Source organism: Pseudomonas sp. GW821-FHT11D10 (assembly GCF_058808435.1).
The window spans coordinates 287,000-395,828 of the sequence record NZ_JBXARR010000003.1; the positions used below are offsets into that span (position 1 = coordinate 287,000).

121 protein-coding genes and 2 tRNA genes (2 of these 123 cut by a window edge) are annotated in these 108,829 nt (G+C 60.9%); 49 read left to right on the plus strand and 74 right to left on the minus strand.

Going from position 1 to position 108,829, the window contains the following annotated elements; genetic code table 11:
* Positions 1-70, plus strand: partial view of a methyl-accepting chemotaxis protein gene (locus AC1RT4_RS11445; RefSeq protein ID WP_493085413.1) — the end only. It extends 1,556 nt beyond the left edge of the window; only the last 70 of its 1,626 coding nucleotides appear in the window; its start codon lies beyond the left edge, outside the window; its stop codon occupies positions 68-70.
* 84 nt (positions 71-154) lie between these two features.
* Positions 155-1,063, plus strand: a complete 909-nt coding sequence (locus tag AC1RT4_RS11450) for a DMT family transporter (protein WP_240870535.1) — start codon at positions 155-157, stop codon at positions 1,061-1,063.
* 58 nt (positions 1,064-1,121) lie between these two features.
* On the opposite strand, the gene AC1RT4_RS11455 is transcribed toward AC1RT4_RS11450, so the two are convergent.
* The 3 genes from AC1RT4_RS11455 to cysK form a co-directional block, all read right to left on the minus strand.
* Positions 1,122-1,985 (minus strand): DMT family transporter, encoded by an 864-nt coding sequence (locus AC1RT4_RS11455; protein WP_493085414.1) that lies wholly within the window; start codon positions 1,983-1,985, stop codon positions 1,122-1,124.
* A 696-nt stretch (positions 1,986-2,681) separates the two neighbouring features.
* Positions 2,682-3,620, minus strand: coding sequence for an aspartyl/asparaginyl beta-hydroxylase domain-containing protein (locus AC1RT4_RS11460; protein ID WP_493085415.1), 939 nt, complete (start codon positions 3,618-3,620; stop codon positions 2,682-2,684).
* A gap of 187 nt (positions 3,621-3,807) precedes the next feature.
* Entirely contained in the window at positions 3,808-4,782 is a 975-nt protein-coding gene (gene cysK / locus AC1RT4_RS11465) for a cysteine synthase A (RefSeq protein ID WP_493085416.1), read from the minus strand.
* 128 nt (positions 4,783-4,910) lie between these two features.
* Here cysK and AC1RT4_RS11470 point away from each other — a divergent pair, with 128 nt between their 5' ends.
* Complete coding sequence (locus tag AC1RT4_RS11470) at positions 4,911-5,987, plus strand: DUF748 domain-containing protein (RefSeq protein WP_493085417.1); 1,077 nt, start codon at positions 4,911-4,913, stop codon at positions 5,985-5,987.
* Here the strand turns inward: AC1RT4_RS11470 and AC1RT4_RS11475 are convergent.
* The gene (locus AC1RT4_RS11475) at positions 5,984-6,484 is read right to left on the minus strand and encodes a DUF2442 domain-containing protein (protein ID WP_236189594.1); all 501 of its coding nucleotides are present in this window, start codon (positions 6,482-6,484) and stop codon (positions 5,984-5,986) included. The two genes, AC1RT4_RS11470 and AC1RT4_RS11475, sit on opposite strands and share 4 nt — an antisense overlap.
* Positions 6,472-6,702: a DUF4160 domain-containing protein gene (locus tag AC1RT4_RS11480; RefSeq protein ID WP_064594177.1), complete on the minus strand. Its 231-nt coding sequence runs from the start codon at positions 6,700-6,702 to the stop codon at positions 6,472-6,474. The genes AC1RT4_RS11475 and AC1RT4_RS11480 overlap by 13 nt, the downstream gene beginning before the upstream one ends.
* Positions 6,703-6,902: 200 nt before the next feature.
* On the opposite strand from AC1RT4_RS11480, the gene AC1RT4_RS11485 reads away from it, so the two are divergent.
* Positions 6,903-7,748: an AAA family ATPase gene (locus AC1RT4_RS11485; RefSeq protein WP_007911294.1), complete on the plus strand. Its 846-nt coding sequence runs from the start codon at positions 6,903-6,905 to the stop codon at positions 7,746-7,748.
* 12 nt (positions 7,749-7,760) lie between these two features.
* Positions 7,761-8,939, plus strand: coding sequence for a vWA domain-containing protein (locus tag AC1RT4_RS11490; RefSeq protein ID WP_007956512.1), 1,179 nt, complete (start codon positions 7,761-7,763; stop codon positions 8,937-8,939).
* Positions 8,940-8,976: 37 nt separating this feature from the next.
* On the opposite strand, the gene AC1RT4_RS11495 is transcribed toward AC1RT4_RS11490, so the two are convergent.
* The 4 genes from AC1RT4_RS11495 to AC1RT4_RS11510 all read right to left on the minus strand — a co-directional run bounded on the left by AC1RT4_RS11495 (position 8,977) and on the right by AC1RT4_RS11510 (position 12,689).
* Positions 8,977-9,891, minus strand: coding sequence for a 5-oxoprolinase subunit C family protein (locus AC1RT4_RS11495; protein ID WP_493085418.1), 915 nt, complete (start codon positions 9,889-9,891; stop codon positions 8,977-8,979).
* Complete coding sequence (locus AC1RT4_RS11500; RefSeq protein ID WP_493085419.1) at positions 9,888-10,592, minus strand: 5-oxoprolinase subunit B family protein; 705 nt, start codon at positions 10,590-10,592, stop codon at positions 9,888-9,890. The genes AC1RT4_RS11495 and AC1RT4_RS11500 overlap by 4 nt, the downstream gene beginning before the upstream one ends.
* Positions 10,589-11,341: a 5-oxoprolinase subunit PxpA gene (locus tag AC1RT4_RS11505; protein WP_433899182.1), complete on the minus strand. Its 753-nt coding sequence runs from the start codon at positions 11,339-11,341 to the stop codon at positions 10,589-10,591. Before AC1RT4_RS11505 ends, AC1RT4_RS11500 begins: the two co-directional genes overlap by 4 nt.
* Positions 11,342-11,402: 61 nt before the next feature.
* Positions 11,403-12,689: an MFS transporter gene (locus AC1RT4_RS11510; RefSeq protein WP_179692340.1), complete on the minus strand. Its 1,287-nt coding sequence runs from the start codon at positions 12,687-12,689 to the stop codon at positions 11,403-11,405.
* A 146-nt stretch (positions 12,690-12,835) separates the two neighbouring features.
* On the opposite strand from AC1RT4_RS11510, the gene AC1RT4_RS11515 reads away from it, so the two are divergent.
* Positions 12,836-13,747 carry a LysR family transcriptional regulator gene (locus tag AC1RT4_RS11515; protein ID WP_007956488.1) on the plus strand — a complete coding sequence of 304 codons (912 nt, stop codon included), beginning with the start codon at positions 12,836-12,838 and terminating at the stop codon, positions 13,745-13,747.
* Positions 13,748-13,781: 34 nt separating this feature from the next.
* Here AC1RT4_RS11515 and AC1RT4_RS11520 read toward each other — a convergent pair whose 3' ends face one another.
* The 3 genes from AC1RT4_RS11520 to AC1RT4_RS11530 are packed head-to-tail and all read right to left on the minus strand — an operon-like array spanning position 13,782 to position 15,631.
* Complete coding sequence (locus AC1RT4_RS11520) at positions 13,782-14,324, minus strand: DUF2937 family protein (protein WP_007956487.1); 543 nt, start codon at positions 14,322-14,324, stop codon at positions 13,782-13,784.
* A 13-nt stretch (positions 14,325-14,337) separates the two neighbouring features.
* Complete coding sequence (locus AC1RT4_RS11525; RefSeq protein WP_007956486.1) at positions 14,338-15,114, minus strand: class II glutamine amidotransferase; 777 nt, start codon at positions 15,112-15,114, stop codon at positions 14,338-14,340.
* Positions 15,115-15,130: 16 nt separating this feature from the next.
* Positions 15,131-15,631: an MFS transporter gene (locus tag AC1RT4_RS11530; RefSeq protein WP_493085420.1), complete on the minus strand. Its 501-nt coding sequence runs from the start codon at positions 15,629-15,631 to the stop codon at positions 15,131-15,133.
* 99 nt (positions 15,632-15,730) lie between these two features.
* Here AC1RT4_RS11530 and AC1RT4_RS11535 point away from each other — a divergent pair, with 99 nt between their 5' ends.
* Positions 15,731-17,785, plus strand: a complete 2,055-nt coding sequence (locus tag AC1RT4_RS11535; RefSeq protein WP_493085421.1) for a S9 family peptidase — start codon at positions 15,731-15,733, stop codon at positions 17,783-17,785.
* A gap of 108 nt (positions 17,786-17,893) precedes the next feature.
* On the plus strand, positions 17,894-18,367 hold the full coding sequence (locus AC1RT4_RS11540) for a cyclic nucleotide-binding domain-containing protein (protein WP_007956482.1): 474 nt from the start codon (positions 17,894-17,896) through the stop codon (positions 18,365-18,367).
* Here the strand turns inward: AC1RT4_RS11540 and AC1RT4_RS11545 are convergent.
* Entirely contained in the window at positions 18,364-18,648 is a 285-nt protein-coding gene (locus tag AC1RT4_RS11545; RefSeq protein WP_493085422.1) for a hypothetical protein, read from the minus strand. The genes AC1RT4_RS11540 and AC1RT4_RS11545 overlap by 4 nt on opposite strands.
* 79 nt (positions 18,649-18,727) lie before the next feature.
* On the opposite strand from AC1RT4_RS11545, the gene AC1RT4_RS11550 reads away from it, so the two are divergent.
* The 4 genes from AC1RT4_RS11550 (at position 18,728) to AC1RT4_RS11565 (ending at position 20,893) form a co-directional block, all read left to right on the plus strand.
* Positions 18,728-19,414 (plus strand): spermine/spermidine synthase domain-containing protein, encoded by a 687-nt coding sequence (locus AC1RT4_RS11550; RefSeq protein ID WP_493085423.1) that lies wholly within the window; start codon positions 18,728-18,730, stop codon positions 19,412-19,414.
* Positions 19,415-19,463: 49 nt separating this feature from the next.
* Positions 19,464-19,835: a YajD family HNH nuclease gene (locus AC1RT4_RS11555; RefSeq protein WP_007944009.1), complete on the plus strand. Its 372-nt coding sequence runs from the start codon at positions 19,464-19,466 to the stop codon at positions 19,833-19,835.
* 128 nt (positions 19,836-19,963) lie between these two features.
* Positions 19,964-20,434 (plus strand): RNA methyltransferase, encoded by a 471-nt coding sequence (locus tag AC1RT4_RS11560; protein WP_007958066.1) that lies wholly within the window; start codon positions 19,964-19,966, stop codon positions 20,432-20,434.
* Positions 20,435-20,515: 81 nt separating this feature from the next.
* The gene (locus AC1RT4_RS11565; protein ID WP_007958064.1) at positions 20,516-20,893 is read left to right on the plus strand and encodes a YgaP family membrane protein; all 378 of its coding nucleotides are present in this window, start codon (positions 20,516-20,518) and stop codon (positions 20,891-20,893) included.
* A 3-nt stretch (positions 20,894-20,896) separates the two neighbouring features.
* Here AC1RT4_RS11565 and AC1RT4_RS11570 read toward each other — a convergent pair whose 3' ends face one another.
* Positions 20,897-22,126 carry a hypothetical protein gene (locus tag AC1RT4_RS11570; protein ID WP_493085424.1) on the minus strand — a complete coding sequence of 410 codons (1,230 nt, stop codon included), beginning with the start codon at positions 22,124-22,126 and terminating at the stop codon, positions 20,897-20,899.
* A 20-nt stretch (positions 22,127-22,146) separates the two neighbouring features.
* Positions 22,147-22,596, minus strand: coding sequence for a YcgN family cysteine cluster protein (locus AC1RT4_RS11575; RefSeq protein WP_007958058.1), 450 nt, complete (start codon positions 22,594-22,596; stop codon positions 22,147-22,149).
* Between the two features lie 279 nt (positions 22,597-22,875).
* Between AC1RT4_RS11575 and AC1RT4_RS11580 the strand changes: the two genes are divergently transcribed.
* Positions 22,876-23,469: a nitroreductase family protein gene (locus AC1RT4_RS11580; RefSeq protein WP_493085425.1), complete on the plus strand. Its 594-nt coding sequence runs from the start codon at positions 22,876-22,878 to the stop codon at positions 23,467-23,469.
* Between the two features lie 50 nt (positions 23,470-23,519).
* Here AC1RT4_RS11580 and AC1RT4_RS11585 read toward each other — a convergent pair whose 3' ends face one another.
* From AC1RT4_RS11585 to AC1RT4_RS11600, 4 genes are all read right to left on the minus strand, one after another.
* Positions 23,520-24,452 carry a D-2-hydroxyacid dehydrogenase gene (locus AC1RT4_RS11585; RefSeq protein WP_007958054.1) on the minus strand — a complete coding sequence of 311 codons (933 nt, stop codon included), beginning with the start codon at positions 24,450-24,452 and terminating at the stop codon, positions 23,520-23,522.
* A gap of 106 nt (positions 24,453-24,558) precedes the next feature.
* Positions 24,559-24,852 carry a YcgL domain-containing protein gene (locus AC1RT4_RS11590; RefSeq protein ID WP_039772642.1) on the minus strand — a complete coding sequence of 98 codons (294 nt, stop codon included), beginning with the start codon at positions 24,850-24,852 and terminating at the stop codon, positions 24,559-24,561.
* Complete coding sequence (gene rnd / locus AC1RT4_RS11595; protein ID WP_007958043.1) at positions 24,849-25,982, minus strand: ribonuclease D; 1,134 nt, start codon at positions 25,980-25,982, stop codon at positions 24,849-24,851. The genes AC1RT4_RS11590 and rnd overlap by 4 nt, the downstream gene beginning before the upstream one ends.
* Positions 25,983-26,112: 130 nt before the next feature.
* Positions 26,113-27,762, minus strand: a complete 1,650-nt coding sequence (locus AC1RT4_RS11600; protein ID WP_493085426.1) for a phosphoethanolamine transferase — start codon at positions 27,760-27,762, stop codon at positions 26,113-26,115.
* 451 nt (positions 27,763-28,213) lie between these two features.
* Between AC1RT4_RS11600 and AC1RT4_RS11605 the strand changes: the two genes are divergently transcribed.
* Positions 28,214-29,149 (plus strand): LysR family transcriptional regulator, encoded by a 936-nt coding sequence (locus AC1RT4_RS11605; RefSeq protein ID WP_007958041.1) that lies wholly within the window; start codon positions 28,214-28,216, stop codon positions 29,147-29,149.
* 3 nt (positions 29,150-29,152) lie between these two features.
* On the opposite strand, the gene AC1RT4_RS11610 is transcribed toward AC1RT4_RS11605, so the two are convergent.
* The 6 genes from AC1RT4_RS11610 to AC1RT4_RS11635 form a co-directional block, all read right to left on the minus strand.
* Positions 29,153-29,518, minus strand: coding sequence for a 5-carboxymethyl-2-hydroxymuconate Delta-isomerase (locus tag AC1RT4_RS11610; RefSeq protein ID WP_085605582.1), 366 nt, complete (start codon positions 29,516-29,518; stop codon positions 29,153-29,155).
* Between the two features lie 57 nt (positions 29,519-29,575).
* Positions 29,576-30,502, minus strand: a complete 927-nt coding sequence (locus AC1RT4_RS11615) for a LysR substrate-binding domain-containing protein (protein ID WP_045121852.1) — start codon at positions 30,500-30,502, stop codon at positions 29,576-29,578.
* 71 nt (positions 30,503-30,573) lie between these two features.
* Complete coding sequence (locus AC1RT4_RS11620) at positions 30,574-32,682, minus strand: DUF6311 domain-containing protein (protein WP_493085427.1); 2,109 nt, start codon at positions 32,680-32,682, stop codon at positions 30,574-30,576.
* Positions 32,679-33,062, minus strand: coding sequence for a GtrA family protein (locus AC1RT4_RS11625; RefSeq protein WP_493085428.1), 384 nt, complete (start codon positions 33,060-33,062; stop codon positions 32,679-32,681). Before AC1RT4_RS11625 ends, AC1RT4_RS11620 begins: the two co-directional genes overlap by 4 nt.
* Positions 33,062-33,772, minus strand: coding sequence for a class I SAM-dependent methyltransferase (locus tag AC1RT4_RS11630; protein WP_493085429.1), 711 nt, complete (start codon positions 33,770-33,772; stop codon positions 33,062-33,064). Before AC1RT4_RS11630 ends, AC1RT4_RS11625 begins: the two co-directional genes overlap by 1 nt.
* A 3-nt stretch (positions 33,773-33,775) precedes the next feature.
* Positions 33,776-34,744 (minus strand): glycosyltransferase family 2 protein, encoded by a 969-nt coding sequence (locus tag AC1RT4_RS11635; RefSeq protein ID WP_493085430.1) that lies wholly within the window; start codon positions 34,742-34,744, stop codon positions 33,776-33,778.
* Between the two features lie 276 nt (positions 34,745-35,020).
* On the opposite strand from AC1RT4_RS11635, the gene AC1RT4_RS11640 reads away from it, so the two are divergent.
* The gene (locus tag AC1RT4_RS11640) at positions 35,021-35,212 is read left to right on the plus strand and encodes a YegP family protein (protein ID WP_493085431.1); all 192 of its coding nucleotides are present in this window, start codon (positions 35,021-35,023) and stop codon (positions 35,210-35,212) included.
* A gap of 59 nt (positions 35,213-35,271) precedes the next feature.
* On the opposite strand, the gene ppk2 is transcribed toward AC1RT4_RS11640, so the two are convergent.
* Positions 35,272-36,096: a polyphosphate kinase 2 gene (ppk2, locus tag AC1RT4_RS11645; protein WP_039772662.1), complete on the minus strand. Its 825-nt coding sequence runs from the start codon at positions 36,094-36,096 to the stop codon at positions 35,272-35,274.
* Between the two features lie 257 nt (positions 36,097-36,353).
* On the opposite strand from ppk2, the gene AC1RT4_RS11650 reads away from it, so the two are divergent.
* Both AC1RT4_RS11650 and AC1RT4_RS11655 read left to right on the plus strand, forming a co-directional pair.
* The gene (locus AC1RT4_RS11650; protein WP_493085432.1) at positions 36,354-37,754 is read left to right on the plus strand and encodes a DUF3300 domain-containing protein; all 1,401 of its coding nucleotides are present in this window, start codon (positions 36,354-36,356) and stop codon (positions 37,752-37,754) included.
* Positions 37,751-38,647 (plus strand): DUF2950 domain-containing protein, encoded by an 897-nt coding sequence (locus AC1RT4_RS11655; RefSeq protein ID WP_493085433.1) that lies wholly within the window; start codon positions 37,751-37,753, stop codon positions 38,645-38,647. Before AC1RT4_RS11650 ends, AC1RT4_RS11655 begins: the two co-directional genes overlap by 4 nt.
* Before the next feature lie 94 nt (positions 38,648-38,741).
* On the opposite strand, the gene AC1RT4_RS11660 is transcribed toward AC1RT4_RS11655, so the two are convergent.
* The 7 genes from AC1RT4_RS11660 to dapA form a co-directional block, all read right to left on the minus strand.
* Positions 38,742-39,317, minus strand: coding sequence for a hypothetical protein (locus AC1RT4_RS11660; RefSeq protein WP_221535247.1), 576 nt, complete (start codon positions 39,315-39,317; stop codon positions 38,742-38,744).
* Between the two features lie 20 nt (positions 39,318-39,337).
* The gene (locus AC1RT4_RS11665) at positions 39,338-39,946 is read right to left on the minus strand and encodes a hypothetical protein (RefSeq protein ID WP_493085434.1); all 609 of its coding nucleotides are present in this window, start codon (positions 39,944-39,946) and stop codon (positions 39,338-39,340) included.
* 149 nt (positions 39,947-40,095) lie between these two features.
* Positions 40,096-40,185: transfer RNA gene (locus AC1RT4_RS11670), tRNA-Ser, on the minus strand.
* Positions 40,186-40,268: 83 nt separating this feature from the next.
* A complete protein-coding gene (gene purC, locus AC1RT4_RS11675; RefSeq protein ID WP_007958019.1) occupies positions 40,269-40,982 on the minus strand; it encodes a phosphoribosylaminoimidazolesuccinocarboxamide synthase in 714 nt (237 codons plus the stop codon).
* Between the two features lie 28 nt (positions 40,983-41,010).
* Complete coding sequence (locus tag AC1RT4_RS11680; protein ID WP_007958017.1) at positions 41,011-41,769, minus strand: MBL fold metallo-hydrolase; 759 nt, start codon at positions 41,767-41,769, stop codon at positions 41,011-41,013.
* A 4-nt stretch (positions 41,770-41,773) separates the two neighbouring features.
* The gene (gene bamC / locus AC1RT4_RS11685; protein WP_085683176.1) at positions 41,774-42,889 is read right to left on the minus strand and encodes an NlpB/DapX family lipoprotein; all 1,116 of its coding nucleotides are present in this window, start codon (positions 42,887-42,889) and stop codon (positions 41,774-41,776) included.
* Between the two features lie 17 nt (positions 42,890-42,906).
* Positions 42,907-43,785: a 4-hydroxy-tetrahydrodipicolinate synthase gene (gene dapA, locus AC1RT4_RS11690; RefSeq protein ID WP_007958015.1), complete on the minus strand. Its 879-nt coding sequence runs from the start codon at positions 43,783-43,785 to the stop codon at positions 42,907-42,909.
* A 313-nt stretch (positions 43,786-44,098) separates the two neighbouring features.
* On the opposite strand from dapA, the gene AC1RT4_RS11695 reads away from it, so the two are divergent.
* Together AC1RT4_RS11695 and AC1RT4_RS11700 are read left to right on the plus strand one after the other, a co-directional pair.
* Entirely contained in the window at positions 44,099-44,659 is a 561-nt protein-coding gene (locus AC1RT4_RS11695) for a glycine cleavage system transcriptional repressor (protein WP_007958014.1), read from the plus strand.
* 10 nt (positions 44,660-44,669) lie between these two features.
* A complete protein-coding gene (locus AC1RT4_RS11700) occupies positions 44,670-45,143 on the plus strand; it encodes a peroxiredoxin (protein WP_064594118.1) in 474 nt (157 codons plus the stop codon).
* Between the two features lie 34 nt (positions 45,144-45,177).
* Here AC1RT4_RS11700 and AC1RT4_RS11705 read toward each other — a convergent pair whose 3' ends face one another.
* Both AC1RT4_RS11705 and AC1RT4_RS11710 read right to left on the minus strand, forming a co-directional pair.
* Entirely contained in the window at positions 45,178-46,248 is a 1,071-nt protein-coding gene (locus tag AC1RT4_RS11705; protein ID WP_007958012.1) for an AI-2E family transporter, read from the minus strand.
* A 32-nt stretch (positions 46,249-46,280) separates the two neighbouring features.
* The gene (locus AC1RT4_RS11710) at positions 46,281-46,520 is read right to left on the minus strand and encodes a sulfurtransferase TusA family protein (protein ID WP_007958011.1); all 240 of its coding nucleotides are present in this window, start codon (positions 46,518-46,520) and stop codon (positions 46,281-46,283) included.
* Positions 46,521-46,617: 97 nt separating this feature from the next.
* On the opposite strand from AC1RT4_RS11710, the gene AC1RT4_RS11715 reads away from it, so the two are divergent.
* Entirely contained in the window at positions 46,618-48,051 is a 1,434-nt protein-coding gene (locus AC1RT4_RS11715; RefSeq protein ID WP_085611612.1) for a M48 family metalloprotease, read from the plus strand.
* A 78-nt stretch (positions 48,052-48,129) separates the two neighbouring features.
* Here AC1RT4_RS11715 and AC1RT4_RS11720 read toward each other — a convergent pair whose 3' ends face one another.
* The 4 genes from AC1RT4_RS11720 to rpoE form a co-directional block, all read right to left on the minus strand.
* Positions 48,130-49,578, minus strand: coding sequence for a DegQ family serine endoprotease (locus tag AC1RT4_RS11720; RefSeq protein WP_493085435.1), 1,449 nt, complete (start codon positions 49,576-49,578; stop codon positions 48,130-48,132).
* A gap of 206 nt (positions 49,579-49,784) precedes the next feature.
* Positions 49,785-50,747 carry a MucB/RseB C-terminal domain-containing protein gene (locus tag AC1RT4_RS11725; protein ID WP_007958001.1) on the minus strand — a complete coding sequence of 321 codons (963 nt, stop codon included), beginning with the start codon at positions 50,745-50,747 and terminating at the stop codon, positions 49,785-49,787.
* Positions 50,748-50,755: 8 nt separating this feature from the next.
* Entirely contained in the window at positions 50,756-51,343 is a 588-nt protein-coding gene (locus AC1RT4_RS11730; RefSeq protein ID WP_011332903.1) for a sigma-E factor negative regulatory protein, read from the minus strand.
* Positions 51,344-51,374: 31 nt separating this feature from the next.
* Positions 51,375-51,956, minus strand: coding sequence for an RNA polymerase sigma factor RpoE/AlgU (gene rpoE / locus AC1RT4_RS11735; protein ID WP_003172477.1), 582 nt, complete (start codon positions 51,954-51,956; stop codon positions 51,375-51,377).
* A gap of 558 nt (positions 51,957-52,514) precedes the next feature.
* Between rpoE and nadB the strand changes: the two genes are divergently transcribed.
* Positions 52,515-54,131 carry an L-aspartate oxidase gene (gene nadB / locus AC1RT4_RS11740; RefSeq protein ID WP_007957994.1) on the plus strand — a complete coding sequence of 539 codons (1,617 nt, stop codon included), beginning with the start codon at positions 52,515-52,517 and terminating at the stop codon, positions 54,129-54,131.
* Here the strand turns inward: nadB and AC1RT4_RS11745 are convergent.
* Both AC1RT4_RS11745 and AC1RT4_RS11750 read right to left on the minus strand, forming a co-directional pair.
* A complete protein-coding gene (locus AC1RT4_RS11745) occupies positions 54,100-54,552 on the minus strand; it encodes a protein YgfX (protein WP_493085436.1) in 453 nt (150 codons plus the stop codon). The genes nadB and AC1RT4_RS11745 overlap by 32 nt on opposite strands.
* Entirely contained in the window at positions 54,536-54,790 is a 255-nt protein-coding gene (locus AC1RT4_RS11750) for an FAD assembly factor SdhE (RefSeq protein WP_007957989.1), read from the minus strand. Before AC1RT4_RS11750 ends, AC1RT4_RS11745 begins: the two co-directional genes overlap by 17 nt.
* Before the next feature lie 149 nt (positions 54,791-54,939).
* Here AC1RT4_RS11750 and ygfZ point away from each other — a divergent pair, with 149 nt between their 5' ends.
* Positions 54,940-55,881, plus strand: a complete 942-nt coding sequence (ygfZ, locus tag AC1RT4_RS11755; RefSeq protein ID WP_493085437.1) for a CAF17-like 4Fe-4S cluster assembly/insertion protein YgfZ — start codon at positions 54,940-54,942, stop codon at positions 55,879-55,881.
* Positions 55,882-55,916: 35 nt separating this feature from the next.
* On the plus strand, positions 55,917-56,738 hold the full coding sequence (locus tag AC1RT4_RS11760; RefSeq protein ID WP_007957984.1) for an HDOD domain-containing protein: 822 nt from the start codon (positions 55,917-55,919) through the stop codon (positions 56,736-56,738).
* Here AC1RT4_RS11760 and AC1RT4_RS11765 read toward each other — a convergent pair whose 3' ends face one another.
* Both AC1RT4_RS11765 and AC1RT4_RS11770 read right to left on the minus strand, forming a co-directional pair.
* Positions 56,739-58,124: a sensor histidine kinase gene (locus tag AC1RT4_RS11765; RefSeq protein WP_493085438.1), complete on the minus strand. Its 1,386-nt coding sequence runs from the start codon at positions 58,122-58,124 to the stop codon at positions 56,739-56,741.
* Entirely contained in the window at positions 58,117-58,788 is a 672-nt protein-coding gene (locus AC1RT4_RS11770) for a response regulator (RefSeq protein WP_007957980.1), read from the minus strand. Before AC1RT4_RS11770 ends, AC1RT4_RS11765 begins: the two co-directional genes overlap by 8 nt.
* Before the next feature lie 450 nt (positions 58,789-59,238).
* Here AC1RT4_RS11770 and AC1RT4_RS11775 point away from each other — a divergent pair, with 450 nt between their 5' ends.
* From AC1RT4_RS11775 to AC1RT4_RS11790, 4 genes are read left to right on the plus strand one after another with little or no spacing between them, the layout of a single operon-like run.
* The gene (locus tag AC1RT4_RS11775) at positions 59,239-60,216 is read left to right on the plus strand and encodes a Bug family tripartite tricarboxylate transporter substrate binding protein (protein WP_493085439.1); all 978 of its coding nucleotides are present in this window, start codon (positions 59,239-59,241) and stop codon (positions 60,214-60,216) included.
* Positions 60,217-60,274: 58 nt separating this feature from the next.
* The gene (locus AC1RT4_RS11780; RefSeq protein WP_007957976.1) at positions 60,275-60,733 is read left to right on the plus strand and encodes a tripartite tricarboxylate transporter TctB family protein; all 459 of its coding nucleotides are present in this window, start codon (positions 60,275-60,277) and stop codon (positions 60,731-60,733) included.
* Between the two features lies 1 nt (position 60,734).
* On the plus strand, positions 60,735-62,249 hold the full coding sequence (locus AC1RT4_RS11785) for a tripartite tricarboxylate transporter permease (protein ID WP_007957974.1): 1,515 nt from the start codon (positions 60,735-60,737) through the stop codon (positions 62,247-62,249).
* Positions 62,242-63,273: an AbrB family transcriptional regulator gene (locus AC1RT4_RS11790; RefSeq protein WP_493085440.1), complete on the plus strand. Its 1,032-nt coding sequence runs from the start codon at positions 62,242-62,244 to the stop codon at positions 63,271-63,273. The genes AC1RT4_RS11785 and AC1RT4_RS11790 overlap by 8 nt, the downstream gene beginning before the upstream one ends.
* Before the next feature lie 3 nt (positions 63,274-63,276).
* On the opposite strand, the gene ung is transcribed toward AC1RT4_RS11790, so the two are convergent.
* Positions 63,277-63,972 (minus strand): uracil-DNA glycosylase, encoded by a 696-nt coding sequence (gene ung, locus AC1RT4_RS11795; RefSeq protein ID WP_085605867.1) that lies wholly within the window; start codon positions 63,970-63,972, stop codon positions 63,277-63,279.
* Positions 63,973-64,104: 132 nt separating this feature from the next.
* On the opposite strand from ung, the gene dspII reads away from it, so the two are divergent.
* A complete protein-coding gene (gene dspII / locus AC1RT4_RS11800; protein WP_129972865.1) occupies positions 64,105-65,217 on the plus strand; it encodes an enoyl-CoA hydratase/isomerase DspII in 1,113 nt (370 codons plus the stop codon).
* Positions 65,218-65,268: 51 nt separating this feature from the next.
* On the opposite strand, the gene AC1RT4_RS11805 is transcribed toward dspII, so the two are convergent.
* Both AC1RT4_RS11805 and AC1RT4_RS11810 read right to left on the minus strand, forming a co-directional pair.
* Positions 65,269-65,667, minus strand: coding sequence for a hypothetical protein (locus AC1RT4_RS11805; protein WP_493085441.1), 399 nt, complete (start codon positions 65,665-65,667; stop codon positions 65,269-65,271).
* 178 nt (positions 65,668-65,845) lie between these two features.
* The gene (locus AC1RT4_RS11810) at positions 65,846-66,109 is read right to left on the minus strand and encodes a hypothetical protein (RefSeq protein ID WP_493085442.1); all 264 of its coding nucleotides are present in this window, start codon (positions 66,107-66,109) and stop codon (positions 65,846-65,848) included.
* Between the two features lie 207 nt (positions 66,110-66,316).
* Between AC1RT4_RS11810 and AC1RT4_RS11815 the strand changes: the two genes are divergently transcribed.
* From AC1RT4_RS11815 to AC1RT4_RS11850, 8 genes are all read left to right on the plus strand, one after another.
* On the plus strand, positions 66,317-67,804 hold the full coding sequence (locus tag AC1RT4_RS11815) for a sensor domain-containing diguanylate cyclase (RefSeq protein WP_007957956.1): 1,488 nt from the start codon (positions 66,317-66,319) through the stop codon (positions 67,802-67,804).
* Between the two features lie 5 nt (positions 67,805-67,809).
* Positions 67,810-68,028 (plus strand): cysteine-rich CWC family protein, encoded by a 219-nt coding sequence (locus tag AC1RT4_RS11820; protein ID WP_085729984.1) that lies wholly within the window; start codon positions 67,810-67,812, stop codon positions 68,026-68,028.
* A 33-nt stretch (positions 68,029-68,061) separates the two neighbouring features.
* Positions 68,062-68,754 (plus strand): pseudouridine synthase, encoded by a 693-nt coding sequence (locus tag AC1RT4_RS11825; protein WP_493085443.1) that lies wholly within the window; start codon positions 68,062-68,064, stop codon positions 68,752-68,754.
* A 315-nt stretch (positions 68,755-69,069) separates the two neighbouring features.
* On the plus strand, positions 69,070-69,954 hold the full coding sequence (locus tag AC1RT4_RS11830) for an alpha/beta fold hydrolase (RefSeq protein WP_207985299.1): 885 nt from the start codon (positions 69,070-69,072) through the stop codon (positions 69,952-69,954).
* Positions 69,955-70,123: 169 nt separating this feature from the next.
* Positions 70,124-70,197: transfer RNA gene (locus tag AC1RT4_RS11835), tRNA-Gly, on the plus strand.
* A 289-nt stretch (positions 70,198-70,486) separates the two neighbouring features.
* Positions 70,487-70,897: a PaaI family thioesterase gene (locus tag AC1RT4_RS11840; protein ID WP_493085444.1), complete on the plus strand. Its 411-nt coding sequence runs from the start codon at positions 70,487-70,489 to the stop codon at positions 70,895-70,897.
* A gap of 224 nt (positions 70,898-71,121) precedes the next feature.
* Complete coding sequence (locus tag AC1RT4_RS11845; protein WP_007957952.1) at positions 71,122-71,301, plus strand: type II toxin-antitoxin system HicA family toxin; 180 nt, start codon at positions 71,122-71,124, stop codon at positions 71,299-71,301.
* Positions 71,302-71,335: 34 nt separating this feature from the next.
* The gene (locus tag AC1RT4_RS11850; RefSeq protein ID WP_007957951.1) at positions 71,336-71,743 is read left to right on the plus strand and encodes a type II toxin-antitoxin system HicB family antitoxin; all 408 of its coding nucleotides are present in this window, start codon (positions 71,336-71,338) and stop codon (positions 71,741-71,743) included.
* Between the two features lie 195 nt (positions 71,744-71,938).
* On the opposite strand, the gene AC1RT4_RS11855 is transcribed toward AC1RT4_RS11850, so the two are convergent.
* Positions 71,939-72,307 (minus strand): DUF6124 family protein, encoded by a 369-nt coding sequence (locus tag AC1RT4_RS11855; RefSeq protein WP_273902334.1) that lies wholly within the window; start codon positions 72,305-72,307, stop codon positions 71,939-71,941.
* A 519-nt stretch (positions 72,308-72,826) separates the two neighbouring features.
* Between AC1RT4_RS11855 and AC1RT4_RS11860 the strand changes: the two genes are divergently transcribed.
* On the plus strand, positions 72,827-73,555 hold the full coding sequence (locus AC1RT4_RS11860; protein WP_493085445.1) for a class I SAM-dependent methyltransferase: 729 nt from the start codon (positions 72,827-72,829) through the stop codon (positions 73,553-73,555).
* A gap of 40 nt (positions 73,556-73,595) precedes the next feature.
* Here AC1RT4_RS11860 and tam read toward each other — a convergent pair whose 3' ends face one another.
* Positions 73,596-74,366, minus strand: coding sequence for a trans-aconitate 2-methyltransferase (gene tam, locus AC1RT4_RS11865; RefSeq protein WP_493085446.1), 771 nt, complete (start codon positions 74,364-74,366; stop codon positions 73,596-73,598).
* A gap of 373 nt (positions 74,367-74,739) precedes the next feature.
* On the opposite strand from tam, the gene AC1RT4_RS11870 reads away from it, so the two are divergent.
* From AC1RT4_RS11870 to AC1RT4_RS11880, 3 genes are all read left to right on the plus strand, one after another.
* Positions 74,740-75,243: an inclusion body family protein gene (locus AC1RT4_RS11870; RefSeq protein WP_493085447.1), complete on the plus strand. Its 504-nt coding sequence runs from the start codon at positions 74,740-74,742 to the stop codon at positions 75,241-75,243.
* A gap of 123 nt (positions 75,244-75,366) precedes the next feature.
* The gene (locus AC1RT4_RS11875; protein ID WP_493085448.1) at positions 75,367-75,906 is read left to right on the plus strand and encodes an AidA/PixA family protein; all 540 of its coding nucleotides are present in this window, start codon (positions 75,367-75,369) and stop codon (positions 75,904-75,906) included.
* A gap of 139 nt (positions 75,907-76,045) precedes the next feature.
* Positions 76,046-76,456 (plus strand): low affinity iron permease family protein, encoded by a 411-nt coding sequence (locus AC1RT4_RS11880; protein ID WP_011332870.1) that lies wholly within the window; start codon positions 76,046-76,048, stop codon positions 76,454-76,456.
* Between the two features lie 49 nt (positions 76,457-76,505).
* On the opposite strand, the gene AC1RT4_RS11885 is transcribed toward AC1RT4_RS11880, so the two are convergent.
* From AC1RT4_RS11885 to AC1RT4_RS11915, 7 genes are all read right to left on the minus strand, one after another.
* A complete protein-coding gene (locus AC1RT4_RS11885; RefSeq protein WP_493085449.1) occupies positions 76,506-77,009 on the minus strand; it encodes a DUF4142 domain-containing protein in 504 nt (167 codons plus the stop codon).
* Positions 77,010-77,084: 75 nt separating this feature from the next.
* Complete coding sequence (locus AC1RT4_RS11890) at positions 77,085-77,240, minus strand: KGG domain-containing protein (RefSeq protein ID WP_077045875.1); 156 nt, start codon at positions 77,238-77,240, stop codon at positions 77,085-77,087.
* A 118-nt stretch (positions 77,241-77,358) separates the two neighbouring features.
* The gene (locus tag AC1RT4_RS11895; protein ID WP_493085450.1) at positions 77,359-78,708 is read right to left on the minus strand and encodes a sensor domain-containing protein; all 1,350 of its coding nucleotides are present in this window, start codon (positions 78,706-78,708) and stop codon (positions 77,359-77,361) included.
* A gap of 77 nt (positions 78,709-78,785) precedes the next feature.
* Positions 78,786-79,424 (minus strand): LysE family translocator, encoded by a 639-nt coding sequence (locus tag AC1RT4_RS11900; protein ID WP_039772730.1) that lies wholly within the window; start codon positions 79,422-79,424, stop codon positions 78,786-78,788.
* Between the two features lie 60 nt (positions 79,425-79,484).
* Positions 79,485-79,901: a fosfomycin resistance glutathione transferase gene (gene fos, locus AC1RT4_RS11905; protein WP_493085451.1), complete on the minus strand. Its 417-nt coding sequence runs from the start codon at positions 79,899-79,901 to the stop codon at positions 79,485-79,487.
* A 4-nt stretch (positions 79,902-79,905) separates the two neighbouring features.
* Entirely contained in the window at positions 79,906-80,625 is a 720-nt protein-coding gene (locus AC1RT4_RS11910; protein ID WP_493085452.1) for a PA3715 family protein, read from the minus strand.
* 153 nt (positions 80,626-80,778) lie between these two features.
* The gene (locus tag AC1RT4_RS11915; RefSeq protein ID WP_493085453.1) at positions 80,779-81,690 is read right to left on the minus strand and encodes a LysR family transcriptional regulator; all 912 of its coding nucleotides are present in this window, start codon (positions 81,688-81,690) and stop codon (positions 80,779-80,781) included.
* A 78-nt stretch (positions 81,691-81,768) separates the two neighbouring features.
* On the opposite strand from AC1RT4_RS11915, the gene AC1RT4_RS11920 reads away from it, so the two are divergent.
* The 3 genes from AC1RT4_RS11920 to AC1RT4_RS11930 all read left to right on the plus strand — a co-directional run bounded on the left by AC1RT4_RS11920 (position 81,769) and on the right by AC1RT4_RS11930 (position 84,886).
* Positions 81,769-82,257, plus strand: coding sequence for a DMT family transporter (locus AC1RT4_RS11920; RefSeq protein WP_493085454.1), 489 nt, complete (start codon positions 81,769-81,771; stop codon positions 82,255-82,257).
* Positions 82,258-82,466: 209 nt separating this feature from the next.
* Positions 82,467-83,702 (plus strand): aminotransferase class I/II-fold pyridoxal phosphate-dependent enzyme, encoded by a 1,236-nt coding sequence (locus AC1RT4_RS11925; RefSeq protein ID WP_493085455.1) that lies wholly within the window; start codon positions 82,467-82,469, stop codon positions 83,700-83,702.
* Positions 83,703-83,719: 17 nt separating this feature from the next.
* On the plus strand, positions 83,720-84,886 hold the full coding sequence (locus AC1RT4_RS11930) for a multidrug effflux MFS transporter (protein ID WP_493085456.1): 1,167 nt from the start codon (positions 83,720-83,722) through the stop codon (positions 84,884-84,886).
* Here the strand turns inward: AC1RT4_RS11930 and yiaY are convergent.
* The gene (yiaY, locus tag AC1RT4_RS11935; RefSeq protein ID WP_192563829.1) at positions 84,883-86,031 is read right to left on the minus strand and encodes an L-threonine dehydrogenase; all 1,149 of its coding nucleotides are present in this window, start codon (positions 86,029-86,031) and stop codon (positions 84,883-84,885) included. The genes AC1RT4_RS11930 and yiaY overlap by 4 nt on opposite strands.
* Positions 86,032-86,185: 154 nt before the next feature.
* Here yiaY and AC1RT4_RS11940 point away from each other — a divergent pair, with 154 nt between their 5' ends.
* Positions 86,186-87,205, plus strand: coding sequence for a DUF4917 family protein (locus tag AC1RT4_RS11940; protein ID WP_493085457.1), 1,020 nt, complete (start codon positions 86,186-86,188; stop codon positions 87,203-87,205).
* Here the strand turns inward: AC1RT4_RS11940 and AC1RT4_RS11945 are convergent, their stop codons facing one another.
* Positions 87,206-87,748, minus strand: a complete 543-nt coding sequence (locus AC1RT4_RS11945) for a helix-turn-helix domain-containing protein (RefSeq protein ID WP_007957913.1) — start codon at positions 87,746-87,748, stop codon at positions 87,206-87,208.
* A 108-nt stretch (positions 87,749-87,856) separates the two neighbouring features.
* Here AC1RT4_RS11945 and AC1RT4_RS11950 point away from each other — a divergent pair, with 108 nt between their 5' ends.
* Both AC1RT4_RS11950 and AC1RT4_RS11955 read left to right on the plus strand, forming a co-directional pair.
* A complete protein-coding gene (locus AC1RT4_RS11950) occupies positions 87,857-88,639 on the plus strand; it encodes an aldolase (protein ID WP_493085458.1) in 783 nt (260 codons plus the stop codon).
* Between the two features lie 26 nt (positions 88,640-88,665).
* Complete coding sequence (locus tag AC1RT4_RS11955; RefSeq protein WP_493085459.1) at positions 88,666-89,547, plus strand: dihydrodipicolinate synthase family protein; 882 nt, start codon at positions 88,666-88,668, stop codon at positions 89,545-89,547.
* A gap of 52 nt (positions 89,548-89,599) precedes the next feature.
* Here AC1RT4_RS11955 and AC1RT4_RS11960 read toward each other — a convergent pair whose 3' ends face one another.
* The 4 genes from AC1RT4_RS11960 to AC1RT4_RS11975 all read right to left on the minus strand — a co-directional run bounded on the left by AC1RT4_RS11960 (position 89,600) and on the right by AC1RT4_RS11975 (position 91,871).
* On the minus strand, positions 89,600-90,124 hold the full coding sequence (locus AC1RT4_RS11960) for a hypothetical protein (protein WP_493085460.1): 525 nt from the start codon (positions 90,122-90,124) through the stop codon (positions 89,600-89,602).
* Entirely contained in the window at positions 90,124-90,768 is a 645-nt protein-coding gene (locus AC1RT4_RS11965) for a hypothetical protein (RefSeq protein WP_493085461.1), read from the minus strand. Before AC1RT4_RS11965 ends, AC1RT4_RS11960 begins: the two co-directional genes overlap by 1 nt.
* A gap of 154 nt (positions 90,769-90,922) precedes the next feature.
* Entirely contained in the window at positions 90,923-91,267 is a 345-nt protein-coding gene (locus AC1RT4_RS11970; protein ID WP_201816721.1) for a YegP family protein, read from the minus strand.
* A 22-nt stretch (positions 91,268-91,289) separates the two neighbouring features.
* The gene (locus AC1RT4_RS11975) at positions 91,290-91,871 is read right to left on the minus strand and encodes a DJ-1/PfpI family protein (protein ID WP_007957909.1); all 582 of its coding nucleotides are present in this window, start codon (positions 91,869-91,871) and stop codon (positions 91,290-91,292) included.
* Between the two features lie 169 nt (positions 91,872-92,040).
* On the opposite strand from AC1RT4_RS11975, the gene AC1RT4_RS11980 reads away from it, so the two are divergent.
* A complete protein-coding gene (locus AC1RT4_RS11980; RefSeq protein WP_129972890.1) occupies positions 92,041-92,955 on the plus strand; it encodes a DMT family transporter in 915 nt (304 codons plus the stop codon).
* Here the strand turns inward: AC1RT4_RS11980 and AC1RT4_RS11985 are convergent.
* From AC1RT4_RS11985 to AC1RT4_RS12000, 4 genes are all read right to left on the minus strand, one after another.
* Positions 92,945-94,177: a class I SAM-dependent methyltransferase gene (locus AC1RT4_RS11985; protein ID WP_493085462.1), complete on the minus strand. Its 1,233-nt coding sequence runs from the start codon at positions 94,175-94,177 to the stop codon at positions 92,945-92,947. The two genes, AC1RT4_RS11980 and AC1RT4_RS11985, sit on opposite strands and share 11 nt — an antisense overlap.
* A gap of 90 nt (positions 94,178-94,267) precedes the next feature.
* Complete coding sequence (locus AC1RT4_RS11990; protein ID WP_492619710.1) at positions 94,268-94,885, minus strand: TPM domain-containing protein; 618 nt, start codon at positions 94,883-94,885, stop codon at positions 94,268-94,270.
* A 28-nt stretch (positions 94,886-94,913) separates the two neighbouring features.
* Complete coding sequence (locus tag AC1RT4_RS11995) at positions 94,914-95,666, minus strand: TPM domain-containing protein (protein WP_115076848.1); 753 nt, start codon at positions 95,664-95,666, stop codon at positions 94,914-94,916.
* Positions 95,667-95,679: 13 nt separating this feature from the next.
* Entirely contained in the window at positions 95,680-96,288 is a 609-nt protein-coding gene (locus AC1RT4_RS12000; RefSeq protein WP_007957897.1) for a LemA family protein, read from the minus strand.
* A 260-nt stretch (positions 96,289-96,548) separates the two neighbouring features.
* On the opposite strand from AC1RT4_RS12000, the gene bglX reads away from it, so the two are divergent.
* Entirely contained in the window at positions 96,549-98,840 is a 2,292-nt protein-coding gene (gene bglX / locus AC1RT4_RS12005) for a beta-glucosidase BglX (RefSeq protein WP_493085463.1), read from the plus strand.
* Between the two features lie 147 nt (positions 98,841-98,987).
* Here the strand turns inward: bglX and AC1RT4_RS12010 are convergent, their stop codons facing one another.
* The 9 genes from AC1RT4_RS12010 to AC1RT4_RS12050 all read right to left on the minus strand — a co-directional run bounded on the left by AC1RT4_RS12010 (position 98,988) and on the right by AC1RT4_RS12050 (position 108,127).
* Entirely contained in the window at positions 98,988-100,145 is a 1,158-nt protein-coding gene (locus AC1RT4_RS12010; RefSeq protein ID WP_007957893.1) for a phospholipase D-like domain-containing protein, read from the minus strand.
* Position 100,146: 1 nt separating this feature from the next.
* Positions 100,147-100,737, minus strand: a complete 591-nt coding sequence (locus tag AC1RT4_RS12015; RefSeq protein WP_085605441.1) for a YceI family protein — start codon at positions 100,735-100,737, stop codon at positions 100,147-100,149.
* An 81-nt stretch (positions 100,738-100,818) separates the two neighbouring features.
* Positions 100,819-101,589: an IclR family transcriptional regulator gene (locus AC1RT4_RS12020; protein ID WP_493085464.1), complete on the minus strand. Its 771-nt coding sequence runs from the start codon at positions 101,587-101,589 to the stop codon at positions 100,819-100,821.
* 59 nt (positions 101,590-101,648) lie between these two features.
* Positions 101,649-103,106: an amidase gene (locus AC1RT4_RS12025; RefSeq protein WP_493085465.1), complete on the minus strand. Its 1,458-nt coding sequence runs from the start codon at positions 103,104-103,106 to the stop codon at positions 101,649-101,651.
* On the minus strand, positions 103,103-104,413 hold the full coding sequence (locus AC1RT4_RS12030) for a citrate-proton symporter (protein WP_493085466.1): 1,311 nt from the start codon (positions 104,411-104,413) through the stop codon (positions 103,103-103,105). Before AC1RT4_RS12030 ends, AC1RT4_RS12025 begins: the two co-directional genes overlap by 4 nt.
* Before the next feature lie 79 nt (positions 104,414-104,492).
* The gene (locus AC1RT4_RS12035) at positions 104,493-105,668 is read right to left on the minus strand and encodes a M20 aminoacylase family protein (RefSeq protein ID WP_493085467.1); all 1,176 of its coding nucleotides are present in this window, start codon (positions 105,666-105,668) and stop codon (positions 104,493-104,495) included.
* Positions 105,669-105,811: 143 nt separating this feature from the next.
* Positions 105,812-106,114, minus strand: coding sequence for an amidase (locus AC1RT4_RS12040; RefSeq protein WP_493085468.1), 303 nt, complete (start codon positions 106,112-106,114; stop codon positions 105,812-105,814).
* On the minus strand, positions 106,111-107,190 hold the full coding sequence (locus tag AC1RT4_RS12045) for a serine hydrolase domain-containing protein (protein ID WP_493085469.1): 1,080 nt from the start codon (positions 107,188-107,190) through the stop codon (positions 106,111-106,113). The genes AC1RT4_RS12040 and AC1RT4_RS12045 overlap by 4 nt, the downstream gene beginning before the upstream one ends.
* Positions 107,191-107,221: 31 nt before the next feature.
* Positions 107,222-108,127: an acyl-CoA dehydrogenase family protein gene (locus AC1RT4_RS12050; protein ID WP_493085470.1), complete on the minus strand. Its 906-nt coding sequence runs from the start codon at positions 108,125-108,127 to the stop codon at positions 107,222-107,224.
* A 153-nt stretch (positions 108,128-108,280) separates the two neighbouring features.
* Here AC1RT4_RS12050 and olsB point away from each other — a divergent pair, with 153 nt between their 5' ends.
* Positions 108,281-108,829, plus strand: the 5' portion of a protein-coding gene (gene olsB, locus AC1RT4_RS12055) for an L-ornithine N(alpha)-acyltransferase (protein WP_007957877.1). It continues 207 nt past the right edge of the window; the window shows 549 of its 756 coding nt (coding positions 1-549); it begins with the start codon at positions 108,281-108,283; its stop codon lies off the right edge, out of view.

Sequence of the window (108,829 nt, forward strand, 5' to 3'; positions counted from 1 at the left end):
TGCCGCCAGCCAGGAACTGTCGCGGCTGGCGGTCGACCTGAACGGGCTGGTGACGCGCTTCGTGATCTGATCAGAAAATTAAATGCCCGATTAACGGTTGCCATCGCCGGGGCCCTCGGCAACACTCTCGTCCCGATCAAGGAAGGAGTGGCCCGTGAGCCCTGTCGATATTTTCCGCATGTTGTCGCTGGCTGCCATCTGGGGCGCGAGCTTCCTGTTCATGCGCATCATCGCCCCCGCGATCGGTACGGTTCCGACCGGGTTCTTCCGCGTTTCAATTGCCGCCGTCGGCCTGCTGGTAATCCTCGGGCTGATGCGCATCAGCTGGGATTTCAAGGGCAAGCTCAAGACCGTGATGATGCTCGGCGTGATCAACTCCGGCGTTCCGGCCACCTTGTATTCAGTCGCCGCCCAGGTGTTGCCGGCCGGTTACTCGGCAATCTTCAATGCCACCACGCCGTTGATGGGCGTGTTGATCGGCGGGTTGTTCTTCAGTGAAAAACTGACGCTGGCCAAACTCGCCGGGGTGTTCCTCGGCCTGCTCGGGGTGGGCGTGCTGACCCGCGCCGGCCCGGTTGCGTTCGATCTGCCACTGTTGATGGGTGCCGTCGCCTGCCTGCTCGCAACCACCTGCTATGGCTTCGCCGGGTTCCTCGCCCGACGCTGGCTGGATCAGGCCGGCGGGCTCGACAGCCGTCTGTCGGCGCTGGGCAGCATGCTCGGTGCGACCCTGTTCCTGCTGCCGTTGTTCGGTTACAGCGTCATCACTCAGCCGCCCGTGAGCTGGGGTGGCTGGAATGTCTGGCTGTCGCTGCTGGGCCTGGGTCTGGGCTGCACCGCGTTTGCCTACATCATTTACTTCCGCCTGCTGAGTTCCATCGGGCCGGTGAAGTCGATGACCGTGACCTTCATGATTCCGCCGTTCGGCGTGCTGTGGGGAGCGCTGTTTCTCGATGAGCCGCTATCAATGGCGCACGTGTATGGCGGGGTGCTGATCGCGATTGCGCTGTGGCTGGTGTTGAAACCCGCTGTGGTGAAGCCGGCAGAAATCACCGCCCGCTGATTCGCAGATGCACAAAGGCCCGGGAGCTTCCTCCCGGGCCTTTTTTCATGCGCGGCGGTTACGCCGATTTACGGAACACGAACACCAGACCGACGATGATCAACAGCATCCCCAGCACGCTCAACGCGGCCAGGCGATTGCCGAAGATCAGGTAGTCCATCACCGCCGTCACGGCCGGCACCAGATAAAACAGGCTGGTGACATTCACCAGATTGCCCCGGGCGATCAGTCGATACAGCAGCAACGTCGCCAGCACGGAAACCACCAGCCCCATCCACAACACCGGCACGATGAAACCGGCGCTGTGTTCAAAGTGGAACGGCTGGAACGGCACGAAGACTCCGCACAACAAAAGCCCCGCCAGATACTGCACCGGCAGCGTGCCGAGGGGATTGTCGGTGATGCGCTTCTGCATGATCGAGCCGAACGTCATGCTCGCCAGCGCCAGCAGCCCGAACAACATTCCCGCCAGGGACATCCCGGCCAGGCCGATGCCCTGGTAAACCACCATGATCAGACCGGCCAATCCCAGCGCGAGACCAAACATCCGGCTCGCCGAGCGCTGCCGCTCCATGATCACCACCGTGAGGATCGGCTGCACGCCCATGATGGTCGCCATCACCCCGGGCGTGACCTTCAGGTCAAGCGCCAGCAGATAGAAAATCTGATAAGCCCCCAGCAGCACCACGCCAGTGGCCATCGCGTACAGCATCGGCTTGCCGCCCTTGGGCAACCTCAACTTGAGCAACGGCACCAGCAGCACCAACCCGCACAGGGCAATCACAAAACGGATCAGCAGAAAGGCAAAGGGCGAAGCGTGGGCCAGCCCCCACTTGGAGAAGATCGCCCCGCTGCTCCACAGCAGAACGAACAGGCTCGTGGACGCCGCCGCGAGCGCGGACTTTTTCGAAAAGACAAACATGAATACCACCTGTAGTCAGGCAAATAGCCAACTCAGCCGAAGCTGAAATTCAGTAGTTTTTTTCAGGCGGGCACAGGGGTCAGCAGATAACGCTGATCAGCCCGAAACACCAACGCCCGGCGGTGATACGACTGCGCACACCGGCGTGCTACTGACAGGTGGAGGGTAATGACTGATCTGCACAGGCTGCTGATTCCCGCACGGCACGACGCCAGCGTTGACCGCTGAATCGACTACCGCGTTGATGAGGGATGCAGGCATCTGGGCTGATCTTTTTTGAAGGGTTGGAAGGTGAGTCATGCGACTCACGAGCGCCGACTATAACCAGCGCGGGACATGGATTGCAATGACTTGGACAAAGGGCCAGTAGCGACAGGCAGGAGGCAGGCGCATAGGCTCGTTTGCAATTGCAACGACCATTGATGGGGGACATGGAATGCGCGAGATCACATGCCAAGGGAACGGAGTCATTGGGAACATGCGCAGAGAAATAAAAAAATCCCCCAGAAAGAAAAAAGCGCATGCAATAAGGGGTGAATCTGATCCGACAGTTCTGACAGCCAGTCAACGACGGCTCTTACAGATCATTGCAACCGGCACCGCTATCGATGAACCAAGCTTACTTGCTGGCCGTCCCTGATTCCGAAAACAAAAAACCGCTCAAACGAGCGGTTTTTTATGCTTTTAATTCCAGCCTCAACCAAACAGCCAATACCCCAGCAACGTTAACACCACCACCGCCAGCACGGGCCGCATCACACGGTAGGCCTTTGGATTGCGGCGTTTCCACTGCTTGACCGCACCGCTGAACTTGTCGCTGAAGTTCTTGCTCCACGCGTAAGCCTGGTTGATCCCGCCGACGCGCTCGTCGTCGAGGTTCTGCGGTGCCGTGGCACGGCCCAGCCAGGCGCTGATGAAGCGGTTGATGCGGGTCATCAGGCGATTGCTCAGCGGACGCTCGATGTCGCAGAACAGGATGACGCGGGTCTTGTCGGTTTCGTTCTTGACCCAGTGCACGTAGGTTTCGTCGAACATCACGTCTTCACCGTCGCGCCAGGCGTAGACCTGACCGTCGACGAAGATCCGGCAATCGTCGGAGTTCGGCGTCGACAGACCGAGGTGATAACGCAGGGAACCGGCGAACGGATCGCGGTGCGGGTTCAAATGGCTGCCGCCCGGCAACAACGCGAACATCGCGCCTTTGACGTTGGGGATGGCACTGACCAGCGCCACGGTTTTCGGGCACAGGGTTTCGGCCGATGGCAGCGGTTTGTCGTACCACTTGAGGTAGAAACGCTTCCAGCCTTTCTTGAAGAACGAGCCGAAACCGGCGTCGTTGTTCTTCTCGGCGGCGCGAATATAACCCTCATCGAACAGGTGCATGGCCTCGTCGCGAATGGTTTCCCAGTTATCACGCAACACGTCCAGTTCCGGGAACTTGCTGCGATCCAGATACGGCTTGGACGGCACGCCCGAGAACAGGTACATCAAGGCGTTATACGGGGCGAACAGCGCCGAGTGGTTGACGAACTGACGCAGCACCGGCAAACGCGCCTTGCCGCGCAAATGCACATAGAGCGTGCTGCCCAGAAACAGCAACAACACCAACGCCTTGGCGGCAAACGGAAAGGTCATCAACAACTCCTTGAAAAAAGACAACACTGCGCAATGTCATTTACCCGACATGGCGGCCGGCCATGATAAACACTACCGGCTCCGGGAAAAACCCGCCCGATTCAGGATTCAGTGTTAAAAATTGCGCAATAAAGCACTTCTTAACATAGCGATCCTGAACCTTGGCTGACCTGAATCAACACGCCATTTACTGCTGGTTCTCCTGATCGGTGAACAAATCGCTGAACAGCATGCTCGACAGGTAACGCTCACCGGAATCCGGCAATACCACGACGATGGTCTTGCCCTGCATTTCCGGAGTTTCCGCCAGGCGCACCGCCACCGACATGGCCGCACCGCAGGAAATCCCGCACAGAATTCCCTCTTCCTGCATCAGGCGTAGAGCCATGGCCTTGGACTCGTCATCCGTCACCAGCTCGACCCGGTCAACCATCGACAGATCGAGGTTCTTCGGCACGAAACCGGCACCGATGCCCTGAATCTTGTGCGGGCTCGGCTTGATCTCTTCGCCCGCCAGCGCCTGGGTAATCACCGGCGAAGACACCGGCTCCACCGCCACCGACAGAATCGGTTTGCCCGCCGTATTCTTGATATACCGTGACACACCGGTAATGGTTCCACCGGTGCCGACGCCCGCCACCAGCACATCGATGGCGCCATCGGTGTCGTTCCAGATTTCCGGGCCGGTGGTTTTTTCGTGGATGGCCGGGTTGGCCGGGTTATCGAACTGGGCCGGCATGAAATATTTGCCCGTATCGCTGGCGACGATCTCCGCGGCCTTTTCGATCGCGCCCTTCATACCCTTGGCAGGCTCGGTCAGCACCAGCTCGGCGCCCAGTGCCTTGAGCACCTTGCGCCGCTCGATGCTCATCGAGGCCGGCATGGTCAGCAGCAATTTGTAACCGCGAGCGGCAGCGACAAATGCCAGGCCGATGCCGGTGTTGCCGGAGGTCGGCTCGACGATGGTCATGCCCGGCTTGAGTTTGCCGCTGCTCTCGGCGTCCCAGATCATGTTGGCGCCAATCCGGCACTTGACCGAGTAGCCCGGGTTGCGACCTTCGATCTTGGCCAGAATGGTCACGCCACGGGGCGCGATGCGGTTGATCTGCACCAGCGGCGTGTTGCCGATGGAGTGGGCGTTGTCAGCAAAAATACGGCTCATGGCTGGGTCCTTGTGCAGCGTTGAATTCAGCGCTCCAAGGTAAGCCTGTTGCCCTTCTCAGTCCAGTCGGGCCGAACGTCTGCGGCAGGCGGCAGTCAATCGCTTTACACCGTTCGGGATTTGCTGCCATGAAGCGTCGCTACCGCTGGCCGTTGTGGATTCTCGCCACCCTCGTTGTGTTGCTGGTCGCCCTGCACATCGCCCTGCCCTATCTGGTGCGTGACTATCTGAATGACAAACTGGCCAACATGGGCGACTACCGCGGCCAGATCACCGACGTTGATCTGGCGCTCTGGCGCGGGGCCTACAAGATCAACGGCCTGAAAATCGTCAAGGTCGACGGCAAGGTCCCGGTGCCGTTCGTCGATGCGCCGCTGATCGACCTGTCCGTCAGCTGGCACTCGCTGTGGTACGACCATGCGGTGGTGGCGCAGGTGAAATTCTTCAAACCACAAGTGAACTTCGTCGATGGTGGGGCCAACAAGCAGAACTCCCAGACTGGTCAAGGCACCGACTGGCGCGCGCAGCTGGGCAAGCTGCTGCCGATCACCCTCGACGAAGTACAGATCAATGATGGCCGCATCAGCTTTCGCAACTTCAACTCCAAACCACCGGTGAACATGAATGCGACCAATGTCGACGCCAGCATCTACAACCTGACCAACGTGGTCGACACCAAGGGCAAACGCGACGCCCGCTTCGAAGGCAAGGCCCTGCTGCTGGGCCATGCGCCGCTGGAAACCACAGCCACCTTCGACCCGCTGAGCAACTTCGAAGACTTCGAATTTCGTCTGCGGGCCCGGGACATCGAACTCAAGCGCATGAACGACTTCGCCTCGGCCTACGGCAAATTCGACTTCAAAGCCGGCCACGGCGACGTGGTCATCGAAGCCGCCGCCAACAAGGGCCAGCTCAAGGGCTACATCAAACCGCTGCTGCGCGACGTCGACGTATTCAACTGGCAGCAGGATGTCGAGAACAAGAACAAGGGCATCTTCCGCTCGATCTGGGAAGCACTGGTCGGCGGCACCGAAACCGTGCTGAAAAACCAGGGCAAAAACCAGTTCGCCACCCGCGTCGAACTCAGCGGCAGCGTGCACCAGCAAGATATCAGCGCGTTCGAAGCGTTTTTACAGATTTTGCGCAACGGATTCATCCAGGCCTTCAATGCCCGGTATGAACGGCCGAAGCCGGATGCGGGCTAAGTTTTACGGTTGACGATGTAGCGCCCGGTATCCTCTGCCGCGATCAGTGCAGGTTTCTCCTGCAACGAATCCCAACCCAGACAGGCCAGGGCCAGTGATCGCGGCACCGCTTCCCGACCATTACTGTAGCGACTGATGCTACGGGCGCTGACACCCAACGCTTCGGCTGCCTCATTCAACGGTAAACCGGTGCGAGCGCGCCAATCCATGAAAATCCGTGTGTTTTCGTCGGGCGCATTTTGCGCGAGCGCGTCCCGGTACAAGGTATCGGCACCAATCTGGATATCCGGTTCCAGCCATTCCACGCTCCAGCCGTCGTCACCCAATTCAGCGGTTGCGAACACTTCAGCGTCCAGTAGCGGAGCGAGCCCCGGATAGGTTTGCAGATCGCGGCTCAAGTCCAGGTTCAGCCGTTGGCCATCTATAAAGGTCAGCGACAGGCAAGCATCGCCAACAGCCTGCACTGCGGCCAACCGTGGCCGCTTCATGGGTAACATCGTTTCCAGTCCTCCAGCAATTGCGTCTGATGAGCCGAAACCCACGCCAACGCTTCCTTGACGATCAGTGGCGGTGCCTTGCCCATCATGACCTCGACGGTTTCCAGGCTCAGCATCACATCCACTCCGCCACCGGTCAGGTGAACATGGGGTGGCGGGTGATCCTTCTCGCGCAACTGAATGCGGTATTTTTCGCGAAATCGGTATTTGGTAGTCATGCCCGAAGGCTATCGCCAAATCGGCGATACCTGAATACTGGCCTCGTGCCGAAACCGAGTCAACATGTGACGCCCCATTCAGAGACTGAATAAGCCGTCTGCGTTCACAGTCGACCGGGCCGCGCGTTATAGTCGGGCATCCGATTATTTCGCCCCCGCCCTGCCCGTTCAGGTCGGCGTTACCGTTCGAGGATTAGCAGATGAAGTTCGAAGGCACCCAGGCCTACGTCGCCACCGATGACCTGAAGCTGGCGGTCAACGCCGCCATCACCCTGGAGCGGCCGCTGCTGGTCAAGGGCGAACCGGGCACCGGCAAGACCATGCTCGCCGAGCAACTGGCCGAATCGTTCGGCGCCAAGCTGATCACCTGGCACATCAAGTCCACCACCAAGGCTCATCAGGGCCTGTACGAGTACGATGCGGTCAGCCGTCTGCGCGACTCGCAACTGGGCAATGAAAAAGTCCACGACGTGCGCAACTACCTGAAGAAGGGCAAGCTCTGGGAGGCTTTCGAGTCCGAAGAGCGGGTCATTCTGCTGATCGACGAAATCGACAAGGCCGACATCGAGTTCCCCAACGACCTGCTGCAAGAACTCGACAAGATGGAGTTCTACGTTTACGAGATCGACGAGACCATCAAGGCCAAGAAGCGTCCGATCATCATCATTACCTCCAACAACGAGAAAGAGCTGCCGGACGCGTTCCTGCGCCGCTGCTTCTTCCACTACATCGCCTTCCCCGACCGCACCACCCTGCAGAAAATCGTCGATGTTCACTACCCGGACATCAAGAAGGATCTGGTCAGCGAAGCGCTGGACGTGTTCTTCGACGTGCGCAAGGTGCCGGGCCTGAAGAAGAAGCCTTCGACCTCCGAGCTGGTCGACTGGCTGAAACTGCTGATGGCCGACAACATCGGCGAAGCCGTGCTGCGCGAACGCGATCCGACCAAAGCCATCCCGCCGCTGGCCGGTGCGCTGGTGAAGAACGAACAGGACGTGCAACTGCTTGAGCGCCTGGCGTTCATGAGCCGTCGCGGCACCCGTTAAGAGGCTGATGCCATGTTGCTCAACCTGTTCAATGAAATGCGTGCAGCCAAGGTGCCGGTGTCGGTGCGCGAGCTGCTCGACCTGATCAACGCGCTGAAACAGCGCGTGACCTTCGCCGACATGGACGAGTTTTATTACTTGTCGCGGGCGATTCTGGTGAAGGACGAACGGCATTTCGACAAGTTCGACCGTGCGTTCGGCGCCTACTTCAATGGCCTGGAAAAGCTCGACGATCACTTGCAGGCGCTGATCCCCGAAGACTGGCTGCGCAAGGAATTCGAGCGCTCGCTGACCGACGAGGAACGCGCGCAGATCCAGTCCCTCGGCGGTCTGGACAAGCTGATCGAAGAGTTCAAGAAACGTCTGGAAGAACAGAAAGAGCGCCACGCCGGCGGCAACAAATGGATCGGCACCGGCGGCACCAGCCCGTTCGGTTCCGGCGGTTTCAACCCGGAAGGCATCCGGGTCGGCGATGCCGGCAAACGCCAGGGCAAAGCGGTGAAAGTCTGGGATCAGCGCGAGTACAAGAACCTCGACGACTCCGTTGAACTGGGCACCCGCAACATCAAGGTCGCCCTGCGCCGCCTGCGTAAGTTCGCTCGTCAGGGCGCGGCGGAAGAGCTGGACATCGACGGCACCATCGACCACACCGCCAAGGATGCCGGCCTGCTGAATATCCAGATGCGCCCGGAACGGCGCAACACGGTGAAGCTGTTGCTGCTGTTCGACATCGGCGGCTCGATGGACGCCCACGTGAAGATCTGCGAGGAACTGTTCTCGGCCTGCAAGACCGAGTTCAAGCATCTGGAGTACTTCTACTTCCACAACTTCATTTATGAATCGGTGTGGAAGAACAACATGCGCCGCACTTCCGAGCGCACGTCGACCCAGGACCTGCTGCACAAGTACGGCGCCGACTACAAAGTGATCTTCATCGGTGACGCCGCAATGGCACCTTATGAAATCACCCAGGCCGGCGGCAGCGTCGAGCACTGGAACGAAGAGCCGGGTTACGTGTGGATGCAGCGCTTCATGGAGAAGTACAAGAAGCTTATCTGGATCAATCCGTACCCTAAGGACACCTGGGGCTACACCTCGTCGACCAATATCGTGCGGGATTTGATCGAGGACCAGATGTATCCGCTGACGTTGCGCGGGCTGGAAGAAGGGATGCGGTTTCTGTCCAAGTAATTCGCAATGGCTCCCCCGCCAGCGGCGGGGGAAACAATCAAAAGCGCTTCAGATATTCGACATGCTCCCGGTGTGCCACTTCTTGAACTACCGGGCGCAATCTGACCTTCGCCCCCGGCAGACACTGTGCCAGTCGAGCCAGCGCCAACGGCGTCAACGCTCCCAATCGCGGGTAACCGCCAATCGTCTGCCGATCATTGAGCAACACGATCGGCTGTCCGTCCGGCGGCACCTGTACCGCGCCCAGAGGAATGCCCTCGGAAATCATCGGTTTGCCCTGATACTGCAACGCCGTCCCCAGCAATCGAATACCCATGCGATCGGCGCGACTGTCCAGCGTCCAGGCACTGTTGAATGCATCGAAAAGGCTCTGCCCGCTGAACTGACCGATCTGCGCGCCGAGCACCAGATCGAGCGGCGCGTCGAAGCCCAGGTCTGGTAGATGCTCCGCCGGGACTTCACGTATCAACAGAGTTTCGCCCTGATAACTCAGCGAAGCGTCCTTGGCCAACGGCAAGCCAAAACCATCGAGGCCACCGAGTTCCTCGCGCACCACCGTGGCACTGCTGCCCAGCACTTTCGGCGCATTGAAACCGCCGGGCGCCGCCAGATAGGCCCGAGCCCCCAACAACGGCTGGGTGAAGGTCAAAGTCTGCCCTTTGCGCAGTTTGAAACTGCGCCACGGCGCCAGCGCTTCACCGTCGATCTGCGCGCCAAGATCGGCGCCCGCCAATGCCAGCATGCAATCCTCTTCAGCCACCACCGTGAACCCGCCGAGGGTGATTTCGATCACCGGCAAGTCCAGGCCATTGCCCAGCAGCCAGTTAGCCCAGGCCATCGACCGCCAGTCCGCCGCGCCGCCCTGGGTCACGCCCAGATGTCGCACGCCAAACCGCCCGGCATCCTGCAACAGACACAGCGGTGTGCTCGCTTCAATCGTCAGTCGGCTCATGCCAGGGCCTCCAGAGGCGTGTCGTCACCGCCGAGACGGATGAATTCGGCATGGTTCACCGCTTCGAAACGCACGGTATCCCCGGGCTGCATGAGGCTGTAGCCATCGCGTTCACGGTCGAACAGTTTTGCCGGCGTGCGACCGATCAGGTTCCAGCCACCGGGAGACACCACCGGATACGCCGCGGTCTGCCGCTCGGCGATGCCGACGCTGCCGGCGGCGACTTTCTTGCGTGGCGTATTCAGACGCGGTGCTGCCAGGACTTCTTCCACCAGCCCCATGAAGGCAAACCCCGGTGCGAATCCGAGCGCGAACACCTGATATTCACGGGCGCTGTGGCGGCGGATCACCTCTTCCACCGCCAAACCGCTGCGTTGTGACAGCAGACTCAATTCCGGTCCGACGCTCAGGTCGTACCACACCGGCAACACGTGACACTGGCCGCCGGTGCGCGCATTTGGCGACAGGTCGATCAAGGCTTCGGCGATCAATTCCCGAGCCTGACCCGGATTCAATTCAGTCAGGTCGTAATGCACCATCAACGTGGTGTACGACGGCACCAGATCGATCAGATGTGCGCCGAACACCGCGCGCAACCGCTCGCTGGCGGCGAGCATCCACGGCATGTTGGCTTCGGCGATTTCATCGAACAGGCGCAGCATCAGGCAGTCCAGCGCCACCACTTCCACCCGCGGATTCATGGCGCGCTCTGCTCGTTCAAGGCCTGACGAATGCGCTGCACGGCCGCCACTGAACTGGCGTTGTCACCGTGCACGCACAGCGTGTTGGCTTGCAGGTGCAGCGCGCTGCCGTCGCTGGCGGTGAGGTTGTCGCCACGGGCGATGGTCAGCGCTTGCCCGATGATGGTTTCGGAATCGTGGTGCACCGCGCCCGGCAGTTGTCGCGAGACCAGTCGGCCGGCGCTGTCGTAGGCGCGGTCGGCGAAGGCTTCGAACCACAGGGTCACGCCGTATTCGTCGCCGAGTTGCTGGGCGGCCGTGTTGTCGCGGGTGGCCATCAACATCAGCGGCAAGGTCCGGTCGTAAGCGGCGACTGCCTGGATCACGGCCCGCAGTTGCGCCGGGTTGGCCATCATGTCGTTGTACATCGCGCCGTGGGGTTTGACGTAACTGACTTTGCCACCCTGGGCACGGCAAATACCGTCGAGGGCGCCGATCTGGTAATGCAGGATGTCTTGCAGTTCCTGGGCGGTGTAAGCCATGGAGCGGCGGCCAAACCCCACCAGATCCTGATAGGCCGGATGCGCGCCGATCTGCACGCCGTGGCTCAGGGCCAGGCTGACGGTCTTGCGCATGATGCCCGGGTCGCCGGCGTGAAAACCGCAGGCAATGTTGGCGCAATCGATGAAGGGCATGACTTCCGCGTCCAGACCCATGGTCCAGCTGCCGAAGCTCTCGCCGATGTCACAGTTCAATAGCAGGCGGCTCACGGTGAACACTCCTGTAGCTGTTATCTTTTTATGCTGTAGGACAGTTGTCGCAGGTTATCAGTTACTGCGCGTCCAGTTGCTTGCCACGGGTTTCCGGCAGGCTCAACGCCGCGAGGATCACCACCCCGTAGGACACCGCCGCAAAGGCACCGATGCCTACGCTCAGCGGCACTTTCTGGCTGAGCAGGCCGATCAGCAGCGGGAACAATGCCGCCAGCGCCCGGCCGATGTTGTAGCAGAAGCCCTGCCCCGAACCGCGAATCCGGGTTGGAAACAGTTCGGTGAGAAACGCGCCCATGCCACTGAAAATTCCCGAAGCGAAAAAGCCCAGCGGGAAGCCCAGCCACAGCATCACGCCGTTGCTGACCGGCAATTGGGTGTAGAGCAGAACGATGGTGAACGAGCCGACCGCGAACAGGATGAAGTTCTTCTTGCGGCCCAACAGGTCGGTCAAATAGGCGCTGATCACATAACCGACGTAGGAACCGATGATCACCATTGCCAGATAACCGCCGGTGCCGAGTACGCTCAAGCCGCGTTCGTTCTTCAGAAAAGTCGGCAGCCAGGAGGTGATCGCGTAGTAACCGCCGAGGGCGCCGGTGGTCAGCAGCGAGGCACGGATCGTGGTGAAGAGCATGCCGGGGGCGAAGATCTCGTAAAACTTCGACTGACTATCCGGCGTTTGCTTGGCCTTGGCTTCGCGGTAGATCTCCGGATCTTTCACCAGACGGCGGACGAAAATCACGAACACTGCCGGCACGATGCCAAGGATGAACAGTGCGCGCCAGGCGTCTTCCGGTGGCAACACCGAGAACAGCAGCGCATAAAGAATCGCCGTCAGGCCCCAACCCAAGGCCCAGCCGGATTGCACCATGCCGACCGCTTTGCCGCGATCCTTGGCGCGGATCACTTCGCCGATCAACACCGCGCCGGCAGTCCATTCGCCGCCGAAACCGAAGCCCATCAGAGTGCGGGCGATCAGTAGTTGCTCGTAGTTCTGGGCGAAACCGCAAAGGAAAGTGAAGAAGGCGAACCACAGCACCGTCAGTTGCAGGGTACGCACGCGGCCGATGCGGTCGGAGAGAATCCCCGCCACCCAACCGCCGATGGCCGAGGCGATCAGGGTGCTGGTGTGGATCAGGCCGGCTTCGCCGGTGGTGATGCCCCACATCGCGATCAGGGTCGGCACCACGAAGCTGAGCATCTGGGTGTCCATGCCGTCCAGACCGTAGCCGATCTTGCAGCTCCAGAAGGTCCGGCGCTCCTGCTGATTGATGTTGCGATACCAGTCGAACGGGCCCGGACGGGCCGCAGTCTTGGGGAGGTCGAGGGTGTCGGGCGCACTCATGGCATGTCTCCGCAGGCTTTTATTGGTCTTGTTCGAAGCTCCGACGACGCCTATCGTGGGAACCGGATGCGTCGATTCTTGGGTGCGTCACCCGGTCGCGTCCAACGAATAAAAACCCGCCCAAGACATAAGAAAAATTTGTTGCCATGAACCTGAAGTTTCTCGAAACCTTCGTCTGGGTCGCCCGGCTGAAAAGTTTTCGCCTGACCGCCGACAAGCTGTTCACCACCCAGGCCTCGATCTCCAGCCGGATCGCGGTGCTCGAAGGCGAGCTCGGGGTGAAGCTGTTCCTGCGTGATTCACGCGGCGTCAGCCTGACGCCCGAAGGTTTGAAAGTGCTGGACTATGCCGAGCAGATGCTCGACACGATGCAGGCGCTGAAGCAGTCGATCGAGACCCGATCGAGCAAGGTTGGCCGGGTACGGATCGGGGTGATGGACACGGTGATTCACACCTGGCTCAGCCCGTTGGTGGCGCAGATGACCGATCTGTACCCACGGGTGGAAATCGAGCTGGTGGCGGATACCTCGCTGAACCTCTGCGATCAGCTGCAAAAAGGCTTTCTCGATCTGATCCTGCAAACCGATCTGGTGCGCCAGGAAAGCGTGCGCAGCCTGGAGCTGGCCAGCCACCCCATCGGCTGGATCGTCGCCAGCAATTCGATCTACAACCGCGACTACCAAAGCCTCGCCGACCTGGCGCAGGAACGGATCATCACCTACTCGAAAAACTCCCGGCCGCATCAGGACATCCTGGCGTTAATGCAGGCCCAGGGCGTGCTGGCGCCACGCTTGAACTGTGTGAATTCGGTGTCGGCGATCACCCGACTGTTGCGCGACGGGTTCGGTATTGGCGCGTTGCCGCCGGTGCTGGTGGCCGAGGAACTGGCGCGGGGCGAACTGACCCTGCTCGACATCGAACAGCGCCCGCCGAACCTGCAGGTGGTGGTGTCGTGGCGGGTCGGTGTGGAATGGGTCGAAGAGATCGTGACGCTGTGTCAGCAGGTGCTGGAGGGGTATGCGCGCAAGGTAGGTACGGATTACATCGTTCTAAGTTGATCGTTCCCACTGCGTGGGAACGATGCATCGAAGCTTACAGCCCGCGCACATCCCGGTCTTCGATCGGCCGGCTCTGGCGCAGGCGCTTGCCGCCCAGTACCACCCAGTCGATCAGACGGAACAGGCATTCAAGACCGAACGACAGCAGCAGCGCGCCGCTCATGCCCCAGATCATTGCTTCCGGTGTCAGCAGGATCTGGTAGCTGTAGCCGTTCCAGGTTTCCTTGCGGATGTCCGGGTCGGCGGCCAGCACCACTTGCAGGAAGCGGATGTACCACGGGCCCTGCATCGCCTGGAATTGCTTGTCCAGCGCCAACTGACGGTTGAGCAAGGTGCTCAGGCTGTCGGCATCGCTGCGAAACACCGGGTCTTCGCTGGCGCGGTAGTGGGCGACCAGCGCCTGGATATCACCCTTGAAGAACTGCTCGGCGGTGCCCTGGAAACCGCGCAGACCGGTCTGCGCCTCGATCAGGTGCGCTTCGACCCGCTTGGCGTAATCGTTGATGAAGCCCGGCACCTGGACACCGATCAACAGGCCCGCCGCAAACAACACCAGCCGTAGATAACTGAGCAACATGGGGGTGCAATCCTTATTCGGTCGTGCCTTGGCTTACGCATTCGCCGCGTCGCCACAGGCTCCATTGGCCCGGTTCGTAGCGGGTCCAGGTTTCGTTTTCAGTCAAAGGTTCGGTGGCAATCACCGTGACCACGTCGTTGGGCGTGGTTTCGGCCTGGAAGTCCACGATCACATCGACGTCCTTGAGCCGCGCCGGGCCAAACGGTGCGCGTCGGGTGATCTGCGCCAGTTTGGTCGAGCAATAGCAGAACAGCCAGTCGCCGTCGCTGAGCAGGCAGTTGAACACGCCTTTGCTGCGATATTCGGCGCAGGCCGCGACCAGATCCGGCAGCAGCACTTCTATATCGACCGGTTCCGGAAACGCTGCACGTACGCGGTTGAGCAAATCGCAGAACGCCGCTTCGCTGTCGGTATCGCCGACCGGGCGGTAGAAACTCTTTATCGGCGAGAAGTCGGCGAGCTGGCCGTTGTGCGCGAAGCACCAGTTGCGGCCCCACAGTTCGCGGACGAACGGGTGGGTGTTGGACAGGCAGACCTTGCCGACGTTGGCCTGGCGGATATGACCGATGACCACTTCGCTCTTGATCGGATAGCGCTGCACCAGGTTGGCCACTTCCGACTCGCTGCTGGCCGCCGGGTCCTGGAACAGACGCAAGCCGCGCCCTTCGTAGAAACCGATGCCCCAGCCGTCGCGGTGCGGGCCGGTGCGACCACCGCGCTGCATCAGCCCGGTGAAGCTGAACACGATGTCGGTCGGCACGTTGGCACTCATGCCCAGTAATTCACACATGTGCGGACTCTCGTGATTACAGACGCGGCTCGACCCGCATGCGCTGCGGATTGCTTGGCAAAGGCGGGCGACCATAGCGGTCATCGCCGGCGCCGCCGAACGGTTGATCGGCGTCCCGCTCGTCATCGGCCCGGGCCGCTGCGCGGGCGGCTTCAGCCTGTTCCTTGCGGGCCTTGGAGGCGCGTTCGATCGGCAGGCGGATCAGCACGAAAATCAGGTACAGGCCGAACGCGATCATGGCGTACATGAGCAATTCGGAAATTGCGCGCCAGGCGTTGTTGCCGACCTTGAACGCCAGATCCAGCGCGGTAATCGCGATGGCCGGGGCGAATTTTTCTTTCACCGGGTCAATGATGGTCGGGCTGAACAGCAGCACCGCCATCAATACACGCAGCGACTCGCGCAGCCAGCGCCACATCCAGCGGGTCATGCGCATCCACACCAGCAGGCAGCCCACGGCGGCAAAGGCGTAAAGGCCCCAGGCGATCAGATAGTCGTTCTCGGTCATGGTGTCCATGGCAAGGCAGGCAAAGAGGCGCTTATAGTAACGACTTTTCGCACGTCAGGCTTCCCCGCCGTCCGTGCGGCCCTTATTTGTCATGTCCGAGAGCTTTCCATGCCCGTATCCGCCAACGTCAGCAGCGCCCCGATTGCCCACAAGGCCGCCGGCCACGACCCGTACGCCTGGCTGCAGGAACGCGACACCGACGCGGTGCTCGACTACCTCAAGGCTGAAAACGACTATCAGCAGGCGCAGACCGCCGATCAGGCCGAACTGCGCGAAACCCTGTTCGAGGAGATCAAGGGCCGGATCCTCGAAACCGACCTGTCGCTCCCATCACCATGGGGCCCGTACCTGTATTACACCCGCACCACAGCGGGTGACGAATACGCCCGTCACTATCGTTGCCCGCGTCCGGCTGACGACAGCCTGACCCTCGACGAAAGCCGCGAACAACTGCTGCTCGACCCGAACACCCTGGCCAACGGCGGTTTCTTCTCCCTCGGCGCCTTCAGCATCAGCCCGGATCACCAGCGTCTGGCCTACAGCGTCGATGCCTCGGGCGACGAGATTTACACGCTGTTCGTGAAGGAATTATCCAGCGAGCGTGTCAGCGAACTGGAATTCCAGGACTGCGACGGCAGCATGACCTGGGCCAATGACAGCCTGACGCTGTTCTTCGGTGTACTCGACGACACCCATCGCCCGCACAAACTGTTCCGCTATCGTCTGGACGGCACCGCCGCCGAAGAGGTGTTCCACGAACCGGACGGGCGTTTCTTCCTGCATTGCTACCGCGCCAGCTCCGAGCAGCAATTGCTGTTGTCCCTGGGCAGCAAGACCACCAGTGAAGTCTGGGCGCTGGATGCCAATAAGCCGCAGCAGCCGTTCACTTGCCTGGCGCCACGGGTCGAGGATCACGAATACGACGTCGATCACGGCAAGCTCGATGGCGAATGGACCTGGTTCATCCGCACCAACCGCGACGGCATCAACTTCGCCCTGTATCAGGCGCCGGACACCGGCATCGCGCCGAGTGAAGCCGACTGGCAAAACCTGATCCCGCACAGCGATTCGGTGATGCTCGATGGCGTTACCCTCAACGCCGAAGCCCTGACCCTGAGCCTGCGTGAGGGCGGTCTGCCGATCATCGAAGTTCGCCCACACGGTCTGGCGCCTTATCGCGTGCAATTGCCGGACGCGGCCTACAGCCTCTACGTACAAAACAGCCTTGAGTTCGAAAGCGACCGCATTCGCCTGCGCTATGAAGCGCTGAATCGTCCGGCTCAGGTTCGGCAACTGATCCTCGCCACCGGCGAACAGACCGTCCTCAAGGAAACCCCGGTGCTCGGCCCGTTCGACGCCGACGCCTACGTCAGCCAGCGCCTGTGGGCGACTGCGCCGGACGGCACCCAGGTGCCGATCAGTCTGGTGATGAAACGGGAAATGGTCGGCAAAGCGGTGCCGCTGTACCTGTACGGTTACGGCGCCTACGGTTCGAGCCTCGACCCGTGGTTCTCCCACGCTCGCCTGAGCCTGCTGGATCGCGGCATGGCATTCGCCATCGCCCACGTGCGTGGTGGCGGCGAACTGGGCGAAGCCTGGTACCGCGCCGGCAAGCAGGAGCACAAGCACAACACTTTCAGCGACTTCATTGCCTGCGCCGAATTCCTGATCCTCAACGGCATCACCACCGCGCCACAACTGGCGATCAGCGGTGGCAGCGCCGGTGGCTTGCTGATCGGTGCGGTGCTCAACCAGCGTCCGGATCTGTTCGGCGTGGCGATTGCCGAAGTGCCGTTCGTCGACGTGCTCAACACCATGCTCGACCCGGACCTGCCGCTGACCGTCACTGAATACGACGAGTGGGGTAATCCCGAAGAGCCGGAGGTCTACGAGCGGATCAAGGCCTACGCGCCGTACGAAAACGTCACCGCGCAGGCGTATCCCGCAACACTGGTGATCGCCGGCTACAACGACAGCCGCGTGCAGTATTGGGAAGCGGCCAAGTGGGTGGCGAAGTTGCGCGCGACCAAGACCGATGACAATCCATTGCTGCTCAAGACCGAACTGGGCGCCGGCCACGGCGGGATGAGCGGGCGTTATCAGGGATTACGTGACGTAGCGCTCGAATATGCATTTGTTTTCAAGATTCTGGGTATCGCCTGAGGAACTCCGCCGGTCAGTCAGGTCTTAATTCCGGGCACCGGGAGCCGATAAGCAGATCGGCCCCCGGTGGCGAGCCTGCCACCCGACACAACAAAAAGACCGCACGACATGTCAGAACCCACTCTACTGAACAACGAAATCCGCGACTGGCTGATGGACTGCGGCCTGTTCGATCAATTGCAACTGGCGGATTTTGCCGCCGCTTCGGGCTACTTCAGCATCAGCACCGTGGCTGAAGGCGAAGCGATCTTTCGCGAAGGCGATGCCGGCAGTTTCATGTGCATCATCCACACCGGCCAGGTGGCCGTGCAGAAAACCGGCGGCGACGGCCAGGTCGTGACCATGGCCACCCTGCGCAGTGGCCGCGCGTTCGGTGAAATGGCCGTGCTCGACGGCGAACGCCGTTCGGCGACTTGCGTGGCGGCGAGCAACTGTCAGTTGCTCAACCTCGGCAAGGATTCGCTGGAAAAAATGCTCAACGACGCACCGAAGATCGCCGCCAAGATCATCCGCGCCCTCGCCGTCTCCCTGTCCAAACGCCTGCGCATGGCTGACGGCCAGCTCGCCGCCCAGCAGATCTAGCCCCCCGGGGATTTGGGCTTGCTGTCGTTCTGTTCCAGGCCCGGCAATGGCTGATCCTTGGTCGGCGGGCTGGGCATTTCGATCGGCACCAGCGGCGGGCCGCCACTGCCGGGGCCGGCCTTGGGAATCGGTATCGGACTGATCTGCGGATACGGGGTCGGCGTCGCCGTGCCGGGCGAGCCCGGTTGCGGTGTCGGGCTGACGGGAATCGTCTGTTGCGCCTGTACGGCAGTTATCGAGAGCGCGGCCAGGGTAATGACCGTTAGAATGGTGCGCTTCATCAAGGGCTCCGTTGGCCTGAAGTCTGCCTTCAGGCTACTCCCAACGCGCCGGCTTGCCTTCCCCCCTGTAGAGATTTCCATGAAACGTTTCGTTCTGCTCGACACCACGCCGATCCCTGACAACGGTGGCGCCCTGTGCCTGTTCGAGTATGGCGAGGATTTCGTCATCAAGATCCAGGGCGGCGACGGCGGCCAATTGATGAACACCCGCATGCATGGTTCCGAAGACGCGCTGGCCGAGATCCCGTGCCGCAAGGTCTCCGGCCGGCCGGACTCGCGGGTGCTGATCGGCGGCCTGGGCATGGGCTTCACCCTCGCCTCCGCACTCAAGCATCTGGGCAAGAGCGCTGAAGTGGTGGTCGCCGAGCTGGTGCCCGGCGTGGTCGAGTGGAACCGTGGCCCGCTCGGTGAAAAGTCCGGGCGCCCGCTGCTCGATCCGCGCACGGTGATTCGTCAGGAAGACGTGGCCAAGGTGCTGCAAAGCGAGCCCAACGGTTTCGACGCAATCATGCTCGACGTCGACAACGGCCCCGAAGGCCTGACCCAGAAAGCCAACAGCTGGCTGTATTCCGCCGCAGGCCTGGCCGCATGCGCCAAGGCGATGCGGCCCAAAGGCGTGCTGGCGGTGTGGTCGGCCAGCGCCGACCGGCAGTTTTCCGACAAATTGAAGAAGGCCGGTTTCAAGGCCGAGGAAGTCCAGGTCTTCGCCCACGGCAACAAGGGCACCCGCCACACGATCTGGATTGCCGAGAAGCTCAAGGGCTGAGCTAAACTTGCCTCATAACCGTCATTAGTCTTTCTACAAAGGTGAACCCATGAGTTCGTCCACCCCGACCAACACTTCGAAGCTGGATCGCATCCTCGCCGACAACCAGCGCGACAAGGAGATGGGCTACCGCGACAAGGCCCTGAAGATGTACCCGCACGTGTGCGGCCGCTGCGCCCGTGAGTTTTCCGGCAAGCGCCTGAGCGAGCTGACCGTGCACCACCGCGACCACAACCACGACAACAACCCGCAGGACGGTTCCAACTGGGAACTGCTGTGTCTGTACTGCCACGACAACGAACACTCGCGCTACACCGACCAGCAGTATTTCGGCGAAGGCTCGCTGAGCACGCCGAAAATCGCCAAGGCGACGCACAATCCGTTTGCGGCGCTGGCCGGGCTGATGAAGAAAGAAGACTGAGTTCCCCACTCTGATCGTTCCCACGTCGAGGCGTCGAACCGTCCGCGTGGGAACGATCTGTCCTGAATCTGCCCGCCCTCCCCCAATCCCCGTATAATCGCCCTCTTTTTCCCGAAGGCACCCCGCTCGTGGCAGACAAACGGTACAGCTGCATTGGTTTGTATAACCCCAAATCACCGGAAAACGTCGGTTCAGTGATGCGCGCCGCAGGCTGCTACGGCGTGTCGACCGTGTTCTACACCGGCAAGCGCTACGAGCGCGCCGCCGACTTCGTCACCGACACCAAGCGCGTGCACTACGACATCCCGCTGATCGGCATCGACGACCTGAAAAAGATCCTGCCGCTCAACTGCGTCCCGGTCGCCGTGGAACTGGTCGACGGCGCCCGCCCGCTGCCGGAATACACCCACCCGGATCGCGCCCTGTACATCTTCGGCCCTGAAGACGGCTCTCTGGATCAAGAGATCCGCGACTGGTGCGAAGACGTCGTGTACATCCCGACCACCGGCTGCATGAACCTCGCCGCCACGGTCAACGTCGTGCTTTACGACCGTATGGCCAAAGGCCTGAACACCCGCTCCGGGCCGAAATTCCGCTGAAACGCCGCACATCCGATGGAACGAGCTGACCGCCTGCGCAGTCAGCTTGTTTATCGATTACTCATTGCCTGGAGAAAGATCATGACCGAGCTCAAACGCGTCGAGCGTATCGAATCCACCCCGTTCCAGAGCCGTTCCGAGCAGAACGTCGAAGGCTGGGAACGCATCGGCTCGCTGGCCGGCGGCGTGATCATGGTCGGCAAGGGCCTGCGCCGTGGCGGGGTGTTCGGGCTGATTCAGGTGGCGATTGGCGGCGTGGCCATGGCCCGCGGCATCACCGGCCACAGTTCGGTGAAAAGCCTGCTGGAGAAAAGCCGTCAGGACATGAACAACGTGCGGGCAAAGATCGAGCGGGCTGGTGAAGAACTGAGCAAGCTCAAAGCCAATGCCGAGGCGGCGACGAAGACCGCCACCGTGACTGGCAATGATTCGGTGAAATCGCCGAAAGCCGGGGTCTGACCGCTACCGAAGCAACCCGCTATCGAGGACTTTGGACGACTCGCCGAGAATGCTTTCGGCGAGTTGCACGAACTCTTTGGTATCCACCGTCCCCAGATGCATCGCCCCGCGCAGCACGTCATCCAGCGAGCGCTTGTTGCGGGTCTTCAGGCGAATCTCGCCGTCCAGTTCCTGTAACAACAGCACCGCTTTCGACAGCTGCGCCGGGCTGATCTGCTCGCCGCGCAGGGTCGTGACCTTCTGGCTGTCCTTGGCCAGTTTCGCCTGCAACGCCTGATAGCGCTCGTCGCTCATCCCCCCGGCACGGCGCACCAGTTCGATTGCGTAATACTCGGCAAAACCCTCGCTGATCCAGTCGCTGCGCTGCTCGTCGTTGATCCGTCCGAACACCTGCGCCAGCTCGCGCACCAGTGCGCTGCTGCCGCTTTCGCTGACCAGCGGCAACCGCGTGTTGAGGTAGATCGACTCCCGTGCCGCCAGGCTGCCGCGCCACATCGGGTCGTTGGCGCCGACAATCAGCAGTTTGCTCGGATGGCGGGGAAATACCGCCTGCACCTGCGGCCAGACGAACGTCAGCAGCGTCAGCACATCCATCCGGCGCATGCCCTGCCCTTGCGGCGAGGCCACGGTGACTTCGGTTTCCCCTAACCGCGTGCGGCGGCTGCCGAGGTGGCCGGCGAGCATCCAGCCGGTCGGGCGGTCGAACAGGCGTGACGGATTGTCGATGCGGAATTTGTTCTTGCCAATGCGCGGCCAGGCGGTTTCGACGCTTTTCCAGCCGTCGGGCAATTCGAAGTGCAGGCGCGCGACCAGCTCGATGCCATCCTGTTGGTCGAGCCTGGCCGGCGGCACCAGTTCATCGCCGCGCATCAACGCCCAGGTTGGGGTCATGCGCGTGTCGAAGCTGCCGTTCTTGCGGCCGTGGCTGATGCGCACGCGGTAGGTCAGGCTGGCCTTGTCCGCCGCTGGTCGCCATACGCCCCGCGCCGGTTTGCCCGGCGTCAGTTGCCATTGGCCGTCGGCCTTGAAATCGCTGTAATGGCTGCCATCGCCAAGGTCGAAATCCAGGCTGCGCACCGCTTCGCCCTTGGCGAGGGTCAGGCGCACTTCGGCCTGATCGCTCTGCGGCAGCAGGCGTACCTGATAATCCAGATCGACTTTCTTTGCCGCCCACACCGGCGCACTCAGCGCCAGCAACGTGACGATCAGCGCCCGGCGCAATCCCGTCGCCATACCTGCTCCTTGGTCAATCGTTAACCTGCGCGGAAAATCAGGTGATCTTCCCAGTCGTCTTCCGGCACGCTGCCTTCGGCGAGCATGCGCCCGGACTGGGAAATCCGTTCATGGTGCACCGCGTCGCGATCACCGCAGACCAGGTGATGCCACAGCGGCAGATCCTTGCCTTCGCTGACCAGCCGATAACCGCAGGTCGGCGGCAGCCATTTGAATTCTTCGGCCTGGCCCGGGGTGAGCTGGATGCAGTCCGGGACAAACTTCATGCGGTTCGGGTAATCGCTGCACTGGCAGGTTTTCAGGTCCAGCAGTTTGCAGGCGATGCGCGTGTAATAGACGCTGTTGTCTTCTTCATCCTCGAGCTTTTGCAGGCAGCACAGGCCGCAACCGTCGCACAGCGATTCCCATTCCTCGTGATCGAGTTGATCGAGGGTTTTGCGTATCCAGAACGGTTCGACTTTGGCGGCCATGGCTCAAGCATCAACATCAGGTGGTGAAAAGGCCGCCAGTCTAGTGCCCAAGGCCCCGTGATCCAAGCGCTGGCGACTGCCGGTTGTGCAGGGCTTGTCAGTTTTTGCGCGGCCAAGTAGCTTTGCCGGTCACACCGGGCCTTTACCGGATGCCATTAACGCTCGACCGCGTTGCATCCGGTGAGCTGCAGGCTTGCGACACAACCCCATCGTTCAGCCCAACTGATCCCGCCGGGTTTCGCTTCCAACCTGTCCTCAAACGTAGCAAGGAATCTCTCGATGAGTGCCAACCCTCGCGTTGCCGAATACGCCATTCACCCGCAGTTCACTGATCGCTGGTCGCCCCGCGCCTTCACCGGCGAAGCGATTTCCGAGGAAACCCTGCTGAGCTTCTTCGAAGCCGCGCGCTGGGCGCCATCGGCGTACAACTCGCAGCCGTGGCGTTTTCTCTACGCCCGTCGCGACACGCCGAACTGGGAGCGTTACCTGGGTCTGCTCAATGAGTTCAACCGCAGCTGGGCCCAGAACGCGTCGGCGCTGGTGATCGTGATTTCGAAAACCACCTTCACCGCACCGGGCGCGATCGAGGAAACGCCGGCGCTGTGGCACACCTTCGACACCGGTTCCGCGTGGGGCCATCTGGCGCTGCAAGCGAGCCTGAGCGGCTGGCACACCCACGGCATGGCCGGCTTCGATCAGGAGCTGACCCGCAAAGAGCTGAACATTCCGGAAGGTTATGCGCTGCACGCCGCCGTGGCGGTGGGCAAGCTGGGTGACAAGGCAACCCTGGCGGATTACCTGCAGGCACGGGAAACGCCGAGCCCGCGTCGCCCGCTGAGCGAACTGGCGGCTGAAGGGGATTTCACCCTCTAAACCCCGTCGCTTGATCATTCCCACGCTCCGCGTGGGAACGATCTCTATAGTCAGTAACCGCGTGCGAAATCCACTTCCCCGCGCAACGCCTCTCCCGCCTGATACGCCCGCAAGTTATCCAGAAACAACTGCACCATCATCGGCGGCGAGGTCGGCGCCGAACTGTGCCCGGTCAGCAGCAAGCCCCACGCGGTCCAGAACGGATGCCGTTGTGGCAGCGGTTCCTGACGGCAGACGTCGATCACCGCGCCGGCCAGATGGCCTTCCTTCAACGCTTCGACCAGATCCGCATCGACCACGGCCACACCGCGCCCGGCGTTGATGAACAGCCCGGTCGGCTTGAATTGCTTGAACAGCGCAGCGTCGTAGATATCGTGGGTGTGCTCGGTGTTGGGCAGCAGGTTGACCACGTAATCCGCCTCGCCCACCAGCCGCGGCAAGTCCGCCATCGAACCGACTTCGACAAACGGCGCCTGCTCGCGAGCGCTGCTGGCGATGCCGTACAACTCGACGCCGAACGGCAGCAGGAACTGCGCCACGCTCTGGCCGATGTCACCGGTGCCGACGATCAGCACCTTGCGCCCGACCAGACTCTGACCGGTGCGGTTGTCCCACTTGCGCTCGACCTGACTGACCAACCGCGCCAGTACTTCGCGCTCGTGGCCGAGCATGTAGGTCAGCACGTATTCAGCCATTACCTGACCGAAAATGCCGACCGCCCGGGTCAGGCGGTAATCCCGGCGCAGGCCGTCGGCCAGCAGCGGCGTGATGCCGGCCCAGGTCGATTGCAGCCATTGTGGCTGGTGGCCCTGACGCAACAGGGTTGCCAATAGATCCGGCTGGCCCAGCCACACCGGGCAATCGACGGCCTGGCGGGCCAGTTCGGCGGAGTCGCCGCTGGTCAGTACTTCAAGCTCCGGAGCCGCCTGACGCAGCAGTCGGGCGTATATCGCGTGGTCGTGTTCAGCAATCAGAACGCGCATCTTCAAACCTTTCGCAAACCGTGCAGGCGGCCGTCCACTTCGTGGCAGCCGTCGCCGTAAAAACCGTTCCAGGGGTTACAAGAGGCCCAGGACAGGGCCTCGCGGATCAGACCGGATCGTTGCGTCGCAGCAACTCTTCGGGCAAGTGCTCGATGTACTCTTCCTCGGCCGGTGGCATTTGCAGGTGATAGCCCTGCTTTTCGAGGTTTTCCAGGACCACGGCGATGTCTTCGCTGGCCAGCTTGCGCTCGGGGGTCAGCACCAGATCGAAGGAGTGCCTGGCCTTGCCGAACGCCGCCATCAGCCCTTCCGGCACGCGCTCCAGCGCATCGCTCTTGAGCACGTACAGGTACATGCCGCTTTTCTTCGAACTTTGATAAATGGAACAAATACGTTTCAAGGCTGTTCTCCGGCGGTGGCCAGGCTGTCGAGCAGCTTCTGACCCATCAATTCGCGGCGCCAGCCACGCAGCGAATCAGGCAATTGGTAAGGGCCCTCGGGGAAGCCGCTTTTGACCAGCGCTTCGAGGGTTTTCTTGCGCAGCATCAGTTCCGGCGCGATGCCCAGACGTTCAGCTTCGGCCTGACCGAGCGCCCGCAGCTGTTTGATCAGCGCAGCGGCTTCGATCGGCAACGGCTCCGGCACGGCTGGCGGCCATTGATCAGGCCCCACACTGCCAGAGCGCTTGATCAGATCAAGCAGAAACTCGCCGTCCTGACGCACGGTACGCGGGTGCATGTCTTCGATCTTGCCCAGCGCGCTGAGGTTGTCCGGTTGGGTCCGGGCCAGCGGCCACAGCGAGTGTTCACGCACGATGCGGTTGCGCGGCAGATCGCGGGCGCGGGCCTCGCGCTCACGCCAGGCACACAGCTCGCGCAATACGGCCAGTTGGGCGCGGGACAATTTCCACGCCAGTTTGGCCTCGCGATACACCTCGTACGGATCGGTCTCGCGGCGCAGGTTAGCGACCAGTTCGGCGCCGTCCTCCAGCACCCAGGCGAATTTGTCGTCGGACAGTTTCGGACGCAGTTGTACGAAAACCTCCGCCAGATGCACGGCATCTTCGGCGGCATAGCTGATTTGCGTGTCGGACAACGGACGCTGCAACCAGTCGGAACGGGTTTCGCCCTTCGGCAGTTCGATGCCGAGCACTTCCTGCACCAGACGCGAATAACCCATCGAGAACCCGAGGTTCAGGTAGGCAGCGGCCAGTTGGGTATCGAACAGCGGCGCCGGCAGGCTGCCGGTCAGGCGCAGCAAGACTTCGAGGTCTTCGCTGCAGGCGTGCAGGACTTTGAGCACCGCCGGGTTTTCCAGCAACGCGGCCAAGGGTTGCCAGGCGTTGATGGTCAGCGGATCGATCAGGTAGGCGCGTTTGCCGTCGCCGACCTGCAACAGGCCGGCAATCGGGTAGAAGGTGTCGACCCGCATGAATTCGGTGTCGAGGGCAACGAACGGCAGCTGCTGCCACTCGGCGCAAAACTGCGCGAGGCTATCGTTGTCGCGAATCCAGTGAATATCGATGGCCACACGGCTCTCCCTTCAAGAATGGCGCGCAGTATATATCGCCACCGGCGCTTTCCGCGCCTCTACAGGGCAAGAGCTTGATGAAATCTCCTGCCTGAGGGAAAGAATAGTCTTACAGAGTGAGTCTGCCGGCTCAGTCCTTGGCCAACACCCCGTCGATCACCGCGCCCCGGCAGCCGGCAAACATGTCCAGATCGGGCTGGTAGACCTTGCTCTGCACTTCCAGCAGACCGAGCATCGAGTGGAACAGGTTGTCTTGGCTCAGCGGTTTGTCGCGGCTCATTTGCAGGCAATGGGTGTCGACCGAGTAGGACTTCTGATAGCTGTCGGAGAACCACGCCAGCATCGCCACGTGCTTTTGCTGCTCCGGCGCCAGCATGTACGGCGTGCCGTGGAGGAACAGGTTGTACTCGCCCAAAGATTCGCCGTGGTCGGACAGGTACAGCATGGCGGTATCGACCTTGTCCTGATTGCTGCGCAGCACATCGATCAGGCTCGACAACACATGGTCGGTGTACACCAGCGTGTTGTCGTAGCCGTTGACGATGCTTTCGCGGCTGCAATTGTTCAGCGCGTTGCTTTCACACACCGGGGTGAAGCGCTCGTATTCCTTCGGATAGCGCTTGAAGTATTCCGGGCCGTGGCTGCCCATCTGGTGCAGGACCAGCACGGTGTCCTTGTCCAGGTGATCGATGAAGCTTTGCAGGCCTTGCAAGAGGATTTCGTCGCGGCATTCGCTGTTGGCGCACAGCGCCGGGTCTTTCAGATTGCTGACATCCTGCAAGGTGACGCGATCGCAGGTGCCCTTGCAGCCGGACTGATTGTCGCGCCAGATCACGTCGATCCCGGCACGTTTGAGCACGTCCAGCAGCCCTTCCTCATTCTTCGCCTTGCTGGCGTCGTAATCCTTGCGGCCCATGTTGGAGAACATGCACGGCACCGACACGGCCGTTTCGGTGCCGCAGGAGTGCACGTCGGTGAAGGCGATCAGGCCGGCTTCCTTGTCCAGTTTCGGCGTGGTGTCGCGGTCATAACCGAGGATGCCGAAGTTTTCCGCCCGGGCACTTTCCCCCACCACCAGCACCGTCAGGGATTTACGCGGATGATTCTGCACGGCGACGTTGCGCTGGGCGTCTTCGCCGATCGTGACGAACGGTTGCTGCGCCGAAGCCACCTGCTCACGCAGATAACCGGCCGAGGCGCCGATGTAGTTGCTCGGCACCAGCATCAGGCGAATTTCGTGGTGATTGCGAAACAGCGACGACAACCCTTGATAATTGGCCAGCGCGACACCGCCAATGACTGCGACCGACGCCACACTCACAACAACTTTGCTTAATAACTCGCGATGCCAGCGGCGATAGTTGACTGGAACTTTCCACAACAACCAGGACGGCAAGACACCCAGAAAAACGATATAAGCCAGCAACTTCAAAGACAGCAGATCGCGCACTTCCGTGGCATTGGTTTCGGCAAAGTTTCTAAACATGCCGGCATCGATCATTACACCGTACTGGCTCATGAAATAAGCCACGCCGGCGCTGACCATAAACAACAACGTCAACACGGGTTTCAACACGGGTCGAAACGCCAGCAACGTCAGCACGATGTTATACGCCGCGAAGATCATCACCCCGAACGCAATGCGCATGGCAATGCCCTTGCCGTCCGCAGCGGTGATATCGAACAGGTGTTGCCAGAGAACGAAATTGAATCCGGCCAAAAGAAAGGCGCTGGCAAACAACGTCACCCATTCCGGGCGCACGGCTTTTAACTTGAACATGGCGAGGGGCTATTTCCTTGAAAGAAGTGCCGTCGTCAATTGTGAAAATTTCATTGACTCAGACAACACAAACTTTAAGCAGGCAACCATCAATTTTTTGTGAAAAAGAAGCCAACGATTAGTTGGCCCATGAAATAACCGTGAAACTTTCGGAGTATTTGAGAATGGTTCAGCTGTGGTTCAGTCGCGCGTGACGAGGTCGCCGTATCGACCGCCCCGGTTCCAGGGTCTGAAGAGGGAAAGCGTTCGCGCCACTGCCCGACCCGTCTGGATAAAGGCTTCTGGCCACCTTTCCCGGGTTTGATTGTGTACGTCGTGTTACTAAAACTTTCTGTCCCACAACTGACCGTGAAAAGTCCTACAGGGCTTTCTCCTGGCACCATCGTTCCGTTACGATCATGCGCACACGTTTGCGCGGATTCGGCGCAAGGAGCACAGCGAGACAGAACGGATGCTGAACAGTAACTTGCTTAGAAAGCTCGACATGCAGGATCTCATGGTGTTTGTCGCCGTGTATGAGCAAAGCAGCGTCACCGACGTGTCGGAGGCGCTGTTCGTCAGCCAGTCCACCGTCAGTTACTGCCTGAAAAAACTGCGCACCAGCTTCGAAGACGATTTGTTCGTCAACACCCGCACGGGCATGCGCCCGACCTACAAGGCCAGCAGCATGTATGGCCATGTGCAGAAAATCCTCGAAAGCATCAACCTCTGCCACGCCGGCGCCCCGACCTTCGACCCGATGGCGCAGCCAGTGACTTTCAACATCTGCGCCCCGGAATACTTCGAGCAACTGATCCTGCCACGGATGTTGAAGCGCTTCGACTTCGATGACTTGCCGGTGATGGTCAACATGCACAAGTTCGAAACCGACGTGCCGGTCGAAGAGTTGCGCGACGGCAGCCTCGATCTGGTGATCTGTTTCGGCCCGCACTTCCATCGCAGCCACGCCGACCTGAAATCACGGATGTTGCTGGAAGATGACCTGGTCTGCGTGTTCGACAAACGCGCCACACCGCTGGAGCCGCGCCTGAGCCTGCAAGCCTTCACCGAACGCCGGCATGTGTTCCCGACGCCGTGGACGTCGACCACCAACATGGTCGATGGCTGGCTGGCGCGGCAGGCGCAGAAACGCCAGATCGTCGCCCGCTCCAACAGTTACAGCGCGGCGTTGAAGATGATCACCGGCACCGATTTCATCCTGACCCTGCCCCGGCGGATCCAGCGTTTGCTGACCAACGACGCCGTGTTCAATCACTGCGAGGCGCCGAACGGCCTGCCGGGTTTCACCCTCGACATGCAGTGGAGCCACAACGTCGATCAGGACAGCGCCAACCTCTGGCTGCGCGAGCAGGTCGTCAAGACCTGCGCGGAGCTGGAAGCAGCCTGAGTCTTACACGCCGATGGCGGTCTTGTTGTAGGACTCGCGGTCGATGTCGAGCAGTTCCACACTCAACTGCACCTCGACCCCGGCCGGCCATTCGCACAGATCCTGCAACACCGCCAACAGGCTCTGCGAAAGCTGCTTCTTGATCTCCGGAGAACGCCCGCTGAGCAGCGCCAGCCTCACCGCGACAAAGGCGCGCTCGTTCATGGCGGTGCCGACCTTGAAGGTTTCAACCTTGAGTGCACGGCTCTTGATATCGAACTCCGCCGCGAACTGACCGGAACCCACCAGCGTGTTGTTGAGCCGGATCAACGCCACGTCGGCGTTCAGTTGCGGCAGGTTGGCGGTGTATTCCAGGTGCAGGTGTGGCATCTCGGTGCTCCAGTGGTTCGGCGGAAAGGTCGTACATATAACACAGCAACGCCTGACTCACGCCAGCGACGACATCACCGGGCGCTCGCTCATGAATTGCTCCAGCCGCGAACGCAGCCAGCGCTCGGCCGGGTCGCTGTCAACGTGGCTGAGCCAGACCATCGACAGGTCGAGGGTCGGGGTCTTGAACGGAAACGGCTCCTTGAACAAGAACCCGGAAGCGGCCATGGCGTCGGCGGTGTAGTCCGGCAGGCTGGCGATCAGATCGGTGCCGGCCAGCAGCGCCGGCAACGAACTGTACTGCGGCACCGACAACACCACCTGACGGGTGCGACCGATGTCCGCCAGCCACTCATCGGCGTAGCCACTGACATTGGCGGTGTGGGAAACCAGCACGTGGGGACGTGCGCAATATTCATCGAGGGTCAGCGGCGTGTCGGACTTGTCGGCGCGCAGGATGCTCGGCTGGATGTGCCGCAGCAATTTGCGTTTGGCGTTGGCCGGCAGGCCGCGAGTCTGGCTGATGCCGACTGTGATATCGCCGGCGGCCAGCAGGTCGGGAATCCGCCAGTAATCGACGTGCTGCACCACAAACACCACGCTCGGCGCTTCCTGGCGCAAGGCGCGCAACAGCGGTGGCAGCAGACCGAATTCGACGTCATCCGACAGACCGATGCGAAAGGTCATGGTGCTGACGGCAGGATCGAAATCCCGGGTCAGGCTCAGCGCCACCGACAGCGAGTCGAGCGCGGGTTTCAGGTGGCGATAAATGTCTTCGGCGCGGGCGGTCGGCTCCATGCGATGGCCGACGCGGATGAACAATGGATCGTTGAGCATGGTGCGCAGTCGGTTGAGCGCCGAGCTGATGGTCGGCTGGCCGAGAAACAGCTTCTCGGCGGCCCGCGTCACGTTGCGTTCGAGCATCAAGGTCTCGAACACCACCATCAGGTTGATGTCGGCCTTGCGAAGTTCATTGCGGTTCATCCATTGCCCCCCGATCCCCAGATTGCGGGCAGTGTAGAAAGCCCCGGCCTTATCGTCTATGCGCCCATGGATCAGTTGACTGTCAGTGTCTTCAATCCCAGGGCCAGTTTGCGGGGGTCCTTGCTCATTCCCAACTCTTGAGGGCTGATGGCGTCGGCAAATTGCAGTTGCAACCGCAGCAGGCCCTCTTCCTTGATGCGCTGACGGATCACCGGGGTCAAGGTCAGTTCGAGTGTGTTGCCATCAGGCTTGTCCAGCGAGGTGTTCAATGTCTCGAGGCCATTGAGCTTGACCACAACGCCCTGCCGGGCATGGGAGGGTGTGAGGAAAGCGGTCGTTTCCAGACGCAGGGAGCGGGCCGACTCGGGAATCCGGAACACGAGTTCGGCGTCCGGGCCATTTGACCAGACACCCCATGGCTCTGGCACCGCCCAGCCACGCGCTAGAAATTCGTAGCCGGCAGCGCCGAAGCTGAACGGGGTCTTCTGACCGGACGGGATTTCAGGAATCAGTTGTTGCGGTGCCTGTTCAACAGACTTTTGCAGGCAGTTGCCACACTGTTTCCAGCCTGGCGCCAGCACCGTGAAGCCGTCGATACGGGTCAGCAGATCGGTTCGGGAATCAATGCTCGTCACCGCTCGCAGCAGTGCCTGATCACTGAGCAAGTACAGCGAATCGGCCTCGTATTTCCCTGAGTTCAACATGTCGGAGGTGCGTTCCTCTGCGCGACGCCACTGATCGCCGCTGATTCGCCCGAGGTAAATCGCATCCGTCGACAACCCATGACGTGCCGCAAAAGCGGAAACACTGAGCCATTCAGGAGAATAGTTTTGCGGGAGTATCCAGCGGACCTTCGGATAGTGCTCGGCCGCATTTTGCCAGAACGGATCAACAAAAGGCGTTGCCCATTGAGCTGCCGGCTCCGCCATCAGCTGCTTGCGTCCGACAGCCCATCCGCTACGCGTATCGGTCACCTGAACCACGAGCGCCAACGCCAGGAGGCAACCCGCCGTGCGTACCTTGTTGGCTCGAATCACCAGGAAGAGGATGAGCAGAACGGTCGCATAGTAAATCGGCCAGAACATCCGCCCTGACGCTCGAAAAACACTGGCGATCGCGGTGACTTTTTCCGGCAACGGGTAGGAAAAAGTCAACGACCCCAGTGCGATGTTGTTGGAAAGCGAGAACATCATCAGCCCGAACAATGCGACCAGCAAAAAACCATATCGACGCAACCGTATGCCCAGTGCGGTCTGCCCTTGCAGCCAGCCTGCCAGGCCGTAAATGGCCAGCAGCACAAGCCCCAGCCCCAAATAGCTGAAGCCATCCAGATCCCCTACACCGTTCGGCAGATCTTTCAGTACATACGACCAGCCATTTGCATTGAAAAGGGTAAGGAGATTGGCGCGGTACAAACCGAAACCGGCGGCTGCCGTATCCGATCCGCTCACGGAAAAGTAACCGGCTTGCCAGCAACAGAAACTGACCAGGGTAAACAACGCAACCAGCTCAATCGTCGCGCTGCGCAGTGTCAGTCTGCTTTTGAAGACGCGGGCAGCAAGATCCGCCAGCCAGATGAGCGCAACCATCGCCAGCAGATAGGCGTGAATCAGCGCCGTACATCCCAGCAAGGCGCCCCATGCCAGGCGTCGACGCTCATCCCCCGGGCGCAGCGCCAGGTACAGCGCCGCCAGAATCACGAAGTGCCCGGCCAGTGACAGATGCACCGGTATGCGCATGATCATCGGTGGCGCAAACAGAAACAGCGCCGCGCCCAATGCCCGCAAGGTCACGTGTGGCGTGATCAGCCCCAGCAGTTTCCAGGCGAACCACGACTGCAGCACGAAACAGCCGAGAAACCACAGACCGAAATACTGGAATGTCTCGGGCAGCAGTCCGGCGAAAGGCTTGAACAGCAAGGCCAGCAGCGGATTGGAGTCGGAAAAGATCAGGCCATTGCCCAGCTCGAGCCCATAAGTCGGGTTCAGGCCCAGCGGGAAGGTCCAGGGCGATTGCCTGAAGAACACCCACCCCAGGTAGTGCGTAGCAGGATCGCCCTGGCCCAGCCACGCAATGTTTTGCGGGTTGAGCGCTCGAGGGCCAACCACGATTAAAAAGGCCAGAACGCCGAGCATCAACGGCAACAGGGTGACAGCCAGGCGTTTTGCCGAATCCTTCATCGATACGTCCAGAAATTGTGCAATACAAAGGTGAATGCCGGGATTGTCAGCGCCACGGCAACGATTCCGGCGAGATAGTGCAACCCGGCCATCTGCGCCGCCCAGGCCACGAACATCGCCAACAGAAAGCCGCCCGCCGAAACCATCAGAAAACGCAGCAGGGTCTTGCCGTGCAACCGGGCGGAAAAACTCCAGGTGGTGTTGATCACATAGGACACCACCGTCGCCACGACAAAAGCCACACCGTTGGCCAACGGAGGTTGGGGGGTCACGTAGTTGATGAACAGCACCGCCACCAGCGCATGCAGGGCCGTGACAAAAAGTCCTGTCACGGCAAAACGCAAGCCGCGCTGGATCAGTGCGGACCGTTGCGTCGCCATCACGGCTTGCGCGCCAGCACGAACACACTCAGACCGCCCAAGCGGTTGATGCCCATCACCGGCAGCTCGAGACTGCACAGGGTTTTGAGCAGTGTATTGACCAGCGGATGATGTTTTTTCAGCTGCGAACGCGGTGCCGAACCCCGAGCGCCGCCGGGTATCAGGCGCGACGCCAGCGCAAGCGGGAAGACCACTCCGAAGTAATAGGCACCCCGCTCCACCGTCAATCCGGCGTTACCCGCCAGAGCCTCGAATTGTCCCAGGGTGTAGCGACGTTTGTGTTCGAGAAAATCATCGTGCCCGCTCCACATGAACTGGAACGCCGGCACGGTCATCAGAAAGCGGCTGCCGGACGGCACTTTGTCTACGTAGGATTTGAGCAGGCCGAGGTCGTCATCAACATGCTCCAGCACATCCATCAGCAACACCAGATCAGCGTCCACGCTGTCGATCGAGCGACGGTAATGCACCGGTTTGCCGGCGGTGGTGGCGCTCGAGTCGGCCGGGTAGCTGATGTCCACGCACCACGCTTCGCGCGCCGCCGTGTGGGTCAACAAATGATGGGAGAAAAATCCTGAACCGGCGCCGACGTCGAGAATTCGCTTGATCGGCGCTTCACCCAGCAAACGGCGGGTCGCGGCCGCTTTGGAGCAGTAGTACCAATGCTCGCCGATGCTGTCGCCGAGGATGTCGGTTTCCTTGAGGTCCATGCTTCAGTCCTTGGATTCGTAGATGCGGCGCACCAGGAAAACCGGCCGGCGCTTCGCTTCGATATAAGTGCGGCCCAGATACTCGCCGAGCACGCCGATGCCGATCAACTGCAAGCCGCCGAGAAACGTCACGGCAACCATCAGCGAGGCGTAGCCGGGCATGTCAACGCCATGGATCAGCGTGCGCACCACAATGAACATCGCAAAGGCGAACGACACCAGAGAGACCAACGCCCCCAGATACGTCCAGATCCGCAACGGTTCGGTGCTGAAACTGGTGATGCCTTCGAGGGCGAAATTCCACAGCCGCCAGCCATTGAACTTGCTCTGCCCCGCTGCCCGCTCCGGGCGTTCGTACTCGACCTGGGTGGTGCGAAAACCGACCCAGGCGAACAGGCCTTTCATGAAGCGCCGAGATTCGGGCAGCGTCAGCAGCGCGTCGACCACACAGCGATCCATCAGCCGGAAATCACCGACGTTTTCCGGCAATGACTGTTCGGCAATTTTGTTGTGCAGGCGATAGAACCAACTGGCGGAAGTCTGCTTGGCCCAGGAGTCGTTACGCCGGCTGATGCGGTGGCCGAGCACCACTTCAAAACCTTCGCGCCAGCGCTCGATCATTTGCAGAATGACCTCGGGCGGGTCCTGCAGATCGACATCGATCGGCACCACGATTTGCCCGGTGGCCGTCTGCAAACCGGCGGACAGTGCCGCTTCCTTGCCGAAATTTCGGCTCAGATCAACGATGCGGATACGCGAGTCGCTCTGCTGGCAATCCAGCAAGCGCTCCAGCGTCGTATCGGAACTGCCGTCATTGACGAACACCAGTTCCAGCTCGACCAGCGCCTCTTGCTCGAAAACCTGACGAATGCGCAGGAGAAAGCCGTCGAGGCTCTCCTCTTCATTGAATACGGGCACTACCAGCGACAACGTCACCGGGCCCGCGTGTTGCGTTCCATGCGGATGAGTCAATGGACTGCTCTTTCTTATAGTGTTTGTCGGTCGTCGAACGGTATTCGACGCCATGAGCCGCCCCGTATTAAGCAGCAGCCCGGAATGTCATGCAAGGGTGAAACGAGGGCGTTCCGGCCAATCCGGAGGACGATTCCTGCGCTCTGGCCCGTGCCTTTCAGAAACATTCACGAACGATTGGAAACAAATCCCCGATAGCCAAAAATCCGCGCTCCGCTAGGCTTGCGTCGAGGCGTCACACAGGTTGTCGCACATAAATCGCATGGAGCGAACTGAATGTATTTCGAGATTTACAGGCAATCCAAAGGCACCCCGAGCACCGGCAAGGGCCAATGGCGCTGGAGATTGAGGGCGGGGAATCATGAGACGGTCGCCAGTGGCGAATCGTATGTGAACAAGGCGGATTGTCTGCATGTGATCGAGTTGATCAAGGGTGTGCAGGGAGAGACCCCGATCAAGGAGATCTGAGGACTGCCCAAAACGCCGGGCTGCCAGTGCTGGCAGCTCCGGCGACTTCTGATGTTGCTTCAGAACCTTTCGGGAATGTGCCGGAACGGATAATCCGACTCCTTGTAACCCCCCGGTTTCTGCCGCTTGGGTAATGTCACCTTTTCTCGCGGCACCTCTTTGTAGGGGATGCGACTGAGCAGGTCGGAGATGATATTGAGCCGCGCCCGACGCTTGTCGTTCGAATTGGCCACAAGCCACGGTGCGTAATCGGTGTCGGTCGCTTCGATCATGTCGTCCCGTGCCCGGGAGTAGTCATACCAGCGACTGTAGGACTTGAGGTCCATCGGCGACAGCTTCCAGATCTTGCGCCCGTCGACAATGCGCGCTTCCAGGCGCCGGGTCTGTTCTTCCTGGCTGACATTCAGCCAGTACTTGAGCAGGATCACCCCCGAACCGACAACGGCGCGCTCCACCAGTGGCACGGTCTTGAGGAACTTGTCGACCTGTTTGTCCGTGCAAAAACCCATCACCCGCTCGACACCGGCGCGGTTGTACCAGCTGCGATCGAAGATCACCACTTCGCCGGCCGCCGGCAAATGGGGCAGATAGCGCTGCATGTACATCTGGCTTTTCTCGCGATCGGTCGGGGCCGGTAACGCGATGACGCGAAACACCCGCGGGCTGACCCGCTCGGTCAGCGCCTTGATGGTGCCACCCTTGCCCGCACCGTCACGGCCTTCGAAGATGATGCAGATCTTGATGCCTTCGGCCTTCACCCATTCCTGCATTTTCACCAGTTCGATATGCAAACGGCGCAGTTCGGCGAGGTAGTCCTTGTTTGACAGTTTTGTATGTTCGTCAGGTTTTTCTCGGGGCGAGTCTTTCTTCTTTCCCTTTGCCATGACCAGACCTCTCGGGTTGGAACGACAGCCAGGCTCGTTGGCACTGCATGACCTGGAACCGGAAAGTTTAGTCATTTATCGCAAAACGCAAGCAAACGGGCGGTAACGCTCCGGCAACGTGTTTATTGCGAAAAAACCTGTGCAGTTTTTGACGGAACGCCAATCGCCAACCATTCTCCATCACGGCGCAGCGTCCGATATCGGCCGTTGATGCCTCGCTTGTTGCAAACCTGCCATCTGGATGTGGGGAAGAGGTCATGCACAGTTCGCTCTTGCGTGCCGCGTCGCTCATGCTCGCCTTGAGCGCTGCACCGCTCTGGTTGCAGGCCGCCGAGGCGCCTGCGGCGCCGGCGGCTGCCACCGCTCCGGCCAAAGATGCCGTGTTTACCACGGAGCAGCTCGACCAGATGCTCGCGTCGATTGCCCTGTATCCCGACCCACTGCTCGCACAAGTGCTGATGGCCGCCACCTATCCGGGAGAAGTCGCCGAAGCCGCGACCTGGTCCAAGGCTCATCCGGACGCCAAGGGCGATGACGCGGTCAAGCAAGTGTCCAGCCAGACGTGGGATCCCAGCGTGCAGGCCTTGGTGGCGTTCCCGCAGGTTTTGGCGACACTGGGGCAGGATCCGGTCTGGGTACAACGGCTGGGGGATGCCTTTCTGGCCCAGCCCGACGAACTCATGGCCGGCGTTCAGCGTTTGCGGCGTCAGGCCCAGGCGGCGGGCAACCTGCAGAGCAATCAATATCAGAATGTGACAGTGCAAAACGTAACGCCGCCCATCTCTGCCGGGACAACCAAGCCGGCCGACAACACGACCATCATCATTCAGCCCGCCGATCCGCAGGTGGTCTACGTCCCGACCTATAATCCGACCACCACTTACGGCACCTGGCCTTATCCGGCCTCGCCGCCGGTGTATTACCCGCCGCCACCCGCTTATTACCCGGGTCAGGCACTGGTGGCCGGACTGGCTTTCGGCACGGGCGTGGCGGTCGTCGCGTCGTTATGGGGTAATTGCGACTGGGGCCATAACGACATCGACATCGATGTGAACCGTTACAACAACATCAACGCCAACAACCGGATCACCAACAACCAGAACAAGTGGCAGCACAACACCGTGCATCGCGATGGCGTGCCCTATCGTGACAACCGCAGCCGCGCGCAATATGGCCGGCAACTGGACGGCGCGGCTCAGCGTGACGCCTATCGCGGGGACAACGCGCAGCGCGCGCAAGCTCGGGAACGGGCGCGCAGTTCGATGGACAGGGCCGGTTTCGAACGCCCCGCCACCAGCAATCGGGAAGCCCGCAATCAAGTCCGCGAAGCGCAATCCGCCAATGCCGGCAATCGCATGCAAGGCGGTGCGGACAGGCCCAGAGCCGCCGACCGCGCTCAAGGCAACACCCGGGAGGCGCGGCAGCCAGGCGCCAATCAACGTGACAACCGTGCGTCCCAAGCCCGACCCGCCGCGGGCAGCGCGCGAAACAACGCTTTCGCCGGCGCGCGCTCCCCGTCTCAGACCCGCGTCCAGGCTGATCGCGGCCGGGCCAGCCAGATTTCCGCGCAACGTCCCAACACCTCACGCGCCGCCGGACATCAGATCAGCCGGCCATCCGGCGGGGGCATGCGTCAGAGAGGAGGTGGCCGCCGATGAACATTCATTCTCTGGTCAAAAGCTGCCTGACCCTCGCGGCCGGCCTCGCATTTTCGAGCCTCACCTTGGCCCAGCAAGTATTTCCAACCCCGGAAAAAGCCGCTGACGCCTTCGTCGAAGCCCTCGGTACGCAACACGCCGACCAAAAACGCCTGACCGAACTGCTGGGCGAGGAATGGCACAGCTTCATTCCCCGTGAAGGCGTGCAGCGCAGCGATGTCGATGCCTTCCTGCAGCAATACCGCGAACAGCACACCCTCGAAAAGACCGGCGACAGCAAGGCCGTACTCTCCGTCGGGCCCGATCACTGGACGCTGCCCATCCCCCTCATCAAAGACAAAACCGGTTGGCGCTTCGACATGAAAGCCGCCCAGGTCGAAATCCGTGCCCGTCGCATCGGCCGCAACGAACTGGCGGCCGTGCAATCGGCGCTGGCCTACCACGACGCCCAAATGGACTACGCCTCGGAAGACCGCGACGGCGACGGCGCCCTCGAATACGCACAGAAAATTTTCAGCTCCCCCGGCAAACACGACGGCCTCTATTGGCCAGAAGACGACACCAACCAAATCAGCCCCCTCGGCCCCGCCTTCGGCCAGGCGATCAACGATGAAGACTGGCACGGCTACCACTTCCGCATCCTCGACGCCCAAGGCCCGTCTGCACCTGGCGGCGCCTACAGCTATCTGATTGGAGACAAGATGAGTCGCGGGTTCGCCTTGATCGCCTGGCCTGCGAAGTATGACGACACCGGGGTGATGAGCTTCATGATCAGCCATGAAGGGCAGGTGTTTCAGAAGGATCTTGGGCCGGATGGGGAGAAAGTGGCGAAGGCGATGACGCGGTTTGATCCGGATGATAGTTGGGAGGTGGTGGATTTGGGGCAGAAGTAGTTGGGGTAACGAAATCCGCCGAATCAGAAACGAAAAAGCCCCGTGGCTTTTCAGCTACGGGGCTTTCTCTGTACTTGCACTATGCAATGTTGATTTAGGGCTTAGCTAAAAATTCCTCAAGAAATGCATGCGCTTTAGTTAGCACATGCGCTACGGGCGTAATCACACCGTGGCAGCGCACCATCAAAATTTTTCCATATTGAACAAGAGGATCGCCTGCCCTCGCCGTCCCTGCCGTAGCAGGTATCGACATCTCGAACAATGGAACATCCGTCATCACAGTCTTATCAGTGAAGTCATCATCAGTAAGGTGTTTGAACGAATTTGCTATTTCCCTGCAAACCCCAAACTCAGGGCACTTTTGTTTCAGGCCTACTTGAAACCGAGCTTTTCCTTTAGCTTTTGAGGTCGCTGGTGCCGCTTGCATCAATGTATCCCGTTGCTTCTGGGTGCCGAGATGCCATATCCATTCACACGCGTGAAAAGCAGTAACTGCTGCATTGATGGCCAAGTAGCTGGAGATATCGACAGCTCTCGCATCTCGCGAGAATTGGGAATTCTGAAGCTGCTCGATCTCCCATTCAAGCTTTCCTAAGACATGCCGGATGGTTTTAATCTGAAATGTTCTGACCGCTTCTGGAGGAGGGGTCTGCTGACTCGCGGTCGCCATAATCAGAATCCTTATCTACCTTACTGATCTCTGCCAAGCGGGGTTACAACGAACTCATCAAATCCCATAAGCCCGATTGACGTCGGAAGCCCTTTTATCGGTCCGATCACTATCGTATCTATTCCGTTCTCGCGCTTGAAGCTGTAGATATCCTGACCAATCCATTTGGTAGTCTCTGGTAGCATCTGTCCATTCTGCTTCGCCACCCATTTCGCCCTGTACTTACCATATAGCGACGGTGAGTAATTCACCGTGAGCGCACCCTCGACTTTATTTTTCAGCTCGTCGGAGGAACACTCCGTCGTCGGGTTGAAAAAACCTCGATTCTGGCAGGACATTCGAAACAGGATGGGGGCGAACTTCTTAGCATCAACTTCTACGCGAACGAAGTACGCAGCACTCAATTCGAAGTGGTATTCGCTTTTGGGAGTACCTGGACTGTAAAGGAGCGAGCAGCAGCTCTCCGGATACCTCATCGACTCGGCTCCTTGAGCTAGAAGCTGTCTATACGTTAGGGCTTCGGCTGAGCGAATCACACCTGCGCTTCCCTCTCCGGATGAAGACGCCTGACTGACAGTAGCAGCAAAAAATATCAACACCGGGGCGATAGCAAATACAGTAAGCCGCATCATCAGATCCTTTGAATGATTGTAAGGTAATCGCGTATTACGTCAGCAAATCTATTGAACACTAGCGCTGATTGTATTAGGACAAATCTAAGAAACGAAAAAGCCCCTGAAATGTTCAACCATTTCAGGGGCTTTGTCTTGTTCAATAATGGCGGAGAGATAGGGATTCGAACCCTAGGTACCGGTGAAGGTACAACGGATTTCGAATCCGTCCCATTCGGCCACTCTGGCATCTCTCCAACGGCGCGCATCATAACAACACTTTTACCGAAAGCAAACCCTCTTTCGAAAATTTCTCCGTGCTATCAGATGCTTGCGTCGATTAAAGCGGTACGCCCAGACGGTTGGCGACTTCTTCGTAGGCTTCAATAACGTCACCGAGGCCCTGACGGAAGCGGTCCTTGTCCATCTTCTTCTTGGTGTCCTTGTCCCACAGACGGCAGCCGTCCGGGCTGAACTCGTCGCCCAGGACGATGGAGCCGTCGCTGAACACGCCGAATTCAAGCTTGAAGTCCACCAGCAAGAGGCCGGCGTCGTCGAACAGTTTGCTCAGGACTTCGTTGACCTTGAGCGACAGTTCTTTCATGCGCGCCAGTTGCTCGGCGGTGCCCCAGCCGAACGCCACGACGTGGGATTCGTTGATGAACGGGTCGCCCTTGGCGTCGTCCTTCAGGAACAGTTCGAAGGTGTACGGGTTGAGCTTCATGCCCTCCTCGACGCCCAGACGCTTGACCAGGCTGCCGGCGGCGTAGTTACGCACGACGCACTCGACCGGAATCATGTCGAGTTTTTTCACCAGCACTTCGTTGTCGGCCAGCAGTTTGTCGAACTGAGTCGGAATGCCGGCCGCTTCGAGTTTCTGCATGATGAAGGCATTGAACTTGTTGTTCACCATGCCTTTGCGGTCGAGCTGCTCGATGCGCTTGCCGTCGAACGCCGAAGTGTCGTTGCGAAACAGCAGGATCAAGCGGTCAGCGTCGTCGGTCTTGTAAACCGATTTGGCTTTGCCGCGGTAGAGTTCTTCACGTTTTTCCATGATGGGCTCCGCTTGCTAAGTAGATGGGCTAGGCGATGTGGCGCCAGTCGAGCCCTGAATCTTGATCGGCCAGTTGCAGCCAGTCCGGGTCGCACCCGAGGGTGTCGACAAAACATTGCCGGGCCAGCTGCGGCAGGTTGTTCTTGCTGCTCAGATGGGCCAGGACCAGGTGTTGCAGGCCTTGCCAGCCCAACTCGGCCACCAGGAATGCCGCCTGATGGTTATTCAAATGTCCCAGCTCGCCGCCCACCCGCTGCTTGAGAAAGTACGGGTAATGACCACGGGCCAGCATGTCACGACAATGGTTGGACTCGATCATCAACGCATCGAGGTCCCGATAGCCGTCCAGCACCCGCTCGCAGTAAGAGCCCAGGTCAGTCAGCAGGCCGAAGCGCCGCTCACCGTCACTGAACACGTACTGGGTCGGTTCCTGCGCATCATGGGCCACGGCAATGACCCCGATGTTCAGAGCACCGATCTGCAGTTGCTCGCCACCGGTCACGAAACCGGCAGGTTCAATCGGTTTGCGCATCCCGCGCAGTGTGCCGCGACTGAGGTAGACAGGCAGATTGTAGCGCCGAGACAGCAAACCCACGCCATGCACGTGGTCGGCATGTTCGTGGGTTACGAGTATCGCGCTCAGTTGCGCCGGGTTCACACCCAGGCGCAACAGGCGTTTTTCGGTTTCCCGCAGGGAAAAACCACAATCCACCAGCACATACGTATCAGCACTGGCGATCAGCGTGCCGTTCCCTTGGCTACCGCTGCCGAGAACGGCAAAACGCATTGGATCAGCCCAGGTTGTCCTGAATCACGCTCAACACCTTGCGGGCCACATCGGCCGGTGCAACGGTGTTGATGTTTTTCTCGACGGTCACCTGAACATTCTCGCCGACCTTGCTCAGGCGAACCTGATAACGCTCGGCACGGGCTTCAACTTCTTCCTTGGTCGGCGCGCTGCCGAACAAGCTGCTGAAGAAACCAGGCTTCTCGTCTTTCTTCTCGGCCTTTTCGGACAAGTTGATGTAGTAGAGGCCCAGGCTGCGGTTGATGTCTTCAACGCGCCATTCGCCCTGCTCCAGCGCACGACCGACGCTCGACCAGGCACGATCCAGGTCCGTACCCACGTTCAGTACCGGGTTGCCGCTGCCGTCTTCGCTCAGGCTGACACGGCTTGGGGTATCGAAATCACGCGAAGCCAGCATCGACACCGAACCACCCTTCTCGGAGGTACGGCTCATGCTCGCGAGCATGTCGTCGACCAGCGCGGCGTCGAGGCCGGTGTTGACCGAACGGTTGGTGAAGGCCACGTCGGCGGTGCTGCCGGCAGGACGCTCGGCGCTGACCACATAGACTTCACTGGTGTTGCGCTGCACGCCCGGCTCGATGCGTACCCGCACGCGGGTTTCGCTGTCGGTGCTGACGCCGGCGGCGCTCAGGCGCTTGGCCATGGCGGCGGACAGTTCGTCGGAATGCTGCCAGGTGGTGGTGAATTCGCCGGTTTGCGGGCGCTGCTCATCCAGACGGAAACCGTTGTCCTGGAAGTACTGCACCGCCACTGGCCAGACTTCGGCCGGTGGGTGCTGGGCCATGACCCAACGCGAATCACCGCTCTTCTGCAGCGAGTAGTCGCTGGCGTCGGCAACGGCCGACAGCGGTTGAGGACGCGGAACGATGTATTCACCCTTGGCGGTGTCGTCGGCCACGTTGCGCGGGATCGGCAGCAGCGGATCCAGGCGCTTGGAGGTGCTGACGTCCGGTGGCAGTTGCATCGGTGCAGTCTGTTGCGCTTCCAGGTAATCGCTACCACGGTCACGGAAATAACCTTCCGGGCCCCAGATCCATCCGCAGCCACTGGTGCTGGAGATAATCAAGGCAAGTGCGGAAAGTCCGGCCATTCGCTTCATGCGTTGTACTTCCTCAATTAAACCAGGACGTTGCACTGGCGCAGGGCCGAGCGCAGCGTTTCATGACAAGGAGCGCTCAGCCAGGTCAGCGGCAGGCGGATGCCTTGGTGCATCAGGCCCATTTCGACCAAAGCCCACTTCACCGGAATCGGGTTGGCTTCGATGAACAGGTCCTTGTGCAGCGGCATCAGTTTTTCGTTGATGGCCCGTGCGGTCTCGGCGTCGCCCTTGAGCGCAGCCTCGCACAGGTCGGCCATTTCGCGCGGGGCGACGTTGGCGGTGACGGAGATGTTGCCCTTGCCGCCCAGCAGGATCAGCTCGACGGCGGTCGGATCATCGCCGGACAGCACGATGAAGTCCTTGCTCACGCCGTCGATGATCGCCTTGGCGCGTTTCAGGTCGCCGGTCGCTTCCTTGATGCCGATGATGTTCGGCACGGTGGACAGGCGGATCACAGTCTCGGCCTGCATGTCGCAGGAAGTGCGGCCAGGAACGTTGTAGAGAATCTGTGGGATGTCGACCGCTTCGGCGATGTGCTTGAAGTGCTGGTACAGGCCTTCCTGGGTCGGCTTGTTGTAGTACGGGACTACCAGCAGGCAAGCATCGGCGCCGGCTTCTTTGGCGTTGCGGGTCAGCTCGACCGCTTCGCGGGTCGAGTTGGCGCCGGTACCGGCGATCACCGGAATGCGACCGGCAACCTGTTTGACCACGGCTTTGATGACGGCGATGTGTTCTTCTACATCAAGGGTTGCCGACTCGCCGGTGGTGCCGACCGCGACAATGGCATGGGTGCCGTTCTTGAGATGGAAGTCCACGAGTTTGCTGAGGCTGTCCCAGTCAAGACGCCCTTGTGCATCCATGGGTGTGACCAGTGCCACCATACTGCCCGCAATCATGAAACCGCTCCTGCCGGAAAAAGAGAGCGGTAATGGTACTGGCGCCAAGATGCTTGCACAAGCGAAGTACTGTGCCGCCATTCCCCTTGGCGCCGCTTTTCGCTACCCTTCAGACTTTGATCGGTACTGATCAGCTTGTACGCCGGGTTCCAGTCTCCCGTTTCGGCCTCCCGGGCCCCGTTCCAGTGTCGTTGCCGTACGCTTCCTTGTTGATGGAGCCGTAGCGCCACACGAATCGGGCCTTCCGGACAGTCATTGCCCCGGCAATCAACGCCCTCTCCCTACCGACCGCTCATCGCTTTAGGAATGCTGCATGTCCACCCCCACAGTTCGCGAACAATTCCTTGTCATCAGTGCCCTCGGCGCCAATCCCATGGAGCTGACCAACGTCCTGTGCCGCGCCAGCCATGAAAACCGCTGTGCGGTAGTCACCTCGCGCCTGACCCGCCACGGCGAGTGCAGCGCGCTGGTGCTCGAAGTCTCCGGCAGCTGGGACGCCCTGGCTCGCCTGGAAGGCAGCCTGCCGGTGCTGGCCAAGCGTCATGCGTTCACCGTCAACGTGGTGCGCAGCGCCGCCCTGGAAAACCGTCCGCAAGCCCTGCCGTACGTGGCTTACGTGTCTTCGGCGTACCGCCCGGACATCATCAACGAGCTGTGCCAGTTCTTCATGGATCACAACGTCGAGCTGGAAAACCTGACCTGCGATACCTATCAGGCACCGCAGACCGGCGGCACCATGCTCAACGCCACGTTCACCGTGACCCTGCCCGCCGGCACCCAGATCAGCTGGCTGCGTGACCAGTTCCTGGATTTCGCCGACGCCATGAACCTGGATGCACTGATCGAACCGTGGCGCCCACAGAACCCAATGTAAGGAAGCTTTCATGGCCGTTGTCATCGACCAACCGGTTACGGATTTCGAAGCACCTGCCACCAGCGGGCAGACCGTCAGCCTGTCCGCCCTCAAGGGCAAGCAAGTGGTGATCTACTTCTATCCGAAGGACAGCACCCCGGGCTGCACGACCGAAGGCCAGGGCTTTCGCGATCAATACGCGGCATTCAAGGCTGCCAACACGGAAATCTTCGGCATCTCCCGCGACAGCCTGAAGTCCCACGAGAACTTCAAGTGCAAGCAGGAGTTTCCGTTCGAGCTGATCAGCGACAAGGACGAAGCCGTCTGCCAGTTGTTCGACGTGATCAAGCTGAAAAAACTCTACGGCAAGGAATATCTGGGCGTTGATCGCAGCACATTCCTGATCGACAAGAATGGTGTACTGCGTCAGGAATGGCGTGGTGTGAAAGTGCCAGGACATGTGGATGCAGTGCTGGCTGCGGCTCAGGCGCTGAACAAGGCCTGATGCTGTCGGCGCCCTTGCGGGCGCCGATTCATTCTCAAAGCAGCGGCGCTACCACCGGCTCCTTGCGTGGCCACGCATCAAGCACAGCCTTGAACAGCGTCGCCAGCGGAATCGCGAAGAACACTCCCCAGAATCCCCACAACCCGCCGAACAACAGCACCGCGCAGATGATCGCTACCGGGTGCAGGTTGACCGCTTCGGAAAACAGCAACGGTACCAGCACGTTCCCGTCCAGCGTCTGGATGATCCCGTAAACCGCCATCAGATAGATGAACTGATCGCTCCAGCCCCACTGGAACAGCGCAATCAGCAGCACCGGCACGGTCACCACCACCGCCCCGACATACGGCACCACCACCGACACGCCAACCAAAAGCGCCAGCAGCGCCGCGTAGTTGAGTCCCAGCGCGACGAATGCGATGTAAGTCACGCCACCACAGATCACAATCTCGATGACCTTGCCGCGAATGTAGTTGGCGATCTGCCGGTTCATTTCTTCGGCGACCCGGGTGATCAGCGCCCGCTCACGCGGCAAATAGCCGCGCACCCACTCGCCGATCATTGCCCGATCCTTGAGGAAGAAGAACACCAGGATCGGCACCAGCACCAGGTAGATCATGATGTTCACCAACAGCGGCAGGCTCGACAACGAGAACGTCAGCGCCCACTGGCCGAACTTGCCGATCTCGCCCCGCGCGGCTTCGATCGCTTGCAGCACCTGCTCGTCGGAGACCAGATGCGGATAGCGCTCCGGCAGCAACAACAGCAGCGATTGCCACTTGGCGAGCATGCCCGGCAGCTCGTTGAACAGGGTGATCAACTGATGCCAGAGCAACGGCAGCACCACGACGATGAACACCATCAGCACGCCCATGAACAGCGCAAACACCAGACCGACCGCCGCCCCACCGGGCACGCGCAGACGTTCGAGCGTGACCACCAGCCCCTGCATCAGGTACGCCAGCACCATCCCGGCCAGCACCGGCGCGAGCATTCCGCCCAACGTCAGCACCGCGGTGAAGGCGAGGAACAGCAAAACCGCCAGCACCACCGCTTCCTCATCGGAGAAGTAGCGCTGAATCCAGTCGCGCAACACTTTGAACATCAATTTTCCTTAGGTCATTTACGCGGTCGGTTTCAGGCTTTTTTCAGCCAGTAACGGTAGACACCCGCCTCGTCTTCTTCACGCAGCAGCGTATGACCGGCCAATTTGGCAAAGGTGCGAAAGTCGCGTTGCGAGCCGGCATCCGTGGCAATCACCTTGAGTACCGCGCCACTGGGCAGCTTGTTCAGCTCCATTTTGGCCTTGAGCAACGGCAACGGACAATTCAGGCCACTGGCATCCAGTTCACAGTCATGGGCTACAGCGTCGGTCATGCGTCACTCCGGATCAGGTGGTCAGGCTGCCTAGAATATCTGGTCGCAAGCCTGGTGTCCGGCTACAGTAAGGTCTTTGTCGACTAAGGCTTTGTGCATGACATTTCTGCGCCCTACCCTGCTGACGCTCGCTTGCCTGCTCGCCTCACCGGGCTTCGCCGACGACCTGCCGTCACTCGGTGACGCCAGCTCTGCCATCGTCTCGCCACAACAGGAATATCAATTGGGTCGCGCCTGGCTGGCGTTGCTGCGCAGCCAGGTTTCGCAGCTCAACGATCCACAGCTCAAGGACTATGTCGAGTCCAGCGTCTATAAGCTGGTGGAAACCAGCCAGGTCAATGACCGACGCCTGGAATTCATCCTGATCAACAGCCCGCAGCTCAACGCCTTCGCGGCACCGGGCGGGATTGTCGGGGTCAACGGCGGTCTGTTCCTCAACGCCCAGACCGAGGGCGAATATGCCTCGGTACTGGCTCACGAACTGGCTCACTTGTCCCAACGCCATTTCGCCCGTGGCGTCGAGGCCTCACAGCGGATGCAAGTGCCAATGATGGCGGCGCTGCTGGCCGGTATCGTGATCGCTGCTGCCGGCGCAGGCGATGCCGGGATTGCTGCGATTGCCGGCACCCAAGCGGCGGCGATCCAGGAGCAACGGCGCTTCTCGCGTCAGAACGAGCAGGAAGCCGACCGCATCGGCATCCTCAACCTGGAGAAGGCAGGCTACGATCCGCGCTCGATGCCGACCATGTTCGAGCGTTTGATGCGCCAGTATCGTTTCGACGCCAAGCCGCCGGAATTCCTGCTGACTCACCCGGTCACCGAATCGCGTATTGCCGATACCCGCAACCGCGCAGAGCAGGCAAAACCCGGTGGCATCGAAGACAGCAAGCGCTATCAACTGATCCGCGCGCGGGTGCAGTTGACCTACGAAGAAACACCGGGCCTTGGCGCCAAGCGCTTCCGCGCGCAACTGGACGATAATCCGAACAACGATGTGGCCCGTTACGGACTGGCGATCGCCCAGATCAAGGGCGGTCAGTTGAATGAAGCACGGGAGAATCTCAAGCAACTGCTGGCCAAATCGCCGAACGAGATCATCTACAACCTGGCGCAGGTCGATCTGGACATCACCAACAACAAGCTGGCCGATGCCCAGTCCCGGGTTGACCGGATGCTCGGTCAGTATCCTGGCAATTACCCGCTGAATCAGGTGCGCGTCGATCTGTTGCTGAAACAGAACCGCACCGCTGATGCGGAGAAAGCGCTGGAAGGTTTGCTGAAATCGCGTCCGGACGATCCGGACGTCTGGTATCAGGTTGCAGAAACACGCGGACTGTCCGGCAACATCATCGGCCTGCATCAGGCCCGTGCCGAATATTTCGCGCTGGTCGGCGATTACCGCCAGGCAATCCAGCAACTGGACTTCGCCAAGCGCAAGGCCGGCAGCAACTTCCCGCTTTCGTCGCGTATCGATGCCCGCCAGCGCGAGCTGATGGAGCAGGAGCGCATGGTCAAGGACATGATGGGTTAAGCCCGCGCCGAGATAAATTCCGGACACAAAAAAACCGCCTCTCTCGAGGCGGTTTCTTTTACTTCTTCGATAACTGGATCATTCAGCCAGTTTGAAGGTGATGAAGCTGGCACGGCCCTGACGCAGAACGCGCATCGACACCGAACGGTTCTTCGGCAGCGCCTTGGCGATCTCGGCAAACTCCTTGGAAGAACCAATGGCCTGATTGTTCAGGTGGGTGATGATGTCGCCCGGTTGCAGACCGATCAGGGCCGCAGGACCGTCCTGCACTTCCTTGATCACCACACCGCCCTTCAGGTCGTAGGTTTTCTTCTGCTCGGCGCTCAGCTCGGCAACCGAAACACCTAGACGATTGCTGTTGGTCTCGGCACCGGATTTCGGCAGGGCATCCAGTTCCTTGTCTTCGTCCGGAATCGCGCCGACAGTCAGCTCGACATTCTTGCGCTTGCCGTCACGAATCACTTCGAGGTTGGCCTTGGCGCCGGCCTTCAAAGCACCCACCAGATGTGGCAGGTCAGCGGACATGACGATCGGTTGACCGTTCATGCTCAGGATCACGTCACCCACTTGCAGGCCGCCCTTGGCTGCCGGGCCGTCATCCTGAATCTGTGCAACCAGCGCACCGGCCGGTTTGTCCAGACCGAACGACTCGGCCAGATCCTTGTTCACTTCCTGGATGACGACGCCCAGCCAGCCACGGCTGACCTTGCCGCCACTTTTCAGCTGGTTGGAAACGTCCATCGCCACGTCGATCGGAATGGCGAACGAAACGCCCATGAAGCCACCGGAACGGGTGTAGATCTGCGAGTTGATCCCGACCACTTCACCGTTCAGGTTGAACAGTGGGCCACCGGAGTTACCCGGGTTGATCGGCACGTCGGTCTGGATGAATGGCACGTAGTTTTCGTTCGGCAGGCTGCGGCCGACGGCACTGACGATGCCTTGGGTCACGGTGTGGTCAAAGCCGAATGGCGAACCGATTGCGACGACCCACTGACCGGCTTTCAGATCCTGGGATTTGCCGAGTTTGAGAACTGGCAGATCCTTGCCTTCGATTTTCAGCAACGCCACGTCGGAGCGTGGGTCGGTGCCGATCAGCTTGGCTTTCATTTCACTGCGATCAGCCAGACGAACGAGAATTTCATCGGCATCGGCGATCACGTGGTTGTTGGTCAGGATGTAGCCATCCGGCGAAATGATAAAGCCCGAACCCAGCGATTGCGCTTCACGCTGGCGATCACCGCGCGGAGAACGCTGTTGCGGCGGCATGCCGCGTTCGAAGAACTCGCGCAGCATCGGCGGCAAGCCTTCCAGGTCAGGCATCTGCTGGTTCACTTTGCGATCCGGCAGCTTTTGCGTGGTACTGATGTTCACCACCGCAGGCGAGGCCTGTTCGACCAGTTGGGTGAAATCAGGCAGGCTGGCCGGGCTGGCAGCTTCAGCCGCCTGGACTGCAGGAACAGCCTGACCGAGCACCAGCACAGTGGCGAAAATGGAGAGATAAGACTTCAAGCTTGGTATCGACATACAGCTCCCGTTACGACGAGCAGGGTTAAGCGATATGGAGCAAGGAACACCGGAAACCACAGGCCGGCATTTTTGTTCCGGGAACAACAAACAAGGCCAGAGCCGAGAGGCTCTGACCTATAAAAAATTTTCGGGTGTTTTGCAAATGAAAATGCTCAGCAAACATTTCACGTCTCAAAGACGAGGTGGAGATAGCTGGAATCAGCTCACTGCTTGCTGGTTGCAGCGCCATCATTGCGCATCGACAGGGCAATCCGTTCGGCGGTCCCGATTGGAATCTCGCCAACCACCGTCACCATCATTTCGCCTTGAGGCGTTGTCAGACGGCGGGATACGGCAACGGTCGGGCCCAGCTGAGTCCGGGTATCGGTGACGGTTGCGCCGTTCAGCGGCTCTAGAAACACGGAGAATCGGGCAAGACCATCGTCATACATCAGGCTGTTGACCTGGGTCTTGGTTTCCGGATCTTTATGCGAGGAGCTGCTGGTCAGTTCGAAGCCAGGAGGCAGCCAGTCGGAACGCCAGACCTGTGCGGTCTTGACCGCAGAAGCCTTGTCACTATCGAGGGTGACTGTCTTGCAATCGGAGTTGGCTTGCAGGTCCTTGTCGGATGGAACCTCGGAGGTATCCAGCCGTGTGAACTGGAATCTCTCAAGCAACTGCCCCTTGTCGTTCAACAGCAGCGACTTGAGCGGCAGACCCGTTTCCTTGTCCAGATGCAGTTCGAAACCGTAGCGGTGCTGGTCCCGCGGCGTCAGCGATACGATCACCGCTTCACGCCCGGCCACGCGCGACTTGCCAATGACGGCAAGCTCATACCAGTTCTTCAGCTTTTGAGGATCGAGAGGGCGAGCGGCGGAATTGGGAGAGTCTCCCAGCCCCGCAATCAGGGTGCCGCTGACGCATTGAGTATGTCCATCAATGCGCACGACTTCCTGAGCCGAACCGTCGAGCTGTAGCAAACGCTCGCGGACCTGGCCATTCTGGACGCGATGCCAGATGTTGTGGGTAGAAAAGCTACCGTTACGCTCGTAAACGAATGTGCCGTGAAAGCTTTGCTGCTGCTCGGCCTGGCCCAGGCGGGTCAACCAGTCCTGAGCCTCGTCGGCATGGGCTGGAACAATGAACCAGCCGCTGAGCAGAAGCGAAAGTAGAGGTATGGCGCGCATGATCCCCCTTAACGGTTTTCCAGGCTTGCTGCACGTGCATAAGGCAGCGCGCTCTCGGTGCCTTTCAAGGCAGCCTGTTGAGCGTGTTGGCGCAGGTAACCTGGCAGACGCTGATCGTGCCAGCCTGGCTGACCTTGCAGTACGCCATTGGCCATTGGGCCAGTAGCTTCCGAACTCTCATTATAGCCTGCCAATACCGCGGGGCCTTTGACCTGAGGAGTGGCCAACACTGGCTGGTTGGATTGCTGAGCGAGTTCGACGCCAGCGATTTCGTCCTGGTTGTACAGACGAACACCTGCGAGAACGGCAACGGTCACCGAAGCAGCTACGGCCAGACGACCGAGACTGCGCCATGGACCGCGGGACACTTTGGCAGGGGTCGCTTCGTCTTCCAGCGCAGCAGAAACGGCCGCAGCGAGATCCAGACGTGGAAGCAACAGATCCTTGTGCATGGCTGCCCGAGCGATCTGGTAACGAGCCCAGGTTTCACGGGTTTCAACATCGTCCAGTGCATTGAGCACTCGACGCAATTCCAGTTCGTCCGCTTCGTTATCCATCACTGCGGACAGCGATTCCTGCAGGGCTTCACGACTCATGGCGTTCCTCTCTTGGCTGTCGCCGCTGTCTTTAGTTTTCCTGCAACAACGGCTGCAGGGCTTTATCGATGGCCTCCCGGGCGCGGAAAATCCGGGAGCGCACGGTACCAACCGGACATTGCATGACGCTCGCGATGTCCTCGTAACTCAGACCATCGAATTCGCGCAAAGTTAACGCCGTGCGCAAATCCTCTGGCAGTTGCTGAATGGTTCGATGGACGGTGCCTTCGATCTCATCCCGCAGCAATGCACGTTCTGGAGACTCGAGATCTTTCAGGCCGTGATCGCCGTCATAGAACTCTGCATCCTCGGAACTTACATCGCTATCCGGCGGCCGACGGCCGCGTGAAACCAGATAGTTCTTCGCCGTGTTAATGGCGATGCGGTACAGCCACGTATAAAACGCACTGTCGCCGCGGAAATTTCCAAGCGCTCGATACGCCTTGATAAAGGCTTCTTGTGCGACGTCCTGGGCTTCATGGGTGTCGTGCACAAAACGCACGATCAACCCGAGAATTTTGTGCTGATACTTCAGCACCAGCAGATCGAAAGCTCGCTTGTCGCCACGCTGAACGCGTTCGACCAGCTGCTGATCCTCTTCCTGGGTTAGCATGAACACTCCTCGATAAACTCGGAGGAGGCTTGCATGACCAAACGACCGGACTTGCAAACATAGACTCGGGCTTTTCGCAAAAGTTCTCCCCCTCCAAGCAAGTTTCCTGCGGGCTCTGATTTGGCACGCACGAAAAACGCAGCGCGGGATGAACCGGCTGCGCGAATAATCTTGTCATCGGCTCGCCGGCAAGAACCCAACCGCAGGTTCCGCATTGAAGCCGACACTGTCCCTTGTTTCGGGCAACTGTCTATTGATCTTGAGCCTCTGGCAAAAGTTCCAAATATTTATAGACGTGCCGCGCCGACATTGTGCAACCGTGAGCGGAAAAAGCGTGTTTCATCTGCGATACAGTCGCTTTTTCCCAAAACCGCTGAAAAAAACTTCCGACAAAGCGTCGGTATTTTTCCGTCACGGTAGTTTCACAATGCCATATCGGCCCGGCTATTGTGCCGCCCCACCCCTCTATATACTAGTGGGCTGTGTGGCTGTCTCGACTCGCCCATCCGCCTGTCCTGCGCCAACCCCGACCCGGGTCGCTTTGAGCGGAATCCTGAAATGAGCCAACAGTTTCAACACGATGTTCTGGTGATTGGCAGCGGCGCTGCCGGTTTGAGTCTCGCGCTGACCCTGCCCGGTCACTTGCGCATCGCCGTACTGAGCAAAGGCGACCTCGCCAACGGCTCGACCTATTGGGCACAAGGTGGCGTCGCGGCCGTGCTGGACGACACCGACACTGTCGAATCCCATGTCGATGACACCCTCAATGCTGGCGGCGGTCTGTGCCATGAAGACGCGGTGCGTTTCACCGTCGAGCACAGCAAGGAAGCGATCCAGTGGCTGATCGACCAGGGCGTACCGTTCACTCGTGACGAACAGTCCGGCACGGAAGACGGCGGCTTCGAATTCCACCTGACCCGCGAAGGCGGCCACAGCCATCGACGGATCATCCACGCCGCCGATGCCACTGGCGCCGCGATCTTCACCACCCTGCTGGCCCAGGCCAAAGAGCGCCCGAACATCGAACTACTCGAACAGCGGGTAGCGGTCGATCTGATCACCGAGCGTCGGCTAGGGCTGGAAGGCGAACGCTGCCTGGGCGCCTACGTACTCAACCGCAAAACCGGGGAAGTCGATACCTTCGGCGCACGCTTCGTGATCCTGGCGTCCGGCGGCGCTGCCAAAGTCTATCTATATACAAGCAACCCCGACGGTGCCTGCGGTGATGGCATCGCCATGGCCTGGCGTTCGGGCTGCCGGGTGGCGAACCTGGAGTTCAACCAGTTCCACCCCACCTGTCTCTATCACCCGCAAGCCAAGAGCTTCCTGGTAACCGAGGCCCTGCGCGGCGAAGGCGCCCATTTGAAGCTGCCGAACGGCGAACGCTTCATGCAGCGTTTCGACTCACGTGCAGAACTGGCGCCTCGGGACATCGTCGCTCGCGCCATCGACCATGAAATGAAGCGTCTGGGCGTCGACTGCGTCTACCTCGACATCAGCCACAAACCCGAAGCCTTCATCAAATCGCACTTCCCGACTGTCTACGAGCGCTGCCTCGGATTCGGCATCGACATCACCAAACAACCGATCCCGGTCGTACCGGCCGCGCACTACACCTGCGGCGGCGTGATGGTCGATCAACAGGGCCGCACCGACGTGCCCGGCCTGTACGCCATCGGCGAAACCAGCTTCACCGGCCTGCACGGCGCCAACCGCATGGCTAGCAACTCGCTGCTCGAATGCTTCGTCTACGCCCGCTCGGCAGCGGCGGACATTCTCGAGCAACTGCCCGACGTCGCCATCCCGCGCGCCCTGCCCGCCTGGGACGCCAGTCAGGTGACCGACTCCGATGAAGACGTGATCATCGCCCACAACTGGGACGAATTGCGGCGCTTCATGTGGGACTACGTGGGCATCGTGCGCACCAACAAGCGCCTGCAACGGGCGCAGCATCGCGTGCGTCTGCTGCTGGATGAAATCGACGAGTTCTACAGCAACTATAAAGTCAGCCGCGACCTGATCGAGTTGCGCAATCTGGCGCAGGTAGCGGAACTGATGATCCGCTCGGCCATGGAGCGCAAGGAGAGCCGAGGCCTGCATTACACCCTCGACTATCCGGACCTGCTGCCCGAAGCACTCGACACTATTCTGGTGCCGCCCACCTACGTCGGCTGAACTTGAGGCGTACCCGCAGGCGTCGGTGCAGATCCGCCGCCTGCGAATCCCGCGTTACACAGATCGACCTGACCCGCCGTTCACCACGCAAGCGAAAGCGCAGCACCACGATCAGCGGCAGCGCCAGACTGTCCGGGCGCAATTGCACTGCTTGCCAGCCATCGGCCTTGTTCCACAGCTGCCAGCCATCCGTGTCCCGACGCAATCCGCAGAATGCCTTGGGATGACTCAGCAGAATCTGCCGTGGCAACACCCACGCAGCATGGCCGAGACACACGAAAGCCCCGGGCAATCCGGCCCAGAAAGAAATCGATAACAGAAACAGAGAACCCAGCGCGAATGCCTGGGCCAGAAGATAAGCCGCCAGCAACTGCCGTGAGGCATGCCAGCGGCATTCAAACGTGTTACTTGGGCTGGACACGATCCAGAATCATGCGGACCATGCGTTGCAGCTCGGGATCTTCCGATTCGCTGCGCTCCATGAACCAGCCGAACATGTCCTGATCCTCGCACTCGAGCAGGCGGACATACAGCGCGCGATCCACCTCGTTCAGATTGGCGTAGACCTCTTTCACGAACGGCACCAGCAACACGTCGAGTTCCAGCATGCCGCGACGGCTGTGCCAAAAGAGGCGATTCAGTTCAACTTGTTCGACCATGGAGCCCTCCTCAAATAGGCCGCAAGTATACAGGCCCGAAGCAGGTCGAACAGTCGGCTTTGGTCGGGCACCACCGATCCTTTATCAACTACCCATTTCAACACCACCCCCTTATGATGTGCCCCAGTCTATTTACCCTGCGATGACCCATGGCCGATTCTGCTTTTTTCTGCACCCTCTCTCATGAAGGCGTTCTCGCGGTTCGCGGCGCGGATGCCGGCAAATTCCTGCAAGGCCAGCTGACCTGCAACATCAATTACCTGAGTGAAACCCAGGCCAGCCTTGGTGCCCGTTGCACGCAGAAAGGCCGGATGCAGTCGAGTTTCCGCATCGTGCTGGAAGGCGACGGCGTGCTGCTGGCGATGGCCGGCGAGCTGCTGGAGCCGCAACTGGCGGATCTGAAAAAGTACGCGGTGTTCTCCAAATCGAAACTGACCGACGAAAGCGCCTCCTGGGTGCGCTTCGGTCTGGATCATGGCGATGCAGCCCTGAGCAGCTTGGGTCTGGAACTGCCGGCGGATACCGACAGCGTGGCTCGCCACGAAGGGCTGATCGCGATTCGCGTTTCCCCGAACCGGGCCGAACTCTGGGTACCTGCCGATCAGACCGACACCGTCAAAGGCAAGCTGTCCGCGCAATTGACCGAAGCCGAACTCAATCAGTGGCTGCTGGGCCAGATCCGCGCCGGTATCGGCCAGGTCATGCCGAGTACCCGCGAGCTGTTCATCCCGCAGATGCTTAATCTGCAGGCCGTCGGCGGCGTGAGTTTCAAGAAAGGCTGCTACACCGGCCAGGAAATCGTCGCGCGCATGCAGTATCTGGGCAAACTCAAGCGTCGCCTGTACCGCGTGCAACTGGACGCCAGTGAATTGCCGGAGCCGGGCACCCCGCTATTCGCCCCGAGCCACGGCAGCTCCATCGGCGAAGTGGTGCTCGCCGCCCGTACCGAAAAGAATATTGAACTGCTGGCGGTGTTGCAGGCCGAAGCTGCCGACGCAGGCGATTTGCATCTGGGCACGGCCGAAGGTCCGGCGCTGCACTTGCTCGACCTGCCTTACGAACTGGATCGCGACCGCGAAATCCAGCGTTGATCGCAGCATTTGTTGCAACACCCTAGAGAAACGACATGAGTGAGCTGGCGGATAAGGTCCAACAGGATTTGGTTGAGGCCATCGATAACGATGACCTGGTTCTGCCAACGTTACCGGAAGTGGCCCTGCAGATTCGCAAGGCCGCTGAAGACCCGGATATCAGCGTCAGCGACCTGAGCAAAGTGATCGGCCGCGACACGGCGCTGTCGGCGCGCCTGATCAAAGTGGTCAACAGCCCGCTGCTGCGCGCCACTCAGGAAGTCACCGACCTGCACACCGCCATCACCCGGCTCGGCGTCAATTACAGTAGCAACCTGGCGATCGGTCTGGTGATGGAGCAGATCTTCCACGCCCGCTCCGACGTGGTCGAACAGAAGATGCGCGAAGTCTGGCGCAAGAGCCTGGAGATCGCCGGCGTCAGCTACGCCCTGTGCCGCCGCTACACCCAACTCAAGCCCGATCAGGCCGCGCTCGGTGGACTGGTTCATCAGATCGGCGTGCTGCCGATCCTGACCTATGCCGAAGACCACTACGAATTGCTGTCGGATCCGGTCAGCCTGAACCATGTGATCGACCACATTCACCCGTTGCTCGGCGACAAGCTGTTGCGGGTATGGGAATTCCCCGAGCGCCTGGTGGAGTTGCCGGGGCTGTATCAGGACCTCAAGCGCGAATCGCAGCAGATCGATTATGTCGACATCGTGCAAGTGGCCAGCCTGTATTGCCACAAGGACACCGATCACCCGATGGCCCGCATCGATCCGTTCAGCGTGCCGGCATTCCGCAAGCTCGGCATCGATCCGGACAACAAGGCGCTGTGCGCCGATCTGGAAGAATCGCGGTCAATGTTCTACTGATCAACCGGCGACAAAACTCACCCGCACCTTCAAACCCGCCTGCTCGCCATCGTGCAGACTGATCTGCGCCAGATGCGCGCGGCAGATTTCCCCGACAATCGCCAACCCCAGCCCGGAACCGGCCACCTGCTGGTTGCGCCGGTAAAAGCGTTCGAACACCCGATCCCGCTCCTCCAGCGGAATGCCCGGCCCATCGTCTTCAACCTCCAGCACCGCCGGCGCCGTGACCCGCAGAATCACGTTGCCGCCCGGCGGCGTGTGCGCCAGCGCGTTGTCCACCAGATTGCTCAGCAATTCGTTGAGCAACGTCGGCTCGCCACGCAGCCAGACCGGCTCGTCCGCTTCCAGCGCCAACGCGACACCCCGCGCGTGAGCCAGTGGAGCCATGGCCATGCCCAGTTCCCGGGCCAACTGACTTAAATCGAGCAACTGCGCACCACCCTCAGCGATCGCCCGGGCGCCGTTTTCCACCCGGGCCAGCGACAGCAACTGATTGGCCAGATGGGTCAGGCGATCCGTGCTTTGCGCCGAGGATTCCAACGTGTCGCGCCAGGTCCGCGGCTCGTTCGAGCGCAAGCCCAGTTCAAGCCGCGCCTTGAGCGCCGCCAGTGGTGTGCGCAGTTCATGGGCCGCATCGGCGATGAATTGCGCCTGCCGCTCGAATTGCCCGCGCAGGCGTTCGGTAAAGTGATTGAGCGCCCGCACCAGCGGCCACAACTCGTGTTGCACCTCGACCAACGGCAACGGCCGCAAGTCATCTGGCTGGCGCTCTTCCACTGCGGTGCGCAAACGTTCGATCGGCCGCAGCGCCGCACTCACTGCAAACCACACCAGCAACAACGCGCCAATCGCCAGCATGCCCAATCGCAGCAAAGTGTCGGCCGCCAGACTGCGGGCCATGCTGACACGTGCTTCATCGGTTTCGGCGACGCGGATTTCCGCCATGCCGTTCATGTTCGGCTCGCTGACCGCTTTGAGCAGGCTCACCACGCGTACGTTCTGCCCCTGATATTTCGCGTCGTAAAAGCGCGCCAGGGCGGGATAACTGTCGGTTCTCGGCGTGCCCGGAGGCGGGCCCGGCAGGTTTTCGTAGCCGGAAATCAACTTCTGGTTGATGTCGTTGACCTGGTAATAGATGCGCCCGGCGCTGTCGTAAGCGAAGGTATCCAGCGCCACGTAAGGCACGTCGGCACTGAGACTGCCATCGCGCTGCGACAGACCGGCGGCGATGGTCCGCGCCGAGGCCAGCAGCGTGCGGTCGTAGGCGGTGTCGGCAGCTTCGCGACCGTTCCAGTACGCGCTCAATCCGCTGGCGAGCATCAACACCACCAGCAACAGCGCAAGGTTCCACAGCAACCGCCAGCGCAGGCTGCTGGGCTTATGCATCGCGGCTTTCCAGCAGATAACCCAGGCCCCGGAAAGTCACGATGGCCACCGAATGGCCGTCGAGTTTCTTGCGCAGGCGATGCACGTAGATTTCGATGGCGTCCGGGCTGGCCTCTTCGTCGAGACCGAACACCTGCGCAGCCAGTTGTTCCTTGCTCATCACCCGCCCCGGACGGGCAATCAGCGCTTCCAGCACTGCCTGTTCGCGGGAGGTCAGCGTCAGCAGCTCATCGCCGAGAGTGAAGCGCCGGGTGTCGAGGTCGTAGGCCAGCACACCGCAACGCTGCTGGCGTTCGCCGCCGAGCACGCTGCGGCGCAACAGGGCCTTGACCCGCGCTTCGAGTTCGGTGAGTTCGAACGGTTTAGCCAGATAATCGTCGGCCCCAAGATTGAGCCCATGGACCCGATCCTTGACGTCGCTGCGAGCGGTCAGCATCAGCACCGGCAGGTTCTTGCCCCGGGCCCGCAGGCGCGCCAGCACTTCAAAACCGTCCATGCGCGGCAGGCCGACATCAAGGATCGCCACCGCGTACTCCTCGCTGCCCAGGGCCAGATCGGCAGCCACGCCATCGTGCAAGACATCCACAGTCAGACCGGTGCTCTTGAGCGCCTGGGCAACGCTTTCGGCCAGCGGCAAATGGTCTTCGACGAGCAGGACACGCATGGATCTCTACCTCATTCAGGGATGGCCGACGCCATTCTTTGCGGCGGAGTTTACAGCCGCAACCGCCACTGTGAAGCCCGAAAACACGCGAAAGAATACTGAAAGGTTAGCGAAAGGTTGGGCCGTTAGAGTCGCTTCACCGAGGGTCCCGACTGCCGACCATCGCCGTTTTGTCTGTCCTTACACCGTAGCTTCAAAACGTAGCTCTCGAAAAACGCCTCGATGCGTTTTCGCCAATAAGAACAATAACGAGGTACTGCACCATGCTGTCCACACAGCTTCAGGTTGACCCGTTTCATTCTTCCTCTCGAATTTCCCCGTTTTCGCTTGTCAGCGCCATCGTCGGCTGCGCGGCGTTCAACCCGTCCGGGTCTGAGCCTGTTAGCCTGCGCGCGCGAAACTGCCGCACCTGAAACATCCCCAAAAACAACAACTCCCGTGGAGACACTCATGAACCGATCCCTGCGCCGTTTCGCCCTCGCCGCCGGTTGCGTGCTGTTCGCCGGCCAACTGATGGCCGAACCGAAACGTCCGGAATGCATCGCCCCCGCCTCCCCCGGCGGCGGTTTCGACCTGACCTGCAAACTGGCGCAAAGCGCGCTGGTCAACGAAAAACTGCTGACCAAACCGATGCGCGTGACCTACATGCCCGGCGGCGTCGGCGCGGTGGCGTACAACGCCGTTGTGGCGCAGCGTCCCGCCGATGCGGGCACTCTGGTGGCGTGGTCCAGCGGTTCGTTGCTGAACCTGGCCCAGGGCAAGTTCGGCCGGTTCGATGAAACCAACGTGCGCTGGCTGGCGGCGGTCGGCACCAGCTATGGCGCCATCGCCGTAAAAAGCGATTCGCCCTACAAGAGCCTCGACGATCTGGTCAAAGCGCTGAAGAAAGATCCGAGCGCTGTGGTGATCGGTTCCGGCGGCACCGTCGGCAGCCAGGACTGGATGCAGACCGCCCTGATCGCCAAAGCCGCCGGGATCAACCCGCGCGACCTGCGTTATGTCGCCCTCGAAGGTGGCGGCGAGATCGCCACCGCTCTGCTCGGCGGCCACATCCAGGTCGGCAGTACCGACATCTCCGACTCCATGCCGCACATCCTCAGCGGTGACATGCGCCTGCTGGCCGTGTTTGCCGAGAAACGCCTGGACGAGCCGGAAATGAAGGACATCCCGACCGCTCGCGAACAAGGCTACGACATCGTCTGGCCGGTGGTGCGCGGTTTCTACCTCGGGCCAAAAGTCAGCGATGAAGACTACGCCTGGTGGAAAGACTCCTTCGACAAACTGCTGGCCTCGGAAGACTTCGCCAAGCTGCGCGATCAGCGTGAGCTCTTCCCGTTCGCCATGACCGGTCCCGAACTGGACACCTACGTCAAGAAACAAGTGGCGGACTACAAGGTGCTGGCCAAAGAGTTCGGCCTGATTCAGTGATCGTCTCTGTCTAGCGGTCACGGCCCTGCCTCGCAGGGTCGTGGCCCAGGAGCTCCCCATGCTTATTCAACGCATTTTTGCCTCGGTGCTGTTGCTGGTCTGCGCCAGCCTGGCACTGATGGCCTGGCCGTATCAGGCGGCTTTTTCCTACGAACCGGTCGGCCCTCGGGCATTCCCACTGCTGATGCTGGGCCTGATGGGCCTGGCGCTGCTGTACATGGTGTTTCGCCCGGCGCCCATCAAACACAGTGAGGACGAACCGCCGCTGGATCGCGAAACCCTGACCAAGATCTCGATCTGCGTCGCCCTGCTGCTGGTGTTCGCCGGCTTGTTCGAACCGCTGGGCTTCATCCTCAGCAGCATTCTGATCGGCATCCCGATGGCGCGCCTGTATGGCGGGCGCTGGGTGCCCAGCGTCATTGTCACGACGCTGATGGCGATCGGTTTGTACGTGCTGTTCGACCGCGTGATGGACGTACCGCTGCCCCTCGGCCTGCTCGACGTTCTGGAGAACTGATATGGATACTCTCGGTTATTTGGGTCAGGGCTTCGGCGTCGCGCTGAGTCCGTACAACCTGGTCACGGCCCTGACGGGCACGCTGATCGGCACCGTGGTCGGTTTGTTGCCGGGCCTGGGCCCGATCAATGGCGTGGCGTTGCTGATCCCGATTGCATTCGCCCTCGGGCTGCCGCCGGAATCGGCACTGATCCTGCTGGCGGCGGTTTATCTGGGTTGCGAATACGGCGGCCGGATCAGCTCGATCCTGCTGAACATTCCGGGCGAAGCCTCCACCGTGATGACCACCCTCGACGGTTACCCGATGGCCCGCAAAGGCCTGGCCGGTGTGGCGCTGTCGTTGTCGGCGTGGAGCTCGTTCATCGGCGCCTTCATCGCCACCTGCGGCATGGTGCTGTTCGCGCCGCTGCTGGCGAAATGGGCGATAGCCTTCGGGCCGGCAGAATACTTCGTGTTGATGGTGTTCGCGATTGTCTGCCTGGGCGGCATGGCCGGTGACCGACCGTTGAAAACCTTCATCGCGGCGTTGATCGGTCTGTTCCTGTCCAGCGTCGGCATCGACGCCAACAGCGGTGTTTATCGCTTCACCGGCGACAACATTCACCTGACTGACGGCATTCAGTTCGTGGTGCTGGTGCTGGGCCTGTTCTCGATCAGCGAAATCCTTCTGCTGTTGGAGAAAACCCATCGCGGCCAGGAAGCGGTGAAAGCTACCGGGCGGATGATGTTCAACTTCAAGGAAGCGGCGTCGGTGTTCGTGGTGAACATCCGTTGCGGCCTGCTCGGTTTCATCATGGGCGTGTTGCCGGGTGCCGGTGCGACCCTCGCCAGCGCCGTGGCCTACATGACCGAGAAACGCATCGCCGGTGCCAGCGGCAAGTTTGGTCAGGGCGACGCCCGCGGCCTCGCTGCGCCGGAAACCGCCATCGGTGCCTCCGCTTGCGGCGCGCTGGTGCCGATGCTGACCCTCGGCGTTCCGGGTTCGGGCACCACGGCAGTGATGATCGGCGCTCTGTCGCTGTACAACATCACCCCGGGCCCGCTGCTGTTCCAGCAACAGCCGGACATCGTCTGGGGCCTGATCGCCTCGCTGTTCATCGCCAACATCATGCTGGTGATCCTGAACATCCCGATGATCCGCATCTTCACCCGCATCCTCGCCGTGCCGAACTGGGCACTGGTGCCGGTGATCGCGATCATTACCGGGATCGGCGTCTACGCCGTGCACGCGACCACGTTCGACCTGTTCCTGATGGTCGGCATCGGTATCTTCGGCTACATCCTGCGCAAACTGGATTTCCCGCTGTCGCCAGTCCTGCTGGGCTTCATCCTCGGCGGCCTGATGGAGCAGAACCTGCGCCGGGCGCTGTCGATTTCCAACGGTGCGCTGGACATCCTCTGGTCGAGCCCGATCACCTTCGGTGTCTGGGTGCTGACCGCGCTGATGCTGGCGTTCCCGCTGCTGCGCATCTGGCGCCGTCGCTCCGCTGCCCGGAACGCGATTGCCGATGTTTGATCGCTCTTCGTTGAAACAATGGTGGGGAACACCGCTGGTCGGTCTGCTTGGTGGCTATGTCGCCAGCCAGATCGGCTGGCCGCTGCCGTGGATGGTCGGCTCGTTGCTGGCGATCATCCTGGTGCGCTGCCTGACCCCATGGCAATTGGCTGAAATCCCTGGCGGCCGCAAGTGCGGCCAGTGGATCGTCGGGATCGGCATCGGCCTGCACTTCACCCCACTGGTGATGGAGCAGGTGCTCAGCCACTTCGGCCTGATCTTCTTCGGCGCGCTGGTCACCAGCCTGTCGGCGGTGGTCGGCGTGTGGCTGATGCGCCGCACCGGTGAGGATCGCGCCACAGCGTTTTTCTCCAGCATGCCCGGCGGCTCCGGCGAGATGGTCAACCTCGGCGCCCGCAACGGCGCGATGCTCAGCCACGTCGCGGCCGGGCAGAGTCTGCGGGTGTTGGTGGTGGTGTTGTGTGTTCCGGCGGCGTTCAAGTATCTGCTGGGTGACGGCACACCGATTTCACACGCTGGCAGCGTCGACTGGCGCTGGCTGGCGATTCTTTTTCCGGCGGGCGGCCTGCTCGCCTGGCTCTGGCAACGTCTGCGTCAACCCAACCCTTGGCTGTTCGGCCCTCTGCTGGTCAGCGCGGCAGTGAGCATCGGCTGGGATCTGCACATCGGCCTGCCCAATGGCGGCAGTCAGATCGGCCAGTGGCTGATCGGCAGTGGTCTGGGTTGTCACTTCAATCGCCAGTTCTTCCGCCGCGCGCCATCGTTCATGGGACGCACGTTGATCGGAACGGCGCTGACCATGTTGATCGCGACCCTGGCGGCGTTGGGACTGAGTGCAATGACCCATCTGGATCTGCGATCGCTGACCCTGGGCATGATGCCCGGCGGGATCGCCGAGATGAGCCTGACCGCGGAAACCCTGCAATTGTCGGTGCCGCTGGTGACGGCGATGCAGGTGATGCGGTTGTTGTTCGTGCTGTTTCTGGCGGAACCGTTGTTCAAATACTGGAACCGCCAGCCCTGAGCATCAGACCACCGACGGCAGGCGCCACTCGATCGGCGCTTCGCCGTTCTGCTCGAGGAATTTGTTGGTACGGCTGAAGTGCCCGCAACCGAGAAAGCCGCGATAGGCCGACAGCGGTGACGGATGCACCGAGGTCAGCACCAGATGCTTGGTGGCGTCGATCAGCTTTTGTTTGCTCTGCGCATGCGCGCCCCAGAGCATGAACACCAGATGCGGTTGCTGCTGGCTGACCACCTCAATGATCCGGTCCGTAAAAAACTGCCAGCCCTTGTCCTTGTGCGCATTGGCGTTGGCGCGTTCGACGGTCATGGTGGTGTTGAGCATCAACACGCCCTGATCCGCCCAGCTCTGCAGATAGCCGTGGTTGGGGATGTCGATGTTCAGGTCGCGCTTCAGCTCTTTATAGATGTTGACCAGCGACGGCGGCGCCGGCACGCCCGGTTGCACCGAGAAGCACAAGCCGTGGGCCTGGCCCGGGCCGTGGTAAGGGTCCTGGCCGAGGATGACCACTTTTACCTTGTCCAGCGGCGTCGAATTCAGCGCATTGAAGATCATCGGGCCCGGCGGATAGATTTCCTTGCCGGCCGCCCGCTCCTGCTGCAGAAAAGTGCGCAACTCTGCCATGTAGGGCTGGTCGAATTCGGCACGCAGTGCCTCCTTCCAGCTCGGTTCGAGTTTGATACGGTCGTCAGCAGTCATGGTCATACCCGGCAAAAACAATGGGGCGAACCCTAGGAAAGCCGACCACGCTTGTCAATTGATCTGACGCAGATCCGGCACTTTCCCACACAGCGATCATACTGATCGTTCAAATTCCCGATCGAGGTCACGATGAATCTGCACTTCGAAGAACTCACCGGCACCGACGGCGCGCGCATCGGCGTGGCCACGCTGGATGCCGAAAAGTCGCTCAATGCGCTGTCCCTGCCGATGATCCACGCCCTGAGTGACAAACTGAACGCCTGGGCCAAGGATCCGCAAATCGTCTGCGTGCTGCTGCGCGGCAACGGCGCCAAGGCCTTCTGCGCCGGCGGCGAAGTGCGCAGCCTGGTGGAAGCCTGTCGCGCCCATCCCGGCGAAGTGCCGCCGCTGGCCGCACAGTTTTTCAACGCTGAATACCGTCTGGACTACAGCCTGCATACTTACCCGAAACCGTTGATCTGCTGGGGCCATGGCTATGTGCTCGGCGGCGGCATGGGCCTGCTGCAAGGCGCGAGCATCAGGATCGTCACGCCGAGCAGTCGTCTGGCGATGCCGGAAATCAGCATCGGCCTGTACCCGGATGTCGGCGCCAGTTGGTTCCTGTCTCGATTGCCGGGCAAGCTCGGTTTGTTCCTCGGCCTGACCGGCGCACATATGAACGGCCGCGATGCGATCGATCTGGACCTGGCCGACCGCTTCCTGCTCGACGAACAGCAGCAGGAACTGATCGACGGCTTGTTGCAGTTGAACTGGCAGGAACAGACCGCCATGCAGCTCAACAGCCTGCTCAAGGCGCTTCAGCAGGAAGCCGTGGCGCAAATGCCTGAGGCGCAATGGCTGCCGCGTCGGCAGCAGATCGATGAATGGCTGGATGTCAGCGACGTGACCTGTGCCTGGAAAGCCATCAGCCTGCATCGAGACAGCAGCGACCTGTTGATTGCCCGTGCGGCGAAAACCATGAGTGAAGGCTCGCCACTGACGGCGCATCTGGTCTGGGAACAGATCATCCGCGCCCGCCACTTGTCGCTGGCCGAAGTCTTTCAGATGGAATACACCTTGAGCCTCAATTGCTGCCGACATCCGGAGTTCAGCGAAGGGGTTCGGGCGCGGCTGATCGACAAGGATCACAAACCGCACTGGCACTGGCCGGACATCGCCCGGGTGCCGGACGCGGTGGTCGAGGCGCACTTTCACAAGGTTTGGGAGGGGCGGCATCCGTTGGCGGATCTCTCCAGTTACTGAAATCCGGGCACAAAAAAAGCGGCGCTCAATGCGCCGCTTTTTTGCGGGGGGTTACCAGCGGTTGCCGTGCCGGTTGTAATCGCCGCGTCCACTGTGACGGTCGTAGTTGCCACGACCCCGGCGATCATCCCAACCACCGCGACGGTGGTCATCCCAGCGTCCGCGATCATGACCGTGCCAGCGACGGTTCTCGTAGTAGCGCGGGGCCGGTTGGTAGTAACGAGGCGCCGAGTAGTAGCGTGGAGCCGGTTGGTAATAACGTGGTGCTGGCTGGTAGTAGCGCGGCGCCGAATAATACGTGCCGCCGGTGTAATAAGTGCCACCGCTGTAATACGAAGGTGCCTGCGATGTGTAGACCTCTGAGCTGTAGTAGCCATCTCCGTAGGAATAAGGGACGCATCCGCCAAGGGAAAAAAGCATCACGGTAAACAGAAGAATTCGGCGATACATGGCGGCCTCCTGGACCGCGGGTAGCCACACCAGCGACGCTGGCAGGCGTCAGTCTTTCATTCGGCGACTGACGAAATATCTGACAGCGTTTTCGGCATCCGGTGCGTTTCTGCAACAACTTGAAACAAGTGATTGATGAAACCTTGTTCATCCAGAAACGCCGTCATTCAGCCGCTGATTAGTGGTGCCCACCGTGGTATCCGCCGCCGTGATAACCCCGTCCGTAACCGCCGCGATAGCCATGGCCGCCGTAGTAATAGCGGGCACCGCCGTAGTAGCGCGGACCGTAATAACCACCGTAGTAATAGGGCGAGTAGTAACCGGGATAGTAATAGGGCGAGGAGTAAACATCGTAGCCGCCGGCGTAGTAATAACAACCGGACAGCCCAAACCCGAGCACTGCTCCCAGCAGCACCCGACGCAGCAATTCTGAAATACGCATGACGGCCTCCTGAAAGACCTGCGACAGCAGTCGGCACAGACCGGCTGACAAGAGATTTGACTGGCTAACCCCTACCGAGTGCCAACTTCCATCACCCTTCGGATCAGCGGCGCAACAGGCTGCTCATTTCAGGCAAATATGCCGCAACCTTTTCCTCGTCACTGCCACTAGAATGCTGCCATCGGGCCACCGTCGACGGAACTGCCAATGCCGCTCAGATCTGCGTTTTACTCCCAACGTTCGCTGGTATTGACTCTGGTCGCCCTCCTCGGCGCAGGTTTTCTCGCCACCTCGCTGCTCAGCTACTACGCCTCGCGGGCATCGATCCGCGACAACATCGTCAACACCGAACTGCCGCTGACGTCCGACACGGTGTACTCGGAAATCCAGAAAGACCTCGTCAGACCGATCCTGATTTCCTCGATGATGTCCCGCGACACCTTCATGCGCGACTGGGTGGTGAACGGCGAAAAAGACAGCGACCAGATGACCCGCTACCTCGACGAGGTCATGACCCACTACGGCGCGTACACCGCGTTCTTCATTTCCAACAGCACCCACACCTACTACCACGCCAAGGGCGTGCTCAAGCAGGTGAAGATCGACGAGCCGCGCGACGCCTGGTACTTCCGCGTGCGCGACATGAAGGATCCGTACGAGATCAACGTCGACCCGGACCTGGCCAACAAAGACAACATGACCTTCTTCATCAACTACAAGGTCTACGACTACAACGATCGCTTCATCGGCGCCGCCGGCGTAGGGTTGACAGTGGACGCGGTGATCAAGCTGATCGACAAGTACCAGCAGCGTTATCAACGCAGCGTTTACTTCGTCGACACCTTCGGCCGACTGGTCTTGACCGGCGCCGAGGGCGGGCCGGAAGGGGCGCCAGTCGGGAAAAGCCTGAACGACCTCGACAGCATGAAAAGCCTGGTCAGCCAGTTGCCCAAACCCCACAGCGGCAGCTACGAATATTCCGCCCACGGTCAGGGACATTTCCTCAACGTGCGGTTCATTCCTGAGTTGAACTGGTACCTGTTCGTCGATAAACGCGAAGACGGCGCACTCAGCGAAATCCGCCAGTCGCTGTACCTCAATCTGCTGATCTGCCTGCTGGTAACGCTGATCGTGCTGGCCCTGGTCAACCGGTTGATCCGCCGATATCAGGAAAAGATCCACGCCCAGGCCACCCTCGACAGCCTCACCGAACTGCCCAACCGCCGTGGCTTCGACCTGCTCGCCGTGCAAGCGCTACACGAAGCCCATCGCGAGCCAAAACCGCTGACCGCGCTGCTGCTGGATCTGGATCACTTCAAGGTCTTGAATGACACCTACGGACACATGGCCGGCGATCAGGTGCTGATCGGGTTCGCCCGGGATCTGCAAAGCTGCCTGCGGCATTCCGACATCGTCTGCCGCTGGGGCGGTGAGGAATTTATCGTTCTGCTGAAGGACACCGACGGCGAGACCGGTCAGAAGATTGCCGAGAAGATCCGCCAGCACGTCGAACAGCATGAATATGCCTACAACGGTCACACCCTGAATCTGACGGTCAGCATCGGCGCCACCACCCTGCAACGGGATGACACCTTGCACAGCCTGCTGTCCCGGGCCGATCATGCGATGTACCGGGCCAAACAGACCGGCCGCAACCGCACCTGCGTGGAAATGCCTCACTCGACCTATGCCTGACACTCATGAACAAACCTGACCTCTGCCCGGCCTGCGGCGCCCGCAACGACTGCACCCTGGCCGACCCGCGCACCGCCGACCGTGCCTGCTGGTGCTACGGCGTTTCCATCGATCCGGCAGTGCTCGAAGCCCTGCCGCCGGAACTGCGCGACAAGTCCTGCCTGTGCCCGCGTTGCGCCCAGGTCGAGGCGCAACTGCAAGCGGCCAAGCCGTCGATCCCGTAAGATGCGCGCCCCGCTTCCTGCCGATTCCTGATCATGCGCGTCGACCGTTTCCTCAGTAACCTGCCCCGCTACAACCGCAAGCAGGTTCGCCTGTTGCTGGTAGAAAAGCGCGTGCGCATCGACGGAAAAGTCGTCAGCGACCCTCACAGCGAAGTTCTGGAATTCAGCCGCGTCGAAGTCGACGACGAAGTGCTGCAAAGCGGCAAACCGGCGCGCTACTTCATGCTGTACAAACCGCAGGGCTGCGTCAGCGCCACCCGCGACCCCGAGCATCCGACCGTGCTCGACCTGATCCACGAGCCGGACAAGGACGACCTGCACATTGCCGGGCGTCTGGACCTCAACACCACCGGGCTGATGCTGATCACCAACGATGGCACCTGGTCGCGGCGCCTGACCCAGCCGCAGACCAAACTGCCGAAGGTCTATTACGTCGAGACCGAACAGGAGATCGGCCCGGAATATGCGATCAAGTTCGCCGAGGGGATCTACTTCGCCTTCGAGGACCTGACCACCCAACCGGCGCAGCTGGAAGTGCTCGGCCCGCGAACAGCGCGGCTGAGCATCGTCGAGGGTCGCTACCATCAGGTAAAGCGCATGTTTGGTCACTTCAACAACAAAGTGCTGCGTCTGCACCGCGAATCCATGGGGCCGCTGGCGCTGGATCACGCGCTAAAACCGGGCGAGTACCGCGCCTTGCGCACCGAAGAGATTCATTTGTTCTAAGCAGCCGACCGCTCAGCAGAAGTTGTCGAACAATTTACCAACGGCACTTGCGCGATCCGGATCCCCCTGCTTGAATCAGGACGTCGGCCAAATTGTGACCGATGAGTCACACATAACTTCTAAGAAACTTTTTGTCGGTAGAGAGCCTCAAGGCTCCGCCTCAGCCGGCAGATTGCCCGCCAATAACAATACCCGTCGACCAGCTGTACCGGATCGACATGGGCTCCAAAATTCCAGGCGTATGCCTACCTGTCACAAAGCTCGTGCAATCTCTATTTGCGCGCATACCCGCTTGCTTGCCAGGAGTCTTATGACATGAGGCCAGAAATCGCTGTGCTGGATATACAGGGTCAGTATCGGGTTTACACGGAGTTCTATCGCGCAGACGCCGCAGAAAAGACCATCATCCTGGTCAACGGCTCGATGGCCACGACTGCGTCGTTTGCACAAACCGTGAAAAATCTGCACCCGCAATTCAACGTGGTCTGCTACGACCAGCCCTACGCGGGCAAGTCGAAAGTCCACAACCGCCACGAGAAACATCTGACGAAAGAAGTCGAAGGACTGATCCTGCTGGAGCTGATCGACCACTTCGCGGCCGAACATGTGCTGTCGTTTTCCTGGGGTGGCGCCGCGACCATGGTCGCCCTCGCCCATCAACCTCGGCGCATCGAAAAAGCCGTGATCAGTTCGTTCTCTCCGGTGATCAACGCGCACATGCTTGATTACCTCGAACGCGGCGTCGAATGCCTCGGCCAACGTGACGGCGACCGGGTCGGCCACCTCGTCAACAACACCATCGGCAAACACCTGCCGTCGCTGTTCAAGCGCTTCAACTATCGCCACGTCAGCAGCCTGGCCGAGCACGAATACGGGCAGATGCATTTCCACATCAGTGACGTGCTGCACAGCGACCGTCAGTGCTATCTGAACGCGGCGAAGAAAATCAACGTGCCGGTGCTGTTCATGAACGGCGAATGGGACGAATACACCGCCGCCGAAGATGCGCGCCTGTTCGGCAGCCACGTGGCGCAGAGCACCTTCACCACCCTGCAGGCCACCGGGCACTTCCTCGACATGGAACACAAATCCGCCTGCCGGGACAGCCAGAACGCCCTGCTCGGTTTCCTGAAACCGGCGCAACAGGCCAGCCGAACGCGTTACCAGCTCGTCCAGGATCACCATGCATTGGCCATTTGAAACAGTGTCGTCGCGAGCAAGCCTGCAGGGCTGAGATTCAGCCATCCTCCAGCCTGCAGCGCTTGCCCGCGATTGACCGATCTGGCTCTGATTCAGGCTTTTCCACTCGCCACACGCAAAGAAAACTTCAAATCCGTGGCCGAGTCTGGTACAAAGTCAGCCGCTCTGAGCGGGTGTCGTATAATGGCATTACTCCAGCTTCCCAAGCTGATAACGAGGGTTCGATTCCCTTCACCCGCTCCAATCGAATTTATGTCTTGCGTCGTGGTTTGACGGGGGATGCGGAAACAGAAAAAACCGGCCTTGATGGCCGGTTTTTTTGTGTCTGGGATTTGAGTTTTCCTTGGCAAGTCCAAAGATCGTTACCGTCGAAACAACCCTGCCCCTACTGTTCCTTGGTGATCAGCTTATCGCTGCAAATTCCCCATACGTATGATCCTTCTCCCACGGCGAAGTCAGGATTAAACCCTCATAAGCAACGCTCCGTATTCAGGCCAAAGAACCTGGTAACCAACCGGCACAGGGATCGACCATGAACAACACAGCTATTCCCGAGGGCTTCACTCCGCTGACCCGCAGCAGTCCGTTGCTCGACTTGCTTGGCCCGATCTATACCAGAGGAAGTGGCTTGCAACTTGAAATCGGTCTGCGGACAGACTCACGACATGCCAATGGACGGGGCACGTTGCATGGCGGTGTATTGGCGACTTTGGCGGATGTCGGCATGGGTTACGCCATGGCATTCTCCAGCGAACCTCCCCTGCCATTGATCACGGCGAGTATGACCCTGGACTATCTGAGCGCGGTGCAGATCAATGAGTGGCTCGAGGTACGCGTTGAGCACTCCAAAAAAGGACGGCAGCTGGCGTTTGCCACTGTCGGGTTGCATGTCGGTGATCGAATGGTTGCCCGTGCCAGTGCAGTGTTCGCGGTGCCGCAGTAGTCCCCCAGACGAATCCAAGCGGGTCTTGATGACCGGTTTTTTGTGCCCGTTTCATTTCGCAGCAACGGCCTGCAATACACTCCCCATCCCGCTGAAGTATCCCCACCTAGACTCCTTCGTGAACACCAGTCTCATCAAAGGACGATGACCGCTCGGTGGTTATAGTGTTGATCGTAAAAAAATCGTGGGTATAGTACCCACCAAGCACACCACAAGGAGGTGTTGTGAATAGCCGTTTTCTAATTGGCCAGCTCGTCGCAGACGGTTGGTATCTGGTGCGGGTCAGGGGCAGTCATCATCACTTCAAGCATCCGACCAAACCTGGTTTGGTCACAGTGCCTCACCCGAAGAAGGATCTGCTCAAGAAAACGGCCATCAGTATTTTGCAGCAGGCGCTGCTTTGACCCGTCAGGTCAATTGCGCCGTGGAGGACGACACATGCTTTACCCGATCGCGATTTCAGTGGGTGATGAAGGACATGCTTGGGGAGTGGAGGTGCCGGATATTCCAGGCTGCTTCTCCGCTGGAGATGATCTGGATGACGCAATGGCGATGGCCCGCGAAGCCATTGAAGGCCATTTCGAGATTCTGGCCGAAGACGGCTCGCCTATCCCGCCAGCCAACAAGGTCACACTGCATGCCGCCAATCCAAAATACGCTGGCTGCACATGGGCGGTGGTGGATATCGATGTGACCAAATACCTGGGCAAAGCTCAGAAACTCAACATCACATTGCCGGGCTACCTGCTCAATCGAATCGATGAGTACGTGTTGCACCATCCGGAAGAGAAAAGCCGCTCCGGATTCCTGGCCTCGGCGGCGCTCAAGGTTTTGCAGCAACGTTGAAGCGGATAAAAACCGGTCTTGAAGACCGGTTTTTTCTTGCCCGCTGAAACGTCGCATCGGCGTAGTTACTCTTCGATTCAGCGACGCCGGGATTTAAGACAGCCTCACAATTGCTTGTTTCTACATAAATCTACCGACGTATAACGGGTGTCCCTATATGCCGTTAGTTTTCACTATATTTTGCTCTTATCCGGCTCAGCCTTTCACCTCAACATGATCCAGCGCCTGATTCACCGCCAATTCCCCCAGCATCACCAGTTGCGCAATGCCTATCGCGGTTCTGCGGTGGGTGGGGTCGAGGGTGGCGGCGAAGTTGTTGAGCATTTCGCTGGCAGAGCCCAGTGACTCGCTGGCGTTTGCCAGCAGGGATTCGGTGTCGTAGGCCGGGTTGGCGAAGTACATCGGGTCGGGTTGGTTGTTTGTGCCCATGACATGGGCGCCGGGGCAGAGGTAGTGATCGAGGGCGCGGTTGGCGGCGTCGTTGAGTTTTCTGGAGTCGACTGAGGTGTAGGGGGATGTTGGGTCGGTTTCGACTTCGGGGGGATTCGGTGTTGGCTTGAACATGATTTCATCTCTCCAAAAACAGGTTGGAGCTGACCCATTCGGTTCCACGCGAAAGGAGGCAGCTGTACGCAGGTTGGAACCCGGGGAGAGACAACCCGGCAGACCCGAAGGTCTCCCGCGCACAGCCGCCATAACAGAGTGCACACATTCAAGGTGCGCAGCATACGTCATGAATAACGATTGTGCGTTCCAACTCTCCTCGGGGTTCCAATCCCGATCGCCGATTCATCAGCGACCCTCAAAGGCTAGAGCCCGCATTTCCGACGGACAACCTGAAAACCTTGTGGGAAGGTTCAGTAAACATGGCCAACGCTTTAAACATCCCGAATCGAAAAACCGCGTTTACAGATCCCCAACACTCCGCCGGTTCTCACACTCGCCACGACCCGCTAGCATTTCCCCATCGCCCACCACCCTCCCCCTGCGCGGCCATCGACGAATACGCGCCATCACGTTTCGAGGGATTCAAAACCGTGGCCTCCGAGCCACCCATATCAAATTCAAAAGAGCAGCAAACCCATGACCCAGAACATCTACGACGATCCCGAATTTTTCCAGGGCTACAGCCAGATGAACCGCTCCATCGGCGGCCTCGATGCCGCGCCGGAATGGCCTGCGCTGAAAGCCTTGTTGCCCTCCCTGCACGGTTTGCAGGTGGTGGATCTGGGCTGCGGCTACGGCTGGTTCTGCCGCTGGGCCAGCGAAAACGGCGCAGCCGAGGTGCTGGGGCTGGATGTCTCGGAGAAAATGCTCGAACGGGCGAAGGAAACCACCTCGGCCGCGAACATCCGCTACGAACGTGCCGACCTGGAACAGCTCGATTTGCCTGCGTGCACTTACGATCTGGCCTACAGCTTACTGGCGCTGCACTACATCAAGGATCTTTCGGGGCTGTTCGCCAAGCTGCACGCGGCGCTTAAACCCGGTGCGCATTTTGTGTTTTCCATCGAGCACCCGATCTTCATGGCGCCGCGCAATCCGGGCTGGCTGATCGACAGCGAGGGCAACAAACGCTGGCCGCTGGACAGTTATCAGATGGAAGGCGAGCGGGTGACCAACTGGCTGGCCGACGGGGTGATCAAGCAGCATCGTACGGTCGGCACGCTGCTAAACGCGTTGATCGGCGCCGGCTTCACGATTCAACACGTCAATGAATGGGGCCCGAGCGATGCAGACGTGGCCGCGCAACCGGCCCTCGCTGAAGAGCGTGAGCGGCCGATGATGATGCTGGTCGCCGTACAACGCTGACTCCAAAAGAAAGGGCCGATCAAATCGGCCCTTTTTCAATTCAACGTGTGGCGACAATGAACAACCGTGGAAACGGCAACAGCACCGAACCATCCGCCAGCGCCGGATACGCCTTCGCGACCTCCGCCAGATATTGCGCCAGATATTCCGCCCGCTCCGCTTCCGCCAACGGACTGAGGAACGGAATCAGACCGCTGCCCTTGAACCACTCGACAACACCCGAGGCGCCGCCCGCCAACTGATGGTGATACGTGGTGCGCCACACATCGACCCGCGCGCAATGCGGCCGCAGCATCGAGAAATAAGCACTGGCATCCGCCATCTCGGTCCGTTGCCCCGCCGCGCCCGCCAGTTTGCTGGCCCAAGGCCCGTTGGCCGCGACTTCGCGCATCAACCGATGGGACGGCTCGTTGAGGTTGTCCGGCATCTGAATCGCCAGACTGCCGCCCTGCGCCAACTTGCCTGCCAGCGCCGGCAGCAACGTCGCGTGATCCGGCACCCACTGCAAAACCGCGTTGGCGAAGATCACATCGAACGGCCCTTCATCGGCCCATTGATCGATGTCCGCCACCTCGAACTGCAACTGAGGCAGACGCTTACGCGCGGCATCGATCATGTCCGGCGAACTGTCGAGCCCCTGCACTTTCGCCCCCGGAAAACGCTCCACCAACAACTCGGTCGAGTTGCCGGGGCCACATCCGATATCGACCACGGAACGCGCTTCGGGCGTGGGAATCGCCGCCAGCAAGTCGCGGGCCGGGCGGGTGCGTTCATCTTCGAAAGTGACGTATTGCTTGGCGGACCAGGTCATTGCGTTCTCCTGTCGGGGGCATTCCAGCGGTTCGTTACGATACAGGCTGCGTGGCCCTCAGCTCCAGATCGACAAATGGCAAACGGTGTTCGACGTATCGATGGTTATCGCCAAATCGCAGGGGCTTATCACCCAATTGACCGTCCGTCGAACCGGTTAAGCGCAATTTTGACAGCCTGTAATACCTGCCTATAGTCAATTTGCGGCAGTCGGAAGGAACCCGGCCTATCAGTCGTCCTGCAGGGAGCAGGTCCGCTCATCTCTCGTGAACGGTGGGTTCCGTCAGTAGTGTGTTCGCAACGGCCAAACGGCAAGCAACGTTGTCGCGCCTGAAATCTGTATCAGGCATTCACTATGAACAAGGAGCTTTACCATGTCTCGAGTCACGGATGTGCTGGTCACGATCGACACCGAAACCATTCTGAAAAAGTATCCCAACGTCAGCAAAGACCCGAAGAGTCCGACGCTGATCGATTGGCAACACGTGTACATGGTCACCAACCAGGACAACGTGGTCAGCGGCCAGGCCGGTGGCGAACTGGACCTCAAGGCACAGGTCGGTGACCTGATCCGCTGGCGTGAAACCAGCCTGTCGCAAAGCTTCGAAACCGCCGTGATCTTCTACAAGTTCATCGGCAACCAGGGCGCCGACCTGATCTCCCCACCCTCGCCGCGCAAGGCTACGGCCTGCGTTGCAGTGCCAAACACCAGCAATCCTTCGGTGCCCAGCTGCCAGAAAGTCGATAACCACTATTGGTCATCGGAAACCCTTTCGTGCGGTCGCGTGACCTATCACTTCCACTTCCTGATCGTCGACCGCAACTGCCAGATCATCGGTTGCTGCTCGTGGGATCCGTTCATTTCCATTCACAACTGACGTGGCTTCGGGCTCTTTGGCGACAAAGGGCCCGACGGATTCGCTACCGCCTCGGCCATACCAGGATGCACGGCCGGCCGAAGCGGTTGGCGTCTTGCGCCAACATCATGAAAGGAATCCATGATGACCTCCGAACCGATCCCCTCACCGTCTTCCATCACCGAGAACGCGCACAATATTCTGTTGATCGTCGATGCCGAATCAATACGCTCGCGCTATCCGGACCCCAGCCTGAATTCCGAATCGCCGACAACCATCAGTGATGGATTCGTCTTTTTCACCGCAGGTAACGAAGCAAACAAAATAGCTATAAATGACAGCAAAGTTGCTTTACCTGTCGACATTGGTCGTATTGTTCATTTTCGCGGAAGAACGGTCAGTCTCATCGCCGAACATAGCGTTGTGGTCTACGGCATGAAGGTCGACACAAACACCGTACTTTCAGATCCGGCTCTGCAAGTGCACCCGGACCTCACGGTCCCCGCCCCCAACCCGGATAAACCGACTGAACCGGGCAGCCAGAAGGCCCACGATCACTTCTGGGCGTGCACACCCAAAGCCCCAGGCACGGCAAAGCTCGAACTGGAGTTCATGCTGGTCAACCAGCAATGCGAGGCTGTGGGGTACTTCAGCTGGACCACTGAAGTTGAGGTGACGAACTGAGCCACAAAAAACCGGCCGCATGGGCCGGTTTTTTTTCAGTCGTGGTAGTCGCCCCGTAAGGCCACGAACTTTGTGAGTAGAATTTTCCGCACCCCCCCGATGTCTGAATTTCAAGCTCCCCCCAACAAGGAACACGGCCATGAAATTCGCAAAGATTTCGCAAACGCTGGCGCTCTGGGCCGGCAGTCCCAAGACGTTCATGGGGGCTTTGATTCTGATCGGGCTCTGGGGGTTGAGCGGGCCGATTTTCGATTACAACGACACCTGGCAACTGATCATCAACACCTCGACCACGATCATCACGTTCCTGATGGTGTTCCTGATCCAGAACACCCAGAACCGCGACACCGACATCCTGCATCTGAAACTCGATGAGTTGCTGCGGGTGAACAAGGAGGCGCAGAACGCGATGCTTGGGCTGGAGTCACTGGATCTCAAGCAGCTGGAAGCGTTGCGTCGGCATTACCGGGCAATGGGTGAAAACGAGGTGTTTGACCTGGAAGGTCTGGGGGACAAAAGCAAGCCGAAGCAGGATCTGAATGAATGCTGACAGGCAAAAAAAACGGCGCTAAAAAAGCGCCGTTTTTTTTGCTGCGGATTCAGCGACTGGCCTGAAGAGCTCGAGCCATTTCCAGATGACTCTGCAGTTTCGGCAGGGTCTCGTCGGCAAATGCCTTGATCTCCGGCACGTCGGTGGTCTGGGCTTCCTGCTGGATCTGTTCGATGGCTTCCTCCGTAGCCTTGACCTGACTGGCGGCGTAGGCCTGATCGAAGCTGGCGCCTTCTTTGACTTCCGGCATCAACGTCTTGGCCTTGTCGGCGACTTCTTCACGGGGTGCCACCGGCAGATCCAGTTTCTTGGCAATTTTCGCCAGGTGCTGGTTGGCGGTGGTGCGGTCGTTGATGACGACGATGGTGTAATCCTTGACCTCTTTGGACTCGGCCTTGCTGTGCGCCAGACGACTGGCCTCGATATCGGCCATGCCTTTGGCCGAGGCTTCGTTGATGAAGTCGGCGGGCGACTGGGCAAACGCGCTGCTGGCAAACAACCCCAGCAGGCTGACAAAACTGATGTGGCGTACTCGGGTGGCCATCCGGCTCATGGTCGCGCCCTCCTTCTTTGCAGATTCAAGCGGGAGCTTGCGCCCCCGCCTCTCAATCAAAACAACCTTCGCCGACTACTTCGATTTCTGAGCAGGCTTGCGGCCCATGTCGGTTTTTGGCTCTTTGTCGACAGTCGTGGTGGTGGTTTTCCCACCTTTGCGACCGGCTTCAGACGCCTTCGTTCGATCGTTGGCGAAGTTTCCCGAGTTCGAGTTTCTTGAGTTAGGCATGATTCTCTACCTCTTGGCATTGATCGTAAGCGAGCAGGTGCCCGCCTAGATTGAGAATTTCCTGACCGCCAAAGGTTTAGAAAAGTTGCCGTCGCCGCGACGAACGGTGCCTCGCTGATCAGCTGTCGAGTGCCCGATGATTCAGGCGTTTGGCGGCGTACATGGCCTGGTCGGCGTGACGGAACAGTTGCTGTTCCTCGTCGCCATGCTCGGGATATCGGGCCACGCCAATGCTCGGTTCGATGTGCAGGTTGTGCCCATCCAGGCGCATGGGTTGCACCAGGACCAGTCGGATTTTTTCCGCCACGCTGTCGGCATCGTCGGCGGCGTGGACGCTGTGCAGCAGCACCACGAATTCGTCGCCACCGATCCGCGCCACGGTGTCGGTCTCGCGCACGCAGCCCTTGAGCCGGTTGGCGACCGTCTGCAGCAGCATGTCGCCGACCCCATGGCCAAAGGTGTCGTTGACCTGCTTGAAGCGATCCAGATCGACATACAGCAGCGCCATGTGCCCGGACTGATCCCGCGCATGGCTCAGCGCGGCCTTGAGCCGGTCGCGCAGCAGTTCGCGGTTGGGCAGCTGGGTCAGTTGATCGTATTGCGCCATGCGTCGCAGGCGGGCGTGCAGTTGCTGGCGCTCGATGGCGGTGGCGACCTGGGCGCAGACGTATTGCAGCAGTTCCTTGTCGCGCTCGGTGTAGCGCTCGCCGCCGGGCAGGCTTTTGACGATCAGCGCGCCGATGGTACGGTCTTTCGAACTCAGCGGTACGCCGAGCCAGCACGGCGATTGCTGCCCGGCCACCAGCGCGGCGAACTCCGGCGGCGCGTGGGGGCAATCCGGGGTCAGGAGGATCGGCTGACCGCTGCGGATCACTTCCGCACACAGGCGCCCGGTGACGGTACCGGGTTGCTCCGGTTGCAACTCGTCATCGTCGACGTGATAGGGAAAATTCAGCTGCGCGCAATGTTCGTCGTACAGCGCCACGGAGAAATTCAGCGCCGGCAGCCACTCGCCGATGATCAGGTGGATGCGCTTGAACAGCGCCAGCAGATCCTCCGCCGCATGGGCCGCTTCGGAGATCGCGTACAGCGCCGCCTGACGGGATTCGGCGAGTTTGCGCTCGGTGATGTCACGGGCCACGGCGATGCGCAGTTGATCGACTTCCGACCAGCGCGCCGACCACAGGATGTGCACGAGGCTGCCGTCCTTGCGCACGTAACGGTTTTCGAAATTGTGCTTGGGCTCGCCGCCCATGATGTCGCTCGCGGCGGCCAGGGTGCGCTCACGGTCGGCCGGGTAGACGTAGTCGATCATCGACTGGCCGATCAGTTCGTCAGGCGTGTAGCCGAGAATCCGCTCGCAGGCCGCGCTGACAAAAACGAAACGACCTTGCTTGTCGACCGCGCAAACGGCGTCCAGCAACAGATCGATGTAACTCGCCAGCGGCGCGGAATTTCGGCTTTCCATGGTTCAGCGTGGGTGTCCGGGCAATGCAGCACTGTTCAACCATCCGTGACCTCGACCTCGCATCCCAGCGACTGTTTTCAAGCCTTGTTCGGCATCAACCCCGGCAGCGCATGCACCAGCGCGTTGATGGCAAAACCGATGAACATGATCCCGCACAACCGGGTAATCGCCAGTTCATGACGCTGGTACAGCGTACGCACCTGGCGCGCCCCGACGATGCCAATGAGGATAGCGTAGGCGAGCAATCCGCCGAGGAAACTCAAGGCGATCAGCATTGGCAGCATCGACCAGTTGAGCAGTTCGGCGCGGCTCGACAGCAGCGCAGTGAACGTCGCCACCGCCACCGGGTAAGCCTTGGGGTTGGTCAGGCCGAACAGGATGCCGTGCCAGAACGGCTGACGCGCCGCGCCCTGCGGCTGATCGCCGTTGCTGCGCTTGGCCCGCACCGCGCGCCAGCCGAGCCAGAACAGGTACAGGCCGCTGAGCACGCCGAGCACATCGAACGCGGTGCTGCCGATTTCCCGGGCGCCGACAATCGCGATCAGCGCGGTGCTGCACCAGATCACATCGCCCAGCAGATGCCCGCACAGGAACCCCGCACCGGCCCGCCGCCCACGTGCGGCGCCGATGCCGAACACCGCCAGCACACCCGGCCCCGGCGTGATGCCGTAGATGAAACCCGAGGCCAGCACGGCCATTAGCAACGATGGAGTCATGGAAAACCTGCAAGTCCCGGAAAACGTGGCCGCCAGTCTATCCCAGCGGTTTGTGAATATTCACGACTCGTTGAAAAAACGCATGCCCGCGTAGGGCTTTTGCCGACACGCGGCCAGTCGCGAGGCCAGATCGCCGACGTGGGCTTCGAGTTTGTGCCCGTCCGGGTCGAGAAAGTAGAACGACGCGCCTTCGCTGCGGTTGTCACGCCATTCCTGGACGTTGGCGGCGCGCAGCTGTTGCACGAACAGCGGGAAATCCGCCGCGCCGAGGCTGAAGGCGTAGTGGGTGTAGTCGGCGGCGGGTTCGGGTTGGCGCTTCGGGTCGAGGGACAGGCACAACCACAGGCCCGGGAGCGACAGATAGGCACCGGCGTCCCAGGTGGCCTCGACCCGCAGCTTCAGCACGTCGCGGTAGAACCCGAGGCTGCGGTCCAGGTCGGTGACGGCGAGGGTCAGGTGGTTGAGGCCGGTGAGCATCGGGTCAGTAACCTCTGAGGTCTTCGGGAATGGTGTATTGCTTGCCGTCGTAGGTCAGGGTGATTTGGGTTTTAGTCAGGTCGGTGGTTTTGGAAACGCACTCTTTGCCTGACTGGGTCGAGGTGTACACCACACCACTTGAGGAAACGATCAGGTCAGCAAAGCCATTATGGCTGGATGGGCCGATTTCCACGGCCCTGAGGATTTTCGTGTCCCTGGTTTCGCACTCACCGGTACCCTCGCCAAATTCCTTCCGAATGACCAGACCTTCCAGCACCGGACGTAACTTGCTGCCTTCGCGTACATACAGCGCCAAATCGGTTTTTGCGTAAGGGTTGGCCCGAGAAAGCTGATCGGCAAACTTCGTACGCAAGCCAAATGCGCGAACGTCGGACGCCAGGCGATAGCGAGCCGTGTCGATGGTCAGGTCCTCGAAACGGATGGCATCGGAGTTGTAGGCTCCAGGCTTGACGTAACTCGCCAACGGCTTGGCATTCGCGGCGTTGAGGAGCGACAACTCAAGATCGAAAACGCCGTCGTGATCACCTTCGGAGTCGGACACGAATGTAGATTTCGCCGAGATCGCCTTGTCCGGGAAGGCCGGCCACACTTTGCAGCGTGACAGGGAGTGACCGTCGAATTTCTTTATCTCACAGGCGGCGTGGGCCTGAGTGGTGACGGCCAGAAAGCCGAGGACGATAAGAAGTCGGGTTGGTGTAAACATGGCTCTTCCTTGAAATAAGTCGCGTTGGCTCTGTATCACTCGATGGCTTTGAAACCTTTAGGCAAGACGTAGGATTTTCCGTCGTAGCGAAGGGGTGTCAGCACCATCCCACGCCCCCAGACTTCACTGTCACGCCCCGCTCCTTGATGTTTTTCAGCCGCGCACTATCCCCTGCTCAATCCGTTGATTCAACCAGTTCAACGCCTGATCCCCACCCCGCCGCTTGTGCCACGCCGAGACAAAGGTGAACGGCGCGATCTCGAACGGTGGCGGCACAACGATCAGCGATTCGTCATCCACATCATTCAGCGCCCGCGAAGCCACGGTCAGTATCAGATTCGTTCCGCTGATGAAGCGTGGCGCAACGCTCCAGTGCGGCAGGCTGATGGCCACGCGGCGGCGTTCGCGCAGGGCGGTCAGGGTGCGTTCGATTTCCGGAGTACCGCTGCCGCGCATTTCCAGCAACACGTGCGGGCGTGACAGGTAGGTCGGCAGGTCGAGCTGGCCGTCGGCCGGCAAGCTGTGGCGATCGAGCAAGCACACGTAGCGCTCCTCGAACAGCGGCGTGCTGCGCAGTTCACCGGGCAATTCGGGGAGCACGCCGGCAGCGAGGTCGATGTCGCCGTTGAGCAGGCCTTCGACCATGCCTTCGCGGCTGGCGTGGCTGATTTGCAGATCGATACCCGGTGCTTCCGCTCGCAAGGTGCGAATCAGCCCGGGCAGGATGATCGCCGCGCCGTAATCCGACATCGCGAGGCGAAAGGTACGACGCGCGCTGGCAGGATCAAACGTGTTCGGCGCCAGCAGCGATTGCACCTGAGCCAGGGTTTCGGCCAGCGGCGCCGCCAGCTCCAGCGCCCGCGCGGTGGGCACCAGCCCCGAACCGGCACGCACCAGCAATGGATCACCGAGCAAGTCGCGCAGACGCGCCAACGCGTGGCTGACCGCCGGTTGGCTCAGGTGCAGACGCTCGGCAGCGCGGGTCACGTGTTGCTCGCTTAGCAAGGCGTCGAGGATCACCAGCAGGTTGAGGTCGATGCGGCGCAAGTCATTCATTCGATGCATGTTCCGGATACCAAAACAGAATTTAAATCTGCGCGACGAATAGCCTAGAGTCCAGCAAAACCTTGCCGGAGAACGATCATGGGAACGATGCAGTGGGTCGGTTTGCTGCTGTTGGCGGTATTCGCCGGGGCGGTGGTGCCGTTTCAGAGTGCGATCAACATCAATCTGGCGCGGGGGTTGGGGCATCCGCTGTGGGCGACGCTGACCTCACTGGTGGTGAGCGTGCTGGTGCTGTTGCCGGTGATTGTCGCCCTGCGCCTGCCGTTGCCGTCGCTGCCCCTCGCCGGCAAGCTGCCGTTGTGGATGTGGACCGGCGGCGCGTTCGGGGTGTGCTTCGTCGCATTGGCGGTGGTGTTGCTGCCGAAGCTGGGGGCTTCGGGATTTCTGGCGCTGGCTTTGGCCGGGCAAATGATCACGTCAATCGTGCTGGATCACTTCGGCCTGTTCGGGCTGGTGGAGAAACAGCTGACATTGCCGCGTGTGTTCGGCGCAGTATTGTTGATGGCAGGAGTGGCGCTGATTCAGTTCTCCCCCGCAATAGAAAAGAGCGCCGCCGCCGTTGGATGAGGGTTCAGGCGTAGGCTCTCCGGCGCCGGATTTGTCAGGCATTTCATCACCTGCTGGCCCGGCAAGGCTTCGCCCTACAAGTAAATCTCCAACGGCCCTCAACGCTATCGGACACAGCCGATTCTGACCCTGCACAGCTCTCTGTAAAGTCTGGCAACACACACAAATTGCAACACCCCATGGATTGCCACGCTCAAGGAGAGCTGCCTTTGAATCATCTGCCGGAATCCGCCAATACGTTTACCAACTACCGCAAAGTCATCGCCCTGGCAGACCACGATTGGGAAGCCGCCGAAGCCGGAAAAATCGCCGCCCTCAACGTCGAGGTCAAAGGCTGCAATCACTTGCTCGATCAGCACGGGCGCCAATTTCATCATTTCTGCACCACGTCCTATCTGGGTCTCGATCACCACCCCGCCCTGCTTGAAGGCGCCATCGCGGCGCTGCGTGAAACCGGGACACTGCGCGTTGCCAACTCGAAAAACCGCTGCAAGCTGGCACTGCTCGATCAGTACGAAAACGAGCTGTCGCAATTGTTTGGCGCGGTGTGTCTGAGCAGTCTGTCCTGCAGCGCCGCGAGCGCGGGCGTCCTGCCACTGCTGGCCAGTGGCGTGTTCACGCACAACCGTCCGCCGGTGATGGTGTTCGATCGCCTGGCCCACTATTCGATGCATCACCTGAAAGCCAGTTGTGCCGACGAAACCCAGGTACTGACCTGCCCTCACAACGACATGGATTTTCTCGAATCAGTGTGCCAGCGCCACACCACCGTCGCCTATATCGCCGACGGTGCCTACAGCATGGGCGGCGTCGCCAATCTGGACGGTCTGTTGTATCTGAAGGAGCGTTATGGCCTGTATCTATATCTCGATGACTCCCACGCGTTGTCGGCGGTGGGCAGCAACGGCGCCGGCCTTGTGCGGCCAAGAATGCCGGCGCTGGAAGAGGATTGTCTGATCGTCGCTTCGCTGGCCAAATCGTTTGGGGCCAGCGGCGGTCTGGTGATGCTCGGCAATCAGCGGCAGAAGAAATTGATCCAGCGTTACGGCGGGCCGAGCAACTGGTCGCAAAGCCTCAATTGCGCGGCCATTGGTGCGGGCCTCGCGTCGATCCAGCTGCATCGCAGTGCAGAACTGAGGGCCCTGCAGGTTCGGCTTCAGGCCAATATTCGCCTGTTCGACAGCCTGTTGAGCACCGAACAGCACGGCAGCCCCATGGCCATCCGTTTGATCCACTGCGGCGAGGCCGCTCTAGCCACCCGAATCGCCATTGAACTGGCCGAACACGGCTTTTTCACCAGTGCGGTATTTTTCCCGGTGGTGGCCCAGGGTAAAGCCGCGATTCGCGTTACTCTGCGCGCCGACATGGAATCGCCCCTGATCCACCACTTCTGTGATTTGATCACCGGACTGTTACTGACTCACTGCGGCCATCGCGACCGCTGAACCTTCATGGACGACTCATGAACCCCGGACTCATCCTGCTCATCACCTGCTCCACCGTGTTCCTCGCCCAGTTGGGCATGAGCATCTACCTGCCGGCGTTGCCGCAGATCGCCGGGCATTTGCAGGTCGATGCTCCGCAGGTGGCCTGGGGGTTGTCGCTGTACCTGATCGGCATGGCGCTGCCGATGCTGCTCTGGGGCAGCCTGGCGCAGCGCATCGGCCGCAAGCCGGTGCTGCTGGCGGCGCTGGGGATTTATGGCCTGGCGAACCTGGCGCTGCCACTGGGTGCGACGCTGGAGTCGTTCCTGCTGCTGCGACTGGTTCAGGGGATTGGCGCCAGCGGCATTTCGGTGATGGCGCGGGTGCTGATTCGTGACAGTTTCCGGGGCGATCTGCTGGCCAAGGCGTTGTCATGGATTTCGATTTCGTTCGTTGTCGCGCTCGGCATCGGGCAATACGCCGGTTCACTCATTCAGGTGACGCTGGGCTGGCAGGCGATCTTCTATCTGCTGGGTGCGGTCAGCCTGCTGATGGCCGCGACAGTCTCGCGTCTGAATTTTCCGAAACTCGTCGAAGCGCCCACAACCGCTTCGCCCTGGGCGGTCTACCGAACGATCCTGACCCATCGGGCGTTTCTGCTGCCGGCGCTCGCGGGCGGTCTGGGTTACGGCGTAATCATCGCGTTCAACAGCGCTGCGCCGTTGATTCTGCAAGGCCCGTTCGGTTGGTCGACGACCGAATACGGACTGTTGGGCTGGCCGATCAGCGCGGCGTATTTTCTGGGGGCCCTGGCGGTCAATCGCTTTGTGCTGCGTACCGGTCAGCACCGGTTGATGGCACTGGGGGTCGGGCTGGTGATGGCCGGCACTGGCGTGATGCTGGCTGGCAGCCTGTTTGCCGGCTCGATGGCCTGGCTGCTTTGGTTGCCTTACTGCGTCGCCGTGTTCGGCCAGTCGCTGAACTATCCGATCAGCCTGTCACGGGCCAACGATGGCGCGCCGATTGCCGGCGCCTACGCGATGGCCCTGAGCGGTTTCATCCACCAATTGATGGCCGCACTGATCGGCGCGGTGGCCAGCCTGTTCGCCAGTCCGCAAGCTTGGCCGCTGTCGCTGCTGTGTTGTGTACTGGCGTTGAGCGCGGTGCTCTGCACGAGGTTCACGCCCGATCGCCAGCCCGCTTAAAACGCGCTGCGGAAAATCTCCTCGATCTGCCGCTGATCCGCCGCCCGTGGATTGGTGAAGCCGCACGCGTCTTTCAGGGCGTTGGCGGCGAGCACCGGAATGTCGGTGCACTTGGCGCCCAGATCACGCAGGCCGCCGGGAATCTCGACGTCTCTGGCCAGGCAACGGATCGCGGCAATCGCGGCCTGCGCGCCCTCTTCCGGACTGAACCCGCGAATATCGGCGCCCATGGCGTGGGCCACATCAGTCAGGCGATCGGCACAGACCAGCGCGTTGAACGTCTGCACATGCGGCAACAACACCGCGTTGCACACCCCGTGGGGCAGATCGTAGAAACCGCCCAACTGGTGCGCCATCGCATGCACGTAGCCGAGGGACGCATTGTTGAACGCCATGCCCGCGAGGAACTGCGCGTACGCCATGTTTTCCCGCGCAGCCAGATCGCTGCCGTCGCGCACGGCCAGGCGCAGGTTGTTGCTGATCAGGGTCATGGCCTTCAGCGCGCAGGCGTCGGTGATCGGGTTGGCGGCGGTGGAAACGTAAGCTTCGATCGCGTGGGTCAGCGCGTCCATGCCGGTGGCGGCGGTCAGGCCCTTCGGCATGGCGACCATCAGCGCCGGGTCGTTGACCGACAGCAGCGGCGTGACGTTGCGGTCGACGATGGCCATTTTCACGTGGCGGGTTTCGTCGGTGATGATGCAGAAACGGGTCATCTCGCTGGCCGTGCCCGCAGTGGTGTTGATGGCGATCAACGGCAATTGCGGCTTGGCCGATTGATCGACGCCTTCGTAGTCGCGGATCTGCCCGCCGTTGGTGGCGCACAACGCAATGCCCTTGGCGCAGTCGTGGGGCGAGCCGCCGCCGAGGGACACCACAAAATCACAGCGACTGTCCTTGAGCAGCGCCAGCCCGGCCTCGACGTTGGCGATGCTCGGGTTGGGTTTGGCGCCGTCGAAGATCACCGAATCGATGTCCTGCATCGCCAGTTTTTCGGCAATCATGGTCGCCACGCCAGCCTTGGCCAGGCCGGCGTCGGTGACGATCAGCGCCTTGCGAAAACCGTAGTTGCGGATGGCATTCATGGCGTCGTCGAGGCAGCCGCTGCCCATGATGTTGACGGCGGGAATGAAAAAGGTGCTGCTCATGGCGCGTCTCCTGACAGGGGCCGAATCGACTCCTGCGATCCGGCGGATACACACAGGATCGACCGATCGGTCACGGCGGATGTTGATCTGGCTCAATGCCCGCTCGTGATAAAGTCGCCGCCCATCTGCCCTTTGTTTTGAGACGTGCCCTGCAATGACCGATTTTCTGGATGTCGACGCCACACTCGAAGACTGGAACGCGTTGCGCGCCACCACCGACTTCAGCGGTCTGCTGCTGGGCAACGGCGCCAGTCGCGCGGTGTGGGACGATTTCGGCTACGACTCGCTGTTCGAAAACGCCCGCACGGTGGAAGAAAAACCCCTGAGCCCGTCGGAACTGAGCGTGTTCGACGCCATGCAGACGCGCAGTTTCGAGCAGGTGCTCGGCGCGCTGAAGACCACCAGCCGGGTCAACAAGGCACTGGCCGTCAGCTCGGCCGCGCCGCGCAACCGCTACTACGCGATCAAGGAAGCGCTGATCAACACCGTGCACGCGGTGCACATCCCGTGGCGGCTGATCGAAGCCTCGACCCTGGCGACCTTGAACAGCGAACTGGCGCGTTATCGCACAGTGTTCACCACCAACTACGACCTGCTCAATTACTGGGCCCTGCAACATCAGGGCGAGGCGATCGACGACTTGTTCAACGGCCCCGACGCCAGTTTCGATCTGTGCGAAAGCCACACTGAAAAACCGCGTCTGCTGTACCTGCACGGCGGTCTGCATCTGGTGCGCAACCAGGACGGCACCGCGCGCAAACTGACCGCCACCGAGGGCACGCTGCTCGGCAGTTTTGCGATCAACAACACGATCAAGACACTCGACGACGTACCGTTGTTCGTCAATGAAGGGCCGAGCACCGACAAGCTCAAGACCATCCGCAGTTCCGATTACCTGTCGTTCTGCTACGACCAGTTACTCGGTCACGGCGACAACCTGTGCATCTTCGGTCACGCTCTGGGCGAACAGGACAGCCACCTCGTGCGCGCCCTGCGTCTGGCGAAACCGAAGACCGTGGCGATTTCGATCTACCCGCGCAGCGCGGCGTTCATCCAGCACCAGAAGCGCCACTACGCGAAGGTGTTCGAGGGCACGGGCGTCGAATTGCGGTTCTTTGATTCCAAGAGCCATGCGCTGGGCCATCCGAAGCTGTCGGTGCCGGTCGAGGTCTGATCACTCCTCGCTGCTGTGCACCACCACCAGCAACTGCGCCTGCACCTCGCCCACTGAGCGGATGCGATGGGGTTTCTGCGCATTGAAGTGCAGCGCATCGCCCCGCTCCAGTAGCACCCGTTCGTTCACGAAGTCCACTTCAACCTGGCCTTCGTGGACGAACAGAAACTCCTCGCCCAAGTGTTCCTTGAAGGTTTTGTCAGTGAATTCGCTCGGCGGATAAATGATGAACGGCAGCAGGCTGCGTTCGCTGACCTGATGGGCCAACACCGCGTAGCCGGGGCTGTGGTCGTTGGCCGCCAGCGACTGGCGTTCGTGACTGCGCACCAGGCTGTAGCTGTCGAGGCTGACATTGTCTTCGGAGAACAGCTCCTCGACTTTCACGTTCAGCGCCTTGGCCAGCTTCAGTGCGGCGGCAATCGACGGCGTGTTCAACCCGCGCTCGACCTTCGACAGGTAACTCTTGGTCATGCCGGATTTCTCGGCCAGCGCCTCAAGGGTTACGCCAAGTTTTTTTCTCAATAATTTCAAACGGATAGACATGCGAAGCGATTAATCCAGCAAAGGAAAGACGATTTGTCCTTGCCAATGACACAAAGTGTCATATAGCCTCTTAAGTGTCATCCATGGCAACCACCACAGGACACGGATATGGCGAAGACATTAGCACTACCCAAAGACGAACTGGTCAAGCAAGCGCTGACCCAGATGCAAAAAAGCCTGGCGGATAATACGTGGACAGACCGGCAAAAGCTGGCCCTGACCTGCCGGATCCTGTTCGAGAACGGCCACGATTCGGGCCTTGCCGGGCAGATCACCGCCCGTGGCCCGCAGCCGGGCACTTACTACACTCAGCAACTGGGGCTGGGTTTCGACGAAATCACCGCGAGCAATCTGCTGCTGGTCAACGAAGACCTGGAAGTGCTCGAAGGCCACGGCATGGCCAACCCGGCCAACCGTTTCCACAGCTGGGTGTACCGCGCCCGGCCGGACGTGAACTGCATCATCCACACTCACCCGACGCACATTGCCGCGCTGTCGATGCTGGAAGTGCCGCTGCAGATTTCCCACATGGACCTGTGCCCGCTGTACGACGATTGCGCGTTCCTTGAAGGCTGGCCGGGTGTGCCGGTGGGCAACGAAGAAGGCGAGTTGATTGCCGGGGCGTTGGGCGACAAACGGGCGATCCTGCTTTCCCACCATGGTCAGTTGTCCACCGGGACGACCATCGAGGAAGCCTGTGTCATCGCGCAACTGATCGAGCGCGCCGCCAAACTGCAATTGCTGGCGATGGCTGCCGGGGCGATCAAGCCGATCATTCCCGAGCTGGCTCGCGAGGCCCATGACTGGGTCTCCAAACCGAAACGCCACGCCGCGGCCTTCAACTACTACGCCCGGCAGAACCTGCGTCAGCACGCCGATTGCCTGAACTGAACACCTCATCCTTGCGGAGCACTCTCATGTCCAATATTCACGGCATCATCGGCTACACCATCACCCCGTTCGGCGCCAATGGCGAAGGCGTTGACCTGCCGGCCCTCGGCCGCTCCATCGACCGCCTGATCGCCGGCGGCGTTCACGCCATCGCGCCACTGGGCAGCACCGGCGAAGGCGCCTACCTGAGCGATGCGGAGTGGGATCAGGTCGCCGAGTTCAGCATCAAGCACGTCGCCAAGCGCGTGCCGACCGTAGTCAGCGTGTCCGACCTGACCACCGCCAAAGCGGTACGCCGCGCGCGTTTCGCCGAAGCCCATGGCGCCGACGTGGTGATGGTGCTTCCGACGTCTTACTGGAAGCTGACCGAAGCGGAAATCCTCGCCCACTACCGCGCCATCGGCGACAGCATCGGCGTGCCGATCATGCTCTACAACAACCCGGCCACCAGCGGCACCGACATGTCGGTGGAGCTGATCCTGCGCATCGTCAACGGCGTGGAGAACGTGACCATGGTCAAGGAGAGCACCGGCGACATCCAGCGCATGCACAAGCTGCAACTGCTCGGCGAAGGCCGGGTGCCGTTCTACAACGGCTGCAACCCGCTGGCGCTGGAGGCGTTCGCCGCCGGGGCCAAGGGTTGGTGCACGGCAGCGCCGAACCTGATTCCGCAGCTCAATCTGGATTTGTACGAAGCCACACTGGCGGGGGATCTGGGCAAGGCGCGTGAGCTGTTCTACCGCCAGTTGCCGCTGCTGGACTTCATCCTCAAGGGCGGGTTGCCGGCGACGATCAAAGCCGGTCTGCGACTGACCGATCTGGAAGTCGGCGATCCGCGTTTGCCGGTGTTCCCGCTGGCTGAGGCCGGGCGTACGCAATTGCGGGCATTGCTGAACACCTTGCGCTGAACAAAAAAATCCCGCCTGGGTCATGCCGGGCGGGATTTTTTGTGGCCGTCGATCAGAGGCTGGCGGCGCGTTTCATGGCTTCGCGGTGGAACGGCTGATCCTTGAGAATCTGCGCGATGAACGTGTCGCTGATCAAGCGCATGTGTTCGAACTGACCGCCCGAGGGGTTGAATGCACCGCGCCAGGATTCGGTGTGGTTTTTCACGGTGTAGATGCCCAGCATCTGCTTGCCATGGCTGAGGCTGAACACCACCGTGCTGTCGAAACTCACTGGCACCGGCACCAGAAACATGGTGAAGGCGCTCAGAAGCATCTGCGGCTGAATCCCGCCGACATCGCTGTTGGCGACTACCAGTACGTTGTAGCCGTCTTCGCTGCGATCGGCCTTCACTTCTTCAAAGGTGCCACGCCGACGCAGCTCGTCACGCAGCATCCAGCTCGGCATCCCGATCACACTGACATTGATCGCTGGCAGTTGCTGGCTGCTGTAATCGACATCCGGCGCCTTCAGCGAATGGGTGGCCTGGCAACCGCCGAGCAACAGAAGCAGGCCCAGAAGCAGACGTTTGATGAACATCAGAATTTCCCCGAGAGCATGGCTTTGTAGACGGAGGCGCTGGTGCCGTTCTCTTCGCGAATGAACGGTGTGGCGGTGTACAGGTTCGGCATATCCAGCCGTTGCAGGTCGGGCACCTGCGGGTATTGGGCCCGTACCAGCGCCGAGTCGCGCTCCAGGTGATCGCTGTGCAGGAACAGGCAGGTGCTGTCGCTGGGGGACACGCAGCCGGCGCGGAAGTCACCGATGTAATAAGCCTTGCCCGCTTCGAGCTGCATGCCGATGGTGAAGTCTTCACGGCTCCAGGACACCGACCTGCCGCGATCGAATCGCACGTTGTAGATCTCGTAGCGTCCGGGTTTGAGCGGCATCACGAACAGCGTGCCGATTCCGCGTCCGGTCTCGCGCACGTCCCGTGCCGTGCGGGCATAGAACTCGTTGTGCAGGCGCGCGCTGGCGAATTCGTCACTGCCACGCTTGCGGATCAGCAGCATCTGTTCCTGGGCCGCATAGGCCGCTTTCGGCCAGATGCCGACCACACCCACCAGATACGCTGTGCCGGAATCGGCACTCGGTGCGAGTTCATCATCGATTTGTGTCGGGGACAGGCTATAGCAGCCGCTCAAGCCGAGCAGCAGGGTCAGGACAGCGAAAAAGCGGATCATTGGCGGGAAAACTCTGGCGGCAGTTGTTCAGGAAATCCGCGAAAGAGTCATCTCGGCGCCCCTTCCATGGATTGGGCGCGGAGGATAAGCGAAATGATGGCACATAGCCAGAATTCAGTCGCCAAAGATTTGGCGACCGAATGTCACGGGAGGGTCAAAGCACCGGCAGGGTTTTGTCCTTGATCACCTTCGACGGCCCGTTGGCCTTGACGCTGGCAATGCCTTTGGCACACGCCGCGTCCGATGAATAGGATTCGCTGCTGCCGATGATCTGGTGATTGGCCGCCTTGAGGTTGAAGTAGGGATGGCCGTCCTTCGTCGATTTTTTCTCGTAGCGTTCGTCCAGCGGGCTGTTGGTCTGCACCGAGGCAATGCCGTTTTCTGCGGCCGTGCGGGTGGTGTACAGCTCGCTGGTCAGAATGGTTTCGGCATTCGCCGCTTTCAGCACGAACTTGTACTGGCCGTTGCTGCTTTTGCTCAACTCATACCATCCGGACATGTTGCTTCTCCTTATCGATGTGTCACAGGGTGATTTTGGTTCCAAGCAAACCGAGGAAACCGGCCAGCCATTTAGGGTGCGCCGGCCAGGCGGGCGCGGTGGCCAGGTTGCCCTGGACATGACCGTCCGTGACCGGGATGTCGATGTAGGTGCCGCCGGCCAACCGGACTTCCGGGGCACAGGCCGGATACGCGCTGCACTCGCGGCCTTCGAGAATCCCCGCTGCTGCCAGCAGTTGCGCGCCGTGACAGACAGCGGCAATCGGCTTGCCGGCCTTGTCGAAAGCTCGCACCAGTTCGAGGACTTTTTCGTTCAGCCGCAGGTATTCCGGCGCACGGCCACCGGGCACCAGCAGTGCGTCGTAATCCTTGGCATCGACCTTGGCGAAATCGAAGTTCAGGGCGAACTGGTGACCGGGTTTCTCGCTGTAGGTCTGATCGCCTTCAAAGTCATGAATCGCGGTGCGCACGGTCTTGCCGGCAGCTTTATCCGGGCACACGGCATGCACGGTGTGCCCGACCATTTGCAGGGCCTGGAACGGCACCATCACTTCGTAGTCTTCGACGTAATCGCCGACCAGCATCAGTATCTTTTTCGCGGCCATGGACAGGACTCCTCTGGTGAATGCGCAGGAATATTCACAGTAGCCCAAGGACCGCGATGGCGTTCGCAAACTGTATGGATAACTCTGCGCTCAGCTGTAACAGCCCGACTGCCGTGGTTTGTGGCTAGATGAAGACACCTCCCTGCCACCCTCGAATCTGGTTGCCCTCATGTCTTCGCGCGAAAACACCGGCATGGCCCTCGGCCTGCTCGGCGTGGTGATTTTCAGCCTTACCCTGCCCTTCACCCGCATCGTGGTGCAGGAACTGCACCCGCTGCTCAATGGCCTGGGCCGCGCGTTGTTCGCGGCGATTCCGGCAGCGGCGCTGCTGTTGTGGCGTCGGGAAAAGTGGCCGACCTGGAAGCAAGTCAAAGGCCTGAGTCTGGTGATCGCCGGGGTGATTCTAGGTTTCCCGGTCCTGTCGGCATGGGCCATGCAGACCTTGCCGGCGTCCCACGGTGCGCTGGTCAACGGTTTGCAGCCGCTGTGCGTGGCGCTGTACGCCGCGTGGCTGTCCCATGAACGTCCGTCGAAAGCCTTCTGGGCCTGCGCCGCGTTGGGCAGCGCGCTGGTGCTGGGTTATGCGTTGTACACCGGCGCCGGCAGCATTCAGGCCGGTGATTTGCTGATGTTGGGTGCGATTGCGGTGGGCGGTCTGGGTTATGCCGAGGGCGGACGGCTGGCCCGGGAGATGGGCGGCTGGCAGGTGATCTGCTGGGCGCTGGTGCTGTCGACGCCGCTGCTGATCGGCCCGGTGCTGTACCTGGCGTTGCAGCATCAGGGCGCGGTATCGACGAAAACCTGGTGGGCGTTCGGTTATGTCGCGCTGTTTTCGCAGTTTCTGGGCTTCTTCGCCTGGTACGCCGGGCTGGCCATGGGTGGCATTGCCCGGGTCAGTCAGATCCAGTTGTTGCAGATTTTCTTCACCATCGCGTTTTCCGCGCTGTTCTTCGGCGAACACGTGGAGCCGATTACCTGGTTGTTCGCCTGCGGGGTGATCGCGACGGTGATGCTCGGGCGCAAGACCGCGGTGCGCCCGGCGCAACCGGGCACGTTACCGGCCGGGGTTCAGCTCAAGCCTTGAGCTTCAGCAGGCCATCGGCGAGCAGCAGGGTTTCGAGGCAGTGCTCGCTGATCTGGTAGAACGCTTTCAATTCCTGAATTTTCAGCAGCAGCTGAGTCGGGTCCACCGGCTCGGCGCGCTTCACCGCCAGAATCATCTTGTTCTTGTTGGTGTGGTCCAGCGAGATGAACTCGAACACCTTGGTCTCGTAACCGCAGGCTTCAAGGAACAGCGCACGCAAGCTGTCGGTGACCATTTCGGCCTGCTGGCCCAGGTGCAGACCGTATTGCAGCATCGGTTTGAGCAGTGCCGGGCTCTGGATCTGCAAGCGGATCTGTTTGTGGCAGCACGGCGAGCACATGATGATCGAGGCGCCGGAGCGGATGCCGGTGTGGATCGCGTAGTCGGTGGCGATGTCGCAGGCATGCAGGGCGATCATCACGTCCAGCTCGCTCGGCGCGACGCTGCGCACATCACCGCATTTGAACACCAGCCCCGGGTGTTCCAGCTTCGCGGCGGCGGTGTTGCACAGGTTGACCATCTCTTCACGCAGCTCGACGCCGGTGACTTCGCCCTCGGCCTTCAACGTGTTGCGCAAATAGTCATGAATGGCGAACGTCAGATAACCCTTGCCCGAACCGAAATCCGCCACCCGCACCGGTTTGTCCAGGGCCAGCGGCGACGAGGTCAGCGCGTGGCTGAAGACTTCGATGAACTTGTTGATCTGCTTCCACTTGCGCGACATCGCCGGGATCAGCTCGTGCTGGGCGTTGGTCACGCCCAGATCCTTGAGGAACGGCCGGTTCAGATCGAGGAAGCGGTTTTTCTCGCGGTTATGCTCGGCGGACGGCACTTCGCGTAATTGCTGGGGTTTGCTCATGAACAGCGAGCTCTTGCCCTTTTTGCTGTATTCGAGCTGGGCTTCGTCCGTCAGAGCCAGCAAATGCGCATTTTTGAAAGAAGCCGGCAGCAATCCGGCAATCGTCTCTACCGCCTCGTCCAGCGGCAGGTTCTTGGTGATGTCGCGGGTCTTGTAGCGATAAACGAACGACAGGCACGGCTGCGCCTTGACCGTTACCGGTTTGATGATGATTCGCTGCAGGTCCGCTTCTTCGCCAACGTACTTGGCCAGCACCAGTTTGATGAAGCCGTTCTGTTCGAGGCTGGTTTGCAGCAGCTCGATGAACCGGGCGTGGTGATCGGGCGCCGGTTTGGCAGATGCGGAAGGAGCGGTAACGGACATGGGAAAAAGCGGCCTCGGACGGGCAAATCGGGAATGGCCGCTAGTTTAGGGGGGATGGCGTTCGAGGGCACGGCTAATTTCCCGAACGGCTTACCCCAGCACCACCAGACGATTCGGCAATTCATTGCGAACCTGCGTCACCGGCACATGCACCTTGAGCAACTCGCCGCACGCCTCGATACACGTGACAAACCCCTGCAACGTCTGCCCCTGCCGCACCTGCTCGGTAAAAGCCGCAACAATCGAATCCCAGCTCTTGTTGTCCAGCTTTCTGGAAATCCCTTCATCCACCAGAATTTCCACATACCGCTCCGCCTCGCAGACAAAAATCAGCATGCCGGTGCTGCCCACCGTGTGATGCAGGTTCTGTTCGAGAAACTGCCGCCGCGCCAGGTTCGAGGCGCGCCAGTGGCGGACGTGGCGAGGAATCAGATGGGTGGTGACCCTGGGCAGACGAAACACCAGGCACAGCACGACAAAACTGACCCACTGCACCAGCAACAGGCTGTGCATCGTCAGCCAGCCGGTCAGGTAATGCACGATCCCCGGCACCACCAGCGCCAGCAGGCTGGCCCACAGCAGCGGGATGTACGCGTAGTCGTCGGCGCGGGCCGCGAGCACCGTCACCAGTTCGGCGTCGGTGTCGCGCTCGACCCGGGCGATGGCCTCGGCGACCTTGCGTTGTTCGTGTTCAGTCAGTAATGCCATGTCGTGAAGTGCCTGCTCATTATTGTTATCACCAGCCGCCGGAGGACCCGCCCCCGCCGAAACTGCCACCGCCGCCGCTGAAGCCCCCGCCTCCACCGCCGCCGCCAAAACCTCCGCCACCAAAGCCGCCCCCTCCTCCGGAGCCGCCCCGGCCGGCGGGAAGGATACCGAGCATCTGGCAGACAAAAACAGTCAGGATGAACAACATCACCAGAAATACGAACAACGCCGGATGCCGCGAGACGAAATCATCGGCGGGATCGCCGGCCGATTCATACACCGTGGATGGTTCGTCCAGCGGATTGCCGCCCAGCACCACCAGCATCGCCGCCACGCCGTCACTGATGCCCTTGCTGAAATTGCCGGCCTTGAACGACGGCGTGATCACCTGATGGATGATCACCGAACTCTGGGCATCGGTCAGGCGATCCTCCAGCCCGTAACCGACTTCGATGCGCAATTTGCGCTCGTCCCGGGCGACGATCAACAGGGCGCCGTTGTTCTTGTCCTTCTGGCCGATGCCCCAGTGCCGGCCCAGTTCGACGCCGTAGTCCTCGATGGTCGAGCCCTGCAGATTCGGCAAGGTCACGACCACCAACTGCTCGCCGGTCGCCTGCTCGTGGGCCTGCAATTGCTGGCTCAGTTGCGCGCGCACCGACGGCTCGATCATCTGCGCGTCGTCCACCACCCGCCCGGTCAGCGCCGGGAAGGTCAACTCGGCCCGGGCGCTGACGGCGAACAGCCACAACATCAGCACCAGGCCCATCTTCAACACACGCATGGGCATCCCCGGCTCAGAACTTCACTTCCGGGGCCTTGTCCGCGCCGGGGCTGGTGGCTTCGAAGGTCTCGCGGATCGGCAGGTCGCTGTACATCACGCTGTGCCACAGGCGACCGGGAAAGGTGCGGATCTCGGTGTTGTACTTCTGCACTGCCAGAATGAAATCCCGGCGGGCCACGGCGATGCGGTTCTCCGTGCCCTCAAGTTGCGATTGCAGGGCGAGGAAGTTCTGGTTGGCCTTCAGGTCCGGATAGCGTTCGGACACCACCATTAACCGGCTCAAGGCGCCGGTCAGTTGATCCTGGGCCTGCTGGAATTGCTTGAGTTTTTCCGGGTTGTCGAGGGTGCTGGCATCGACCTGGATCGACGTCGCCTTGGCTCGCGCCTCGATAACTGCCGTCAGAGTTTCCTCTTCATGCTTGGCATAGCCCTTCACGGTTTCCACCAAGTTGGGGATCAGGTCGGCGCGCCGCTGGTACTGGTTCTGCACCTGGCCCCAGGCAGCCTTGGCCTGTTCGTCGAGGGTCGGAATGTTGTTGATGCCGCAAGCGGTCAACAACGTGGCCAGCACCAGCAAGGTGGCGACCTGCAAACGCGAGCGGTAGACAGGACTGACATTCATCGGACGGGTGCTCCCTTGCACATTTCATGAATAATGAATCGCGAAACATTCTCAGCCGGCGGTTGGGGCATAATCGCCCGCGCCACTGGATTGCAGCGGGCCGATGGGCTAAAAAGAGGCCCTGCGCGATCACGTCGCCGAAACCTTCGACGTACATTCGGCTGTCGTTTTCTGAATCAGCACCCGAACAACAATAGTCGCTCCCTAAATTTTGGCTGGCCGGCATTGCAACGCCGTTTAGGCCCTTGAGAAAACTATTCATGAAGAAGCTGTGTTTGCTGGGCCTGTTCGTCAGCCTGGCCAGTCATCAGGTACTGGCCGCCACGACCCCGGTACCCCTGGAAAACAAGGACGCGTTCATCAGCAACCTGATGAAGCAAATGACCCTCGACGAGAAGATCGGCCAGTTGCGCCTGATCAGCATCGGCCCGGAAATGCCCCGCGAGCTGATCCGCAAAGAGATCGCCGCCGGCAACATCGGTGGCACCTTCAACTCGATCACCCGCCCGGAAAACCGTCCGATGCAGGACGCTGCCATGCGCAGCCGTCTTAAGATTCCGATGTTTTTCGCGTACGACGTGATCCACGGTCACCGTACGATTTTCCCGATTCCGCTGGCCCTGGCATCGAGCTGGGACATGGACGCCATCGGTCAGTCCGGCCGCGTTGCCGCCAAGGAAGCCGCCGCCGACAGCCTCGACATCACCTTCGCGCCGATGGTCGACATCTCCCGCGACCCGCGCTGGGGCCGCAGCTCCGAAGGTTTCGGTGAAGACACCTACCTGACCTCGCGCATCGCCAAAGTCATGGTCAAGGCCTATCAGGGCGAGACCCCGAGCGCGGCCGACAGCATCATGGCCAGCGTCAAGCACTTCGCCCTGTACGGCGCGGTCGAAGGCGGTCGCGACTACAACACCGTCGACATGAGCCCGGTGAAGATGTACCAGGACTACCTGCCACCGTATCGCGCGGCCATCGACGCCGGCGCCGGCGGCGTGATGGTGGCGTTGAACTCGATCAACGGTATCCCGGCCACCGCCAACACCTGGCTGATGAACGATCTGCTGCGCAAGGACTGGGGCTTCAAGGGCCTGGCGGTCAGCGACCACGGCGCGATCTTCGAACTGATCAAGCACGGCGTAGCCCGCGACGGTCGTGAAGCAGCGAAGCTGGCGATCAAGGCCGGCATCGACATGAGCATGAACGACACCCTGTACGGCAAAGAGCTGCCGGGGCTGCTCAAGTCCGGCGAGATCGAACAGAAGGACATCGACAACGCGGTGCGTGAAGTGCTCGCCGCCAAGTACGACATGGGCCTGTTCAAGGATCCGTACCTGCGCATCGGCAAGGCTGAAGACGATCCGGCCGATACCTACGCCGACAGCCGCCTGCACCGCGCCGACGCCCGTGAAGTGGCGCGTCGCAGCCTGGTGCTGCTGAAGAACCAGAACGAAACCCTGCCGCTGAAAAAAACCGCCAAAGTCGCGCTGGTCGGCCCGCTGGCCAAGGCCCCGATCGACATGATGGGCAGTTGGGCTGCCGCCGGTCGTCCGGCGCAATCGGTGACCCTGTTCGACGGCATGAGCAATGTCATCGGCGACAAGGCGAATCTGATCTACGCCCGTGGCGCCAACATCACCAGCGACAAGAAGGTTCTCGATTACCTGAACTTCCTCAACTTCGACGCCCCGGAAGTGGTCGATGACCCGCGTCCGGCCAACGTGCTGATCGACGAAGCGGTGAAAGCCGCCAAGGACGCCGACATTGTGGTTGCAGCCGTGGGCGAGTCCCGTGGCATGTCCCACGAATCGTCGAGCCGCACCGACCTGAACATCCCGGAAAACCAGCGCGAACTGATCCGTGCCCTGAAAGCCACCGGCAAGCCATTGGTGCTGGTGCTGATGAACGGCCGTCCGTTGACGATTCTGGAAGAGAAAGACTCGGCTGACGCGATTCTGGAAACCTGGTTCAGCGGCACCGAGGGCGGCAACGCGATCGCCGACGTGCTGTTCGGTGACTACAACCCGTCGGGCAAACTGCCGGTGACCTTCCCGCGCTCCGTGGGCCAGATCCCGACTTACTACAACCACCTGAGCATTGGCCGGCCGTTCACGCCGGGCAAACCGGGCAACTACACCTCTCAGTATTTCGATGACACCACCGGCCCGCTGTTCCCGTTCGGGTACGGCCTGAGCTACACCAACTTCAGCCTGAGCGACATGGCGCTGTCCTCGACCACCCTGAACGCCACCGGCAAGCTCGACGCCAGCGTCATGGTCAAGAACACCGGCAAGCGTGACGGCGAAACCGTGGTGCAGCTGTACATCCAGGACGTCACCGGTTCGATGATCCGTCCGGTCAAGGAGCTGAAGAACTTCCAGAAAATCATGCTCAAGGCGGGCGAGCAGAAAGTCGTGCACTTCACCATCACCGAAGATGACCTGAAGTTCTACAACGCCCAGCTCAAATACGCGGCCGAGCCTGGCAAGTTCAACGTGCAGATCGGCCTGGATTCCCAGGATGTGACGCAGCAGAGCTTTGAGTTGCTGTAATCCGGCGCCCCGATCGTTCCCACGTCGAGGCGTCGAACCGTCTGCGTGGGAATGCCTCAATGGACGCTCTGCGTCCGCTTTGGGACGCGGAGCGTCCCGGGCTGCATTCCCACGCGGAGCGTGGGAACGATCAATCGAAGACGGCGACTAGCCGCGACGATCGAGCAGATTGACCACCACCCGATCCACCCAGCCCCAGATCCGCTGCTTCACCCGCCGCCACAACGGCCGGCGCTGCCATTCCTCCAGACTCACCTGCTGACTCAGGCCGAAGTCCTTCTCGAAACTCGCCGCCACCGCTGCCGTCAATGACGGGTCCAGCGCTTCCAGATTCGCTTCAAGATTGAAGCGCAGATTCCAGTGATCGAAATTGCACGAACCGATGCTCACCCAATCGTCCACCAGCACCATTTTCAGGTGCAGGAAACACGGCTGGTATTCGTAGATTTTCACCCCGGCCTTGAGCAGGCGCGGGTAGTAGCGATGCCCCGCGTAGCGCACCGACGGGTGATCGGTGCGCGGCCCGGTCAGCAGCAGGCGCACGTCGAGGCCACGGGCGGCGGCCTTGCGCAGGGAGCGGCGGATTTTCCAGGTCGGCAGGAAGTACGGCGTCGCCAGCCAGATCCGTTTTTGGCCGCTGTTCAATGCACGGAACAACGATTGCAGAATGTCCCGATGCTGGCGGGCGTCGGCGTAGGCCACGCGGCCCATGCCCTCGCCCGTGTCCGGCACGCGCGGCAGCCGTGGCAGGCCGAAATGCGCGTTGGGCCGCCAGGCCCGGCGATGGCGGTTGGCAATCCATTGGCGGTCGAACAGCAATTGCCAGTCGAGCACCAGCGGGCCGGTGATTTCCACCATGACCTCGTGCCATTCGCTGGTGTCGTGGCCCGGCGTCCAGAACTCATCGGTGACCCCAGTGCCGCCGACCACCGCCAGACGCTGGTCGACCAGCAACAGCTTGCGATGATCGCGATAGAAATTGCCGACCCAGCGCCGCCAGTTCAGCCGGTTGTAAAAACGCAGCTCGACCCCGGCACCGGTCAGCCGCCGACGTAGCGTGAGGGTGAACGCGAGGCTACCGTAATCGTCGAACAGGCAACGCACCCGCACGCCCCGCTCCGCCGCCAGCACCAGCGCCTGCACGATGGTTTCGGCACAGGCGCCGGCTTCCACCAGATACAGCTCCAGTTCGATCTGCTCACGGGCGCGGGCGATCTCGTCGAGCATGCGCGGGAAGAATTGCGGGCCGTCGATCAGCAGCTCGAAGCGGTTGCCATCACGCCACGGAAACACCGCGCCGCGCATGTCAGCGCGCCGTGAAGATCAGCACCGCACCCACCGGCACCGACAGACTGATGGCCGACAGGCCGGCCATGTTGCGCAGGCTTTCCAGGCCCGGCAGCAGATCGAAATCCTCGGCGCTGATCACCAGCGGCTCCAGCGTCACCACTTGAAAGCGTCGGTCATCGAGGCGCGTGGCGAGCAGTTCGGCGGGGTACTCATGCTGTTTGCCGTGCAGGTTGACGGTCAGCGGCAGGCGCAATTCAAGCTGCGCGCCGGGGGCCAGATCGTTGATCGGGCGCAGGTCGATTTGCGTAGTGATGGTCGCTTCGGGGAATTGCTCGATCTGGAACAGTTCCTTGCGCATGCGCTCGTCGCGCAGCGGGATGCCGCTGTTGATCGAGTCCAGCTCGACTTCGACCACCGCGCGGCCATCGGGATCGACCTTGCCGTGCAGCACCAGAAAGCGCTGCACTTCGGACACGTTGGCGTTTTTCGTGCTGACGAACGACAGCCGCGACGACTCGCCGTCCAGATACCAGTTGGCCTGGGCCGGCAGCGCAGCGGCGCCCAGCAGCAGGCCGGCGAAGGCGTTGCACAGAGAACGGTTGAACATTGAAGACTCGTGGGGCCGATAAACCTGCACGAACCTTAACTGGCCGTGGCGTTATTGCAAACTGTCAGTCTCTGCAAACGTTCAGGCCAGTGCCTGCTGCACCTCGCCGATGGTCGACGCGAGGCTGTTGAGGTGCAGGCTCAGCACCCGCTCCACCGGCGCCTGATCCATCGGCCAGTGCAGCGCCATGCTGCCGACCAGCCGCCCTTGGGCACGGATCGGCAAGGCCACCGCGCGAATCAGAAACGGCAGGCGTACGGGGTATTCCCAGTAACCTTCGGTGCGCTGGCCGAAGCCCTGATGCAAGGCTTGCTCGGTGGCCTGCAATACACCGTCATCCGCCAACTGTTCGCGTTCGGCCAGACGCTTCACGTCCTGGCTGTCGAGTTCGCCAAGACACGCGCGGCCCATCGCCGAATGGAACAGGCTCGCGTGATGGCCGACGATCTGGCAGTTGCTTGGATAGCGTTTGCGCAGCACTTGCGGGATCGCGCTTTCCATCACCTCTACCCGCTCGCCGTCGAAGCACGACAGATCCGCCACCAGCCCGGTGCGTTCGCTGAGTTCCAGTAGCATCGGCGCGGCGCTTTCCACCAGATGGCGCTTGAAGCGTTGCTGGCGATCACCGAACAGGCGCTTGGCGCACAACCGGTAACGGCGGTCGCTGAGGCCGCGATAGATCCAGCCCTGCTCCTGCAAGGTCGCGAGCATCCGCGACACCGTGGCCTTGGGCAGAGTCGTCAGGTAGTGCAATTCCTCCAGCCCCAACGCCTGATGCTCGCCGAGCAACTCGACGATGGCCAGCGCCCGTTCGACTGAGCGCACGCTGCCGGTGTCTGCCTTGCTGCCCATGTGTTCGACCTCCATGGATGCGGATGAAAGATCACTTCGTGCAGCAAGATGCGGGCCGCTCAGGCCGATTGCAGGCATGCCGGCGGTCGCCGTTCGACCCAGCGGGTCAGCTGTTCATGAGCGTAGGCCAGTTGCAGCACCGCCCGATCCGCCTGGGCCGGGCCGATGATTTGCAGGCCCATCGGCAGGCCGGCCGGGTTGAAACCGACCGGCACGCTGATGCTCGGCAGCCCCGCCAGGGTCGGGCCGATCACCACCTCCATCCAGCGGTGATAGGTGTCCATGGTCTGCCCGCCGACGACTCGCGGCCACGGCTGCTGTGCATCAAAAGGGAACACTTGGGCAGTAGGCAGCAGCAGGAAATCGTAACGCTCGAACAACTCGCTCAACGCGCGATACCACTCGCTGCGCGCCACCGACGCCTGATAGACCTCGGCAGCGGTCAGACGCAGGCCGCCCTCGATTTCCCATTGCGCTTCGGGTTTGAGCAGCGCGCGTTTTTGCGGATCGGCATAGGCCGCGCCGAGACTGCCCTGCACCAGAAAATGCCGGTGGGTGAGCCAGGTCTGCCACAGGCGCTCCATGGAAAACTCCGGCTGACAGGCCTCGACCTGACAACCCAGCGCACTGAAATCCGCCAGCGCCGATTCGCACAGGCTCAACACGCCGTCGTCCATCGGCAGATAACCGTTGTAATCGCCGAGCCAGCCGAGGCGCAGACCGCTGCAGTCCTGTTGCAGATCCAGCCCGAAATCCCGTGGTTCATCAGCCAGCGACAGCGGCACGCGCGGATCGTAGCCGGCCTGGGTCGAAAGCAATCGCGCGACGTCGGTGACCGTGCGCCCCATCGGCCCTTCGGTAGCCAGTTGCTGGACGAACACTTCCGGCATCGGCCCGTGGGGCACGCGGCCCTGGGACGGGCGAAAACCGAACACGTTGTTGAACGCCGCCGGGTTGCGCAGCGAGCCCATCATGTCGCTGCCGTCGGCCACCGGCAGCAGGCGCAGGGCCAGCGCCACCGCCGCTCCGCCGCTGCTGCCGCCGGCGATCAGGCTCGGATCGTAGGCGTTGGTGGTGGTGCCGAACACGCTGTTGTAGGTCTGCGAACCGAGGCCGAATTCCGGGACGTTGCTCTTGCCGATGATGATCGCACCGCAGTCGCGAACCCGCGCCACGCTGATCGCATCGTACTGCGGCACTTGTTCGGCGAACAGCGGCGAGCCGAGGGTCGTGCGCAATCCGGCAGTGGCCGCCAGGTCCTTGATCGCCTGGGGCATGCCGTGCATCCAGCCCCGGGATTCGCCGCGATCCAGTTGCCGGTCGCATTCATCGGCCTCGCTCAGCAGCACGTCCTGCGGGCGCAGCGAGACCAACGCGTTGACCGCCGGATTGAAGCGGTCGATGTGCGTCAGGTAGGCCTGCATCACCTCACGACACGACACCTTGCGGGCATGGATCGCCCGGGACAGCGCATCGGCGTCGAGGGCGACAATCGGATCAATGGCTAACGGACTCACGGTTTCACTCCCAGGTTGAGCGCAACGGATTTCTTTACGCGTGGTGCCTCCTGCAAACAGTAAGTACCGAGCAGGGTCAGCAGGCAAGCGAACAGGACATAGAACGACGGCGCCACCGGGGTGTTCAGAACTTTACTCAGCCAGGTGACGATCAGCGGCGCGAAACCACCGAACACCATCACCGCCACGTTGTAGGCCACCGACACGCCGGTGGAGCGCACTTCAATCGGAAACTGCTCGGCCAGCGCCGTCGGGGCCGGGCCGAAGAATCCGCCGATTGCCGTGCACAGCAGCAGTTGCATCACCAGCAAACGCTCGATCGACGGCGCTGCCGCGACCCACACATACAGCGGATAGACCATGACGAAAAACGCCAAAGTGAAGGCCATCAGCACCGGCCGCCGACCGAGGCGATCCGACAGTGCGCCGGAGAACGGAATCACCACGGTCATCAACCCCACCGCGAGCATCTGCACCAGCAACACCTGATCCAGCGGCAGGCCGAGGTTCTTGTGGGCGAAGGTCGGCATGTTCACCAGCACCACGTAAAACGATACCGTTGCCCCGCACGCCAGCCCCATCGACACCAGCAGGCTGCGGCGATGTTCGCGCAGCACTTGCCAAAGGCCGGGCGCGGCGCCTTTGGCTTTCTTGCGCGCTTCGAGAAATTCTTCCGGCTCTTCCATGTGCTTGCGAATCCACAAGCCCACCGGGCCGATCAGCAGACCGAGCACGAACGGAATCCGCCAGCCCCAACTGTCCAGCGCTTCGGGGGAAAACAGGTGCGTGACCAGCGCCACCATCGCCGCGCCGCTGAACACCGCCAGGCATTGCCCGACCAGTTGCCACGAACCGTACAAGCCCTTGCGATGGGCCGGCGCGCTCTCCACCAGAAACGCCGTGGCGCTGGCGTATTCACCGCCCGTGGCAAAGCCCTGAAGCATCCGCGCCACCACGATCAGCAGCGGCGCGCCCATGCCGATGGCGGCGTAGTTCGGCGCGAACGCGATCAGGGCGATGGACACGGTCATCAGGCGGATGATCATCTGCATCGCCGCTTTGCGCCCTTTGCGGTCGGAGTAGATGCCGAGCAGGATGCCGCCCACCGGGCGCATGAAAAAGCCGACACCGAAAGTCGCCAGCGCCATCAGCAGCGAGGCGTAATCGTCGTCGGACGGGAAAAACTGCCGGGCGATGATGCTCGCCAGAAAGCCGTAAACGATGAAGTCGTACCATTCCAGGGCGTTGCCGATGACGGCGGCGACCACTTGCCGGGTGCGCGAAACGCCTGCGTTCGAAGTCTGCATGGGGATTCTCCAGAAGCTGTTGGTTGACCACGCAGGCACGTGCGTACCTGCGTTCCAGCGGCAGCAAAAAGTGAAGAAATCAGGCCGGCTTGAGCCAGCTCTCGGTGAGCGCGCCCCAATACGCCGCGCCGGTCAGCAGGATGTCATCGTTGAAGTCGTAGGCCGGGTTATGCACCATCGGCCGCGCCACGCCGTTGCCGATGAACAGGTAGGCGCCGGGGCAGCGCTGGAGCATCCAGGCGAAGTCCTCGCTGCCCATCAGTTTGGGTGTGTTGCCATCGACGGCGTCGGTGCCGACCAGCTCGACGCCGACCTGACGGGCGAACTCGGTTTCGGCGGCGTGGTTGACCAGCACCGGGTAGGCCGGACGGTGCTCGATGGTTGAGGTGCAGCCGAAGCTTTCGGCCTGGGCTTCGATGATCGAGCGCACGCGGTCCAGTGTCTGAACGCGGACTTCGGCATTCAGCGCACGCAGGCTCAGGCGCAGGATCGCCTGTTGCGGAATCACGTTCGCCGCCTCGCCGGCCTGCAATGCGCCGACCGTCACCACCGCCGCCTGCTGCGCATCGATGTTGCGCGCGACCACGGTTTGCAAAGCCATCACCACACTCGCTGCAGCGACCAGCGGATCCACCGCCAGATGCGGCATCGAGCCGTGGCCGCCGACGCCTTCAATCGTCACCGTGAGCAGATCCTGCGAAGCCATCATCGGCCCTTCGCGAAAACCCAGATGCCCCGCCGGCAGGCCCGGCATGTTGTGCATGCCGAACAGCGCGTCGCACGGAAAACGCTCGAGCAGGCCATCGGCAAGCATCGCTTCGGCCCCGCCCTGCCCCTCTTCGGCGGGCTGGAAAATCAGCGTCAGGGTGCCGTCGAACTGGCGGGTCGCGGCCAGATAACGCGCCGCACCGAGCAGCATCGCGGTGTGCCCGTCGTGGCCGCAGGCGTGCATGCAGCCTTGATGGCGGCTGCTGTAGGCGACACCGGTATTTTCGATGATCGGCAGCGCATCCATGTCGGCCCGCAGCCCGAGTTTGCGTGTGCTGCTGCCGTTGCGCAGCACGCCGACCACGCCGGTCTTGCCGACGCCGGTGTGAACTTCATAGCCCCAGTCTTCGAGCGACCTGGCGACCAGCGCCGAGGTGCGGCTTTCCTCGAAACCGAGTTCAGGGTGGGCGTGAATGTCCTGGCGGGTGGCGTGCAGGTCGCTGGCTACATCGTTGAACCAGGCCAGAATGTGCTGATGTCGGGGCATGACGGTTCTCCTCGCGCGGGTGTTCCCGGTCTTGTTGTTCGGTGTTGTTTCACGACACATGAACGGCAGGTCGTGCTCACCGCCAGATAACCGCGAGACACGCGAGAGGACAATCGAATGTGGTTCCACAGGGTGGAACCGGATCAGGGTTGCAGGCGACAGCCCTGGCGTTCGCCTTGCCACTGGGCGCTGTTGCTGCGTCCCAGGCCGCTGGCGGTGACGGTTTTTTGCGTGCGGTCATCGGTCAGTTCGCTGGGCAGCCATTGCTTCACGTAGCCCCGGCAATACTCGGCGTCGTTGTTCATCACATAACGGCACGAACAATATTCCTTGGCGGTGTAGGCGCTGATGATGTCCGGGAAGGCCCACAGGTTTTCGCGCTCGTGCCAGCCCCAGCCCAGCAGCACGACCAACAGCACCAGCAGGATTCGTTTGAACAGTTTCATGGCCGCACCGCCCCGAGCACGCGCTTGAGCAATTCGTTGTGGCGATAGCTGCCGTCGCGGTCATCGGCGTAGCGCACGATCACCAGTTTTTCGCTCGGGATCACATACAGCGCCTGCCCCCAGTGGCCGAGGGCGGCGAAGGTGTCGGGCGGTGCGTCGGGCCATGGCGGGGGCGCGCCGTCTGCCGGGCGATTGAGCCACCACTGGCCGCCGGGCACGGCTTCGTCCTGATGGGCCTTGTAGCCGGCGAAGGGTTGGCGATTGAAGGCGACCCAATCCTTGGGCAACAACTGCCGGTCATTCCAGCGTCCATCCCGTTCCATCAGCAGGCCGATTCGCGCCAGATCCCGGGCCGTCATATAGGCGTAGGAAGAGGCGACGAAGGTGCCCGTCGCGTCGGTTTCCCAGGTGGCATGGCGGATGCCCAAGGGATCGAAAAGTGCTGTCCACGGATAGTCCGGATAACGCTGCGGGCCGACGATGGTTTTCAGTGCCGCTGCCAACAGATTGCTGTCACCGCTGGAATAGCGGAACGCCTGCCCCGCTGGCGCGTAGCTGTCGTGATCGGCGGTGAAGGCGGCCATGTCGCGGTGGCCACGGGTGTAGAGCATCGCCACCACCGAGGATTTCAGCGGGGCGTATTCGTAGTCTTCCTGCCAGTCGATGCCCGAGGCCCAGTGCAGCAGATCCTTGAGGGTGATGGTCGGGTGTTTTTCCAGCGCTGGGTAGAACGTTGCCGCCGGGTCATCGAGCTTGAACAGGCCTTCGCCGTACGCCACGCCGAACACCGTGGCCATCAGGCTTTTGCTGATCGACCAGGTCAGGTGCGGGGTGTCGGCGGTGGTCGCGGCGGCGTAGCGTTCGTAGATGAGCTGGCCGTCGCGGATCACCAGCAAGGCGTCGGTGCGAATGCCTTGGCGGGTGCTGTCATCGCGGGTCGGGAAGGCGTAGGCCTCCAACGCATCGACGGCCGGGCCGGTGAGTTTCGCGCCGGTCGGCCATTGCTCGCCCGGCCATTGTTCGGCCTGAACCGTGAAGCTGATCAGCAGCAGAAACAGGGACAGGCCTTTGAACATGGTGAGGGCTCTGGGGATGAACCTGACAAGACTAGCCGGCGTTCATGACAGATGTGTTTTGGCTTGCAGCCAACGCCTTGGCCAATCGTTTGGCCCGCGCACCCGCCGCCAGTTGCATGACCGATTGATCGCGCTGCCACATCGTCGCCCACTCGGGATTGCCGTCGCGCAGCGCCTGATCAACCTCCGGCTTGAGCCCGTCGAACTGCGCAAACAATCCGCCGAGCAACACATGCCCGGCGGGATTGTTCGGCGGCTGCCGACTGACTTCCGCACAACCGGCCAACAGCGCCAGCAAGCGCAATTGCAGCGGCTGTGGCCAGCCGCTGTCCTGACCGACGCCGTACAACCATGCGGTCATCGCGCTCAGCACGTAAACGTCCTCAAGGGTGCGGAACGGTTTGACGTAAGCATCCCAGCCATCCCCCGCGAGCAGCTCACACAACGCATCATCGAGATGCAGCCGGCCATGGCTGATGTCCGGCATCAACGGCAGCGCCGGGAGTTTTTCCACCCGCACGCCGGGCTCGCCGGGGTACACCACCGCCAGGCTCAGGCGCGGTGATTCACCGGGTTGCTCACTGCGCGCAGCGATCAACAGCCAGTCCGCCGCATCGCCGGCGGTGACGAAATCCTTTTGCCCGGTGAGGCGCAGATCCGTGAGCCGGGTCTGCATGTCCGCCGGGCGCAGGCTGCGTTGCTCGGTCGCACACAACGCGCCGAGGCTCGGCGGCGCGCTCGGCCAGAGCATGCGCAACGCCGCCTGATAACCCACCAGAAACGCCAGCCCCGGCGATGCCATCCGCCGCCCTCCCGCCACCGCCAGTTCGAACGGCGTCACGCTGCCCAGTTGATGCAGCAACGTGGCGAAGCCCTCCGCCAGATCGGCAACAGCAGGCAGGCGTTCGCGGCATTCAAGCAGGGTCGACCAGGTCATCAGAGGCTCCTCGTGGGCTGTCATATAAGCATCACCAAACATTCATGGCGATGACACCGGGGCTACATAGCCTGACTTTGCACAACACGGCTGCATAAAGAAAGTCGATCGGCTGCAACCCATGACGGGTTCAAGGCCCGTACGGAGATTCACATGACTCAGATCGCCCGCATCAGCGACACCGGCAATGAACGCCGCCTGCAAGCCGAACGCCTGATCGGCGCCGAGGCCTTGCAGCAAGCCCAGGCCTTGCGCTTCAACGTGTTCAGCGGCGAGTTCAACGCCAAGCTGAACGGCGCGGAGCTGGGTCTGGACATGGATGACTATGATGTTCACTGCAGCCACATCGGCGTGCGTGACCTGAACACCGGCCGCCTGGTGGCGACCACCCGTTTGCTCGATCACACCGCCGCCAGCAGCCTGGGCAAGTTCTACAGCGAAGAAGAATTCAGCCTGCACGGCCTCGCCGGTCTGCAAGGCCCGATCCTGGAAATCGGCCGCACCTGCGTCGACCCGGCCTACCGCAACGGCGGCACCATCGCCGTGCTGTGGGGCGAACTGGCCGAAGTGCTGAATCAGGGCGGTTACAGCTATCTGATGGGTTGCGCGAGCATCCCGATGCAGGACGGCGGCGTGCAGGCCCACGCGATCATGCAGCGCCTGCGCGAGCGTTATCTGTGCACCGAACACCTGCGCGCCGAA

Excerpts from the sequence above, each read along its gene's own strand:
- AC1RT4_RS11455 (WP_493085414.1), bottom strand. The coding sequence starts at position 1,985 with ATGTTTGTCTTTTCGAAAAAGTCCGCGCTCGCGGCGGCGTCCACGAGC.
- AC1RT4_RS11460 (WP_493085415.1), bottom strand. The coding sequence starts at position 3,620 with ATGACCTTTCCGTTTGCCGCCAAGGCGTTGGTGTTGTTGCTGTTTCTG.
- cysK (WP_493085416.1), bottom strand. The coding sequence starts at position 4,782 with ATGAGCCGTATTTTTGCTGACAACGCCCACTCCATCGGCAACACGCCG.
- AC1RT4_RS11470 (WP_493085417.1), top strand. The coding sequence starts at position 4,911 with ATGAAGCGTCGCTACCGCTGGCCGTTGTGGATTCTCGCCACCCTCGTT.
- AC1RT4_RS11475 (WP_236189594.1), bottom strand. The coding sequence starts at position 6,484 with ATGTTACCCATGAAGCGGCCACGGTTGGCCGCAGTGCAGGCTGTTGGC.
- AC1RT4_RS11480 (WP_064594177.1), bottom strand. The coding sequence starts at position 6,702 with ATGACTACCAAATACCGATTTCGCGAAAAATACCGCATTCAGTTGCGC.
- AC1RT4_RS11485 (WP_007911294.1), top strand. The coding sequence starts at position 6,903 with ATGAAGTTCGAAGGCACCCAGGCCTACGTCGCCACCGATGACCTGAAG.
- AC1RT4_RS11490 (WP_007956512.1), top strand. The coding sequence starts at position 7,761 with ATGTTGCTCAACCTGTTCAATGAAATGCGTGCAGCCAAGGTGCCGGTG.
- AC1RT4_RS11495 (WP_493085418.1), bottom strand. The coding sequence starts at position 9,891 with ATGAGCCGACTGACGATTGAAGCGAGCACACCGCTGTGTCTGTTGCAG.
- AC1RT4_RS11500 (WP_493085419.1), bottom strand. The coding sequence starts at position 10,592 with ATGAATCCGCGGGTGGAAGTGGTGGCGCTGGACTGCCTGATGCTGCGC.
- AC1RT4_RS11510 (WP_179692340.1), bottom strand. The coding sequence starts at position 12,689 with ATGAGTGCGCCCGACACCCTCGACCTCCCCAAGACTGCGGCCCGTCCG.
- AC1RT4_RS11515 (WP_007956488.1), top strand. The coding sequence starts at position 12,836 with ATGAACCTGAAGTTTCTCGAAACCTTCGTCTGGGTCGCCCGGCTGAAA.
- AC1RT4_RS11520 (WP_007956487.1), bottom strand. The coding sequence starts at position 14,324 with ATGTTGCTCAGTTATCTACGGCTGGTGTTGTTTGCGGCGGGCCTGTTG.
- AC1RT4_RS11525 (WP_007956486.1), bottom strand. The coding sequence starts at position 15,114 with ATGTGTGAATTACTGGGCATGAGTGCCAACGTGCCGACCGACATCGTG.
- AC1RT4_RS11530 (WP_493085420.1), bottom strand. The coding sequence starts at position 15,631 with ATGGACACCATGACCGAGAACGACTATCTGATCGCCTGGGGCCTTTAC.
- AC1RT4_RS11535 (WP_493085421.1), top strand. The coding sequence starts at position 15,731 with ATGCCCGTATCCGCCAACGTCAGCAGCGCCCCGATTGCCCACAAGGCC.
- AC1RT4_RS11540 (WP_007956482.1), top strand. The coding sequence starts at position 17,894 with ATGTCAGAACCCACTCTACTGAACAACGAAATCCGCGACTGGCTGATG.
- AC1RT4_RS11545 (WP_493085422.1), bottom strand. The coding sequence starts at position 18,648 with ATGAAGCGCACCATTCTAACGGTCATTACCCTGGCCGCGCTCTCGATA.
- AC1RT4_RS11550 (WP_493085423.1), top strand. The coding sequence starts at position 18,728 with ATGAAACGTTTCGTTCTGCTCGACACCACGCCGATCCCTGACAACGGT.
- AC1RT4_RS11555 (WP_007944009.1), top strand. The coding sequence starts at position 19,464 with ATGAGTTCGTCCACCCCGACCAACACTTCGAAGCTGGATCGCATCCTC.
- AC1RT4_RS11565 (WP_007958064.1), top strand. The coding sequence starts at position 20,516 with ATGACCGAGCTCAAACGCGTCGAGCGTATCGAATCCACCCCGTTCCAG.
- AC1RT4_RS11570 (WP_493085424.1), bottom strand. The coding sequence starts at position 22,126 with ATGGCGACGGGATTGCGCCGGGCGCTGATCGTCACGTTGCTGGCGCTG.
- AC1RT4_RS11575 (WP_007958058.1), bottom strand. The coding sequence starts at position 22,596 with ATGGCCGCCAAAGTCGAACCGTTCTGGATACGCAAAACCCTCGATCAA.
- AC1RT4_RS11580 (WP_493085425.1), top strand. The coding sequence starts at position 22,876 with ATGAGTGCCAACCCTCGCGTTGCCGAATACGCCATTCACCCGCAGTTC.
- AC1RT4_RS11585 (WP_007958054.1), bottom strand. The coding sequence starts at position 24,452 with ATGCGCGTTCTGATTGCTGAACACGACCACGCGATATACGCCCGACTG.
- AC1RT4_RS11600 (WP_493085426.1), bottom strand. The coding sequence starts at position 27,762 with ATGTTCAAGTTAAAAGCCGTGCGCCCGGAATGGGTGACGTTGTTTGCC.
- AC1RT4_RS11605 (WP_007958041.1), top strand. The coding sequence starts at position 28,214 with ATGCTGAACAGTAACTTGCTTAGAAAGCTCGACATGCAGGATCTCATG.
- AC1RT4_RS11610 (WP_085605582.1), bottom strand. The coding sequence starts at position 29,518 with ATGCCACACCTGCACCTGGAATACACCGCCAACCTGCCGCAACTGAAC.
- AC1RT4_RS11615 (WP_045121852.1), bottom strand. The coding sequence starts at position 30,502 with ATGAACCGCAATGAACTTCGCAAGGCCGACATCAACCTGATGGTGGTG.
- AC1RT4_RS11620 (WP_493085427.1), bottom strand. The coding sequence starts at position 32,682 with ATGAAGGATTCGGCAAAACGCCTGGCTGTCACCCTGTTGCCGTTGATG.
- AC1RT4_RS11625 (WP_493085428.1), bottom strand. The coding sequence starts at position 33,062 with ATGGCGACGCAACGGTCCGCACTGATCCAGCGCGGCTTGCGTTTTGCC.
- AC1RT4_RS11630 (WP_493085429.1), bottom strand. The coding sequence starts at position 33,772 with ATGGACCTCAAGGAAACCGACATCCTCGGCGACAGCATCGGCGAGCAT.
- AC1RT4_RS11640 (WP_493085431.1), top strand. The coding sequence starts at position 35,021 with ATGTATTTCGAGATTTACAGGCAATCCAAAGGCACCCCGAGCACCGGC.
- ppk2 (WP_039772662.1), bottom strand. The coding sequence starts at position 36,096 with ATGGCAAAGGGAAAGAAGAAAGACTCGCCCCGAGAAAAACCTGACGAA.
- AC1RT4_RS11650 (WP_493085432.1), top strand. The coding sequence starts at position 36,354 with ATGCACAGTTCGCTCTTGCGTGCCGCGTCGCTCATGCTCGCCTTGAGC.
- AC1RT4_RS11655 (WP_493085433.1), top strand. The coding sequence starts at position 37,751 with ATGAACATTCATTCTCTGGTCAAAAGCTGCCTGACCCTCGCGGCCGGC.
- AC1RT4_RS11660 (WP_221535247.1), bottom strand. The coding sequence starts at position 39,317 with ATGGCGACCGCGAGTCAGCAGACCCCTCCTCCAGAAGCGGTCAGAACA.
- AC1RT4_RS11665 (WP_493085434.1), bottom strand. The coding sequence starts at position 39,946 with ATGCGGCTTACTGTATTTGCTATCGCCCCGGTGTTGATATTTTTTGCT.
- purC (WP_007958019.1), bottom strand. The coding sequence starts at position 40,982 with ATGGAAAAACGTGAAGAACTCTACCGCGGCAAAGCCAAATCGGTTTAC.
- AC1RT4_RS11680 (WP_007958017.1), bottom strand. The coding sequence starts at position 41,769 with ATGCGTTTTGCCGTTCTCGGCAGCGGTAGCCAAGGGAACGGCACGCTG.
- bamC (WP_085683176.1), bottom strand. The coding sequence starts at position 42,889 with ATGAAGCGAATGGCCGGACTTTCCGCACTTGCCTTGATTATCTCCAGC.
- dapA (WP_007958015.1), bottom strand. The coding sequence starts at position 43,785 with ATGATTGCGGGCAGTATGGTGGCACTGGTCACACCCATGGATGCACAA.
- AC1RT4_RS11695 (WP_007958014.1), top strand. The coding sequence starts at position 44,099 with ATGTCCACCCCCACAGTTCGCGAACAATTCCTTGTCATCAGTGCCCTC.
- AC1RT4_RS11700 (WP_064594118.1), top strand. The coding sequence starts at position 44,670 with ATGGCCGTTGTCATCGACCAACCGGTTACGGATTTCGAAGCACCTGCC.
- AC1RT4_RS11705 (WP_007958012.1), bottom strand. The coding sequence starts at position 46,248 with ATGTTCAAAGTGTTGCGCGACTGGATTCAGCGCTACTTCTCCGATGAG.
- AC1RT4_RS11710 (WP_007958011.1), bottom strand. The coding sequence starts at position 46,520 with ATGACCGACGCTGTAGCCCATGACTGTGAACTGGATGCCAGTGGCCTG.
- AC1RT4_RS11715 (WP_085611612.1), top strand. The coding sequence starts at position 46,618 with ATGACATTTCTGCGCCCTACCCTGCTGACGCTCGCTTGCCTGCTCGCC.
- AC1RT4_RS11720 (WP_493085435.1), bottom strand. The coding sequence starts at position 49,578 with ATGTCGATACCAAGCTTGAAGTCTTATCTCTCCATTTTCGCCACTGTG.
- AC1RT4_RS11725 (WP_007958001.1), bottom strand. The coding sequence starts at position 50,747 with ATGCGCGCCATACCTCTACTTTCGCTTCTGCTCAGCGGCTGGTTCATT.
- AC1RT4_RS11730 (WP_011332903.1), bottom strand. The coding sequence starts at position 51,343 with ATGAGTCGTGAAGCCCTGCAGGAATCGCTGTCCGCAGTGATGGATAAC.
- rpoE (WP_003172477.1), bottom strand. The coding sequence starts at position 51,956 with ATGCTAACCCAGGAAGAGGATCAGCAGCTGGTCGAACGCGTTCAGCGT.
- nadB (WP_007957994.1), top strand. The coding sequence starts at position 52,515 with ATGAGCCAACAGTTTCAACACGATGTTCTGGTGATTGGCAGCGGCGCT.
- AC1RT4_RS11750 (WP_007957989.1), bottom strand. The coding sequence starts at position 54,790 with ATGGTCGAACAAGTTGAACTGAATCGCCTCTTTTGGCACAGCCGTCGC.
- ygfZ (WP_493085437.1), top strand. The coding sequence starts at position 54,940 with ATGGCCGATTCTGCTTTTTTCTGCACCCTCTCTCATGAAGGCGTTCTC.
- AC1RT4_RS11760 (WP_007957984.1), top strand. The coding sequence starts at position 55,917 with ATGAGTGAGCTGGCGGATAAGGTCCAACAGGATTTGGTTGAGGCCATC.
- AC1RT4_RS11765 (WP_493085438.1), bottom strand. The coding sequence starts at position 58,124 with ATGCATAAGCCCAGCAGCCTGCGCTGGCGGTTGCTGTGGAACCTTGCG.
- AC1RT4_RS11770 (WP_007957980.1), bottom strand. The coding sequence starts at position 58,788 with ATGCGTGTCCTGCTCGTCGAAGACCATTTGCCGCTGGCCGAAAGCGTT.
- AC1RT4_RS11775 (WP_493085439.1), top strand. The coding sequence starts at position 59,239 with ATGAACCGATCCCTGCGCCGTTTCGCCCTCGCCGCCGGTTGCGTGCTG.
- AC1RT4_RS11780 (WP_007957976.1), top strand. The coding sequence starts at position 60,275 with ATGCTTATTCAACGCATTTTTGCCTCGGTGCTGTTGCTGGTCTGCGCC.
- AC1RT4_RS11785 (WP_007957974.1), top strand. The coding sequence starts at position 60,735 with ATGGATACTCTCGGTTATTTGGGTCAGGGCTTCGGCGTCGCGCTGAGT.
- AC1RT4_RS11790 (WP_493085440.1), top strand. The coding sequence starts at position 62,242 with ATGTTTGATCGCTCTTCGTTGAAACAATGGTGGGGAACACCGCTGGTC.
- ung (WP_085605867.1), bottom strand. The coding sequence starts at position 63,972 with ATGACTGCTGACGACCGTATCAAACTCGAACCGAGCTGGAAGGAGGCA.
- dspII (WP_129972865.1), top strand. The coding sequence starts at position 64,105 with ATGAATCTGCACTTCGAAGAACTCACCGGCACCGACGGCGCGCGCATC.
- AC1RT4_RS11805 (WP_493085441.1), bottom strand. The coding sequence starts at position 65,667 with ATGTATCGCCGAATTCTTCTGTTTACCGTGATGCTTTTTTCCCTTGGC.
- AC1RT4_RS11810 (WP_493085442.1), bottom strand. The coding sequence starts at position 66,109 with ATGCGTATTTCAGAATTGCTGCGTCGGGTGCTGCTGGGAGCAGTGCTC.
- AC1RT4_RS11815 (WP_007957956.1), top strand. The coding sequence starts at position 66,317 with ATGCCGCTCAGATCTGCGTTTTACTCCCAACGTTCGCTGGTATTGACT.
- AC1RT4_RS11820 (WP_085729984.1), top strand. The coding sequence starts at position 67,810 with ATGAACAAACCTGACCTCTGCCCGGCCTGCGGCGCCCGCAACGACTGC.
- AC1RT4_RS11825 (WP_493085443.1), top strand. The coding sequence starts at position 68,062 with ATGCGCGTCGACCGTTTCCTCAGTAACCTGCCCCGCTACAACCGCAAG.
- AC1RT4_RS11830 (WP_207985299.1), top strand. The coding sequence starts at position 69,070 with ATGAGGCCAGAAATCGCTGTGCTGGATATACAGGGTCAGTATCGGGTT.
- AC1RT4_RS11840 (WP_493085444.1), top strand. The coding sequence starts at position 70,487 with ATGAACAACACAGCTATTCCCGAGGGCTTCACTCCGCTGACCCGCAGC.
- AC1RT4_RS11850 (WP_007957951.1), top strand. The coding sequence starts at position 71,336 with ATGCTTTACCCGATCGCGATTTCAGTGGGTGATGAAGGACATGCTTGG.
- AC1RT4_RS11855 (WP_273902334.1), bottom strand. The coding sequence starts at position 72,307 with ATGTTCAAGCCAACACCGAATCCCCCCGAAGTCGAAACCGACCCAACA.
- AC1RT4_RS11860 (WP_493085445.1), top strand. The coding sequence starts at position 72,827 with ATGACCCAGAACATCTACGACGATCCCGAATTTTTCCAGGGCTACAGC.
- tam (WP_493085446.1), bottom strand. The coding sequence starts at position 74,366 with ATGACCTGGTCCGCCAAGCAATACGTCACTTTCGAAGATGAACGCACC.
- AC1RT4_RS11870 (WP_493085447.1), top strand. The coding sequence starts at position 74,740 with ATGTCTCGAGTCACGGATGTGCTGGTCACGATCGACACCGAAACCATT.
- AC1RT4_RS11875 (WP_493085448.1), top strand. The coding sequence starts at position 75,367 with ATGACCTCCGAACCGATCCCCTCACCGTCTTCCATCACCGAGAACGCG.
- AC1RT4_RS11880 (WP_011332870.1), top strand. The coding sequence starts at position 76,046 with ATGAAATTCGCAAAGATTTCGCAAACGCTGGCGCTCTGGGCCGGCAGT.
- AC1RT4_RS11885 (WP_493085449.1), bottom strand. The coding sequence starts at position 77,009 with ATGAGCCGGATGGCCACCCGAGTACGCCACATCAGTTTTGTCAGCCTG.
- AC1RT4_RS11890 (WP_077045875.1), bottom strand. The coding sequence starts at position 77,240 with ATGCCTAACTCAAGAAACTCGAACTCGGGAAACTTCGCCAACGATCGA.
- AC1RT4_RS11895 (WP_493085450.1), bottom strand. The coding sequence starts at position 78,708 with ATGGAAAGCCGAAATTCCGCGCCGCTGGCGAGTTACATCGATCTGTTG.
- AC1RT4_RS11900 (WP_039772730.1), bottom strand. The coding sequence starts at position 79,424 with ATGACTCCATCGTTGCTAATGGCCGTGCTGGCCTCGGGTTTCATCTAC.
- fos (WP_493085451.1), bottom strand. The coding sequence starts at position 79,901 with ATGCTCACCGGCCTCAACCACCTGACCCTCGCCGTCACCGACCTGGAC.
- AC1RT4_RS11910 (WP_493085452.1), bottom strand. The coding sequence starts at position 80,625 with ATGTTTACACCAACCCGACTTCTTATCGTCCTCGGCTTTCTGGCCGTC.
- AC1RT4_RS11915 (WP_493085453.1), bottom strand. The coding sequence starts at position 81,690 with ATGCATCGAATGAATGACTTGCGCCGCATCGACCTCAACCTGCTGGTG.
- AC1RT4_RS11920 (WP_493085454.1), top strand. The coding sequence starts at position 81,769 with ATGGGAACGATGCAGTGGGTCGGTTTGCTGCTGTTGGCGGTATTCGCC.
- AC1RT4_RS11930 (WP_493085456.1), top strand. The coding sequence starts at position 83,720 with ATGAACCCCGGACTCATCCTGCTCATCACCTGCTCCACCGTGTTCCTC.
- yiaY (WP_192563829.1), bottom strand. The coding sequence starts at position 86,031 with ATGAGCAGCACCTTTTTCATTCCCGCCGTCAACATCATGGGCAGCGGC.
- AC1RT4_RS11940 (WP_493085457.1), top strand. The coding sequence starts at position 86,186 with ATGACCGATTTTCTGGATGTCGACGCCACACTCGAAGACTGGAACGCG.
- AC1RT4_RS11945 (WP_007957913.1), bottom strand. The coding sequence starts at position 87,748 with ATGTCTATCCGTTTGAAATTATTGAGAAAAAAACTTGGCGTAACCCTT.
- AC1RT4_RS11950 (WP_493085458.1), top strand. The coding sequence starts at position 87,857 with ATGGCGAAGACATTAGCACTACCCAAAGACGAACTGGTCAAGCAAGCG.
- AC1RT4_RS11955 (WP_493085459.1), top strand. The coding sequence starts at position 88,666 with ATGTCCAATATTCACGGCATCATCGGCTACACCATCACCCCGTTCGGC.
- AC1RT4_RS11960 (WP_493085460.1), bottom strand. The coding sequence starts at position 90,124 with ATGTTCATCAAACGTCTGCTTCTGGGCCTGCTTCTGTTGCTCGGCGGT.
- AC1RT4_RS11965 (WP_493085461.1), bottom strand. The coding sequence starts at position 90,768 with ATGATCCGCTTTTTCGCTGTCCTGACCCTGCTGCTCGGCTTGAGCGGC.
- AC1RT4_RS11970 (WP_201816721.1), bottom strand. The coding sequence starts at position 91,267 with ATGTCCGGATGGTATGAGTTGAGCAAAAGCAGCAACGGCCAGTACAAG.
- AC1RT4_RS11975 (WP_007957909.1), bottom strand. The coding sequence starts at position 91,871 with ATGGCCGCGAAAAAGATACTGATGCTGGTCGGCGATTACGTCGAAGAC.
- AC1RT4_RS11980 (WP_129972890.1), top strand. The coding sequence starts at position 92,041 with ATGTCTTCGCGCGAAAACACCGGCATGGCCCTCGGCCTGCTCGGCGTG.
- AC1RT4_RS11985 (WP_493085462.1), bottom strand. The coding sequence starts at position 94,177 with ATGTCCGTTACCGCTCCTTCCGCATCTGCCAAACCGGCGCCCGATCAC.
- AC1RT4_RS11990 (WP_492619710.1), bottom strand. The coding sequence starts at position 94,885 with ATGGCATTACTGACTGAACACGAACAACGCAAGGTCGCCGAGGCCATC.
- AC1RT4_RS11995 (WP_115076848.1), bottom strand. The coding sequence starts at position 95,666 with ATGCGTGTGTTGAAGATGGGCCTGGTGCTGATGTTGTGGCTGTTCGCC.
- AC1RT4_RS12000 (WP_007957897.1), bottom strand. The coding sequence starts at position 96,288 with ATGAATGTCAGTCCTGTCTACCGCTCGCGTTTGCAGGTCGCCACCTTG.
- bglX (WP_493085463.1), top strand. The coding sequence starts at position 96,549 with ATGAAGAAGCTGTGTTTGCTGGGCCTGTTCGTCAGCCTGGCCAGTCAT.
- AC1RT4_RS12010 (WP_007957893.1), bottom strand. The coding sequence starts at position 100,145 with ATGCGCGGCGCGGTGTTTCCGTGGCGTGATGGCAACCGCTTCGAGCTG.
- AC1RT4_RS12015 (WP_085605441.1), bottom strand. The coding sequence starts at position 100,737 with ATGTTCAACCGTTCTCTGTGCAACGCCTTCGCCGGCCTGCTGCTGGGC.
- AC1RT4_RS12020 (WP_493085464.1), bottom strand. The coding sequence starts at position 101,589 with ATGGGCAGCAAGGCAGACACCGGCAGCGTGCGCTCAGTCGAACGGGCG.
- AC1RT4_RS12030 (WP_493085466.1), bottom strand. The coding sequence starts at position 104,413 with ATGCAGACTTCGAACGCAGGCGTTTCGCGCACCCGGCAAGTGGTCGCC.
- AC1RT4_RS12035 (WP_493085467.1), bottom strand. The coding sequence starts at position 105,668 with ATGCCCCGACATCAGCACATTCTGGCCTGGTTCAACGATGTAGCCAGC.
- AC1RT4_RS12040 (WP_493085468.1), bottom strand. The coding sequence starts at position 106,114 with ATGAAACTGTTCAAACGAATCCTGCTGGTGCTGTTGGTCGTGCTGCTG.
- AC1RT4_RS12045 (WP_493085469.1), bottom strand. The coding sequence starts at position 107,190 with ATGTTCAAAGGCCTGTCCCTGTTTCTGCTGCTGATCAGCTTCACGGTT.
- AC1RT4_RS12050 (WP_493085470.1), bottom strand. The coding sequence starts at position 108,127 with ATGACCTGGTCGACCCTGCTTGAATGCCGCGAACGCCTGCCTGCTGTT.